The 115,343-nt window shown below is 61.7% G+C and carries 91 protein-coding genes and 1 tRNA gene (2 of these 92 only partly in view); 37 read left to right on the top strand and 55 right to left on the bottom strand.

The features are described from left to right. Both BMZ66_RS04795 and BMZ66_RS04790 read right to left on the bottom strand, forming a co-directional pair. Nucleotides 1–473: the 5' portion of a hypothetical protein gene (locus BMZ66_RS04795; protein ID WP_092669486.1), read on the bottom strand. The gene continues 25 nt to the left of window position 1, outside the view; 473 of the gene's 498 nt are visible here — the first part of the coding sequence; it begins with the start codon at nt 471–473; its stop codon lies beyond the left edge, outside the window. Nucleotides 474–584: 111 nt separating this feature from the next. Next, nucleotides 585–2,084 carry a DEAD/DEAH box helicase gene (locus BMZ66_RS04790; RefSeq protein WP_092669485.1) on the bottom strand — a complete coding sequence of 500 codons (1,500 nt, stop codon included), beginning with the start codon at nt 2,082–2,084 and terminating at the stop codon, nt 585–587. 473 nt (nt 2,085–2,557) lie between these two features. Between BMZ66_RS04790 and BMZ66_RS04785 the strand changes: the two genes are divergently transcribed. Together BMZ66_RS04785 and BMZ66_RS04780 are read left to right on the top strand one after the other, a co-directional pair. Further along, nucleotides 2,558–3,277 (top strand): HAD family hydrolase, encoded by a 720-nt coding sequence (locus BMZ66_RS04785; protein WP_092669484.1) that lies wholly within the window; start codon nt 2,558–2,560, stop codon nt 3,275–3,277. A gap of 382 nt (nt 3,278–3,659) precedes the next feature. Then, nucleotides 3,660–4,172: an NUDIX domain-containing protein gene (locus BMZ66_RS04780; protein WP_177204596.1), complete on the top strand. Its 513-nt coding sequence runs from the start codon at nt 3,660–3,662 to the stop codon at nt 4,170–4,172. A gap of 24 nt (nt 4,173–4,196) precedes the next feature. Here the strand turns inward: BMZ66_RS04780 and BMZ66_RS04775 are convergent, their stop codons facing one another. Continuing rightward, the gene (locus BMZ66_RS04775) at nt 4,197–5,318 is read right to left on the bottom strand and encodes a hypothetical protein (protein ID WP_143080056.1); all 1,122 of its coding nucleotides are present in this window, start codon (nt 5,316–5,318) and stop codon (nt 4,197–4,199) included. Nucleotides 5,319–5,871: 553 nt separating this feature from the next. Next, nucleotides 5,872–6,462, bottom strand: a complete 591-nt coding sequence (locus BMZ66_RS04770; RefSeq protein WP_143080055.1) for a hypothetical protein — start codon at nt 6,460–6,462, stop codon at nt 5,872–5,874. Nucleotides 6,463–6,695: 233 nt separating this feature from the next. Between BMZ66_RS04770 and BMZ66_RS25035 the strand changes: the two genes are divergently transcribed. From BMZ66_RS25035 to BMZ66_RS04750, 4 genes are all read left to right on the top strand, one after another. Next, entirely contained in the window at nt 6,696–6,932 is a 237-nt protein-coding gene (locus BMZ66_RS25035; RefSeq protein WP_143080054.1) for a hypothetical protein, read from the top strand. Next, nucleotides 6,929–7,858 carry a UDP-2,3-diacylglucosamine diphosphatase gene (locus BMZ66_RS04760; protein ID WP_234794975.1) on the top strand — a complete coding sequence of 310 codons (930 nt, stop codon included), beginning with the start codon at nt 6,929–6,931 and terminating at the stop codon, nt 7,856–7,858. Before BMZ66_RS25035 ends, BMZ66_RS04760 begins: the two co-directional genes overlap by 4 nt. 47 nt (nt 7,859–7,905) lie before the next feature. After that, on the top strand, nt 7,906–8,934 hold the full coding sequence (locus BMZ66_RS04755) for a glycosyltransferase family protein (protein WP_092669474.1): 1,029 nt from the start codon (nt 7,906–7,908) through the stop codon (nt 8,932–8,934). Between the two features lie 260 nt (nt 8,935–9,194). Next, nucleotides 9,195–10,673 carry a GH1 family beta-glucosidase gene (locus tag BMZ66_RS04750; protein ID WP_214606948.1) on the top strand — a complete coding sequence of 493 codons (1,479 nt, stop codon included), beginning with the start codon at nt 9,195–9,197 and terminating at the stop codon, nt 10,671–10,673. 172 nt (nt 10,674–10,845) lie between these two features. Here the strand turns inward: BMZ66_RS04750 and BMZ66_RS04745 are convergent, their stop codons facing one another. The 3 genes from BMZ66_RS04745 to BMZ66_RS04735 all read right to left on the bottom strand — a co-directional run bounded on the left by BMZ66_RS04745 (nt 10,846) and on the right by BMZ66_RS04735 (nt 15,268). Further along, nucleotides 10,846–12,741: a cytochrome c peroxidase gene (locus BMZ66_RS04745; protein ID WP_092669473.1), complete on the bottom strand. Its 1,896-nt coding sequence runs from the start codon at nt 12,739–12,741 to the stop codon at nt 10,846–10,848. A gap of 79 nt (nt 12,742–12,820) precedes the next feature. Then, nucleotides 12,821–14,299: an alkaline phosphatase PhoX gene (locus tag BMZ66_RS04740; RefSeq protein WP_092669472.1), complete on the bottom strand. Its 1,479-nt coding sequence runs from the start codon at nt 14,297–14,299 to the stop codon at nt 12,821–12,823. 336 nt (nt 14,300–14,635) lie between these two features. Beyond that, nucleotides 14,636–15,268, bottom strand: a complete 633-nt coding sequence (locus tag BMZ66_RS04735) for a hypothetical protein (RefSeq protein ID WP_092669468.1) — start codon at nt 15,266–15,268, stop codon at nt 14,636–14,638. Nucleotides 15,269–15,408: 140 nt separating this feature from the next. On the opposite strand from BMZ66_RS04735, the gene BMZ66_RS04730 reads away from it, so the two are divergent. Then, a complete protein-coding gene (locus BMZ66_RS04730) occupies nt 15,409–16,917 on the top strand; it encodes a 3' terminal RNA ribose 2'-O-methyltransferase Hen1 (RefSeq protein WP_092669461.1) in 1,509 nt (502 codons plus the stop codon). Here the strand turns inward: BMZ66_RS04730 and BMZ66_RS04725 are convergent. Next, entirely contained in the window at nt 16,914–17,687 is a 774-nt protein-coding gene (locus BMZ66_RS04725; protein WP_092669460.1) for a DUF3800 domain-containing protein, read from the bottom strand. The two genes, BMZ66_RS04730 and BMZ66_RS04725, sit on opposite strands and share 4 nt — an antisense overlap. Before the next feature lie 106 nt (nt 17,688–17,793). Here BMZ66_RS04725 and BMZ66_RS04720 point away from each other — a divergent pair, with 106 nt between their 5' ends. The 3 genes from BMZ66_RS04720 to BMZ66_RS04710 all read left to right on the top strand — a co-directional run bounded on the left by BMZ66_RS04720 (nt 17,794) and on the right by BMZ66_RS04710 (nt 22,734). After that, nucleotides 17,794–20,583, top strand: coding sequence for a polynucleotide kinase-phosphatase (locus tag BMZ66_RS04720; RefSeq protein WP_092669454.1), 2,790 nt, complete (start codon nt 17,794–17,796; stop codon nt 20,581–20,583). A gap of 247 nt (nt 20,584–20,830) precedes the next feature. After that, nucleotides 20,831–21,619 (top strand): NIPSNAP family protein, encoded by a 789-nt coding sequence (locus tag BMZ66_RS04715; protein WP_092669453.1) that lies wholly within the window; start codon nt 20,831–20,833, stop codon nt 21,617–21,619. A 59-nt stretch (nt 21,620–21,678) separates the two neighbouring features. Next, a complete protein-coding gene (locus tag BMZ66_RS04710) occupies nt 21,679–22,734 on the top strand; it encodes an SDR family oxidoreductase (protein ID WP_092669452.1) in 1,056 nt (351 codons plus the stop codon). 12 nt (nt 22,735–22,746) lie between these two features. Here BMZ66_RS04710 and BMZ66_RS04705 read toward each other — a convergent pair whose 3' ends face one another. Beyond that, the gene (locus BMZ66_RS04705) at nt 22,747–24,486 is read right to left on the bottom strand and encodes a M28 family metallopeptidase (RefSeq protein WP_092669450.1); all 1,740 of its coding nucleotides are present in this window, start codon (nt 24,484–24,486) and stop codon (nt 22,747–22,749) included. A gap of 252 nt (nt 24,487–24,738) precedes the next feature. Next, complete coding sequence (locus BMZ66_RS04700; RefSeq protein ID WP_092669448.1) at nt 24,739–26,082, bottom strand: hypothetical protein; 1,344 nt, start codon at nt 26,080–26,082, stop codon at nt 24,739–24,741. Nucleotides 26,083–26,267: 185 nt separating this feature from the next. Here BMZ66_RS04700 and BMZ66_RS04695 point away from each other — a divergent pair, with 185 nt between their 5' ends. Together BMZ66_RS04695 and BMZ66_RS04690 are read left to right on the top strand one after the other, a co-directional pair. Beyond that, entirely contained in the window at nt 26,268–27,023 is a 756-nt protein-coding gene (locus tag BMZ66_RS04695) for a nucleotidyltransferase domain-containing protein (RefSeq protein WP_092669446.1), read from the top strand. A 72-nt stretch (nt 27,024–27,095) separates the two neighbouring features. After that, nucleotides 27,096–28,169, top strand: a complete 1,074-nt coding sequence (locus BMZ66_RS04690; RefSeq protein WP_092669444.1) for a DNA polymerase beta superfamily protein — start codon at nt 27,096–27,098, stop codon at nt 28,167–28,169. A 78-nt stretch (nt 28,170–28,247) separates the two neighbouring features. Here BMZ66_RS04690 and BMZ66_RS04685 read toward each other — a convergent pair whose 3' ends face one another. From BMZ66_RS04685 to BMZ66_RS04675, 3 genes are all read right to left on the bottom strand, one after another. Continuing rightward, nucleotides 28,248–28,724 carry a hypothetical protein gene (locus tag BMZ66_RS04685; RefSeq protein WP_092669442.1) on the bottom strand — a complete coding sequence of 159 codons (477 nt, stop codon included), beginning with the start codon at nt 28,722–28,724 and terminating at the stop codon, nt 28,248–28,250. 250 nt (nt 28,725–28,974) lie between these two features. Continuing rightward, the gene (locus BMZ66_RS04680; protein WP_092669441.1) at nt 28,975–29,523 is read right to left on the bottom strand and encodes a GNAT family N-acetyltransferase; all 549 of its coding nucleotides are present in this window, start codon (nt 29,521–29,523) and stop codon (nt 28,975–28,977) included. A gap of 45 nt (nt 29,524–29,568) precedes the next feature. After that, nucleotides 29,569–30,012, bottom strand: a complete 444-nt coding sequence (locus BMZ66_RS04675; RefSeq protein WP_092669440.1) for a DUF1810 domain-containing protein — start codon at nt 30,010–30,012, stop codon at nt 29,569–29,571. Between the two features lie 125 nt (nt 30,013–30,137). On the opposite strand from BMZ66_RS04675, the gene BMZ66_RS04670 reads away from it, so the two are divergent. Further along, nucleotides 30,138–31,091 carry an alpha/beta hydrolase gene (locus BMZ66_RS04670; RefSeq protein ID WP_092669439.1) on the top strand — a complete coding sequence of 318 codons (954 nt, stop codon included), beginning with the start codon at nt 30,138–30,140 and terminating at the stop codon, nt 31,089–31,091. A gap of 12 nt (nt 31,092–31,103) precedes the next feature. Here the strand turns inward: BMZ66_RS04670 and BMZ66_RS04665 are convergent, their stop codons facing one another. The 6 genes from BMZ66_RS04665 to BMZ66_RS04635 form a co-directional block, all read right to left on the bottom strand. Further along, nucleotides 31,104–32,051: a ketopantoate reductase family protein gene (locus BMZ66_RS04665; RefSeq protein WP_092669438.1), complete on the bottom strand. Its 948-nt coding sequence runs from the start codon at nt 32,049–32,051 to the stop codon at nt 31,104–31,106. 427 nt (nt 32,052–32,478) lie between these two features. Then, complete coding sequence (locus BMZ66_RS04660) at nt 32,479–32,976, bottom strand: META domain-containing protein (protein ID WP_177204595.1); 498 nt, start codon at nt 32,974–32,976, stop codon at nt 32,479–32,481. A 229-nt stretch (nt 32,977–33,205) separates the two neighbouring features. Next, nucleotides 33,206–34,027, bottom strand: coding sequence for an META domain-containing protein (locus BMZ66_RS04655; protein WP_092669433.1), 822 nt, complete (start codon nt 34,025–34,027; stop codon nt 33,206–33,208). Nucleotides 34,028–34,079: 52 nt separating this feature from the next. Then, nucleotides 34,080–34,334 (bottom strand): hypothetical protein, encoded by a 255-nt coding sequence (locus tag BMZ66_RS04650; RefSeq protein WP_092669417.1) that lies wholly within the window; start codon nt 34,332–34,334, stop codon nt 34,080–34,082. 274 nt (nt 34,335–34,608) lie between these two features. After that, nucleotides 34,609–35,235 (bottom strand): helix-turn-helix domain-containing protein, encoded by a 627-nt coding sequence (locus BMZ66_RS04640; protein WP_143080053.1) that lies wholly within the window; start codon nt 35,233–35,235, stop codon nt 34,609–34,611. Then, the gene (locus tag BMZ66_RS04635) at nt 35,235–35,822 is read right to left on the bottom strand and encodes a hypothetical protein (protein WP_143080052.1); all 588 of its coding nucleotides are present in this window, start codon (nt 35,820–35,822) and stop codon (nt 35,235–35,237) included. The genes BMZ66_RS04640 and BMZ66_RS04635 overlap by 1 nt, the downstream gene beginning before the upstream one ends. Nucleotides 35,823–36,301: 479 nt before the next feature. Here BMZ66_RS04635 and BMZ66_RS04630 point away from each other — a divergent pair, with 479 nt between their 5' ends. From BMZ66_RS04630 to BMZ66_RS04620, 3 genes are all read left to right on the top strand, one after another. Further along, the gene (locus tag BMZ66_RS04630) at nt 36,302–36,751 is read left to right on the top strand and encodes a hypothetical protein (protein ID WP_092669413.1); all 450 of its coding nucleotides are present in this window, start codon (nt 36,302–36,304) and stop codon (nt 36,749–36,751) included. 75 nt (nt 36,752–36,826) lie between these two features. Beyond that, on the top strand, nt 36,827–38,410 hold the full coding sequence (locus BMZ66_RS04625; protein WP_092669412.1) for a carboxylesterase/lipase family protein: 1,584 nt from the start codon (nt 36,827–36,829) through the stop codon (nt 38,408–38,410). 148 nt (nt 38,411–38,558) lie between these two features. Beyond that, nucleotides 38,559–40,811 carry a patatin-like phospholipase family protein gene (locus BMZ66_RS04620; RefSeq protein ID WP_177204594.1) on the top strand — a complete coding sequence of 751 codons (2,253 nt, stop codon included), beginning with the start codon at nt 38,559–38,561 and terminating at the stop codon, nt 40,809–40,811. A 173-nt stretch (nt 40,812–40,984) separates the two neighbouring features. On the opposite strand, the gene BMZ66_RS04615 is transcribed toward BMZ66_RS04620, so the two are convergent. Beyond that, nucleotides 40,985–41,446, bottom strand: coding sequence for a hypothetical protein (locus BMZ66_RS04615; protein ID WP_092669410.1), 462 nt, complete (start codon nt 41,444–41,446; stop codon nt 40,985–40,987). Nucleotides 41,447–42,027: 581 nt separating this feature from the next. Between BMZ66_RS04615 and BMZ66_RS04610 the strand changes: the two genes are divergently transcribed. The 3 genes from BMZ66_RS04610 (at nt 42,028) to BMZ66_RS04600 (ending at nt 47,120) form a co-directional block, all read left to right on the top strand. Further along, on the top strand, nt 42,028–44,667 hold the full coding sequence (locus BMZ66_RS04610; RefSeq protein ID WP_092670277.1) for a cation-translocating P-type ATPase: 2,640 nt from the start codon (nt 42,028–42,030) through the stop codon (nt 44,665–44,667). Between the two features lie 45 nt (nt 44,668–44,712). Continuing rightward, the gene (gene nhaA / locus BMZ66_RS04605; RefSeq protein ID WP_092669409.1) at nt 44,713–46,113 is read left to right on the top strand and encodes a Na+/H+ antiporter NhaA; all 1,401 of its coding nucleotides are present in this window, start codon (nt 44,713–44,715) and stop codon (nt 46,111–46,113) included. A gap of 95 nt (nt 46,114–46,208) precedes the next feature. Beyond that, entirely contained in the window at nt 46,209–47,120 is a 912-nt protein-coding gene (locus BMZ66_RS04600) for a bestrophin family protein (RefSeq protein ID WP_092669406.1), read from the top strand. 105 nt (nt 47,121–47,225) lie between these two features. Here the strand turns inward: BMZ66_RS04600 and BMZ66_RS04595 are convergent, their stop codons facing one another. Together BMZ66_RS04595 and BMZ66_RS04590 are read right to left on the bottom strand one after the other, a co-directional pair. Beyond that, entirely contained in the window at nt 47,226–48,278 is a 1,053-nt protein-coding gene (locus tag BMZ66_RS04595) for a response regulator (RefSeq protein WP_092669405.1), read from the bottom strand. 254 nt (nt 48,279–48,532) lie between these two features. Beyond that, nucleotides 48,533–50,110 carry a sensor histidine kinase gene (locus tag BMZ66_RS04590; protein WP_234794974.1) on the bottom strand — a complete coding sequence of 526 codons (1,578 nt, stop codon included), beginning with the start codon at nt 50,108–50,110 and terminating at the stop codon, nt 48,533–48,535. A gap of 228 nt (nt 50,111–50,338) precedes the next feature. Between BMZ66_RS04590 and BMZ66_RS04585 the strand changes: the two genes are divergently transcribed. Both BMZ66_RS04585 and BMZ66_RS04580 read left to right on the top strand, forming a co-directional pair. Then, entirely contained in the window at nt 50,339–50,683 is a 345-nt protein-coding gene (locus BMZ66_RS04585; RefSeq protein WP_092669403.1) for a thioredoxin family protein, read from the top strand. A 205-nt stretch (nt 50,684–50,888) separates the two neighbouring features. Next, nucleotides 50,889–52,361: a glycoside hydrolase family 130 protein gene (locus tag BMZ66_RS04580; protein ID WP_092669402.1), complete on the top strand. Its 1,473-nt coding sequence runs from the start codon at nt 50,889–50,891 to the stop codon at nt 52,359–52,361. Nucleotides 52,362–52,747: 386 nt separating this feature from the next. Here BMZ66_RS04580 and BMZ66_RS04575 read toward each other — a convergent pair whose 3' ends face one another. From BMZ66_RS04575 to gpmA, 3 genes are all read right to left on the bottom strand, one after another. Continuing rightward, the gene (locus BMZ66_RS04575; RefSeq protein WP_092669401.1) at nt 52,748–53,749 is read right to left on the bottom strand and encodes a glycosyltransferase family 4 protein; all 1,002 of its coding nucleotides are present in this window, start codon (nt 53,747–53,749) and stop codon (nt 52,748–52,750) included. Beyond that, nucleotides 53,746–56,043 carry a glycosyltransferase family 4 protein gene (locus BMZ66_RS04570; RefSeq protein ID WP_092669399.1) on the bottom strand — a complete coding sequence of 766 codons (2,298 nt, stop codon included), beginning with the start codon at nt 56,041–56,043 and terminating at the stop codon, nt 53,746–53,748. Before BMZ66_RS04570 ends, BMZ66_RS04575 begins: the two co-directional genes overlap by 4 nt. 158 nt (nt 56,044–56,201) lie before the next feature. After that, on the bottom strand, nt 56,202–56,891 hold the full coding sequence (gpmA, locus tag BMZ66_RS04565; protein ID WP_092669397.1) for a 2,3-diphosphoglycerate-dependent phosphoglycerate mutase: 690 nt from the start codon (nt 56,889–56,891) through the stop codon (nt 56,202–56,204). Nucleotides 56,892–57,363: 472 nt separating this feature from the next. On the opposite strand from gpmA, the gene BMZ66_RS04560 reads away from it, so the two are divergent. Continuing rightward, the gene (locus BMZ66_RS04560) at nt 57,364–58,488 is read left to right on the top strand and encodes a PAS domain-containing sensor histidine kinase (protein WP_092669382.1); all 1,125 of its coding nucleotides are present in this window, start codon (nt 57,364–57,366) and stop codon (nt 58,486–58,488) included. Between the two features lie 294 nt (nt 58,489–58,782). Here BMZ66_RS04560 and BMZ66_RS04555 read toward each other — a convergent pair whose 3' ends face one another. Genes BMZ66_RS04555 through BMZ66_RS04545 form a run of 3 tightly spaced genes read right to left on the bottom strand, consistent with a single transcriptional unit; the run spans nt 58,783 to nt 61,382 of the window. Then, a complete protein-coding gene (locus BMZ66_RS04555) occupies nt 58,783–59,781 on the bottom strand; it encodes an MlaD family protein (RefSeq protein ID WP_092669381.1) in 999 nt (332 codons plus the stop codon). Between the two features lie 51 nt (nt 59,782–59,832). Next, the gene (locus BMZ66_RS04550) at nt 59,833–60,615 is read right to left on the bottom strand and encodes an ABC transporter ATP-binding protein (protein WP_092669380.1); all 783 of its coding nucleotides are present in this window, start codon (nt 60,613–60,615) and stop codon (nt 59,833–59,835) included. Nucleotides 60,616–60,623: 8 nt separating this feature from the next. Continuing rightward, the gene (locus BMZ66_RS04545) at nt 60,624–61,382 is read right to left on the bottom strand and encodes an MlaE family ABC transporter permease (RefSeq protein ID WP_234794973.1); all 759 of its coding nucleotides are present in this window, start codon (nt 61,380–61,382) and stop codon (nt 60,624–60,626) included. Nucleotides 61,383–61,858: 476 nt separating this feature from the next. Between BMZ66_RS04545 and BMZ66_RS04540 the strand changes: the two genes are divergently transcribed. Beyond that, nucleotides 61,859–62,884, top strand: coding sequence for a sodium:calcium antiporter (locus tag BMZ66_RS04540; RefSeq protein ID WP_092669378.1), 1,026 nt, complete (start codon nt 61,859–61,861; stop codon nt 62,882–62,884). A gap of 64 nt (nt 62,885–62,948) precedes the next feature. Here the strand turns inward: BMZ66_RS04540 and BMZ66_RS04535 are convergent, their stop codons facing one another. From BMZ66_RS04535 to BMZ66_RS04485, 11 genes are all read right to left on the bottom strand, one after another. Continuing rightward, a complete protein-coding gene (locus BMZ66_RS04535) occupies nt 62,949–65,438 on the bottom strand; it encodes a cation-translocating P-type ATPase (protein WP_092669377.1) in 2,490 nt (829 codons plus the stop codon). 13 nt (nt 65,439–65,451) lie between these two features. Then, complete coding sequence (locus BMZ66_RS04530) at nt 65,452–65,763, bottom strand: phosphoribosylpyrophosphate synthetase (RefSeq protein ID WP_234794972.1); 312 nt, start codon at nt 65,761–65,763, stop codon at nt 65,452–65,454. Between the two features lie 102 nt (nt 65,764–65,865). Next, nucleotides 65,866–66,780, bottom strand: a complete 915-nt coding sequence (locus BMZ66_RS04525; protein WP_092669376.1) for a universal stress protein — start codon at nt 66,778–66,780, stop codon at nt 65,866–65,868. Between the two features lie 55 nt (nt 66,781–66,835). Beyond that, nucleotides 66,836–67,678, bottom strand: coding sequence for a universal stress protein (locus BMZ66_RS04520; RefSeq protein ID WP_092669375.1), 843 nt, complete (start codon nt 67,676–67,678; stop codon nt 66,836–66,838). Between the two features lie 131 nt (nt 67,679–67,809). After that, nucleotides 67,810–68,892, bottom strand: coding sequence for a site-2 protease family protein (locus BMZ66_RS04515; RefSeq protein WP_092669374.1), 1,083 nt, complete (start codon nt 68,890–68,892; stop codon nt 67,810–67,812). Nucleotides 68,893–69,302: 410 nt separating this feature from the next. Further along, a complete protein-coding gene (locus BMZ66_RS04510) occupies nt 69,303–70,160 on the bottom strand; it encodes a universal stress protein (RefSeq protein WP_092669373.1) in 858 nt (285 codons plus the stop codon). A gap of 55 nt (nt 70,161–70,215) precedes the next feature. Beyond that, nucleotides 70,216–71,700: a BON domain-containing protein gene (locus tag BMZ66_RS04505; protein WP_177204593.1), complete on the bottom strand. Its 1,485-nt coding sequence runs from the start codon at nt 71,698–71,700 to the stop codon at nt 70,216–70,218. Between the two features lie 370 nt (nt 71,701–72,070). Next, nucleotides 72,071–73,513 carry a L,D-transpeptidase family protein gene (locus tag BMZ66_RS04500; RefSeq protein ID WP_092669371.1) on the bottom strand — a complete coding sequence of 481 codons (1,443 nt, stop codon included), beginning with the start codon at nt 73,511–73,513 and terminating at the stop codon, nt 72,071–72,073. Nucleotides 73,514–73,760: 247 nt separating this feature from the next. Next, nucleotides 73,761–76,040, bottom strand: a complete 2,280-nt coding sequence (locus BMZ66_RS04495) for a PAS domain-containing sensor histidine kinase (RefSeq protein WP_092669370.1) — start codon at nt 76,038–76,040, stop codon at nt 73,761–73,763. Nucleotides 76,041–76,092: 52 nt separating this feature from the next. After that, nucleotides 76,093–77,157 carry a chemotaxis protein CheB gene (locus tag BMZ66_RS04490; RefSeq protein ID WP_092669369.1) on the bottom strand — a complete coding sequence of 355 codons (1,065 nt, stop codon included), beginning with the start codon at nt 77,155–77,157 and terminating at the stop codon, nt 76,093–76,095. A gap of 239 nt (nt 77,158–77,396) precedes the next feature. Beyond that, complete coding sequence (locus BMZ66_RS04485; protein WP_177204592.1) at nt 77,397–82,289, bottom strand: reprolysin-like metallopeptidase; 4,893 nt, start codon at nt 82,287–82,289, stop codon at nt 77,397–77,399. A gap of 437 nt (nt 82,290–82,726) precedes the next feature. Between BMZ66_RS04485 and BMZ66_RS04480 the strand changes: the two genes are divergently transcribed. After that, nucleotides 82,727–83,146 (top strand): secondary thiamine-phosphate synthase enzyme YjbQ, encoded by a 420-nt coding sequence (locus BMZ66_RS04480; RefSeq protein WP_092669365.1) that lies wholly within the window; start codon nt 82,727–82,729, stop codon nt 83,144–83,146. A 164-nt stretch (nt 83,147–83,310) separates the two neighbouring features. Further along, on the top strand, nt 83,311–84,054 hold the full coding sequence (locus tag BMZ66_RS04475) for an FkbM family methyltransferase (RefSeq protein WP_177204591.1): 744 nt from the start codon (nt 83,311–83,313) through the stop codon (nt 84,052–84,054). 39 nt (nt 84,055–84,093) lie between these two features. Here the strand turns inward: BMZ66_RS04475 and BMZ66_RS04470 are convergent, their stop codons facing one another. The 5 genes from BMZ66_RS04470 to BMZ66_RS04450 form a co-directional block, all read right to left on the bottom strand. Further along, nucleotides 84,094–85,089: a DUF4249 family protein gene (locus BMZ66_RS04470; RefSeq protein WP_092669363.1), complete on the bottom strand. Its 996-nt coding sequence runs from the start codon at nt 85,087–85,089 to the stop codon at nt 84,094–84,096. Nucleotides 85,090–85,258: 169 nt separating this feature from the next. After that, nucleotides 85,259–87,949 carry a TonB-dependent receptor gene (locus BMZ66_RS04465; protein ID WP_092669362.1) on the bottom strand — a complete coding sequence of 897 codons (2,691 nt, stop codon included), beginning with the start codon at nt 87,947–87,949 and terminating at the stop codon, nt 85,259–85,261. 41 nt (nt 87,950–87,990) lie between these two features. Next, nucleotides 87,991–89,028, bottom strand: coding sequence for a FecR family protein (locus BMZ66_RS04460; RefSeq protein ID WP_092669361.1), 1,038 nt, complete (start codon nt 89,026–89,028; stop codon nt 87,991–87,993). Nucleotides 89,029–89,239: 211 nt separating this feature from the next. Then, the gene (locus BMZ66_RS04455; RefSeq protein ID WP_092669360.1) at nt 89,240–89,833 is read right to left on the bottom strand and encodes an RNA polymerase sigma-70 factor; all 594 of its coding nucleotides are present in this window, start codon (nt 89,831–89,833) and stop codon (nt 89,240–89,242) included. 775 nt (nt 89,834–90,608) lie between these two features. Continuing rightward, nucleotides 90,609–90,685, bottom strand: a tRNA-Asp gene (locus tag BMZ66_RS04450). A 308-nt stretch (nt 90,686–90,993) separates the two neighbouring features. On the opposite strand from BMZ66_RS04450, the gene BMZ66_RS04445 reads away from it, so the two are divergent. The 5 genes from BMZ66_RS04445 to BMZ66_RS04425 all read left to right on the top strand — a co-directional run bounded on the left by BMZ66_RS04445 (nt 90,994) and on the right by BMZ66_RS04425 (nt 95,057). Continuing rightward, on the top strand, nt 90,994–91,941 hold the full coding sequence (locus BMZ66_RS04445; RefSeq protein WP_092669359.1) for an acetyl-CoA carboxylase carboxyltransferase subunit alpha: 948 nt from the start codon (nt 90,994–90,996) through the stop codon (nt 91,939–91,941). A gap of 108 nt (nt 91,942–92,049) precedes the next feature. Beyond that, a complete protein-coding gene (locus BMZ66_RS04440) occupies nt 92,050–92,898 on the top strand; it encodes an MBL fold metallo-hydrolase (RefSeq protein ID WP_092669358.1) in 849 nt (282 codons plus the stop codon). 118 nt (nt 92,899–93,016) lie between these two features. Next, nucleotides 93,017–93,781, top strand: coding sequence for a patatin-like phospholipase family protein (locus BMZ66_RS04435; RefSeq protein ID WP_092669348.1), 765 nt, complete (start codon nt 93,017–93,019; stop codon nt 93,779–93,781). Nucleotides 93,782–93,881: 100 nt separating this feature from the next. Beyond that, nucleotides 93,882–94,454, top strand: coding sequence for a 1-acyl-sn-glycerol-3-phosphate acyltransferase (locus BMZ66_RS04430; protein WP_092669347.1), 573 nt, complete (start codon nt 93,882–93,884; stop codon nt 94,452–94,454). A gap of 27 nt (nt 94,455–94,481) precedes the next feature. Then, nucleotides 94,482–95,057: a hypothetical protein gene (locus BMZ66_RS04425; protein ID WP_092669346.1), complete on the top strand. Its 576-nt coding sequence runs from the start codon at nt 94,482–94,484 to the stop codon at nt 95,055–95,057. Between the two features lie 56 nt (nt 95,058–95,113). Here BMZ66_RS04425 and BMZ66_RS04420 read toward each other — a convergent pair whose 3' ends face one another. Further along, entirely contained in the window at nt 95,114–95,776 is a 663-nt protein-coding gene (locus BMZ66_RS04420) for a DUF4159 domain-containing protein (protein ID WP_092669337.1), read from the bottom strand. A 177-nt stretch (nt 95,777–95,953) separates the two neighbouring features. On the opposite strand from BMZ66_RS04420, the gene BMZ66_RS04415 reads away from it, so the two are divergent. The 3 genes from BMZ66_RS04415 (at nt 95,954) to BMZ66_RS04405 (ending at nt 98,352) form a co-directional block, all read left to right on the top strand. Beyond that, on the top strand, nt 95,954–96,544 hold the full coding sequence (locus BMZ66_RS04415; protein WP_092669336.1) for a Crp/Fnr family transcriptional regulator: 591 nt from the start codon (nt 95,954–95,956) through the stop codon (nt 96,542–96,544). Between the two features lie 76 nt (nt 96,545–96,620). Further along, a complete protein-coding gene (locus BMZ66_RS04410) occupies nt 96,621–97,349 on the top strand; it encodes a DUF8737 domain-containing protein (RefSeq protein WP_092670273.1) in 729 nt (242 codons plus the stop codon). A gap of 292 nt (nt 97,350–97,641) precedes the next feature. Continuing rightward, nucleotides 97,642–98,352 carry a hypothetical protein gene (locus BMZ66_RS04405; RefSeq protein ID WP_092669335.1) on the top strand — a complete coding sequence of 237 codons (711 nt, stop codon included), beginning with the start codon at nt 97,642–97,644 and terminating at the stop codon, nt 98,350–98,352. Nucleotides 98,353–98,485: 133 nt separating this feature from the next. Here BMZ66_RS04405 and BMZ66_RS04400 read toward each other — a convergent pair whose 3' ends face one another. Continuing rightward, a complete protein-coding gene (locus tag BMZ66_RS04400) occupies nt 98,486–99,181 on the bottom strand; it encodes a 16S rRNA (uracil(1498)-N(3))-methyltransferase (RefSeq protein ID WP_092669334.1) in 696 nt (231 codons plus the stop codon). Between the two features lie 153 nt (nt 99,182–99,334). On the opposite strand from BMZ66_RS04400, the gene BMZ66_RS04395 reads away from it, so the two are divergent. Beyond that, nucleotides 99,335–100,456 (top strand): SDR family oxidoreductase, encoded by a 1,122-nt coding sequence (locus BMZ66_RS04395; protein WP_092669333.1) that lies wholly within the window; start codon nt 99,335–99,337, stop codon nt 100,454–100,456. Nucleotides 100,457–100,758: 302 nt separating this feature from the next. Further along, nucleotides 100,759–101,319, top strand: a complete 561-nt coding sequence (locus tag BMZ66_RS04390; protein WP_092669332.1) for a cupin domain-containing protein — start codon at nt 100,759–100,761, stop codon at nt 101,317–101,319. A 104-nt stretch (nt 101,320–101,423) separates the two neighbouring features. On the opposite strand, the gene pckA is transcribed toward BMZ66_RS04390, so the two are convergent. Continuing rightward, nucleotides 101,424–103,064, bottom strand: a complete 1,641-nt coding sequence (gene pckA / locus BMZ66_RS04385; protein WP_092669331.1) for a phosphoenolpyruvate carboxykinase (ATP) — start codon at nt 103,062–103,064, stop codon at nt 101,424–101,426. A 229-nt stretch (nt 103,065–103,293) separates the two neighbouring features. Between pckA and BMZ66_RS04380 the strand changes: the two genes are divergently transcribed. Both BMZ66_RS04380 and BMZ66_RS04375 read left to right on the top strand, forming a co-directional pair. After that, on the top strand, nt 103,294–104,235 hold the full coding sequence (locus tag BMZ66_RS04380; protein WP_092669330.1) for an AraC family transcriptional regulator: 942 nt from the start codon (nt 103,294–103,296) through the stop codon (nt 104,233–104,235). 84 nt (nt 104,236–104,319) lie between these two features. Continuing rightward, nucleotides 104,320–106,074, top strand: coding sequence for a peptide MFS transporter (locus BMZ66_RS04375; RefSeq protein ID WP_092669329.1), 1,755 nt, complete (start codon nt 104,320–104,322; stop codon nt 106,072–106,074). A 339-nt stretch (nt 106,075–106,413) separates the two neighbouring features. Here the strand turns inward: BMZ66_RS04375 and groL are convergent, their stop codons facing one another. From groL to pabB, 8 genes are all read right to left on the bottom strand, one after another. Next, a complete protein-coding gene (gene groL, locus BMZ66_RS04370) occupies nt 106,414–108,063 on the bottom strand; it encodes a chaperonin GroEL (RefSeq protein WP_092669328.1) in 1,650 nt (549 codons plus the stop codon). Between the two features lie 63 nt (nt 108,064–108,126). Continuing rightward, nucleotides 108,127–108,417, bottom strand: a complete 291-nt coding sequence (gene groES, locus BMZ66_RS04365) for a co-chaperone GroES (RefSeq protein WP_035563022.1) — start codon at nt 108,415–108,417, stop codon at nt 108,127–108,129. A gap of 427 nt (nt 108,418–108,844) precedes the next feature. Then, a complete protein-coding gene (gene secG / locus BMZ66_RS04360) occupies nt 108,845–109,303 on the bottom strand; it encodes a preprotein translocase subunit SecG (RefSeq protein ID WP_092669327.1) in 459 nt (152 codons plus the stop codon). 27 nt (nt 109,304–109,330) lie between these two features. Continuing rightward, nucleotides 109,331–110,917 carry a DUF8458 domain-containing protein gene (locus tag BMZ66_RS04355; RefSeq protein WP_143080051.1) on the bottom strand — a complete coding sequence of 529 codons (1,587 nt, stop codon included), beginning with the start codon at nt 110,915–110,917 and terminating at the stop codon, nt 109,331–109,333. A gap of 193 nt (nt 110,918–111,110) precedes the next feature. Beyond that, on the bottom strand, nt 111,111–111,602 hold the full coding sequence (locus BMZ66_RS04350) for an LptE family protein (RefSeq protein ID WP_234794971.1): 492 nt from the start codon (nt 111,600–111,602) through the stop codon (nt 111,111–111,113). Nucleotides 111,603–111,678: 76 nt separating this feature from the next. Further along, a complete protein-coding gene (locus BMZ66_RS04345) occupies nt 111,679–112,974 on the bottom strand; it encodes a sigma-54 interaction domain-containing protein (RefSeq protein WP_092669311.1) in 1,296 nt (431 codons plus the stop codon). Between the two features lie 377 nt (nt 112,975–113,351). Beyond that, entirely contained in the window at nt 113,352–114,788 is a 1,437-nt protein-coding gene (miaB, locus tag BMZ66_RS04340; protein ID WP_092669310.1) for a tRNA (N6-isopentenyl adenosine(37)-C2)-methylthiotransferase MiaB, read from the bottom strand. A gap of 295 nt (nt 114,789–115,083) precedes the next feature. Continuing rightward, nucleotides 115,084–115,343 carry the 3' end of an aminodeoxychorismate synthase component I gene (gene pabB, locus BMZ66_RS04335; protein ID WP_500778584.1) on the bottom strand. Its footprint extends 799 nt past the window's final position, so 260 of the gene's 1,059 nt are visible here — the last part of the coding sequence; the start codon falls outside the window, past its right edge; its stop codon occupies nt 115,084–115,086.

Here is a 115,343-nt window from a genome sequence, read left to right as displayed (position 1 = left end):
AAAACAGGAATGGGCACGGGCTCGTTGTTGAAGCTGGGCAGGGTGATGCCGGCCAGCAGGTCCTGCTCCAGTAAGTCGGCCCAGGTGCGGAGGTAAAGCACCACGTCGTCGCGCTGGTTGTGGCGCAGGGCGTCGCGGCGCTCGAAGGGAATAGCCGCCCGGATGGTGGGGTCGGAGATGCGCTCGAGGTGAGAGAGGTCGGCACGGGTGAAACCCAGCGCTATCATCTCGTCGATGGTTTGGTCGATGGGTAGGCCGCTGGTGGGGCAGTAGTCGATAAGCTGCCGCTCCCAGTCGCCGTAGCGCTGCATGGCGCGGGCGTGAATTTCGGCCTTGGTCAGGCGCGTGACGGTTTGGGCGAGGTGGCCGCAGTTGCAGCTACCCATGTGGCCCCACTGGTAGGGCGCTTGGGTGGCGAGGCGCTGGGCCGTGTCGCGCAGGGCTTGGATAACGGGGAGCGTGGACTGAGCCATGGATTAGAATGGGGTAAAGTATTCGCGGGTAAGCACGTAATCTGCCTTAAAAAGCAAAACGACCCGAAAAAGGTTTTCCGGGTCGTTTATCAATTACGCTAAAAAAGCTCTTTAGAAAGAGCTACGGCGCGGGCCACCCGAATCGGGGCGGGAAGGCCGACGGGCGCCGTCGCGACGACCACCACCGGTGCCGCCGCTGCTAGCGCCGCTGCCACCAGTATTAACCCGGGCGCCACCGCTCCCGAAGCGACGGTTGGTATCGGAGCTGCCAGTGCCCGCGCCGGCAGGAGCCGGGGCACGGTGGCTGCTGCCGTTGCTGCCCCCGGAGCGGCCACTGCTTTGGCCACCGCCAGAACGGCCGCCACCGTTACCGCCTTCGCGTGGGCCGGAGCGGGCCGGACGACCAGCCGGACCCTTGGGCCGGATGATGCGCTCGTTGCCGTGCAGCATCACGGGCTTGATGCGGCCCGATACGAAGGGATGCTCGGCTTCAACGTCAATCTGACGGCTGATGAGCTTCTGAATGTCCTGCAGGTAGGCGCGCTCCTCGTCTTCCACGAAGGAAAAAGCGGTGCCAAACGCGCCAGCTCGGCCAGTGCGGCCAATGCGGTGCACGTAGGTTTCGGGCTCGTTCGGGATTTCGTAGTTGATAACGTGGGTCAGCTCGTCGACGTCGATGCCGCGAGCGGCAATGTCGGTGGCGACCAGCACGCGGGTGCTGCCAGCTTTAAAGTTCGACAGTGCCCGCTGGCGGTGATTCTGCGACTTGTTGCCGTGAATGGCTTCGGCCGGAATCTGGTTTGCGGCCAGTGCCTTCACCACTTTATCGGCGCCGTGCTTGGTACGGGTGAACACGAGGACGCGCTTAATGCCTTTGTCCTGCAGGATGTGGCGGAGCAGGGCGGGCTTGTCGTTGTTTTCAACCAGAAACACCGATTGGGTAACGGTGTCGGCGGTACTGCTGACGGGCGTTACGGCCACGCGCACCGGGTTGGGGCGCAGGATGGTGCTGGCCAACTCCTGAATCTGGCCGGGCATGGTGGCCGAGAAGAACAAGGTCTGGCGCTTGGTGGGCAGCTTGGGCAGGATGCGCTTGATATCGTTGATGAAGCCCATGTCGAGCATGCGGTCGGCTTCGTCGAGCACGAACACTTCGATTTGGCGCAGGTCCACGAAGCCCTGGTTCATGAGGTCGAGCAGGCGGCCGGGAGTGGCGATGAGTACTTCTACGCCGCGCTTGAGCTGCGCCACCTGCGAACCCTGGCTTACGCCGCCGAAGATTACGGTGTGGCGAATCTGGCTCAGGTGGCGGCCGTAGGCGCCGAAGCTTTCGTTGATTTGAATAGCCAGCTCGCGGGTAGGCGTGAGCACGAGGCAGCGAATGGCGCGCGGGGCGTGGTTCGAAACTTGGGCCGTGCGGTGCAATACCTGGAGGATGGGCACGGTGAAGGCCGCCGTTTTGCCGGTGCCGGTTTGGGCCACGCCGAGGAGGTCTTTGCCTTCGAGAACGTGGGGAATGGCTTGCTCCTGGATGGGAGTGGGGGTGGTGTATCCTTCCTCTTTAAGGGCTTTGAGGATGGGGTCAATCAGATTTAAATCGTCAAACGTCATGTGTGTTGTTTGGTACGGGGTACTTTGTTATGGTGCTGGCGGACAGTGGTCCGGGCAAGTAGTGGGGTGAGCCTATGGTATTAGCATAGGCTGGCATGGCCACGCCGGACTGCGCCAGGCGTGGGCGGGGCTGACGGCTCGTCGGAGGCCATCATTTTCCCTGAAGAAGAGAAGTTGGAGTGAGGTGCGCTTACTTGCGGAGGCAGCCGAGGCGCGGGGCTTGCCCGGCGCGGCCGGGCGGCGGGCTGCTCCGACGGCGGCCCTGGGTTTTGCAAAGATACGACATATGTAGGCGTCCGGCACGCGAACAGTAGCGGGGGCAGTAGCGCGGACTTTGCAGTCCGCGTCTGCAGCGGATACCCGAACCAGCCACGAACGGCGCGGGGACGCGGACTGCAAAGTCCGCGCTACTGCCCTAACATTGTGGAGTCCATCTCACGGCGTTACAGCAGTAAGTGAATTCTAACCCCATAATGCCGGCAGCAAACCGCCCTACTACCATCTTATTCGACTTAGATGACACCCTGTTCGACCATACGGCGACGGCCCGCGCGGCGCTTCTTGCCACGGCTGGCCCGCTGAACTTCTTTCAGGGAGTCGATTTCGAAGGATTCTATCAGCTTTATAGCGACTTGCTCGAAGAATATCATCGGCAGGCACTGGCGGGGCTGTGCACGTTTGATGAAGCACGGCACCTGCGGTACGAAAGGCTGCTGGCGCCGTATTGGCCAGCAGCCACGGCCGATGAATTTGCGGAGTTTGTGCGGGTCAACCAAGCCAACTACCCGCTGCTCCGCCAACCAGTGGCCGGCGCACTGGCCCTGCTACAGGCGTTGAAACCTAATTACCGCATCGGAGTGGTGACCAATAACCGCACGGCGGAGCAGGTAGAAAAGCTGGAGTTCCTGCAAATGACTGACTTGGTCGATGCGCTCATCACATCGGAAGATGTAGGAGTGGCTAAGCCCAACCCGCGCATCTTTCAGGCGGCGCTGGAGCGGCTGGCGGCGCGGCCTGAAGAAACGGTGCTGGTGGGCGACAATTGGCATGCCGATGTGCTGGGGGCCTTGGCGGTGGGTATCCGGCCACTGTGGCTGAATAGGATAGGTGCGGTTAAGGCGTTGGCGCATGTGGAGGAAATTACCAGTTTGGAGCCCTTGGGGGATGTGCTGCGCGTTATTGCTAATGAATAATTGCCCGTTGCATTAGCCCAGCCCGGGGAACCTCACCCCCGGCCCCTCTCCAAAAAAGAGGGGAGCCACGGTGGCGGAGATGTAGCGCGGACTTTTAGTCCGCGTAAAATTTACCGGCACTCGTAAAGCTCGCGGACTAAAAGTCCGCGCTACTAATCGTCAGTCTCCCCTCTCCGCGGGACAGGGGTTGGGGGTGAGGTTCCCGGAACTGGGCTGACGCTTGGGCTACTTTTGCGTGAGAAATAAGCTTCGGTATCTCCCCAGCCCAGCCCGGAAGCCAACCATCCACTTATTCCCACAGTAAGCAATGGTCAAACAGCCGCAGAGTTCTATTAACATCTGTTTTTTCAAAACGAGTACCAATTCCTCATCTCTTCCCACCATGCAAATCATCGAGCGCAGCCGCGTTTTCAACGGCCATTATAAAGTCAACCAACTAATTGTGCAGGATGGCGACAAGCAGCTCAAGCGCGAGCAGTTTGCGCCAGGTAAGGCCGTGGCCGCGCTGGTGTATGACACAGCCCGGCAGGTGTACGTTCTCACCCGGCAGTTTCGCATCGGGCCCGAAGCGGAAATCCTGGAAATAGCCGCCGGCATGATAGACGGCGACGAAGCCCCCGAAACCGCCGTGCGCCGCGAGATTCACGAGGAACTGGGCTACGAGGTCGACAAACTGGAAAAAATTGTGGACATGTGGCCTTCACCGGGCACCAGCTCCGAACTTATCACCGTGTACTACGCCGAGGTAAGCGACAAAACCGGCGAGGGCGGCGGGCTGGCCGAGGAGAACGAGAATATCGAGATGGTAGAGCTCAGCTGGAAGGCGCTAGTTTCTGAGCCGCTTCAGGATGCGAAGACGGTGCTGGCGGTGCAGTGGGTGCGGCTGCGTAAGTAGTAGCTCAATAAATTCTTGGATACGCTAGGGGCGCCACGACACCATCGTCTCAGCGTGAAGCAGCAGCGCCTCCGCCAGAGGGCTCACCGGCAAATCCACCATGCGGACACCATACCGGACTTCGTCTCCCGTTTTCACTTCGCGGCTGCCGATGCTGATGACCCGGCGCAGGCGTTCGGCATTGGACCAGTCGCGCAGGGCCACGGCATTGCCGAAGGCGAAAGCGGTGGCGGGGATGCCGTAGCCCAGTAGCAGGGGGCCGCTGTCGACATCGCCGGGGGTGATGGCGAAGCTGCCGGGCCGTTCCTTATACAACTGCACCACGCCCAGGTTGGTGCTGAAGTGTTCTTTGTAGAGGCGGTATTGCTCGGCAGCGTAAGCGGGGTTGAAGCGGTAGAGGAAATAGATGCTCCAGCCGAGCATGGAACCGCGGGGTTCCTCGGCGTCGTGCTGGGAAGTGCGGGGGCGGGATACGAGCAAGCCCGAACTCGCATCGGTGAGGTGCTGGCGGGCGTAGGCAACCCACTGGGTGCAATACTGGCGGTAGGGGCTGCCGGTGAGCTGGCTGTGTAAGCCCAGCGAGGCCAGTGCGACGGTGTTGTCGGGAATCCAGGTTAGGCCGGGGTACGATTCCAGGCAGTGGGAAGGACTGCGGAGGTAGCGCCCGTGCAGAATGCGGGAAAGTGTGTCGTGCAGACCGGCGTAGTGCGAAGCGGGATTGAGCAGGCGGTGACAGCCAAACATCAAATTAAGATGGCCCAGGTAGAGCACAGAGCTCGCAGTGTCGAGGCGAGACGGGGGCGAGCTGGCTGTGCGTGAAAAGGCGCTGATGTCATTGGTCAGGACTTTTTGAATGGCCAACTCGGTGTACTGCGCAGCCTCGCGCCGGAAGGAGGAGTCTTGCTCTGCCATGTTGGTGAAGGCGTACACCGCGAACGACAGAGAGAACAGCGCCCACTCGGGGTTTAGCTCGCTCAGCTTCGCGAGGTCGGACGAATCGGTTAAGGATGTGCTGATTATCCGTTTTAGGTAGTTGGCTTTGCGGCGCAGCTCCGGTTGGGCGGGGTAGTGATAGGTGGGCGAGCTGAACATTACCCATAATGCCCCTAACACCAGCATAAATAGGAGAGCCACTCTGCGTTTCATGCTGCTTATATGGTTGCGGGTGGCGGGTTATTGTATAAATCGTGTTGGGGCTGCCCAGGTTGTTGGCGCTCAGAAGCCCTAGGTGCCGAACCGTGCCATGCAGCGGTGCGTTGAAGTGTAAAAAAGGTTTTCTACATTTGCATAAGTACAAAAAATAAGGGGCCGGGCACGTGGCCCAACCCCTTACCACTACTTGAGGTAGTGACCGAGCAGCAGGAGGATAACATCCTTGGCCACTCCGCTCACAAACCCCAGCAGAATTGGTTTCCACCAATCGTGCAGTAGTTGTTTCGCACGTTCCCGTTTCATCTTCGACAGAAGTTAGGGTATACGTTCCACCCACTTCTTGAAGCCCCGGTTGTTCCACCAGCCGGGGCTTCGCTTTTTACAAGCGACGCTTTGGCGGGAGACTACCGTGCGATATACCAAAGATAATAACTAAACCCAATAGCATTAACAAGGGCCACCATATTTACTAAATTAATTAGTAAATATGGTGGCCCTTGTTGTCAAGTTGCTATCAGTAAGCTCGCTGCAGTTTGAATTTAAGTGGTTATTGAGCCACAGGCAGCGCTAAGATGTAGTCAAATGTCTGGTACAGCTTGGCGTCGCGGATGCTCACGTTCAATTCCTGGGCGTCCATTTTGGGGAAGGGGATGGCGCGCTGGGCCTGGTAGAGGTCGCGGCCGAAGAAGCGGCCGGTGCCGGGCGCCAGGGTTTGGGCGAATACTTCCTTGCCGTCTTTGGCGGTCACGGTGAGGGTGAGGTTGGACAGTTCGGTGTTTTGGGGGCCCTGGCGGTGAATGGTGACCACCAAAGTGCCGCCGGGCGGAATGGCGGCAAGGCGGCGCTGGTAGGTGGTATCGGCCCAGTCCTTGAGCTTGCGCAGGGCTTCGACTTCGGTGAGCATGTCATTATAGGAACGGTAGCCGACGCGGGTGAAAGAACCGTCGACCTCCTGGTCTTCGTCGGTGTTTTTGGTTACGTTCTTCACGTAGGGCGACACGGCGTCTTTTTGGGCAAACGTGTAGCGGGGCCGGCCTTTGGCAGCCTTGCCGGTGGGCTGGGCCATGGCAGTGCCCGCCAGTACACTCAGGACGCCAACGGCGAGAAGATTACGAACCAGACGAGGAAAAGTGGGCATAGGTGAGATTGAACTAAAGAGGTAAATGGAAATGTAAGTCGGTCTATTAATTAATAAGCCTACAAAGAAACTACCTACCGCCTGAAACAAGGCGGAAAAGACCCGAAAACTTAGAAATTATATACTTAGGCCCCGAGTCTTTATATAAGCGTAATGCGAACGTAACCAACAGGACACGGCAGCGGCCGAATTTTGGGAACAGGATAAAACCATCATTCACCTATCGAATTGCCATGTATTTTCCCGCGTTGGTTTCGGGGCTACGTCGCCTGGGGCGTTGGCTCGTGTACGAACTGTTTCAGCTGGCGCTGTGGGTTGCGTTTGGGCTGCACACCTTGGTCAGCTTGCGCTCGGCGTTTGGGGGCGGGGGCGAGTTGGGCGCCGCGCGGCGGCCGGGCCCGGCTATTCGGCCGCGCCGGTCGGCGGGGCCTTCGCGCGGGGCGCGGTTCTCACACCCGGCCGCGGCATGAGCAAAAATCATTTCGCATTGCCCGAAACAGATAATATGGCCCCAGAGCGGGTCCCAAAGCTAAAAATTCCCCGCAAGCGCCGCGTGCAGGTGGCCGTGATTAGCGACGTGCACTTGGGCACCTACGGCTGCCACGCCAAGGAACTGCTGCGCTACCTCAAGAGCATTCGGCCGCAGGTGCTGGTGCTCAACGGAGACATCGTGGACATCTGGCAATTCAGCAAAAACTACTGGCCGCCGGCCCACATGCGGGTGGTGCGCTACCTGGCCGGCCTGGCTGCCAAGGGCACCAAAATCCATTACCTGACCGGCAACCACGACGAGCTGCTGCGCAAGTTTGCGGGCCTGCGGCTGGGGCAGTTTCGGCTCGACAACAAGCTGGTGCTCGACCTGCCCCACGGCCGCACCTGGCTGTTTCACGGCGATGTATTTGACGTGACCATGCGGCACTCGCGCTGGCTGGCCAAACTGGGCGGGCACGGCTACGACTTGCTAATTCTTATCAACCGGTCGGTGAATTATCTGCTTGACAAGCTGGGCCGGCCCCGTGTGGCGCTGTCCAAGCTGGTGAAGGAGCGGGTGAAAAGCGCCGTGGCCGCCGTGAGCAACTTCGAGGAAACCGCCGCCACCATTGCCGCCGACGAAGGCTACCGCTACGTGGCCTGCGGGCACATTCACCAACCCGAAATCAAAACCCTGAGCACGGAGAAAGGCGACGTCATTTACCTGAACTCCGGCGACTGGGTCGAGAACCTGACCGCTCTGGAGTACACGCTCGAAGCTGGTTGGCAACTGTATTACTACAACGACGACCCGCGCATGCTGCAAACCCCCGAAGCCGAAGCCGCCGATGCAGCTGAGGAGCTGGCCGACGCCAATCCGGCCGCTTTGCTGGAAGGGCTGCTGGCCGAATTCAAGATTAGATAAGCTGGTCATTGTGCGCACAATGACGTAGAACGAGTTTCCCCGAATCAATGCCCCGAATACTTTACGCCATCCAAGGCACCGGCAACGGCCACCTTACCCGCGCCCTCGACGTGGTGCCGCTGCTGCAGGCCCGCTGCAGCCAGCTCGATATTCTGGTGAGCGGCCCGCCCGCCGACCTGCCGCTGCCCTTCGAGGTGAGGTACCGTGCCCAGGGCATGGGCTTTTTGTTTGGCAAAAAGGGCGGCATCAACTTCGTTAAAACCTTTTGGCAGTTCAACTCAGCCAAGTTTGTGAGTGAAATACGGCACCTGGCCGTGGAGAGCTACGACTTGGTCATCAGCGACTTTGAGCCGGTATCGAGTTGGGCCTGCAAGCTGCGCGAGGTGCCCTGCGTGGCCCTCAGCCACCAGAGCGCCGTGCTGCACGCCAGCGCGCCCCGGCCAGATGAGGAAGACCCAGCCGGCCGGGCGGTGCTAAAGCACTATGCGCCCAGCACGGCGCAGTATGGGTTTCACTTTCAAGCGTATGCGCCCGGCATTTTCACGCCCGTTATTCGGCAGCAGGTGCGAGAGTTGAGCCCGGTGAATGAGGGGCACTACACGGTGTATTTGCCAGCGTTTGAGGAGGAGATTCTGGTGGAGCGGCTGCAGCATCTGAGTCGCCGCGTGCAATGGGAAGTGTTCAGCAAGCACAGCAAAGACGCCGCTACTTACGGCAACGTGAAGGTGTGGCCCGTGAATGGTCCGGCGTTTCTTGACAGCATGAGCCGCTCGGCGGGTGTGCTGTGCGGCGCAGGTTTTGAGACCCCGGCCGAAGCCTTGCACCTCGGCAAGAAGCTGCTGGTGATGCCCATGAAGCAGCAGTACGAGCAGCAGTGCAACGCCGCGGCATTGGAGAAGATGGGCGTACCGGTTATCAAGAGTCTGAAAGACAAAAACCTGGATAAAGTCGACCAGTGGCTGCACCACGACGGCACAGTGGCAGTGGACTACCAGGACCAGACCGCCGCCGTAATTGACCAGCTGCTGCGGGAGCAATTGCAGCGGAAGAAGGTTGTTAAAGCTCGGGCCCGGTAAGCCTACCTCCTGTCATGCTGAGCTTGCGAAGCATCTTATCGCCGCTGCACAATTCGTTTGAGCGTGAGAAGATGCTTCGCAAGCTCAGCATGACAGACGGTTGAATTTACTGTTTGTTGCGGTTGAGATGCATGGCTACGTTGAGATTCGATTTTCTCCATTCAGAAAAACAGCTAGCCTAGTACGATAGCCAGAGCCGCATACAATGCTTAATTAGAATCGTATTCCATTATAAAATCAGCTATTTCCGCGCCCCGCGCATGATTAAACTACCGCCTCAGCTTACCGACCCGCTGCCCGCAGCCTTTTATCCGAACTCGGCGCCGCTGCCTTTTTCACGTGCCGATTTTGGGCCCGATTTTCACTGGGGAGCCGCCGCGGCCGCGTATCAAACCGAGGGCGCGTGGCAGCACCAGGGCAAGGGACCCAGCATTTGGGATGATTTCACGCGCCGCAAGGGCACCATTCGGCGCAACGAGCACGGTCGCGTGGCCGCCGACTTTTACAACCGCTACGAAACCGACCTGGACCTCGCCCAGGGCATGGGCCTGACCGATTTCCGGTTCTCTGCCGCTTGGTCGCGAGTGTTGCCCGAGGGCGTTGGCGCCGTAAACCGCCGCGGCCTCGATTTCTACGACCGGCTGGTAGACGCCTGTCTGGAGCGTGATTTGAGCCCTTGGCTCACGCTCTACCACTGGGATTTGCCCAGCGCCCTGCAGGCCCGTGGCGGCTGGACCAGCCGCAACATTGTGGGCTGGTTCTCGGAGTACGCCCAAATTATGGCCCGCCGCCTCGGCGACCGGGTGCAAAACTGGGCGGTGCTCAACGAGCCCATGGTATTTGTAGGCGCCGGCCACCTGCTGGGCGTGCACGCCCCCGGCCGACGGCATCTGGGAGCCTTCCTGTCGGCGGCGCACCATGCCACGCTGGCCCAGGCGGAGGGAGGCCGGGCCCTGCGCGCCATACTGCCGGACTCGGCTAGCATCGGCACCACGTTTTCCTGTTCTTACCTCACACCGCACCGGCCCGGCAACGGGAATGATGAAGCCGCCACTCGCCGCGCCGATGCGCTGCTCAACCGCTTTTTTGTGGAGCCCACCCTGGGCCTGGGCTACCCGGTGGCGGAGCTACCCGCGTTGCGCTGGCTGCTGGAGCGTTATATAAAGCCCGGCGACGAGCAGCGCATGAAGTTCGATTTTGACTTTTGGGGGGTGCAGAATTACACCCGCGAAGTGGTGCGGTTCTCGCCCTGGCTGCCGCTGCAATGGGCCACGCTGGTGCCCGCCAAGCAGCGCGGGGTGCCCTACACCGACATGGGCTGGGAGGTTTTTCCTGAGTCGATTTTCCAAATGTTAAAACAGTTTGGAGCTTATCCAAATGCACCAAGATTGGTGGTAACTGAAAGTGGTTCAGCGTTCCCAGATGTGTCAACCAATGGGCGAGTGCATGATTCGGCCCGCCGGGCTTATCTGCAGGCTGCTATTGGACAGGTGCTGCGAGCCCAGCGCGAGGGCGTGGATGTGGGCGGGTATTTCTCCTGGAGCCTGACCGATAACTTTGAATGGGCCGAAGGCTATGGCCCTCGGTTTGGGCTGATTCATGTTGACTATGAAACCCAGGAAAGGATAGTGAAGGACTCGGGGCTGTGGTACCGGGATTTCTTGGGCGGGCAGGTTGTGAGAGCAGGCAATGAAGCGCATCAGACGATATCGGAACCTTCGCAACCTACTAAATTTTAAGCGCAGATTAATACGCCTTCTGAAGATGTAGAGACGTGACACTTGGCTACGCGGACCTGCGGTTCGCGTCTCGGCGTTGAATGATAACCACGCTATTTAACCTAATTGCGCGGACGCCGAGACGCGAACCGCAGGTCGGCGTAGCCAAGTGTCGCGTCTCTACAGTCTTGTTCTATTTCCTTGCAAAATGCTGCTGCGATAGCTGCCGCGGCTGCTCAAGATGCAGGCCGGTTGTATCATTAAGCGCCTGCATGAAGGCGATGAGGTTGCGCTTCTCGATTGGGGTAAGGTGTAGCTTATCGGCGGGCAGGGTTTGGGTAGGGACGGATAGGCCGAGCCCTACGCCGCCGCCTTCGTTGTAGAAGTCTACTACTTGTTCTAGGGTTTGGTAGGCGCCGTTGTGCATGTAGGGGGCCGTGAGGGCTACGTTGCGCAGGGTGGGGGTTTTGAACGCGTTTTGAAGCGACGGCAGTTTGGTGTGGGCGTAGCGGCCAGGGTCGGAGTCTAGGCGGCGGGCGGCGGGGGTGGTGGGTACGCCCAGGACTTCGGCTTCGGAATCGGTGAAACTGGGGGGCACAGTGCCGTTGAGCAGTGGCAGGAAATGGCAGGTGGCGCAGCGGCCTTTGCCTATGAACAGGTTGAAGCCGGCTATTTCGCTGGGTGAAAGGGCTGCTGGGTTGCCGCGCATGGCTTGGTCGAAGCGTGAGTTGAGGCGCACGAGGCTGCGCTCGTAGGCGGCCAGGGCGTTTTGGATGTGAACGGCTTCCATCTCTTTTTCAGCCTGCGGAAAGGCCTGGCGAAACATGGCCACGTAGGCGGGCTCCTTGCGGAAGCGCACAGCGGCGGCGGGCAGCGAGCCGTGCATTTCATTGCGGTTGCCAATCACGTCGAGGCTTTGGTTTTCGAGGGTGCTGGCGCGCAGGTCGTAGAACTGCCCGGCCTGCAGGGCGGCGTTGTAGAGGGTGGGGGTGTTGCGGCGGGCGGCGCTGCCACTCAAGGTGGCGTTCACGGCCAGGCCATCGGTGAAGGCGCGGCTGGGCTGGTGGCAGCTGGCGCAGGAGCGGGTGCCGGTGCCCGATAGATTGGGGTCGAAAAACAGCTTGCGGCCCAGCGCCACCTTGGCCGAATTGGTAAACCATTGGGTGTTGCCGGTGTAGAAATCGGGGTTGAAAGCGGCCGAATCGAACAGGGTGGCGGCGTCGCCGCGGAAGCTGCGCAGCTCCGTGAAAGGCGCAACACCGATTTGGCGCTGATAGGCCAGCAGGGCGCGGCCCAGCGGGTTGGCGTGACGCGTGATGAATTCGTAGCGGTCGAAACGAGCGAAATCAACTGGCTGGCGCAGGTAGGCCACGGCCGCGTCAAGCTGCTGGCGCAGCTGTTCATGCGCCGGCCGGTGGGCGGCAGTAGTGGGCGCGTAGAGGTGCAGCGGGCCCTGCATGGCTACCAGGGCCGCGGTGGCCTCGGGCAAGGCAGTGCCTACCGCTGGCGTATCAAACCCGCTAATCCCCAGCGCCACAATGCGAAACGTTTCCTGCCGCAGCGCATCAAACACGTGCGAGTCGGTGAATTCCTGCACGGCCCAAGTATCGGTGAGGCTGCGGAGCTGGCGGCGCAGCTGGCTTACGGCTTCGCGCAGCTCGCGGCGGCCAGCGGCATCGGGGGCGGGGTAGAGCAAGGTTTCGATGACTTGCAGGCCGCCGGGCTCGAACTGCCGGGTTTCCTCTACTTCAATTTCTGGAACCGGGGCGCCGTTTACGAGGCGGCTGGAGCTGGGCAGGAAGTATTCGCTGAAGGCTTCTACCTGCTTGTAGGCCAGGCGGCAGCGCACGAAGGCAGTGCGCAAGGAATCAATGGAAGAGGTGGGCCGGATGGCGAGGGGAAGCAGCTCGCGGTCGACCAGAGTGATGAGGCGGACTAGGTCGGCGCTTACGAGGGCTTTGACTTGGTCTGGCCGGTGCGTTTCGGCGGCGGCGGGGCGGCTGGGGGAAGTGCTGCAGCCCGCGAGCATCAGCAGGCAGGTGAGGGCGGCCAAGGCCACGCGGCTCGCCGTGGTTTTAGATAAAAGCATGAAAAGAGGCAGGGCGCTAAAAACCAAGCAGCCTTCTACCCAAATGGAGTAGAAGGCTGCGGTATTTATTCACTAGAAATTACTTGGCGATGCCGCGCACAACGACCACCTGGCCGCCTTCGCGGCTGGTGTTGAGGGCGTTGCCCGAGCCGTCGGGGTCGCGGAAGCTGGGGTCTTGCCAGGTGTGGGGGTGAATGTTGACCAAGAAGGTGTTGGGCGTGTTCACGATGTCGCTGATGTCAATCATGGCCCCGTACTCCCAGGAGCTGAGGTTGTTGCTATTCACCGTGTTGTACTTGGCATTGAAGCTGGCTTCGTTGCGGCGGTGGTTCATTTCCAGCATGGGCAGGGCCCGGGAGGTGGGGGCGGCAATGCTGTGCTGCCAAATGCGGCCGTCGTGCTTGGTGGCCAGGTAAAACGAGTCGCCGTCTTCCTGAATGTAGACGTAATTATCTGTCACGCAGATGTTGTCGGGATTCACGATGTAGTTGCCGGGGTCGGTGCCGCCGTCTACTACCACGCTCAGCTTGCCCTTGAGCGGGTCGCCGTCGTTGAGGTGCAGGCGGTAGATGCGGCCCCACATGGTTTTGCCGGTCACGGGCGTCACCTTGTCGTTCTGGCTCACGCCGGTGGCGGTGAAGTAGATTTCGCGGCCCCGGGCGGGGCTGCCTTTGCGGTAGTCCACGTCTTCGACGCGGGCCAGCTGCAGGGCGTTGAGGCTCACCGACTGGGCGGCGATTTGGGCGCCGGTGAGGGTTTTGGCGTTGGGCACTTCCACAAACTCCACGTCGTAGTCGGTGCCGGCGGTCATGTCGGTTTCTACGGGGTTGCCGTTGGTGCGGCGCAGCATGTAGAGCTTGCCGTTGTCGAGGTCGCCGGGCGTGTCGGAGATGTAGGCCAGCACCTGGCCGTTGGTGTCGTCTTCGCCGATGATGATGACGGTTTTGCCGGGATATGTGCCTTTGGGCAGCGGCACGGCGTTTTCCATGCTGGCTTTGCCCAGGGCGGGCTTGCGGCGAGCGGTACTCGATTTGTTGGCCGCGCCAATGGGGTCGATGGCGTGTACCATGCTCTCAGCACCGCTTTCGCCGGCGGTCAGAAAGATTGGGGCGGGAAAGCCGTGCTCCTCGGGGGTGGCCAGCGTGGCCGAGCACAGGCGGGTGAGGCCGCCGTTGTAGTCGAGCAGGTACTCGCCTTTCACGGGCTTGAAGGTTTTGTCGAGGTACACCCGCGACACCGACTGCTGGATTTCGTGGTTGTTAATCAGGATGAAGCCTTCGCCGGCGGGGTTTTTCAGCAGGCCCGCGCCATCGGGCTGGGCGCCGAAGCGGAAGGCCGGCGACTCGCTCAGCACGTCTTCCGACCCAATGAGCGGCAGTATTTCCAGCGACTCGAAGCCGGGCATGGTTTTCACCAACGAAGGCGTGACCGAATGCGCCTTCAGCTCTACGCTGGAAGCCGGGGTAGCGGGGCTGTCGTTATCGTTGCAGCCGGTGAGGGCGGCCGTGAGGGCCAGGCTGCCAAACAGCAGGCGGGATGGGGTAATGTGGTGTGCCATTAAGGATTTTGGTGAGGTAAAAACCGTGGCACAAAAGTCCTGGGGGCACATTACGGCCGTATTACTGACCGATTAAGACGCCGTCACAGTATCGTGACGGGAGTGTAACGCAGCTGGTGATTGAATTAACCTAGCCTTAATTCTGTGGATGAGCTTAGGCATCGGCACATCAGTTATTGTCTGATGTGTTGAGAGGGTCTGTCCTGCTGAGCGGAGCGAAGCATCTTATCAGGTTCGTGCGGTTCGTTGTGACGTGATAAGATGCTTCGCTCCGCTCAGCAGGACAAACGCCTTACACAGCGGATACTTTGGTTACTAAGCAGCGTCAAAAACAACCTACTTCAACAAGTCCCGGTAACTCATGAACTTCTCAATCAGCTGCTCGGGGTGCTGCTCGTCGAATTCGCCGAAGCCTAGCAGCAGGGCAGGGGCGGGCTGCACAAATCGGAGGGCTTCTTTCACGGCATCGAGGTACCAGCTCAGGCGCTCCCGGTCGTCGGCTGCGGCGGTTACCTCGGCGTCCCAACGCAGCGCTTCGGGGGCTTTGCGCACCAAGAAGGGCAATACGAATGGGATGTAGAGGCTGAAAACCGGGTTTTCGGCGGCGGTCAGGCGGGAGTCGGGCCACACGTTGTATTCGGCGAAGGAAGCCGGCGGCACCACCGCAAACGGGGTTTTCTCCAGCGTCATTTCCCCAAACATTTCGATACGGTTGGGGTGGGAGTAGAACTGCGCAAATGCCGTGTACCACACCGATACTCCCGCCGGATTGATGAGCTGATAGGGGTGGAAGGTGCTGGCGAGGCTGAACCCGCCGTGCGCGCCAATTACGAGTTTGTAGAGTTCGCCAAACTTGTCGAAGTCAGTGGATTGCTGGTAGGGATTGTTGGTGAAGCCGTAGAGATAGAAGCTGGCAAAATCATTCAGGGTTGGTCCGGCGGGGACGGCAGTGGGGGCGGTGTCAGGCACAGGAAGCAGCTTTTGAAGCAGAGGTAATTCAACAGATAAACTGTTTTTCAATACGCAAACCTATTTCGGGTTGGCTGAAAAATTCACGCTCGGGCTGCTTCGGTGCTACATTCGGCTCTTCGCTGTTTTCGTTTCGCTGCATGCTGCTTACCATCTCCACTACCTACCAGCCCGCTACCGACCTGGGCTATTTGCTCCATAAAAATCCGGCCCGCCTGCAGAGCCTGGAAGTAGCCGGCGGCCAAGCGCACGTTTTTTACCCGGAAGCCACGGCCGAGCGCTGCACCGCCGCGCTCCTGCTCGACCTCGACCCCGTGGGCTTGGTGCGCGGCCGGGCCGGGGCCTCCGGCGAAGGCTTAGCACTGGAGCAATACGTGAACGACCGGCCCTACGTGGCCTCGTCCTTTCTGAGCGCGGCCTTGAGCAAAGCCTTCGGTACTGCCATGAACGGCACCTGCAAAGACCGCCCAAACCTGCCCGCCGTAGCCCTGCCGCTGGCCGTGAAAGTGGCCGTAGTATCGGCGCCGGGCCCCGACTGGCCGCGCCGCCTCTTCGAGCCGCTGGGCTACGAGGTGGAAATCGAAACCACGCCGCTCGACCCTACCGTACCGGAGTGGGGCGACAGCCGCTACTACACCCTGCACCTGCGCCACGACGGCCTGCGCCTGCAAGACGTGCTGACGCACCTCTACGTGCTGCTGCCGGTGCTCGATAACGACAAGCACTACTTCATCGGCGAAAATGAGGCGGAGAAACTGCTGCATCGCGGCGGCGACTGGCTGCCGCAGCACCCGGAACGTGGGTTCATTACGCGGCGATACTTGCGATACCTGGCGGCGTACGTGAACCCCACGCTGGAGCGGCTGCTGGAAGGTGAGGTGGTGGAGAAATCCTTTGCCGAGCCCACGGGAACCTCACCCCCTGACCCCCTCTCCAAAAAAGAGGGGGCACCGGTCCTGCCTCTTTTAAACTCGTCAGGCTCCCCCTCTTTTTTGGAGAGGGGGCTGGGGGGTGAGGTCCCGATGGAGGGCGACCGCAAAATCTCCCTCCACGACCAGCGCCTGCAGCAAGTAGCCCACGAAATCTACCAACTCGCCCCTAAGCGCGTGCTCGACCTGGGCTGCGGCGAAGGCAAACTGCTGCGCTTGCTCATGCGCCAGCCCAAAATCGAGTACATCCTCGGGATGGACGTGTCGCACCAGGCTCTTACCCGCGCCGCCCAGCGCCTGCATCTCGACGAAATGCCTCCGCGCCAGCGCGCCCGCATCGACCTTATCCAGGGCTCGCTGCTCTATCGTGACGACCGCCTCGCCGGCTTCGACGCGGCGGCTCTGGTCGAAGTCATCGAACACCTCGATGAGAATCGCCTCGCTGCCCTCGAAGCCGTGGTGTTTGGGCAGGCACGCCCGCCGCACGTCTTCGTAACCAGCCCCAACGCCGATTATAACCAACTCTTCGAGAAGCTAAACGCCGGCGAATTCCGCCACGACGACCACCGCTTTGAATGGTCGCGCGCCGAGTTCGCTGCCTGGGCTGCAGGCGTGGCAGAGCGGCATGGGTATCAAGTGCGACTGGTGGGAATGGGAGAGGATGTGGAAGGTGTGGGCGCACCTTCGCAGATGGCTGTGTTTGGGTTGGAAAACAATTAATGAATACACCCTAGATAAACATCTGCAAATGCTTGTCTTGCTTTTCCTTGCAATTCAATCGAGCATAATTCTGATACATAAAGTCCGTAAGGTTCAACTTTGACCATTGAGTCTCTAGTATGGTCGCCTGCGTGTTCTGAAGTGCCTTTATTAAAAAATGTATATCGTAAGGTCGCCCACATTTCAAACCCAAGTTCCATATCAGAATCTGGTTCATAACCTGAGTTCTCTCCTGATTTGACCATCTTGGTAATGAGATGTAAAGTGGATTTAAAATGCATAGAGGCTACATGAGCGGCTAAATCTGCGAGTTGTATCCCTTTAATAACTCGTGAGTCTTGTTCCAATATGAAGCTACTATCAGTGAAATTTTGAGCATCAATAGCATCTTGAGCTTTTTGCCGAGACATAAAATGACCCTGGTCAAAGTAAATATCATTCGGGTCTTTGAGGTTATTGTGTACAATGAATGTCTTAATTGCTTTGATGCATTCGAATCCTAGTTTTTCTCTCTGGTCGCTAGGAATAACAACTACTCCCAACTTGCACTGGTGAATAAGAAGCTGTTTAAGGCCTTCTCTGACTTTTATTTTGTTCGGGTCTTTTGAATAAGAAGCACCACTTTTGTGCTCAAATTCAGTTTTGTCGTAGCCGTGTTTTTCGATGATGTTATCTATCTCATTTGATAAATCAATCTCAGTGTAAACACATGCTCCGATGATGAATCCTGCTTCGTTGTGTACACTGTCATCAACATAAAAATGACCCATTATTATCTAGATTTTAGTTAGAACTACTATTAGATTGAACTGGATTTGTTATGGGTGCAGCATTCTAATTATGCTCGACATACTTTAGAAAAAAGATTTCTTTCCAATGCCCCAAGATACCCTCAAGGTCCCCGAACTCTCCCTTATCCTCCTCATCGGCAGCACGGGCGCGGGCAAGTCCACGTTTGCGCGGCGCTTGTTCAAGCCCACGGAAATCGTGTCGTCGGATGCCTGCCGGGGCTTGGTGGCCGACGATGAAAACGACCAATCGGCCAGCAAGGATGCCTTTGAACTGCTGCATTACATGGTAGCCAAGCGCCTGAAGCGCGGGTTGCTCACCGTGGTCGATGCCACCAACGTGCAGGAGGAGGCCCGCAAGCCCCTGGTGGCCCTGGCCCGGCAGTATCACGTGCTGCCCGTGGCGGTGGTGCTCGACGTGCCCGATGCCGTGGCCTACGAGCGCAACGCCCTGCGCCCCGAGCGGCGCGGCATGGGCCCGCACGTGGTGGCCCGCCACCGCCAGCTGTTGCGCAAAAGCTTGCGCAACCTCAAGCAGGAGGGGTTTCGGCACATCCACGTCCTGCGCGGGGTGGAGGAAGTCGACGCCATCCAGGGCATTCTCCGCGACCGGCTTTATAATAACCGCAAGGAAGAAACCGGCCCCTTCGACATCATCGGCGACGTGCACGGCTGCTACGAAGAGCTGCGCGCGCTGCTGGAGAAACTAGGGTATCAGGTGATGGAGGAGCCGATGGCGGACGTGCGGGATTTGGGCGTGCGGGTGGTAGCGCCGTTGGTCGCCCAGCCGCAAACCTCACCCCCCGGCCCCCTCTCCCGCGGAGAGGGGGAGCCGGTTATGCCCCTTGCGGAATCGTCAGGCTCCCCCTCTCCGCGGGAGAGGGGGCCGGGGGGTGAGGTTCCGGCGGGTGAGCCCACGCGCCGCAAAGCCGTCTTCCTCGGCGACCTGGTCGACCGCGGCCCCGCCTCCCCGCAAGTCCTGCGCTTGGTTATGAGCATGGTGCGCGACGGCACGGCCCTCTGCGTGCCCGGCAACCACGACATCAAACTCCTGCGTCACCTCAACGGCAAAAAAGTCACCATCAACCACGGCCTGGCCGAAACCTTGGCCCAGCTCGAACCCGAGCCCGAAGCCTTCAAAAGCGAGGTGCGGCGCTTCCTCGATGCCTTGGTGAGCCACTACGTGCTCGACGGTGGCAAGCTGGTCGTGGCCCACGCCGGCCTCACCGAGGACATGCACGGCCGCGGCTCGGGCGCCGTGCGGGCCTTCGCGCTGTTTGGCGAAAGCACCGGCGAGATTGACGAATTCGGCCTCCCCGTGCGCTACGAATGGGCCCGCGAGTACCGGGGCCGCGCCCTGGTCGCCTTCGGCCACACGCCCGTGCCCGATGCCGAATGGCTCAACAACACCATCGACCTCGATACCGGCTGCGTGTTCGGCGGCCGCCTTACCGCCCTGCGCTACCCCGAGCGCGAACTGGTGGACGTGCCCGCCGCACAGGTCTACTGCGAGCCCGTGCGCCCGCTCAACTACCGCGCCCTCCAGCTGCAAGCCCAAAACCAGACTAGCCCAACTACTGACAACGAGCAACTAACAACCGCCCAACACCAGCACGATGACCTGCTCGACATTCGCGACGTCACGGGCAAGCAGTTCATCGAGACCCGGCTGATGCGCGGCGTCACCATTCGCGAAGACAACGCCGTGGCCGCCCTCGAGGTGATGTCGCGCTTTGCCCTACACCCCAAGTGGCTGCTGTACCTGCCGCCCACCATGTCGCCCACCGAAACCTCGGCCCTGCCCGACCTTCTCGAACACCCCGCCGAAGCCTTCGACTACTACAAGCGCCTCGGCGTGGAGCGCGTGGTGTGCGAAGAAAAGCACATGGGCAGCCGCGTGGTGGTGGTTTTAGGCCGCGACGAAGCCGCCATCCAGCGCCGCCTCGGCCTCGTGGGCGAGGGCATTGGCAAGTGTTACACCCGCACCGGCCGCAACTTCTTCACCGACGCCGCCCTCGAAACCGCCTTCCTCGCTCGCCTGCGCGACGCCCTGAGCACGGCCGGGTTCTGGGAGAAATTCGACACCGACTGGGTCTGCCTCGATGCCGAGCTGCTGCCTTGGTCGGCCAAAGCTCAGGAGCTGGTGAAAAACCAGTACGCCGCCGTGGCTGCCGCCGCCAACGCCGCCCTGCCCCAGGTCGAAGCCGCCCTCACCGAAGCCGCCGCCCGCAACCTCGATGGCGCCGAAGCCCTGCTGGCCCGCACGACAGCCCGCCGCCAAGCCGCCGCCCACTACGCCGACGCCTACCGCCGCTACTGCTGGCCCGTCAATTCGTTGGATGACCTCAAGCTGGCGCCCTTCCACCTGCTCGCCACCGAAGGCCGCACCTACTTCGACCGCGACCACGCCTGGCACATGGAAACCCTGCGCACCCTGGCCCTGGCCGATTCTACCGAACACGGCCCAAGCCTGCTCCGCGCCACGCCCTACCGCGTCGTCCCCCTCCACGACCCTGCCGAAGTAGAAGCCGCCATCCAATGGTGGACCGACCTTACTGCCGCTGGGGGCGAAGGTATGGTGGTGAAGCCCTACGATTTCGTGCCCCAGGGCAAAAGCGGCCTGCTCCAGCCCGCCCTCAAGTGCCGGGGCCGCGAATACCTGCGCATCATCTACGGCCCCGATTACCTGCTGCCCGGCAACCTCGACCGCCTCCGTCAGCGCAACGTGAAAGCCAAGCGCAACCTGGCCTTGCGCGAGTTCGCGCTAGGAGTGGAGGGCCTGGAACGCTTCGTGGCCGGCCAGCCCCTGCGCCGCGTGCATCAGTGCGTCTTCGGCGTGCTCGCCCTGGAAAGCGAAGCGGTAGACCCGCGGCTGTAATAATTGGGTCGGATTTTACGGGTTTTAATTATACTCATCGCGAAGTGGAATGCGGAAATCGGCCGGCGGAGGTAGAGACGCAAAATATTGCGTCTCGTCGTTGAACGACTGTAATAGAACGTCTTAACGGCGCGGTCCCGGAGACGCAAAATATTGCGTCTCTACCCCGTTCTCGCAAACCACTTCGTGACCAATATAATAGGGCATTATTGCCTAGCATTTGTTTAGTACTTATTATTTCTCCTCCATGAAGCGGCTTCACTTTCTAATTTTTACAATTCTCTTTAGCGTTTGGATGGGTAGGGGGAGTGCTGCAGCTACTGTTCTAGTTACGCGGCCTGCTTACATGGAACTCAAGGTTTACCATATTAAAACCAGCCGGCAGGAAGCGTTAATAGATAGTTTCCTGCAGCGACAATACATGCCGGCGATGCGCACCGCAGGTATTGCCGAAATTGGCGTGTTTAAACCAATTGGTAATGACACGGCCGCCGATAGAAGAATCTACGTCTTAACTCCTTACGCATCCTTAAAGCAGTGGGAGAAAGTAGGCAAGGAAACTGCGGCAAAACTGCTGGCTGCTGGCGGCGCCTACGTGAATGCGGCGTATAAAAACCCCGCTTATACCCGTCTGGAAACAGTGTTCATCAAGCCCTTCGAGGAGATGACAAGTTTGGCATCTCCAAAGCTCGACGCACCCAAAAACGAGCGGGTGTATGAGTTGCGCAGCTACGAGGGAGCCAGCGAGAAAATATTCCGCAACAAGGTGCAGATGTTCAACGCAGGCGGAGAAATTAAACTGTTCTCCCGGCTAGGTTTCAATGCCATTTTCTACGGCGAAGTTGTCTTTGGTTCGAAAATGCCAAACCTGATGTACATGACTTCTTTCGCCAACATGTCCGCCCGGGAAGCCCACTGGAAAGCCTTCGGCAGCGACGCCGAATGGAAGAAGCTGTCCGCACTGCCCGAATACCAAAACAACGTGTCGCACATCGACATCACCTTCCTGCGGCCGACTGATTATTCGGCGCTGTAAATAAATAGAGTTGCGCTACCACAATTACTTCTTATAAATCACCCGTCTCGGGGTTTACTATGCCCACAAACACTATTTTGGTAGTTGGCGGCAACGGCATCATCGGCCGCAACGCGGTTAGCTACCTGCACTCCACTGGCCAGTGGAATGTCATCGTTACCTCGTCTTCGCCCCTTGACTATGAGACGCCCGCCCGGTATGTGCAGCTCGATTTGCTGGACGAGCAGGCCGTAGCCCAACAGGCCGAGCAGCTGCGGGAAGTCACCCACGTGATTTATGCAGCCTACATCGAGGGCAAAACCCTGGCTGCCCAAACGCAGGTAAACCTGGCGCTGCTGCGCAACTTAGTAACGGGCCTGGAAGAAGTGGCCCCCGGCTTCCGCCACCTCACCTTCATTCAGGGCGGCAAGGCCTACGGCGCCCACCTGGGCCGCTACAAAACGCCCGCGCTGGAAACCGACCCGCGCCACTTTCCGCCCAACTTCTACTACAGCCAAGAGGACTTCCTGCGCGAACAATCCGCGGCCAAGGCCTGGAGCTGGACGGCCGTGCGGCCCGACATCGTGGTGGGGTTTGCGGTGGGCAACCCCATGAACCTGGCCAACCTGATTGCGGTGTACGCCAGCTTGTGTAAGGAGCTGAACGTGCCCTTCCGCTTTCCCGGCAGCCTGCAGGCCTACCACGTGCTGGTGAACGTGACCGATGCCACCGTGCTGGCCCAAGCGATGGAATGGGTGGCCACCCACGAAGAGTGCCGCGAGGAAATCTACAACGTGACCAACGGCGACGTCTTCCGCTGGAGCCAGCTGTGGCCCCGGTTCGCGGAGTACTTCGGGGTAGCGTACGCCGAGCCCATCACCTTTCCGCTCAAAGATTACATGGAAGACAAAGCCGAGCTGTGGCAGCAGATGGTGCAACGGCACGGCCTCAAGCCCCACACGCTGGATGAGCTGGCCCAGTGGCCCTTCGGCGACTTCATCTTCAACGTGGAAGCCGATGCCTTTTTCGACGTGAACAAGCTGCGCCGCGCTGGCTTCCACGAAATGCACCTCGACAGCTTCACTTCCTTCCGCAATCAGTTTGAGCACCTGAAAGCCGAAAAAATCATTCCGTAGCCCGCGGCTCGGCTACTGGCTCTGTCGCTCCCCCGCGCTCTTATCCCGCGCACCCTTAAACTCCGAGCCTTCGCGCCACTTCGGAAACGTGGTTTCGCTGGCCAGGCGCTGGCCGACGCGGAAGTAGAGCTGGGCATCTTCGGCCACGCCGGTGAGGTCCCAGGTGGGGTCCATCTGGTCGGCGGGCTTGTGGTACATGTTGGTGGTGTAATTCTGGCGCTTTTCGGCGATGTATTCCTTGCCTTGGGTGCGGTGCTCAAAGCCGCCGCTGGCGTAGAGCGAGGGCACCCCCACGTGGGCGAAATTGAAGTGGTCGGAGCGGTAGAACATGCCGGTTTCGGGCGTTTGGTCGGGGAGGACGTACCGGTCCTGCTCCTTGGCGGCGGCGCGGGCGTAGTCCTCCAGCTCCGACTGCCCGTAGCCGATGACGGTGAGGTCCTTCATGCGGCCGTAGGGCCAGAGCATGTCCATGTTGAGGTCGGCCACGGTTTTGGCCAGCGGAAATGGCGGGTGCTGGGCATAGTAGGCCGAGCCCAGCAGCCCCTGCTCTTCGCCGGTCACGGCCAGAAACACGATGCTGCGAGCGGGTTTCTCCTTGGCCGTTTGAAAGGATTTGGCGATGCTAAGCAGGGCGGCCAGGCCGGTGCCATCGTCCACAGCGCCGTTGTAGATAGAGTCGCCGGCAATGGTTTTGCCCACGCCGAAATGGTCCCAGTGGGCCGAGTAAATGATGTATTCACCGGCGCGGGTGGTGCCGGGTAGCACGGCCAGTACGTTTTTGGAGGTCTGACGGCGGAGCTTGTTTTGGAGACTGGTACTCATGCTCAGGCCCAAGGCCTGGGGACGGAAGCCGCGCTGGTTGGCTGCGGCGTAGAGGGCGTCGTAGTTCTGGCCGGCAGCCGTGAAAAGGCGTTTGGCGGCGTCGAGCGTCAGCCAGCCTTCCACGGCGCACTTGCTGGCGCCGCGGTCGGGTGTTTGGGGGCGCAGCTTGGGGCCCACGGCGCCGCTTAGCACCACGCTCCAGGGGTAGGCGGCGGGCTTGGTGTCGTGGATGATGAGGATGCCGGCGGCGCCGTGGCGGGCGGCTTCCTCGTATTTGTAGGTCCAGCGGCCGTAGTAGGTCATGGCCTTGCCTTTGAAGAGGGTGGAATCCTGGACGGCATTGCCGGGGTCGTTCACGAGCACCACCACGGTTTTGCCCTTCACATCGAGGCCGGCGTAGTCGTCCCAACCGTATTCGGGGGCCACCACGCCGTGGCCGGCAAACACCAGCGGCGAGTTGCTAACGGCCACGGTGGGCTGCTCGCGCTGCGTAAACACCACGTAATCGGTCTTGTACTGCAAGGTCAGCTTCTGGCCCTTGCCGGTAATCTGCATCGTTTGGGCGGGCGTAACGCTGATTTCCACCATCGGCACCGACTGGAAGTAGCTGCCGTTCGGCGCGGGCTGCAAACCGAGCTGCTTGAACTGCGCCGCCAGGTAATTCGTGATGCGCTCTTCGCCCACCGTAAACGGCTTGCGGCCCTGCATCTCATCCGACGACACCGCCTGGAGGTAGGCCCCCAGCTCAGCGGCTTTAATTGTGTTGGTCGTGTCGGTGGTCGCCCCCGGGGTATCTGAGGCAGCGGCAGTGGCTGCAGTAGCCGTTGTTTCGGAAGTGCTGTTGGATTGGCAGCCAACGAGGGACAAGGCCAGCGCACCGGCCGGCAATAGCCGCGACGTAAACGCACGCAAAGGAGTGACGAGGGACATAAGCAAAGAGGATGACCGTGAAGGCGGTGTTCTTAATCGGCTCAAGGTAGGTAGCTGCCACTAATTGACGCACCACTTGGGCCTATTTAGGGAACATTTTTGACCCACAACCAGCCGCGCTCCACCAGCCAAGTGGGTAGCCATCTGGACCTTCAGGGAAACCGGGTCAAACAATGCAGGCAATTCGGCAGCCCGGCGACCTAATTAATTCAGGCAGCTTCAAATGACTTTACTCGCCAGCTCGCCATTTTCTTAGCTGGCCGCGAGTACCAGGATAATGGCCTTCAACTCCACCTCGGTGTAGGCCCGCATTTCTTCTTTGGTGCGCAGCACCTTAATGTTCCGGATTTTTTGCGGGTCGAGCTGCTTCATCTGCGGCGCCGTAATCGGAATGCCATTCAACAAAATCAGGACGTTGTAGTAGTTATCAGCTGGGTTGCTATGGTCTACCACGGCATTAACCTTGGCCGTTTCTACTTTCACAGGGGCGGGAAATGCGGGAGGCGAGGCTGCGGTGGTGGGGACGGAGGCGCCGGCCGGGACGGGGCCGCTGCTCGCCAGGGCTTTTTCAAAATCGGCCACTTGCTGGCTGAACAGCTGCCGCCCGAGCTGTGGCGTTTGCTCGCGCAGCAGCTGTTTCACCTGCGCTTCGGGGGCGTGGGCCAGCAGGTATTCCAGCAGCGCACCGCCCACGGCGTACAGCTGCTTTTCGGAGAATGCGTTGGGTTGCTCCCACATTTTCCACACGTCTACGGGGCCGTTAGAGTATTGCTGGGCCGTCTGCAAACGGTTGGCACCGCTTTGGTCAAAGCACACGGCGATGCCCTCGCTGATGAGGCGTTTCTGCTGGGTGGGGCGCAGGCCGAAGTGCATCAGCTGGTGCGCTATTTCGTGGCCTCGAGTTTGGCCCCGCATTACATGGATGGTAAGGAGCTCGGGCTGGGTAAAGCCCAGCTCCTGGCCGGTCACCTGAAGCGCGTCGGCGCGGTTGTCCCACACGTAAAAATCGACCTTGCGCGGCAGCGTAGCCTGAAAAAAGCGGTTGTTGGTTTCGTAGGCCTGCTCGTGAATGGCCGCGAAGGCTTCTGGCGAGCTCAGGTTTTTGGGCGCCTGAAAGTGAAAGCGAAAATGAGTTGTTTCCAGGGTTTGCCACTTGGTGGCCAGCTCCTGGGCGCGCAACATGCCGAGCCGCTTGTTGGCGTAAGCAGTGGCATTGCGGGTGGCGTTGGTTGCTACGGCGGCTTCCGAGGCGGCCTTGGCGCGGGCATAGTCCTGCAAGCCGTAGTAGCACGTGCCCAGAAGGGCTTGGCTCCACGCTTTCACGTCGGGGGCAGCACTGGCCGACGCCGCGCTCTGGGTGAGGCACGGAATGGCCGCTTGGAACTCGTCTTTCTCGGCGTAGGCCCGGCCCACAATGCTGCGCACGGTGGGCTGGTCGCCGCCTGCCCGCAACTCCTGTTCGCCGCGCGCAATGGTGGCATCGAGCTGCCCGGCTGCATAAAGTTTAATCAACTCTTCCTGAACCGACTGGCTCCGGACTGGCGTGGTAGCGATGAAAAGAATCAACAGCGCAGCAAAGCAAATGCGAGATTTCATGCAGAGTAAAGAAGAGGTGTCAATGGAGCGAGAGCGGGGCAGGGGACTGCTCGGTGATTGGGGGCGATGAAGCGGGTGGTGGTGCGCAAGCCAGAAAGTGAGCTACGAAAATAACGCGGCGCGGCGGCTCCCGCTACTTTTGTGGCTCACCGACTGGTGACGGCGCTTGCTAATCTTTTTTCTCTATGCTCACCCGCATTCAAACGGCTCTCGCTGAGCTAGAAACGGCCCACGGAATCCGCATTCTCTACGCCTGCGAATCGGGCAGCCGCGCCTGGGGTTTCCCATCACCCGATTCAGATTACGATGTGCGCTTCATATACTGCCACCCCGCCGACTGGTACCTAACCCTGGATGAAGGCCCCGACACGCTCAACTTCCCGGTTGACGACGAGCTGGACCTGGCCGGCTGGGAGCTGCGCAAAACCCTGCGCCTGCTCCGCGCCTCCAACGCCTCCGTGTTTGAGTGGCTGCAGTCGCCGGTGGTGTACCACGAAGCCCTTGATTTTCGCCGGCGATTAGCGCCGCTGTTACCCAATGCCTTCAACCTGAAAGCGGGCCTGCACCACTACCTAGGCCAGCTCCGGCGCGGAGTTGAGGAAGATGTAGCGGGAGAACAGGTGCGGTTGAAACGGCTGTTTTACGCCCTGCGCTCGGCCCTGGCGGCCCGCTGGATTCGGGAGCGCCACGCCTTGCCACCTATGGAGTTTGAACCGTTGCGGGCTTTGCTGCCCCAGGCGCTGACCGGGGAAGTTGATGGCTTGCTGCTCCGCAAAGCCACGGCCGATGAGAAAACGGTGGTAGCAAAGCCAGCAGCGCTGGCAGCGTTTCTGCAGGAGGAATTTGCAGCGGGGCAGGCAGCACGAGAAAGTGTGCCGGTGGCCCGGGGCGCAGCCATTGGCGAAGAGTTGAACGAGCTGTTTCGGGAGCTGCTTAAGTAGCGCGGACTTTTAGTCCGCGAGTGAGCCAGGGAAGTATCAGCCGCGGACTAAAAGTCCGCGCTACTTTCGCGCATGACCATTGCCGACCTGCGCCGCCACGGCCTTATTCTCTTCGAAGCCGTGAGCGGCAGCCGCGCCTACGGCACCAACCTGCCGCATTCCGATACCGATTTGAAAGGCGTTTTCATCCTGCCCGAAGACCAGTTTTACGGGCTCGACTACGTGCCGCAGGTGGCCAACGAAACCAACGACGAAGTGTTCTACGAGCTGCGCCGCTTCGTGGAGCTTTTGCTGAAAAACAACCCTACGGTGCTGGAATTGCTCGGTACTCCGGCCGACTGCATCGTCTACAAACACCCGCTTTTCGACCAATTCCAAGCTACAGATTTCCTTTCGAAACTCTGCCGCCAAAGCTTCGCTGAATACGCCGTAGCCCAAATTCGCAAAGCCAAAGGCCTGAACAAGAAAATCAACCACCCCGAGCCGCCGGCCCGCAAGTCGGTGCTGGATTTCTGCTACGTCACGGCCGGTGCCGGGGCACAGCCAGTGGCGGCGTGGCTAGCGCGCAAAGGGCTGGAAGCCTCCCAGTGCGGCCTGGCCAACGTGCCCCACCTGACCGACTTGTACGCCCTTTTTGTCGATGCGACCCCCGGCCGGCAGCACGGCTACCGCGGCCTCGTGCGCGACCCCGAAACCTCGCAGGATGTTCTGTTATCGGCCGTGCCGAAAGGGGAGGAGCCGGTGGCATATCTGTCGTTCAACCGCAACGGCTACAGCACCTACTGCCGCGTGTTTCGGGAGTACTGGGAATGGGTGGCTAAACGCAACACCGAGCGTTACGAAAACACCGTGCAGCACGGCAAAAACTACGACGCCAAAAACATGCTGCACGTCTTTCGGCTGCTGCAAATGGCCGAAGAAATTGCCGCCACCGGCGAACTCAACGTGCGGCGCCCCAATCGGGAATTTCTGCTGCAAATTCGGCGGGGCGAGTTTGAGTACGACGAGCTAGTGGCCGAAGCCGAGCAGCTGGTGGAGCGCGTGGAGGCGGCGTTTGCCGGGTCGGGGTTGCGGGAAGCACCTGATAAGGAGCATGCTGAACAGCTGCTGCGCCAGGTACGCAAGGCCTTTTATGCGATGCATTAGCCGAATTAGCACGGTCGTTCCCTGAGGTATTTGGGTCTTCGTCCGATACTTCAGTGGCCCTGCTTCTGGCGCCGCTGCCTACTGTTTGGGCACCAGCTTCACGCCCGTGTACATCTGCGGGTTGTTCACGGAGGCGATGGGCTCGATGTTCCAACGCTTGTCGTATTTGCTGACGTTGGCCAGCTGGAGCAGGGTGGTGTAGTCGGGCGTGAGAGCGTGCTTGGTTTTGATGAAATAGCTGTTTACATGCAGCGTGGCTGGGTCGTAGCTGACCACCAGGGCCGTCGTGTCGCGCCAGTAGGTGTAAAGGGCTTCGGTACCACCCATGGACGATTCACGCGGGGTGCGGTCGTGGTCGGGCCGGATTGTTTGGCCGGTGAGGGGCCGGGCTATTTGGTCGGCATTCATGCCCAGCAGCGCGGGCACGTCGAACGCCCGGTCCACTTTCGAGGACGATGAAATGGGTGATGAAGTGCCAGGTGTTTCGGAAGCGGGCTGTTCGGTTGCAGCGCAGCTCATCAGCAGGGCTAGTGGTAAAAGGTAGGCGTAGCGCATGGTCAGGGATAAGATTAAACTAAGGTGAACAGCACTGCTACGGATGAGCCTAACAAAAGGCTGAGTAGCATGTGCTGAATTATTATAAAAAGTAAATATCGTATTTATTTTATAATAATTGCGTTGTCTGGCATTGGCCGCTGCCAGATTCACCCGAGGAAAGGAGTAAAAGAGGGTTGCCAAGGCAGCAAAAGAGCGCGCCGCGGCCTCATATCAGCTAGCAAAGCGCAAGGGCACAGAATTAATATGCTTAGCCCGGCACCGTCAGGCCTGCTGCGGCCAGCTGGCTTTGCCATTCAGACTGCAGAACCGACATGAGAATTTTATCGTGAAACTCCTTATTCCGGAAGCAAGCTTTCCGCAAGCGGCCTTCCACCACAAACCCCGCCTTCGCATAAGCCTTCAGCCCGCCCACGTTGGGCTCCGACACCGTGAGCATGATTCTGTTGAGGCCGTGCACCGCAAAGCCCAGCGCCAAAACCTGCCGCGTGACTTCGGTGCCGATGCCCCGGCCCCAGTAGGCTTTCTCGCCAAGCAGAATAAAATATTCTCCCGATTGGTTGACCTGCGAAAGGCTGGATATGCCGGCGTAGCCAATCAACTCGTTGGTTTCTTGCAGGTAAATGCCCAGGTTGATGCTCTTTTTGTCCTGCAGCGTAGCGGCATACCAGTGGTCAATATCCTCCTCGGTGCGGAGGGTGGCGAAAACAGACATGGAATATTCGATGACTTGCTTGTCGCGCAACCACCGGTAGAAGCAAACCACGTTTTCCGGAAGCAGAGGGACAAGGGTAATCATAGGGCAGGGGAGGTTTTTGCAAAGATGCAGTGCGCTCCCAGTGCATCAAGCATTGCCCGAGGCGCTCGGGCCGAGCAGCCGCTGGGTGTGCTCATCGGGCCGCCCCTGATAAAACTTGTCGAGAACCTGTTGGAAGACCGGATGGGCCTGGGGCAAGGCCGCAAATAAGGTCATGCACGACTTCAGCTTCATGTCGTCGGGGCTGCCCAGGATGCGGGTGGCGTTGTTATCGGCCAGCGCCAGCAGCGCCTCGCTGATGCTAACCAGCCGGGGCCCCAACACGGGGTGCTGGGCGTAGGCCTGAGCTTCTGGCTGGCCCTCAATGCCGTAGTGCTGGGCCGTGGAGCTGACGCCCAGCCCTCGGAGCTGCGGGAAGATGTACCACATCCAGTGGCTTTGCTTGCGGCCCCGTTGAATTTCGGCTAAGGCCACCGGGTAGGAGGTGGCCTGGGCGTCGATGAATCGCTGCAGAGAGGTTTCTTGGCTCATAGCGCTTCTACGGCGGGAGCCGACAAAAAGGCGAACGCAGCGGAGCAGGCCCCAAACAGCGCTTTGGCGGAAACGAAAAGCCAAGGTTTGGCCTTCTCCGTTTAATACGGATTCTTACCCGAGTTATGACTTCTTCCTACCAACCCGATATTCTCGGCCCCGATTTTGAGCAGCAAGTTCTGCCGCAGCTACCCGACTACGAAGGGCCGGTGCACAGCACGCTGGTGCGGCGGCGGCCCACCCGCCCGGCTTCCCGGGCCGTGCTGTACGTGCACGGGTTCAACGACTACTTCTTTCAGCGCGAAATGGCCGAGCGCTACCACGAGCACGGCTACCATTTTTACGCCCTTGACCTGCGCAAGTACGGCCGCTCCTGGCAGCCGCACCAGCGCCCCAACAACGTGCGCGACCTGCGCGAGTACTTCGCCGACCTGGACGCAGCCCTGGCCGTGGTGCGGGCCGAAGGCTACCGCGCGGTGCTGCTGAGTGGCCACTCCACCGGCGGGCTGGTCACGGCGCTTTATGCCCGCGAGGGCCAAGGCCGGGCCGCCGTGTCGGCGCTGTTCCTCAACAGCCCGTTCCTGGCCATGCACTTGCCCCGCGGGGTCCGGCATCTGGCCATGTCGCTGGCTGCCATGGGCCGCTTTGCCCCCGACGTAGTCATTCCGGGCACCCGCCTCACCACCTACGGCGAAAGCCTGCACCGGCAGCACCGCGGCGAGTGGGACTACCACCTGCCCTGGAAGCCCGTGGAAGTGTTCCCCGTGAACGTGGGCTGGCTCGGGGCCATTGCCGAAGGCCACCGGCGCATCCGGCGCGGCCTGGGCCTGCAAATTCCCGTGCTGGTGCTGCACGCCGACCGCACGGTGCAGGCCCGGGGCTGGAGCGAAGAGTACTTCCAGGCCGATGGCGTGCTCAACGTGCGCGACATGCAAATGCTGGCTCCCGGTTTGGGAACGCACGTCACCGTTCGGGCCATCGCCGGCGGCATGCACGACCTGATGCTCTCGCGCCAGCCAGCGCGGGAGCAAGCCTACCGCGAGCTATTTGCCTGGCTGGCCACCAGTCTGGGTGAATAATGCGCGGTGGGTTTAGGCAGGGATTAGGGCTTTGATTTCGGTGTAGATGCGATGGGTTTCCACTACGGGAAGGCCCAAGTCGGCTCCGTAAGCCAGAAGGGCGCCGGCAAACAGCTCCAGCTCGGTCTGGGGCTTGCCGGACTGAACATCTAGCTGCAGCGACGTGGGGGTGTGGTAGGGAAAGGTGGCGGCTTTTTGAAAGGTTTGGTCGACGATTTCGGCCGGCAGCGCGATGTTTTTGGCGCGGGCAATGGCCGCTATTTCCAGCATCAGGCGCCGGGCTCGCTCGCGTAGCTCCGGCTCTTCGAGCACCTGCCCAATGGGCTTGTTGTACCGAGCGGACACCAGACCGAAGCTGGCGATGAAGAAGAACTTGGTCCAGATGGCCGGAAAGGCATCTGGTTGGTATTCAATGTTAATTCCGGCTTCGGCCAGCAGCGAAACCACAGGGCGTGGGTCAAAATCGGGGTGCTGAGGGTCTTGCCCGGCGATGATTTTGCCCGGGTTGCCTTTGTGCTCCACCACGGCCTTTTCCTTGATGTGGGAGGCCACGTACACACAGGCCGGCAAGATGATGGCCTGGGGAATAATCCGGCGGATGCGGTCGTAAATGTCCACCCCGTTCATCAGGGGCAGCAGGACCGCGCCGGCAGCAAGCCGGGGCTGCAGCTCCCGGCACACCGCCTCTAAGTCGTATTCCTTCACGCAGATAAGCAGCAGGTCGGCTTCGCCAAGCGCCGAGACGCTGTCCAGGAGCGTGGCTGGCCTGACCTTGCTCTGGGCATGCTCGGCCGAGAGCAAGGTCAGGCCTTCGGCTTGCACGGTGGCATAGGTGGCGCCCCGGGCCACGAAGGTGACCCTGGCAGCCGGGTTGTTGGCGTAGTGCTGCGCTAGCTTGAAGCCAAAATACCCGCCTACACCGCCTAGTCCTACGACGGCTATGTCAGTAGCTTCTATCATTGTTTTTACTCTTATACTCATCGCGAAATGTTGCGTCTCGTCGTTGAACGACGTGAATGGGACAACTCAACGGCGCGGTCCCGGAGACGCAAGATGTTGCGTCTCTACCCTGTTCTCGCAAACCTAGTATAACAACTCACCAAAACCATCTACTACGCCACGGGCCGCCGAGGGTGGGAGCCTCAGCGCCCCGGCGCGGGGCAATGGAAAAGCCGGAACCGCCAGGGCACCGCCGAGCCGGTGTTCAGGGGGCTCATTTATCACCACAGCTTGCGCTGGCGCAACGTGCGAGGCCACAGGGGCGCCCGCAAAACCATGCTGCTCAAAATCAACAGTTAAGGTTGCTGAGTGCAGGGCGCTTCAAGTTGTCTTCATCCTGTTTCGGTAATGGTCAGGTGGCAGTTGGGGCTACTTTTGCCCGGCCGGGTTATTTTTCTGGACTTGCCGGGGTGGCGCGGAAGCGGGCCACAACGGTGGTGCCGTCGCGCAGCTCCAGGGCCTCATCGGTCACGTAGTAGGACTTCACCGTGGCCATGGCCTGCACAAAGCGGGTTTCGCCAGCGGCGGCCGGCTCGGGGCACATCATGCGGGTGGTACCCAGGGGCGAAAATTTTACCTGGCCGCCGCCCGTCAGCTCGAAGGAGCCGGTGAGGCGGTTGCAGCCCGTGGAACCGGTTACGCGGCTCGGCGGGAAGAAAAGCAGGTGCGCTTCGCTGGCGTCGCCGGTGGGCGCGACAGGCTGGCCTGCGGCCTCCGTCAAGGCCCAGCGGTGCGCAAACAGCTTCTCGCTGCCCCCGCCCGGCGGCTCCGCTGCGGGAGAAGCCGGGTCGGCGCTCGGCTGAGCCGCCGAATTTGCGGTGGGGTTGGTGGCCTGGCAGGCTGCGGCCAGCAGCGCGGTGTTCAGTAGAAGGATTTTGGTCAGCATGAGGGAAAGAAGGTTAAGGCTTGATGGGTTGAGGTATGATAAACTGGTCAGGGATTGGTTTGCGAGAACGGGGTAGAGACGCAACATTTTGCGTCTCCGGCTCCGCGCCGTTGAGTTGTTCCAGTCAAGTCGTTCAACAGCCGTTCAACGACGAGACGCAACCTGTTGCGTCGCTACCTCCGATAGTAGATTTTCGCATGCCACTGCGCGATGAGTATAAGTCAGCGCATTAATCAAATTTTCTAAAAACAAGCGTGTTAACCCGGTTTTCCAGCGTCAGGCGGCGGTTTTCGAGCCGGTAGGTGAAGGCCTGGCCGGAGAGGGCGGCCCGAAACTTTTGCTCGAAGGCCAGGGCCGGACAGGCAAGCATGGTGCCACGCATGGTGCCGAACCGCAGGCCGGCCCGCTCCGGCGAGAGCGAGCCGCTGAAATCGTTGCAGCCGCTGAACCCCAGGACTTCCTCGCGGGTCAGGTTCAGCTCCAGGTACGGCTTGCGCTGGGCAAACTGCGCGGCGGTCACGGCTTGCCCGTCAATGAATTCCAGGGCCCAGAGGTCGTGCAGGCGGTAGTCGCCGAGGTAGCGGCCGCAGCCGGCAAATTCGCGGCTGGCCGGCTCGGCGGCTGTCCGGGCCTGCACCGTGACGGTGTAGGGCAGCACCTCACCCGACATGGCATTCGGGCAGGGGCGCTGCGCGATGGTCACGGTCAGCTCACCGGCGGGGGTGAGGGCGCGGTAGCGCAGCACATTGGCGTCTTGGGCCTGGCTGGCGGTGGGGAGGGGCACTACCAGGGAGTCGCCGCTGGCCACGGTGCGAAAACGCAGGGCCTCTTGATTGGTTAGTTCCAGCGACCAGAACGGCTCGCTGCCCATCGCTACGAACTCAACGCCGCGGAGGCGCAGCGCGTCCCAGGGATTTGGGGGCTCGGTAGTTTCCGGGACGTGCGGTCCGCTGCTGGGGCCAGCGGCCGGAGGCGCGGTGCTTTCCGGCCGTGCCGCGGTGCAGGCACTCAGCCATAAGCTCAGGGCAAATAAAAGTGCGTACAGCTGCATAAACCGGCTTGTAAGCGGATGGTGGTGGTGCAGAGGTGCGCCGACGGTTTACTTATGGGCGAAGCAGGCCGTTGAGGTCAATCTGGTCCAGGTAGGGCTGCAAATGCACGGGGTCGTGGAAAGCGCGCAGGATTTCGAAATCGGAAGGGTTTTTAAAATGGATTTCGACAAACAACGCTCCGGTCTGATACAGCTTCACCAGCCCCGTTCCCTCGGCTGGCCGTGCGGCTAGGTAGTAGCCGTGCTCCCAAATGTAGAGGAGCTGCGCCGCGGGCGGGAGCTGGTTGAAGTCTTCGAGGAATGGCATGGCCGTACTGGCAAACCCGCTCGCCAACACCTGGCTGCTTCGTCTTCACTGGCTTGCGTTGCCCGAGGCACGGACGGCCAGCATTGTTATCCGCCTCGAAGGTCCGGCCGGCGCGCAGCAGCTCAAGAGCCAGCCCAAACGGTCGAGCGTTTTGCTTTCGATAAAACTACGCGGCTTGCTTACCTGCCACAAACTGCCCGTTGGGCAAACGCGTCACATTTCCTAAAATGTAACAGCAAGTAGCTACCAGCACGCCCCGGCACAGCGGCGGTTTTTAGGAAGACGCGGCGACTTGGGCCTGGTACTCGGAGGGGGTGCTGCCGGTGAGCTTCACGAAAGCGCGGAAGAAGGTGGTCCGGTTGCCAAAGCCCGCCTCCAGGGCCAGCCCCTCCAACGTCAGCTGGCGCCAGTCGAGCTGGGCCATGCGCTCCTTGATGTAGTTCACCCGCTGGCGGTTGATGAAATCGCTGAAGTTCATCCGGTATTCTTGGTTGATGAAGGCCGACAGGTGATGCGGCGGAATAGCGGTTTCCTCGGCCAAGTCCTTGATGCCGTACCCCTTGCGTCGGAAGGGCTGCTGCAGCATGTGCGCCTCAATTCGGGCGCGGTACTCCTGCTTCTTCTCCTCGCTCAGGCTATAGGCCCGGCTTGCGTCTTCTGGTTTAGCAGGGGCAGGGAGGGGCAGTAGCAACGCCTCGTCGCCGGAGAGCTGCGGGCTACGTATGCCATACAGCACCTGTGGCCGCAGCAGCAGCAGGGTGGAGGCCGTGAGTAGGTAGAGGCCCAACACGCACACGGTGAAAATGGTGGTGTAGGCCGTGCTGAACGGCAGCAGCATGGCCAGCAGCACCGGCGGGTAGAGGAGGGTGTTGAGCCCCGTGAACACCCACAGCCAGCGCACTAGGGCGTGGTTTTCCGGTGCCGGGCCTTGCGCCCTGTCTGGCCAAACCGCCACAGCAGCCGCCACTGGAGCAGTACGTAGCTAGTGCCAAGGACGAACTTCAGTACGGGGTGGTAGTAGCCGGGCAGCAGGCCTTCCTGCTGCTTCGTGACGCCGGCAATGTCGACTAGCAGCAGCTGTAGGTACTCATGCTTGTAGGCGGCGCTGTGGAGCAGAAAGGGCAGCAGCTCCAGCGCATGCAGGCCAAACGGAACAAAATGCAGCCAGTCGAGGCGGCGAAACCGGGCTTCCTGCTGCAGCACCGCCCGCACGTAGAGGTAGGCGCAGGGCGCCACCAAGTAGTGCAGCGGCATGTTGAGCCGGAACAGGTGCGGCACCAGGAAGATGGAGTGGTTGATGAGCAGCGCGCTGGTGAGGGCAAACAGAGCCACGCTGAACAGGGACACGCTCAGCAGGCGGCTGGCGTGGCGCGGCACCGGGTTGACGAACGCCAGAATGAAGCTCACCAGCGTACCAATGAAGGCACTCAGGAACATGAGCAGCGTCAGCGGCTCGGCGTAGGGCATCATGGGTAGTGATGGTATCATACGGACTCGACGGTAGAGCAGCAAGTATCCGGCAGACCGTTTGCGAACCAGGACCCAGCAGGCGGCAGTACACTCTCCTATAAAGCACAGGCACTGCAAGATAAATGTTTTGCGCCAGCTGTTTTTGTCTGGCCTTTTTTCCAAAAGAAGGACCTGCCAAAGCGCTATCTGAAACAGCCCGAGCCGTGGCCAGTAGCGGCAGGGCCGGCCACCTCGCCGACAGCGCCGGGGCCATCACCGGCCTCAAAACGGCCGCCTAGCGGTGGTTTGCTGTCACATTTTACAAAGTGCAACAGGTTGGCCGGCTCCCGGCTTGGTGCCCGGACCGGCCCCGTTTACTATTGCGAACGAGCCTTTCGGGCCAGCTAGCGGCGCGGCGGCAGCCGGGCTGGTTCGGCGCCACTTTTTCGGAATGGGGCACTCGGCTGGCCCTCCCCGGGGCCGTCGTCTTTTCACTTACCGTCCAATCATCTTCCGCCATGACCACCCGATTGAAGCTCTTTTTGTTGGCCACGCTCCCCCTGTGGCTGGGAGTGTTTTCCCCGGCCGCGCAGGCGCAATCTCGCGATTCGCTGCTGCGGGTATATGACACCCGAACCATTTATGGCTACGGCGACAAGTACATCATGGGCGGCAAGCAGCTGCCCTTCCGCAAGCTGAAAACCGAGTTTGCCCCCGGTGTAACCAGCGACCTCTACCAGCAGGGCCGGCACGACCGGGCCGTGAGCCGGCTGCTGAGCGTGGGGGCCGTGGCGGCGCTGGTGGGCAGCGCGGTGCTGCGCAAAAACGAGCAGTTCGGCGGCATTGCCCTGCTGGTGGTCGGCGTCGGCCTCAACATCGGCAGCCTCCGGTTCAGTAAGAAATCAACCGAGCTGGTCGACCGGGCTTTGTGGTTGCGCAACAAGGACGTCTTGTTCGGCAGCCGCTAGGGTAGTCTTCCGGCCCGTGGCCCTTCCGTTCTCATCTGCTTATGCCCCGCCGGGGTTCCTCCCGCATAAAGCGCTATGAAAGAATTGTTTCAGCTTCTCTTCCTCGCGGGCTTGCTGCTGGCCCGCATGCCCTCGGCCACTGCGCAGGCGACCGATGGCGGGCCGGTGGCTACTACCGAAGCGGGCCAGGTGCGCGGGCAGCGCTTGGACGGCGTCCTTGTTTTCAAGAGCATTCCCTACGCGGCCCCGCCCGTGGGGGAGCTGCGCTTTGCCGCCCCGGCGCCGCACCAGCCTTGGGCGGGCGTGCGCGATGCTACCAAGAGCGGCCCAACCGCGCCGTACAACCGCCCACCGGCCGGAGTGATGGACGACCGGCCTGCTTTCGCGGAGGGCTGGGTAAAGGGCGACGACTACCTGACCACCAACATTTGGACGCCCGCCCTGGACGGCCCCGCCCGGCCCGTGCTGGTGTTCATTCACGGGGGCGCATTTGCGCTGGGCGCCAGCGACGTGCCGCTCTACAACGGCACTGGCTTTGCGCAAAAGGGCGCCGTACTGGTGTCGCTGAATTACCGGCTGGGCATTGAGGGCTTTCTGAAAATCAAGGGCGTGCCGTCCAATCTGGGCATCCGCGACCAGCTGGCGGCCCTGCGCTGGGTGCAGGCCAACATTGCCCGCTTCGGGGGCGACCCGGCCAACGTAACCGTCTTCGGGGAATCGGCCGGGGCCATGAGCGTGGCCACGCTGCTGGCCAGCCCGGCCGCCAAGGGCTTGTTCCGGCGGGCCATTCTGATGAGCGGCTCGGGGCAGTCGGTGCTCAGCGGCGAGCAGGCCGACCGCATCGCCGCCAAGTACGCCAAGGTACTCCGAATCAAGAACACCGCCGAAGCCTACCGCCGCCTCACGCCGGAGCAGTTGCTGGCCGCCCAGCAGAAAGTCACTCCCAAAATGGTGAAGCTCGACACCGAGCAGTACGCCGACCCGGGCTCGGGCACGGCGCTTTTCTTTCCGGTGCTGGACGGCGACATCGTGCCCGCCATGCCCCTGGCAGGCGTGCAGCAAGGGGCCGGCAGCACCGTCGACCTGATGGTGGGCTATAATTCCGACGAAGCCAACTACTTTTTGGTGCCCACCGGGCTGCTGAAGAAAATCAAGTCCAACTTCGTGCTCAACCTGGCCTTGAAGCGGTTCCACCCCGCGCCGGCGGCCCTGGTTACGGTGTACAAGCAGGCGTACCCCACCAAAAACCTGGGCGAGTTGCTGTCTGCAATAGCCACGGCGTATCAGTTTCAGGTGCCTTCGGTGCACCTGGCCGACGCCCACGCCCGCCAGCCCGGCCGCACCTACATGTATGAGTTTGCCTGGCCCTCGTCGTTGGCCGGCAGCACCTACGGCGCTTACCACGGGCTGGGCTTGCCCTTCGTGTTCAACCAGCTCGCCTTGGTGACGGGGCCCCAGGGCATGCTGGGCCCGAGCGGCGGCCCCGCCGAGCTGGCCGAAAAGATGCAAAGCGCCTGGGTGCAGTTTGCCAAAACCGGCAGCCCCGGCTGGGCGCCCTACACTGTCGGCGAGCGCCAGACCATGCTGCTCAACACCAGCTCGGAGCTGCAAACCAACCCCCACGCCAAGGAGCTCCGGGCCTGGGAAGGCGTGCGGTAGGAGTAAGGCCATGCACACGGCCTTGCCGGCCGGACGCACCGCCTTTCTGCTGCCCCCCAGCGCGCGCAAACACTTTTCCGGTCAACCGCAGGGCTGGCAACCGGATGCTCTGCGAAACAGACGGCGATACCATCAAGCCGCTTATACCATGAAGAAGAATCTGCTTTTCCTGCTGCTGTCGCTACTGCTCATCGGCCCCTGGTCGGCCCGCGCCCAATCATCTGCCCGCCCGCGCATTGGCCTGACGCTGAGCGGCGGCGGGGCGCGCGGGTTGGCCCACATCGGCCTGCTCAAAGCCCTGGATTCGGCTCAGGTGCACGTTGACTACGTGACGGGCACGAGCATGGGAGCGATTGTTGGCTCGCTGTACGCGGCAGGCTATTCCGGCGCGGAGATTGAGCGGGTAGCCGGCCAGCTGGATTGGGACGCCCTGCTGACCAACGCCGCCCAGCTGCGCACGGTAACGCTGCCGGAAAAAGACGATTTCGGCCGCTACTTGGTAGAGCTGCCGTTCGTGAAGGGGAAATTTCAGCTCGCCACTGGCGTCATCGAGTCGGAGGAATTGTGGCTGAAGCTGAGCGAGCTGTTCTTTCCCTATTACAAAACCAAGGATTTCCGACGGTTTGAGCGCGAGTTTCGGTGCGTGGCCACCGACGTTATTTCCGGCGAACCGGTGGTGCTGCGAGAAGGTGAAATCGTGGCGGCCATTCGGGCGAGCATGGCCATTCCGTCGTTTTTTACGCCCGTGCAATACAATGGGCGGCGGCTGGTAGACGGCGGCATCGTGCGCAATTTTCCGGTGTCGGAAGTCAAGGCCATGGGCGCGGGCGTGGTTATCGGCAGCAACGTATCGGCCGGTGCCTACACCGACGCCAACCTGCGCAGCCCCGTGGATGTGCTGCTGCAAATCTCTTCCTTTAAGGACAATGCGGACTTCATCGTCCAAAAGCAGCTGTGCACGGTGTATGTCGACTACCCGCTGGGCGACTACAGCAGCGGAAGCTTTTCGGCCGCCGCCCCCATAACGCGCTTGGGCCTGACGCAGGGCCGGGCCGTGTTTCCGCACCTGAAAGCCCTGAACGATTCGCTGGATGTGCGGTACGGAAGGCGGCCCGCCGCCCCCCCGGCCCCGCGGGCCGATTCCGTGTACGTTGCAGAATACCAGGTGCGTGGCCTGGAGCCCGCCTTGGTGCCGGCGCTGGTGCAGCAAATGCAGTTCCGTCCGAACCAGTATTACACGGCCCCGCAGCTTTCCACGGCCATCCGCAACGCGTTTGGCACGCGCACTTTCCGCAAAATCACCTATTCGCTCCAATCCCTGTCCGATTCGACGGCCCGCGTGGTGTTCGACGTGGAGCGCAGCCCCCGCACGCGGGTGGGGCTGGGCCTGCACTACAACTCCTTCACCGGCATCGGACTGATTACCAGCGTGGCGGCCCAGGACCTGCTGCTGCCCCATTCCACCAGCCAGGCGGCGGTCAACATCGGGGAAAACCCGCGCCTGCGCCTCAAGCACACGCAGTACCTGGGCGCTAGCAGAACCGTGGTGGCCCGCCTGCTCGCGCAAGGCGAGCGGGTCAGCATCACCACCTACACGCCCCGCTTTGCCAAGGCGGGCCTCTACACCCAAAGCTACCTGGTGGCCAACGCGCAGCTGCTCAAGCTGCTGGGGCGCAACCGGGGAATGGGGCTGGGTACCCGCTACGAATACGGGCGCTTCAACCCCGAAATCACGTCGCGGCTGCAGATAGACGGCCGGCTGCGCCTGCTCAACAGCTACCTGCTGTTCGAGGAAAACACGCTGAATGCCGTGGCCTACCCCAGCTCAGGGCGTCGGGTGGAGGCGGAAGCCGGAGCCGTCTACAACCAGCGCGCGGCCTTCGAGGTCTTGCAGGGCGACGTGGTGGTGGGCACCGAGGCATCGCCCGATTTCTCGTTCCGCCCCTACGGCCGCTACCGGCTGAACGTGGAGCAGTACCTGCCCCTGACCAAGCGCGCCACCCTGCTCCTGCAGCTGCAAGCCGGCGTAAATCAGCGGTATCGGCAAGCCATTGCCAACGACTTCGTGGTGGGCGGGCTCAGCAGCGTCATCCGCAACCAGCTGACGTTTGCCGGCCTGCCCGAGGCGTCCTTGTTCGTGAGCAGCGCCGCGGCCGGCCTGGTGGGCTACCAATACGCTCTCACGCCGCGCATCTACCTCACGGGCAAAGCCAATGCCTTGTACCACGGCTTCCTCGACGGCAACACCAACATTCAGCCGGCCGGGGTGATTTACGGCGGCGCGCTCACGGTCGGCATCAACTCATTCCTGGGCCCCATCGATACCAGCGTGATGTACTCGAATGTGTCGAAAAAGCTTTTGCCGTATTTCAACATCGGCTTTCCTTTCGGCTACCGCTAAGTGCCGGCCAAGCGGCTTTCTGCTCGAATCCTCGTTTTGCTGAGCAGACCTTTTCGCGTAAGCTTTCCGCCGCCGCCCGCAGTGCGCACCGGGCCCGGAACCTTGTGCTAAGGCTGGGCAAGGGCCCGCAAACCCGGAGCCGACGACGTGTTGCCAAGCGTACTACGGCAACCCTAGCGCGCTAAAGCGTAATCTGCAGGCGTGAGGCGAAACGTATACCGCGACACGTTTTTCCCCAAAGGCTCTTCCTGGTACTGCGAAATAGCCAACACGTTGCGGGCGGGCGCGCACTGGTTGCGGAGCTGCTGGGCCTGGGGGCAGTAGTGCAGCACGCGTTTGCCATCCGCGAAAGCCAAGACGACGGAGTCGCCTCGAAAATAGAGTTCCGGATATGCAAACCCTCCAAAGTCGCCGGTCTCTGCCCGTTCCACCTGCTGGCCGGTGCCTACCGCGAGCCGGAGCGGCGGCTGCCCCCGTTTGCTGGTATTATAGACGATGAGCGTCACGTCAAGCCCCGAGTGATTGGCAATGACAAAGACACCCTGTTTTAGCTCGTCAATTTCTTTTTGGCAAGCTTGCAGCGAGAGCAGCAGCGAGGCCGCGAGCACGGCGCGTCGGAAGAAAGTGTTTTTCATTTTTCGGCAAGAGCCGCGTTTTACCCGGCGCAGCCAAGATATAGGGAAAAGTGCCTTATTATAAACCCGATTCGAGGCTGTTGCAGCTTCTGTGTAGCCCAACAGGCCCAGGAAAAAGCCTCCGGCAGCTCCCGAAAGCAGTAAGGTAGCGTCGGGTAGTGTCGTTAAGGACGAAAAGCAGGAGGGAAGGTAGTGACGCGCTGGGGTAGCTGGAAAGTCTATTGAAGCACCTCTTTGGCTGCTATGAAAACGGTTGCGGCGCGGCTTCCTGGCAGCGGCTTGTGAGCTGTACGGTGTGGGGGAAGGCGGAGCGCAGCAGGCAGCGCGTTTCGGCTCGCAGGGCGTCGAGTTCGGTACGGTACCGGGCAAACCAACGCCGCTCCGCTGGGCAGTCCTTTGATGAAAGTCATGGCGGGGGCTTGACGTTGCGCATGCCGGTTGCTGGCTGCCGCCCGGTCCTTTGCCAGTTGTGAAATCGCCCTATTTATGAACAAACCCTAACACCAACTGCAAGCCACACTGGACGCTGACTGATGCCCCCGGGCCTACGGCTGGCCAAGTCCTCCTACCAACGCGTATTTATGGACTATTACCTAACCCCCGTAGCCGACGTGGCCGCCGCGCTGGCCACCACCCCGGCCGGCCTCGACGCGGCCACGGCCGGGCAGCGGCTGGCCGAGCACGGCCCCAACCAGCTGGCCAACGCGCAGCAGAAAACCATCGGGCAATTGGTGCTGCACCAGCTAGCCGACGTGATGATACTGGTGCTGCTGGCCGCCGCCGGGGTGTCGGTGCTCATCGGCGAAGCCAAGTCGGCCTACGTTATTCTGGCCATTGTGGGGCTGAATGCCGTCATCGGCTTCGTGCAGGAGTACCGGGCCGATAAGGCCCTGGAGGCCCTGCAAAAGATGGCCGCCAGCCACGCCCAGGTGCTGCGCGACGGCCAGCCGCGGGCCATCCTCACCGCCGAGCTGGTGCCCGGCGACGTGGTGCTGCTCGAAGCCGGCAACGTCATTCCGGCCGACGTGCGCTTCCTCGAAGCCTTTGCCCTGAAGGTGGACGAGTCATCGCTGACCGGCGAGTCCGGCAACGTGGAGAAAACCGTGGCCGCCCTGCCGCCCGGCGACTACCCGCTGGGCGACCGGCTGAACCTGGGCTACAAGGGCACGTCGGTGACCAACGGCCGGGCCACGGCCTACGTGGTGGCTACCGGCATGCGCACCGAACTGGGCCAGATTGCCACCCTCATTCAGACCGCCGAAGTGGTGACGCCCCTGCAAAAGCGGCTGGGCACGCTGGGCAAGCGCCTGTCGGTGGGGGTGCTGGTAATAGCGGCCCTGTTTTTCGGGGTGGGCTGGCTGCGGGGCGAGCCCTGGGAGAACCTGCTGCTGGTATCCATTTCGCTGGCCATTGCGGCCTTGCCCGAGGCCCTGCCGGCGCTGGTGACCGTGTCGTTGGCCCTGGGCGCGGGCCGGCTCATGAAAAGCCACGCGCTGATTCGCAAGCTGCCGGCCGTGGAAACGCTGGGCTCGGTCACCTACATCTGCACCGACAAAACCGGCACCCTCACCCTCAACCAGATGACGGTGCAGGACCTCTACGAAGTGCCCGCCGTGGTCCTCGCCGGCCTGGCCGACCGCAACGCCCTGCTCACGGCCCTGGCCCTGAACACCGACGCGACCTGCGGCCCCGAAAACCAGTGGCTCGGCGACTCCACCGAAGTAGCCCTGGCCCGGTACGCGGCCGAGAAAGACTACGCCCGCCCCGCCCTGGAAACGCAGTTTCCGCGCCTGGCCGAACTGCCCTTTGACTCGGAGCGCCGCTGCATGACTACCCTGCACCAAACCCAGCAGGGCGTGCTGGTGCTGACCAAAGGAGCCGCCGGCGCCCTGTATCAGCAGCTCACGGCCGGCCAGCAAAGCAGCCTAGCCGACCTCACCCGGCGCGTGGATGCGCAGGCCGCGCAGGGCTACCGCGTGCTGGCCTACGGCGCTAAAATGCTACCCGAAATGCCCCCCGACCTTACGCCCGCCGCTATCGAAACCGACCTCACCTTCCTGGGTTTCGCCAGCCTAATGGACCCGCCCCGCGAGGAGGCGCGCCAGGCCGTGGCCGAATGCAAGACGGCCGGCATCATCCCCGTCATGATTACCGGCGACCACAAGCTCACGGCCCAGGCCATTGCCGAAAAGCTGGGTATCATTTCCTCCCCGGAAGAGCTGGTGCTCACCGGCCCCGAGCTGACGGCCCTGGACGAGCCCGCCTTCGCCGCCGTGGTAGAGAAAGTGCGGGTGTACGCCCGCGTCGACCCGGCCCAGAAGCTGCGCATCATCAGCGCCCTGCAGGCCCGGCACCAGTTCGTGGCCATGACCGGCGACGGCGTGAATGACGCCCCGGCCCTGAAAAACGCCGACATCGGCATTGCCATGGGCATCAACGGCACGGAGGTGGCCAAGGAAGCGGCGGCGCTTATTCTGCTCGACGACAACTTTGCCACCATCGTCAAGGCGGTCAAGCACGGCCGCCGCATCTACGACAACATCATCAAGTTTATCCGCTACCTGCTGGCCGGCAGCGTGGGGGAAATCACGGCCCTGTTCTGCGCGCCGTTTTTTGGGCTGCCCATCCCGCTGCTGGCCATTCATATTCTGTGGATTAACCTCATCACCGACGGCCTGCCCGGCCTGGCCCTGGCCTACGAGCCCGCCGAAAAGCGCAGCATGCAGCGCCCGCCCATCGACCCGCGCCAAACCATCTTTGCCGACGGCGTGGGCTGGTTTATCCTGGGCATCGGCCTGCTGATTGGGGCCCTCACCATCGGCACCCAGACCTGGGCCATCGGGCAGGGCCTGCCGCACTGGCAAACGATGACATTCACGGTGTTGTGCTTCAGTCAGCTAGGCCTGTCGCTGGCCATCCGCTCGCGCCGCGAGTCGATTTTCAGCCTTGGCCTGCTCTCCAATAAAACGATGCTGGGAGCCGTGCTGCTCACCGTGGGGTTACACCTGACCATTCTGTACGTGCCGTTCTGCAACACGCTGTTCAGTACCCAGCCGCTCACCGTAGCCGAGCTGGGCATCGCCGTGGCCATAGCCAGCGTGGTATTCTGGGCGGTGGAAATCCAAAAACTCATCTTCCGGCGGCGCGGCGCGACCCCGGCGCGGGTGGCGGCGCCAGCTGCCCGCCCATCCGGGGCGGCCGTGGCGGGCCATGCCGGGTAGGGGCGCCGGGTTCCTGCTTTTTCACCGCCTTACATCCCCGCCCCCATGCCCGTTGCTGTGCTCTTACGTCCGTTGCTGCGTCCCTTTGCGCAATTCTTTCGCCACGAAGCCGCGGGGGGCATTCTGTTGCTGGCCAGCGCGGCGCTGGCCCTGGTGCTAGCCAACACCAGCTGGGGGCCGGCCCGGTACTTTCCGGCCCTCTGGAACGAGCACCTGCGCATCACCATCCACCATCTGGTGCTCGACCACACGCTGCTGCACTGGATAAACGACGGGCTGATGACCCTGTTTTTTCTGATGGTGGGCCTGGAAATCAAGCGCGAGGTGCTGGGCGGCGAGCTCACCTCCCTGCACCAGGCCGCCCTGCCGCTGGCCGGGGCCGTGGGCGGCATGCTGGTGCCGGCGCTGCTCTTCACCCTTTTCAACCAGGGCACGCCCACGGCCGGGGGGTGGGGCATTCCCATGGCCACCGACATTGCCTTCGCCCTAGCCGTGCTGCAATTGCTGGGGCCGCGCGTGCCGCTGGGCCTCAAGGTATTTCTCACGGCCCTGGCCATTATCGATGACCTTGGGGCCGTGGTGGTTATTGCGGGCTTTTACACCAGAACCCTGCACCTGACTTACTTGTACTTGGCCCTCGGCACCTGGGGCCTGCTGCTGGCCTTTAATTACCTGCGCCTGCGCAGCCTGTGGGCCTACCTGCCCCTGGGCGTGCTGCTGACTTATTTCATGCTGGAATCCGGCATTCACACCACGCTGGCCGGGGTGCTGCTGGCGGCGGCTATTCCGTTTCGCGCCGCTTGCGCGCGGCCCGCCATGCTGCAGCGCCTGCACCACCGCCTCACGGGCCTGCGTACCGATACTGGGCTGCCCGACGCCGACCCGCACGACATCAGCGCGGAGCTGGAGGCACTGGGGCGCCGCAGCAGCTCCCCGGCCCAGCGCCTGGAAAGCCAGTTGCACGTGGTGGTGGCCTTCGTGGTTATCCCCCTGTTTGCCTTCGCCAACAGCAGTTTAGTGATTACGCCGGCCGCCGTGCGCGGCCTGCTCTCGCCGCTGGGCCTGGGCATTGTGGTGGGGCTGGTGGTGGGCAAGCCGCTGGGCATCGGGGCGTTGGCGTGGCTGAGCGTGCGCCTGGGCTGGGCGACGCTGCCCCCGGGCGTGAGCTGGCGGCAGGTGTGGGGCGTGGGGCTGCTGGCCGGCATCGGGTTCACCATGTCCATCTTCATTACGCTGCTGGCCCTGGGCCCGAACTCGCCCGCGACCGACACGGCCAAGCTGGCGGTGCTGGTGGCCTCGGTCGGGGCCAGCGGGCTGGGCTACGCGCTGCTGCGCAGCACGCTGGCGGCCCCGGCTACCCACCTCCCCGCTGGGTTGGCGCCGCCCGCCTTGCCGGCATATTCCCCGCGGCTCCGGCCACCCGCGGTACCCAGCAAAGCGGCCTAAGCACCCCGGCGGGGGCCGGCAGTGCCGACTGCTTTGGGCAACCGTCCCGCTACCGGGCAGCTGTTTTCCTTTCCACCCTTCATCCTCCACCGCTGATGCTGCTCAACACCCACCTTCCCATCGGCTATGTCGTCAAACACATTCGGGCGGACGTGGTGCGGGTGCTGCTTATTTCCATCTTTTTCCACTTGCTGAAGCTGGTGCTCGGGGCCTACCTGCCGCTGATTCCGCTGCAGCTGCCCACGATTCTAGGTAGCCTGATTTCCCTCCTGCTGGCCTTCAAAACCAGCCAGTCCTACGACCGGTGGTGGGAGGCGCGCAAAATCTGGGGCGGCATCGTCAACGACTCCCGTACGCTGGTGCTGCAGGTGCGCACGTTTCTGCCCGATGCCTACCGGCAGCGGGTGGGGCCGGGGGCTCCGCTCGCAGTGCTGGCCTACCGCCAGATGGCCTGGTGCTACTCCCTGGGGCAGGCGCTGCGCGGGCAGGACGCGGCCGCTGGGCTGGAAACCTATCTTTCGGCCGCCGAAGGGGCCACGCTTACGTCGCAGGTCCACAAGCCGCTGGCCCTGCTGGCCGGGCACGCCGACCAGCTCCGCGACCTCTACCAGCACGGGGCCCTCAACGCCTACCAGCAGGTGCAGCTCGATGCCACGCTGGCGCGCCTGACCGACGCCATGGGCCAGGCCGAGCGCATCAAAACCACCGTGTTTCCCGTCAGCTACCGGCTGCTGGTGTACTGCTTCATCTACCTGTTTCTGGGCACGCTCTCCCTGGGGTTGGTGAAGGCCATCGGGCTGTGGGAAATTCCCGTGCTGCTGACCATTTCCTCGTCCTTTTTCCTGCTGGAGAGGACGGCCCGCTACCTGCAGGACCCCTTCAGCAACAAGCCTACTGATACACCCGTCACGGCCATTGCCCGCACCGTGGAAAGCAGCCTCCGGCAGCTGCTGGGAGAAGCCGTGCCGCCCCAGCAACTGCCCGCCGAGAGCTTTTACTTACTATAAGAATAACCGACCATGGCGCCGGAAGCTGGGGGCCGCCGCTCAGTTTAAGGGGCTGAGCTTTATCAAAGGCTCACCAACGAGCCTAGCCCGCGCGGGGGGAGCAGCCTACCAGCGGGCCCGGCGCAGCTTCTCGGGTTCCAGGACCCGGATGGTGTTCGGCGTCAGCTCAATAAAACCGTCGTGCTTGAACTCGTTGAGCGTGCGGCTCAACGACTCAGGGGCGGTACCCACCATGGCGGCCATGTCGTCGCGGGTGAGCTGGATGGCGCTGTTGTTGGCCTCGCCGGCCTGCTCGTGCAGCTGCACCAGCGTGTCGGCCACGCGGCGGCGGATGGAGTTGTAGGCCATGGCCAGCAGCAGCTCGGCCTGCCCGCTTACCTGGCCGGCCAGTAGGCGCACAAACTGCTGGCCCACGTCGGGGTTGCGCAGCAGCAGCGCCGTGAAATCCTCCTTCGGAATGTAGAGCAGCTCGGACTCGTCCACAGCAATGGCGGAGTCGCGGTGGGGGGTGTTTTGCAGCAGGGGCAGATAGCCGAAAAACTCGCCGGGACCGTGCAGGCCCACAATCAGCTCCTTGCCGCCGGCGGTGGTTTTCACGGTTTTCACCCGCCCGCTTTGCACGAAGTACAGCCGCGTCGACTCGTCGCCTTCCAGGTAAATGTCCTGCTTCTTGCGCAGCAGGTGGGCTTTGCGGTCCCGCGAGAGGCTGGCCAGGTCGCCGACCTGCTGGGCCTCGTCCAGAAACTTGTTGAGCTGCTCCCCGCTCAGGCTGGGCTCCGGCTTGAGCTGCTGGAAGCGGCTGAGGCGCCCGCTCACGGCGCTGAGCAAGTCCGCCTTATCGAAGGGCTTGCTCAGGTAGTCGTCGGCGCCCAGGGCCATGCCGCGGCGGCGGTCGGCCTGCTCGGTTTTGGCCGTCAGGAAGATGAAGGGCACCCCCAGCAGCTGCGGATGCTGGTTGAAAATCTGGAGCACGCCGTAGCCGTCGAGCACGGGCATCATGATGTCGCAGATAACCAGGTCGGGCCGCGTGGCCAGGGCTAATTGCACGCCTAGCTCCCCGTTTTCGGCCGTTTGCACGGCGTAGCCGGCCAGCTCCAGCAGCTGGGCGGTGTTGTCGCGGATAATCTGGTGGTCTTCAATGAGCAGGATAAGAGGCATAGCGGAAGGAATGATAAGGAGGGTAGGCGTAACGAGCTTCGTTCTGGCGGGGGGCCTCACCCCCTGACCCCTGCCGGGCACGGCCCCTCTCCAAAAAAGAGGGGGCACCGGTTCTGCTCGTTTCGGAATCGTCAGGCTCCCCCTCTTTTTTGGAGAGGGGCCGGGGGGTGAGGTCCCCCGTTAGCACGGCAACGAAGCGAGAGAGATGCTCCGACTTTGCGGACGCAGATGGAGCATGACGTTCTTCACCGCCCCTAATCGGGCGTGGTAAGGGGCAGCGCAATAGTAACGGTGGTGCCCTGGCCGGGCGCGCTTTGTAGGTTGATGGTGCCGCCCATCAGCTCCAGGTATTTGGCGATGATGTAGAGGCCCAGCCCGGTACCGGGCTCGGTGATGACGCTGGGGGCCCGGAAAAACTGCTCGAACAGGTGGGCCTGGTCTTCCGGGGAAATGCCAATGCCCTGGTCCTGCACGGTTATCGTGAGCTCTTTCAACTCGCAGCCGGCCCGCACCGTGACGACCGAGTTTTCGCCGGAGTACTTTAGGGCGTTGGAGAGCAGGTTCATGAGGATTTTGCGCAGCAGGGAGGCATCCAGCCGCACCGGGATGGGGCACTCCACCTGCCAGTCGATGGTCTGGCCGGCCTTGAGCAGGCTGTGCATGTCGGCCACGGTATCGCGCACCAACTCGTCGAGGTTGAGGTTGGCGGGGTTGGCCTCCATCTTGCCTTCCTCGAGGCGGCCCACCGACAGGAATTCTTCCAGAATGGTGTTCAGGTGCTGCACCGAGGTGCGGATGTGGTCCACGTACTTCAGGCGCTGGCTTTGCTGGTGGCCGCCGGGAAACTCCTCAATCAGGTCGGCCGAGGAGAGCACGGCCGTGAGCGGGGTGCGAAACTCGTGGGAGGCCATGCTCACGAAGCGCGACTTGAGCTCGCCGAGCTGCTGCTCGGCCTGCAGGGCCAGGGCCAGCTCGTCGCCCCTTTTTTCGAGCTGCTCCAGGGTCAGCAGCAGGGCGTTGGTGCGGTCGATTACGCGCTGCTCCAGTTCGGCGTTGAGGCGGGCCACGCGCTGGTGCTGGGTGCGCAACTCCTGCTCGGCGGCCTGCTTGGCGCTTAGGTCCAGGATGTAGGCCACCACGTAGAGCTCCTCATCTAAATGAAAATAGCTCAGGCTGGCCTCCACCGGGAACACGGAGCCGTCGCGGCGCTGGCCTTGCAGGGGGCGGTCGTGGCCCATGTTGCGCACCTGCGGGTCGGCGTTGTAGGAGGCGCGCAGCTGGGCGTGGTGGCGGCCGGCGGCCTGGGGCACCAGCAGCTCAATGGGCAGGCCCAGCAGCTCGGCCGGAGCATAGCCAAAGAGCTGCCCGGCCCGCGCATTCACCGACACCATGCGGCCGGGCTGGTCGCAGACGATGATGCCCAGCGTGGCGTTGGTGAACACGGCCTCGAAGCGGCGCACGCTGTGGGCCAGGGCCCGCTCGGCCTGCTGCAGGCGGTTGTGCTCGGTGAGGCCCACCAGCAGCAGGGCCCGGCCGCCCACCTCGCAGTAGGTCAGCTTGACGTGGGCCCGGAACGGCTCGCCCACGTGGCGGCGAATGTCGGCTTCCAGCTCGTGGTGGCCCGCGCGCCGGGTCTGGTCGTAGAGCTGCTGCCACTGGTCGGGCGTCCAGGGCGGCACGCGCAGCGAGTGGTTGGGGTCGGCGAGCAGGGCTTCTTCCGAAGGGTAGCCCAGCAGCTGCACCCCGGCCGGGTTGACGTGGGTGAACCACCCCAGGCCGGGGTCGTAAATCCCCGCCATCTCGCCGGAATGGGCATAAAGGAAGTTAGCCATAATGGCTGAGTAGGCAACGGGAAGCATAGGCTTGGGAATGGATACACCGCATGGCGGTCCCCAGGGAACAGCAGGCCTGCGCGGACTTATACAACCGGATTTGACAAACGTCAAGCTGGCTCCCTGATATGCATCATACGGACCGGCGGGGGCTTCCGGTAATTTTACAGCTACTTATTCCGTCGAGCTTCCGGCCCGCCACGGTGCAGCTTACCATTTCCCCGGTCCATGTTCCCCACCGCCATTCTCCCCTTGCTGCCCGCCCACCCGGCCATGCTCCTCGTGCTGCTGCCCACCGTGGGTGCCGGCGTTCAGCAGGATACGCTACTCTCGCGTAACGCCACGAACGTGCTGCTGAAAGACCTGCAAGCAGCGCTGGGCCCGGCTATCCGGGTGCTCAAGGTGGATGCGGCCACCCACCCCGGCGTAGTAAAGGCCTTCGACGGCCGGGGCGTGCCCGCCTTCGTGCTCCTGCGCGACGGCGAGGAACTGTGGCGTCAGCAGGGCCTGCCCGAAGGCGCGCTCATGGCCGCGCTACTGCTGTGCAAGCTGGAGGAGGCAGGGCAGCCCTGATGTGGAGCGCCTCACCCCCCCGGCCCCCTCTCCGAAGAGGAGGAGCCAGTCGTAGTATATTGAATAATATATATTAATGCTGGTTTTGACAAAAGATAACCGCTAAATCGTTCGGCACCCCCTCTCCTTTTCGGAGAGGGGGCCGGGGGGTGAGGCCCCACGCCAGAACAGTCATTCCCTTACCCGCACCATCCCTTGAAACCCCATGCGCCTGACCATCGAACGAGAATCCGAGAAAGTCTATCCGGATATGAAGCGGGTTATTGCCCGCTATTTTTTTTACGGCGAGGAGCGTGCCCGGCAGGTTATTGGCCGCGTGATGGCCCTGAGCGAACAGGAAGTGTTCGGCACCATCTCGCCCATCCTGCAGGAGTATTCCAAGCGCCACCGCAACATTACGCGGGTGCTCAGCCGCAACTGCGCCCGCCTGCAACCCTTGTTTGCCGGCCTAGGGCTGGATTTTGAGCAGCTGCCGCCCTACCGCAAGCTGCTGCTGGGCAGCTACTTCACCCACGAGTACTCCATCGAGTCGGCGGCCTTTTTCAACCCCTCCATCGTAGAAGACCCCGACCAGTCGGAGCTGCAGGAAGGCGAAAAGCGCGTCATCATCAGCTTTCGGGCCGTGGGCGAGGGGCACATTTCGTCTATCGTATTTCGGCGGGCGGTGCTGGATAAGGATGCCAACATCCACGTGCTGCCGGCCGGCAACTACATCGACGAGGCCGACACCGTGCGCAGCGCCGAGTACCGCAAGGCCGACTTCTTTGCCCAGCCCTTCGCCGCCACGCTTAACCCGCAGGTAGTGGCCGAAATTGCCCCCCAGCTGGCCGACCGGTTCGAGTTCAACCTGCTGCAAAAAATCGTGCTCGAAGCCCAGGCCGCCCAGCCCGACGACGCCCTACGCCCGGCCTACGACCAGCTGCTCTGGCTGGCCGAAGCCTACTACGACCTCACGTTTTCGCTCGACACCGACCTATCGGACCGGGTTATTTTCCCGGTGTCCGATTTCGAGCGCCGGGGCATGGAGGATGCCCGCTTCGTGCGCTTCGTGGAGGACGATGGCCGGGTGGTGTACTACGCCACCTACACCGCCTACGACGGCGCGACCATTGCGCCCAAGCTGCTGCGCACCGAGGACTTCATCAGCTTTAGGGTGATGCCCCTGCACGGGGCCGGGGCACACAACAAGAACCTGGCGCTGTTTCCGCGCAAAATCGGGGGGCGCTTCGTGATGATGTCGCGCATTGATGGCTGGAGCAACTACCTCATGTACTCCGACAACCTCAACATCTGGCAGGCGCCCGTCCAGATTCAGGAGCCCATCAGCACCTGGGAGTTCATCCAGATTGGCAACTGCGGCTCGCCCATCGAAACCGAGCACGGCTGGCTCATCATCACCCACGGCGTGGGCCCCATGCGCCGCTACTGTCTGGGCGTAAGCTTGTTGGACTTGAACGACCCGGCCATCGAAATCGGCCGCCTCAGCGAACCCCTGCTCATCCCCAACAAGGAGGAGCGCGAAGGCTACGTGCCCAACGTACTGTATTCCTGCGGCTCCATCATCCACGAGGGCAAGCTGGTCATTCCCTACGGCCTGTCCGATTACTGCTCCTCCTTCGTGACGGTGGATTTGGCGTCCCTGCTGGCCAAGCTGCTGGATAAGTGTTCGGCTGTGTAGCGGGCGGGCGCCTCACCCCCCGGCCCCTCTCCGAAAAGGAGAGGGGGTGCCAGGCGTCTGCTTTCGTTGGGGCAAGACCGGATAAGTGCTCGGCTGTGTAGGATACCCTATAAACCCTCATGCTACGCAGTCCGTGGTGATGGCGCGGGGCTGTGCCCCGTGCCGACCATTAGCGGGCCTCTGGCCAGCAACGTCAGAACGATTTGCATTGGAGTCGTTAAAGAGTCGTTCGGGAATCGTTCAATGACCGTCGGCCAGTGGCTGACAAATAGTAGACACGGGGCACAGCCCCGCGTCATCAACGACCCACTGCGTTACGTCAGATAAACCCTCTGAAAATGGACCGGCCGGCTGAGCAAATCTAAGTCGGTCCGTTTTCAGAGGGTTTATATCAGCTCCTTGTACACCGCCAGATAATCCGCCGCCATTTTCTCCTGCGAGAAGTTGGCGCTGGCCCAGGCCCGGCAGGCGGCCCGGCTGATGCTGCCTATCTGCTGCACGGCTTCCACGGCCTGCCCCACATTATCCACCAGAAAGCCGGTTTGCGCTTCCTGTATCAGCTCGGGCATAGCTCCCTTGTTGAAGGCAATGACCGGCGTGCCGCAGAGCTGGGCTTCGGCCACGCTCAGGCCAAAGGGCTCGGCGAAACGAATGGGGTGGAGCAGCGCCAGGGCTTGCCCCAGCAGTTGGTTGCGCTGCGCCGGCCCGGCCGGTCCCAGGAACACAATGTCGTCGCTCAACAGCGGTTCCACTTGCTCGCGGAAGTAGGCCGCATCCTGCACGATGCCCGCGATGAGCAGGCGCTTACCGCTGCGCCGGGCAATGTCAATGGCCTCGGCCGTGCCCTTGTCGGGGTGGATGCGGCCGAAAAACAGCAGGTAGTCGTCGGGTTTCTCGGTGTAGACGAAGTCGTTCACCCGCAAGCCGTTGTAGACGGTGGCGGCGTAGGGCAGGCGCGGGCTGCGGTCGGCGTGGCTGATGGACACGTAGGCCGTCGAGGTGGCGTACTTCTCGTACACGGCCAGAATTTTTTCCGATGAAAAGCCGTGAATGGTGGTCACCATCGGCGTCGGAATCAGCCGCGAGTAGGTGAGGGGCAGGAAGTCGAAGTGGTTATGAATGAGGTCGAACTCGGCGGCCCGCTCCATCAGGTGGCTGATGTGCAGGCACTCTACCACTTTGGCGTCCTGGGTGCGGTCTTCTTCGTAGCCCTGCGCCACCACGGCCGCCAGCGTGCCGGCCGTGTGCGAGTCGGCGGTGGCAAACAGCGTCACGTCTACGCCCAGCGCCACCAGGCCCTCGGCCACGTTCGAGGCCATCTGTTCCCAGGGGCCGTAGTGGTGAGGTGGCGTACGCCAGGCCACCGGGGCGAGCACGGCCACTTTCATACGGTGGCAGCCACTGCGGCCGGCTCGGCGGCTTGTGCCGACTGGTCGTATTCGTGCTCCAGCTCCAGGGCTTTCAATACCGTAAGGTGGGAAATGAGGTAGGCCAGGGTGCTTTCGGCGCCCTGGTTGCGGTTGAGGCCGTTTTCCTGGAGGCCATCACAGCAGCCCTTGGTTTCGGGGTCGTAGAGGGGCACGCGCAGCAGGTTCTCGCCCAGAAACCACTGGTAGCTGGCAAACATGCGCTCAATAAACGCGGGCTCGTGGGTGGTGCGGTAGGCCTGAAAGTACACCAGCACCATGGCCATGGTTTCGATGGCCTGCTGGTCGAACACCGGCAGCTCGCCGCCCTGGTGGTACCAGCCCTGATTGCCCACCGGGTTCAGAAAACCGTGGCGGAAGCTTAGCTCATCCAGAAACTCCAGCGCTTCCAGCGCCACCTCGCGGGCCGGGGCGTGACCCGTGATTTCGTGGGCGTGCAGCAAAGCCAGGGGCAGAATGGCGTTGTCGTAGGTCAGCTTTTCCTCGAACCAGTGCCAGTCGGCGGTGCGGTGGGCGGCGTAGGCGCTCAGCAGCCGCGTTGTGAGCTGGGTCAGCTCCTCCACCAGGGCCTCGTCGTCGGGGTGGGCCTTGAGGTAGTAGGCCACCCCAATCATGGTATTGGCAATGCCGCGCAGGTGGTGCAGCGCCCCAAAGTGGGGCACCGAGCGGGCCAGCAGCTCGCCGGCAAACTCCCGGTACGAGTTGTTAGGGGCGCGGTGAATGAGGTAGCCCAAGGCCCACACGGTGCGCCCAAACGAGTCTTCGGAGCCCACTTCATCCAGGTATTCCCTTCTGAAGCTCAGAAAGTTGCGGAAGTTGCCGTCGTCGCACTGCACGTAGTGCAAATAGCTCAGGTAAATGGGCAGCAAGTCCAGCGCCTCCTGGCTGTTGTGCTGCTGGTAGGCCATCAGGGCCATGATGAGGGCGCGGGAATTGTCGTCGAGGCAGTAGCCTTCCTTGAGGTTGGGAATGCCGTACTTGGCGTGCTGCACGATGCCCGTGTCGTCGGTGAGGCGGCGCACGTGGGCCAGGCTGAACTCGGGAATGATTTCGGGGTCGACCAGCGGGCGGGGCGGCAGCGCGGCGCCTGTTGCAGTCTGGGCGCTGGCGGCTTCCAGCACGGCCAGAAACTCGGCCCCGATTTTGGGCCAGCGCAGGTGCAGTCCGTACTCGTAGGCCTCATGTTGCAGGGCGGCCAGCGTGTCGGGGTTCGTGAGCAGGTCGTTCACGGTATCGGCCAGCGCGTCGGCATCCTTGAAGGGAAACAGGCGGCCCCGGCCCTCAGCCAGCAGCTCCTGCGCGTGCCAGTAGGGCGTAGACACGACGGCCGCGCCCGCGCCCACGGCATACGACAAGGTGCCGCTGGTAATCTGGGCCTCGTTGGTGTAGGGCGTGATGTAGATGGCGGCGGCCGTGAGGTAGTTCATCAGCTCGGCTTCCTCTACAAACTTGTTGATAAACACCAAGTGCTTATCAACTTGCAGCTCTAGGGCCAGGCGCTTGAGCTGCTCGCGGTACTCCTCGCCCGAGCGGCGCACCACGCCGGGGTGGGTGTTGCCGAGCACCACGTACACCACGTCGGGGTGCTCGGCCACAATGGCCGGCAGGGCCCGAATCACCGTTTCCAGGCCCTTGTTGCGGCTCAGCAGCCCGAAGCTGAACAGCACCCGCCGGTTGCGAAACGGCGCCAGCGTAAGCAGCGGGTTGACCCTAGGCGCTTCCAAATCGGGCACGCCGTGCTCGATGAGCTGGATTTTCTCGGGCGCGATGTCGTAGATATCGGTCAGGAAATCAATGCCCCGGCGGCTCATCACGATGAGGCGGGCCGAGCGGCGGGCAATTTCCTGAATAATGATTTTCTGGGTGTGCGAGGGCTCGCGAAGAATGGTGTGCAGCACCGTCACGAGCGGCTTCTCGAGCCGGTGGAGCAGCGGCAGCAGGTAGATGCCGCTCTCGCCGCCGAAGATGCCAAACTCGTGTTCCAGCAAGCACACGTCGGCGTCGCTGGTGTTGAGGTAGGTGGCGGCCCGGATGTAATCCTTTTGGTCTTCCTGGCGGATAACGACTTTTACCTCGTCGCCATAGTCGTACTGGTCGTCGTCGTCCGAGTCGTTCAGGGCCACGCCGAATCCGCTTTCCGGCCCCGTCTGCCCCTGCCGGGCGAGGTTGAGGGCAATGGCGCGCACCACGTTCTGGTTGAAGGTGGCCAGGCCGCACTCGCGGGGCAGGTAGGTGGAGATATAGGCGACTTTCATGGGAAAGGGAGGGTTGGGATGAGTATTCTATAAAAGCCGTCATGCTGAGCGCAGTCGAAGCATCTTACCGCTTCGGTGGACGGCCCAGGCGAAGCGGTAGAGATGCTTCGACTGCGCTCAGCATGACCGTCATTTCTATTTGGGCATTTGGGCAACCCTTATTCCAGGTAGTAGTGGCGCAGGCGGTTCAGGTCGTTGTCGAGCTCATACACCAGCGGCACGCCGCAGGGAATGTCGAGCTGGGTGACTTCGGCGTCGGTCAGGTGGTCGATGTACTGCACCAGGGCTCGCAGGCTGTTGCCGTGGGCGCACACCAGCACGCGCTGGTTGCTGCGGATGGCGCCCATAATCTGCTCGGTCCAGTAGGGCAGCACGCGGGCCAGGGTCTGACTCAGGTTCTCGGTCAGGGGCAGCTCGCGGGCCGTCAGGTGCTGGTAGCGGGCGTCGTGGCCGGGGAAGCGCGGGTCATCGCGGGTGAGGGCCGGGGGCGCCTCGTGCGGGTCGCGCCGCCACCGCTGCACCTGCTCCGCCCCAAACTGAAGGCTGCTATCGGCCTTGTTCAGGCCCTGCAGCGCCCCGTAGAACCGCTCGTTCAGCCGCCACGACTTCTGCACCGGCAGCCAGAGCAGGTCCATTTCCTCCAGCGTGATATCCAGGGTTTTGATGGCCCGCTTCAGCACCGAGGTAAAGCCGATATCGAACCCGTAGCCGTGCCGGCGCAGCAGCTGGCCCGCGCGGACGGCTTGCTGCCGGCCCTGCTCCGATAGGTCCACGTCCGTCCAGCCGGTGAAGCGGTTTTCCTGGTTCCACACACTCTGGCCGTGGCGCAGCAGTACTATTTTTTGCATTAATGTAGAGAAGATTGACAGCGAACCCGCCGCGCGTTATGCCGGGTGACTAAGCGAAGCTGTTTAGAAAGTCAGCTTTTCCAGGCGTTTGTCATCCTGAGCGCAGCGAAGGACCTTATGACGCTTGAATCACTAGTGCGCAGACGTGATAAGGTCCTTCGCTGCGCTCAGGATGACAGGGTTTTTGACTTCCTAAACAGCTTCAGCAGGTAAGCCGCCTTCCTGCAAAGTACCGGCCAGCCACCGGCCCCTCCCTTGTTGAAAATCAAGCCCACGAAATGACTTTCATCAAAGGCGGAGGGGGCAGGGGGCCGTACTCTTGCCAGGAGCTTGCTCTGCTGCTGCCGGGGCGGCTACCCGGTAGTGTTTGCGCGCGGCGCCCTGCGCGCCCCGCTTCCCGTACGTGCGGGTGCACGGCGGCTGGTTTTCAGTGACTTGCCGGGGGCTCACTTCACTTTCTGATGACCTACCAATGCCGGATTTAACCGCATTATTTGCCCACCAGGCGCAGGCCAGTGCCCACGTCCAGTTCGTGTTCAACCTGACGGCGGGCCGGGTAGCGTTCGTCAATGACGCCTATGGGCGGGTGCTGCACGGGGAGCCCGAGCAGGTAAATGCCGAGCTGCCTGCGCTGCTGGCCCGCTTGCATCCCGATGACCAACCCCAGCTGGCCGAATACTGGGCGCAGTGGAGCCGGGGAGGGCGACCGGCCGAGGTCGAGTTTCGCCTGCGCCACCCCGAAGACCAGGACCAGTGGTTTCGGCTCACGCCGTACTATGAGCAGGATGCCGAGGGCGCCGTCTGGCTGCTGGGCTCGCTGCGCGACATCAGCGTGACCAAGCGCTACCAGGCCAATGCCGACCTGTTCAACAGCCGCAAGAACGCCACCCTCGAAATCCTGTCCCACGACCTGAGCGGGGCTTTCATCATGGTGCAGCAAATCGCGGAGTTTCTGCGGGAAGAAGTGCAGGCGCCGGCCAACCCCCAGGTGACCGTCATGCTGCGCGAGCTGGAAGCCACCAGCCGCGACAGCGTGAAAATGATTCGCGACTTCATCAACATCGAGTTTCTGACCTCGGCCAACAGCGACCTGAAGCGCGACCGGGTGGACGTGGGCGCGGTGCTGCGCGAGCCCCTGGACCAGCTCACCACCAAGTCCTTTGCCCACCACTTCGCCTACTCGCTGCCCGCGGCGCCGCTCTACGCCAACCTGGACGTCAACAAGTTCACGCAGGTGCTGCTCAACTTGGTGAGCAACGCCCTGAAGTTCACCCCCGATGACGGCCACATCAGCGTGGTCGTCGAGCCGGGCCCTGGCAGCGTGCGCATCCTCGTCCAAGACGATGGCGTCGGCATTCCGCTGGCCCTGCAGCCGGTGCTGTTTGAGCCCTTCACCAAAGCCCGGCGGTCCGGCCTGCGGGGGGAGCCCAGCACCGGCCTGGGCCTGGTCTTGTGCAAAACCATTGTGGAGTGGCACCGGGGGACGCTGGAGATGGTCAGCGCCGAGGGGCAAGGCACCACGTTCACTATTGAAATTCCGCAATCCGACGGCCTGGAGAGCCCAATCCTGAAGCCCCAGGTCGAATTATACGGGTGAGCATTATTCTTGATGTGCCCGTTTTCTGGTACAAGAATTTGGAATACGAGACCCTGCAGGTGTTTTAATTTTTGGCAGTCGTCTCAGTGCCCGGCACTAACCCAGCGGCTGACGAAGAATGGGCGGGCAACTGGTCGCCGAGCATCAGGGCCGGCGCGCTTCAAAATGCACTTCCGGGTACGCCGGGCTCTGGGCGCGGTAAGCTTAGGTGATGGAGGCTGATGAAACCAGTGGAACAGGCCTGAGGCAAGCTGGCGCCACTGCCGCGCCAAGCCCACCAGCCTCGAACCTGCGCTAACGCACCCGCCCCACCTGCTCCAGCGAGTCGGCCGTGGCGCGGGCTTTTTGCTTGGCCTGGCGGCGGAAGTAGCCGCGCAGCAGGAAGTTGTGTTGCAGGGCCGTCATGCTCTGGTTGAGCTTGGCGGTGCTTTGGGCCACGTTGCCCACGGTCTGGCGCAGCTGCCGGGCGGCCGTGGTGTCGGTGAGCAGGGCCTGGGCGGGCCCGCCGCCGGCTTGCACCTGACGCTGCAGGCCGTTGAGGGTGGCGGCCAGGGTATCGGAGGTGCTGGCCAGCTGCCGGGCGGCGTGCCCGAGCTGGCCGGCGAAGACCTCATCGGTGAGCAGGTAGCCCAGCGGGCCCTGGCCCCGGCGCACGCCCTGGGTGAGCTGGCGCACGTCGGCGGCGGCCCCGTTGAGCTGGGCCGAGGCGGCGGCGGCATTGCGGGCACTTCGGCTGATGTCGGCCGGCAGCTGCTCGTCGCTAAGTAACTGCCAGATGGCCTTGCTGTCGTTGAGCTTGTCCGTGACTTCGCGCAGGCCGGTGGTGATGCCCACCAGGTTTTTGTTGGAAACGTCCAGCGTGGCCAGCATGGCGTCGAGGCTGGCCTGCTCGTGGGTGGCCAGCACGTCGCCGGCCTGCACCACCGGGGCGGGGGCGGGGCCAGCGGTGATGTTGATGATGGTGTTGCCCACCAGCCCGTCGGTGCCGATGCTGGCCACCGCGTTGCGGCGCACGAAGGGCTGTGCCTCCTGGTTCAGATTCATTTCCACGCGCACGGTGGTGTCGCTCAAAATGCTGATTTTCTTCACCGTGCCCACCGTAATGCCCCCCAGCCGCACGTTGTTGCCGGGAAGCAGGCCGGCCACGTTGCGGAAGTCGGCCTGCACCGGCAGGCTTTTTTGAAACAGATTCTGCTGACTACCCAGCAGGTAGAGGATAAGGAGCAGGCAGCCCACCCCCACCACCACGAACAGGCCGAGGCGTACTTGATTGCTGGTGGAATTACTAGGCATGGCGAGGGAATGAAAAAGGGAGGATGATGGTTGGGGCAGGCCCGCCCGTCTCTACTTGAAAAAATCGTTGACCCGGGGGTCTGCGTGCTTAGCCAGTTCGGCATAGGTGCCCTGGGCGTAGCAGCGGCCGTCGGCGAGCAAGGCCACCCGGTCGGCCGAGCCGCGCACGCTGTCCATGTCGTGGGAGATGATGAAAGCAGCCGTCCGGTATTTGAGCTGCACCTCGCGGATGAGGCTGGTGATTTCGCGGGCCGTGATAGGGTCGAGGCCCGTGGTGGGCTCATCGTAGAGAATGATTTCGGGGCGCAGGATGAGAGTGCGGGCCAGGGCGATGCGCTTGCGCTGCCCGCCCGAGAGCTCGGCCGGCATCTTGTCGATGGTATTGGCCAGGCCCACGTCTTCCAGGGCCTGCTGCACCAGGTCCTTTTCCTCGCCCCGGCGGTGGGCCAGCCACTGCCGGCGCAGCGGAAACAGCAGGTTCTCGCGCACGGTCATCGAGTCGTAGAGGGCGTTGCTCTGGAACAGGAAGCCCAACTTGGCCCGCAGCTGGTCCATGGCTTCGTGGTCGAGGGTACTGATGTCCTGCCCCAGCACCGTGATGCGGCCGGTATCGGGCCGCAGCAGGCCGATGATGCACTTAACCAGCACCGACTTGCCCGAACCGGACTTGCCCAGCACCACCACGTTTTCGCCCCGGTGCAGGTCCAGGGAAAAATCCTGGAGCACGTGGTTGTCGCCAAACGACTTGGTCAGGTGCTCCAGCGTGAGCACCACCTCGGCAGGGCCGGTGGGGGCTGGCGGGGCAGTAGGTTGAAGGTTGGTTTCGGGCGGCATGGGGCGTGTTAGTTGAAGCCCAGCAGGCCGGTAATCTGCACGGCCAGCAAGTCGAGAATGAAGATGAGCAGCGACGAGACCACCACGGCCGAGTTGGCCGCCGCGCCCACGCCGGCCGTGCCTTTCTCGGCGTAATATCCTTTGTAGCAGCCGATAAGGCCCACGGCAAAGCCAAAGAAGAAGGTCTTAAAGAAGGCCGGCAGAACGTCGGCGAAAGTCAAGCCGCTGAGGATGTTGTTGGTGAAGAGCGCCAGCGTGGTCACGCCCTTGGTGTTGATGCCCACGTAGGAGGCGTAGAGCCCAATGACATCGGCCAGTACCGTGAGCAGGGGCAGCATGAGGGTGGTGGCCAGCACCCGCGTGACGACCAAGTACTTGAAGGGGTTGGTGCCCGAGACTTCCATGGCGTCAATCTGCTCGGTCACCCGCATCGAGCCCAGCTCGGCGCCCATGCTGGAGCCAATTTTGCCCGAGAAAATCAGGGCCGTGATAATCGGCCCCATTTCCCGGATGATGGTCAGCCCCACCATGGTCGGAATCCAGGCTTCGGCCCCGAACTGGGCCATGGTAGGCCGGCTTTGCAACGTGAGCACCAGCCCCATGATGAAGCCCGTGATGCCCACCATCGGCAGGGACTGGTAGCCCACCACGTAGCACTGGTAGAGCAGCTCGCGTACCTCGTAGCGCGGCCGGAATCCCTCGCGGAAGAACCGCCCGGCGAACTGCGCAATGGCACCGGTTTCGGCAAGAAAGGGGCTGTTAAACAACGGAGTAGGGCTTGAAGGGAAGGCCGCTTCAGGGAGGGGCCGGCTACAAAGGACTGGCCTTCGGCGGGCATCTGACATGCCCAATGTCAGGCTCCGTCCATGACTTTCGTCAAGGGCGCGCCACCGGGCCGGGCGTACTCTTGTGGTGGGTGCTAGCAGCATGACTGTTCTTTTGCAAAGGGCTCTTCCCTTACTGCCCCTACACCGCATGAGCGCCGAAACAAAGCTGCTCGCTATCAAAGTCCTCCACCCGCTGGTGGGGGCTTTTTTGGAGCCATCATCGGTTACGTGCTGTGCGGGGTTACCAGCCGCCTGAGCTGGCATACCTGGGCGGCCAGCGCGCTGGTGGTGGGGGAGGGCGGGGTGCGGTCCTTCCGGGGCCCCGGCCCGCTGACCCTGCTGGCTCGCCGCTACGTCCGCTTCGGGGTGCAGCGGCCGGACGGATATTTTTCTTTTCCTTGTGTCCCCCTAATGCTATGCTGACTGATATTCTGGGCTTTCTGGTGTGCGCCGCCGTCATTATTTATAGCGGCACCAAGCTGTCGGTATACGGCGACCAGCTGGCCTCCCTCACCGGCCTGAGCCGGGCCTGGCTGGGCCTCGTGCTGATGGCTTCCGTCACCTCCATGCCCGAGCTGCTGACCGGCTACAGCGCCGCCTCGCTGGTGGGTGCGCCCGATTTGGCCGTGGGCAACGTGCTGGGCAGCTGCCTGTTCAATATTCTCATCATTGCTTTGGTCGATTTGCTGGCCCCGCGCCGCGCCGTGGCCGCTCCGGCCAGCCGGGAGCATCTGGTCACGGCCGCCTTCGGGGTGCTGATGCTGGGCGTGGTGGGGGTAGCGTTTTTGCAGCCCGCCGCCTTTGGGCAAGTGGGCTGGCTGGGCGGCTACAGCCTGGCCCTGACGGGCCTTTACCTGGTGGCTATGTACACCGTGTTTCGCTACGGCCAGCAAATGGCCCCCGCCCTGAGCGCGGCCCCCGCCGACGGCCCCGCGCCGGACGAGAGCATCACCGCCCCGGCTCCGGTGGGCGGGGGGCTGCGGACGGTGCTGGGGCGCTTTGGCCTGCACGCGCTGGTGGTGATGGGCAGCGCCCTGGCCCTGCCGTATTTCAGCGAGCACCTGGCCGCAGCCAGCGGACTGGGCCAGAGCTTCTTCGGCACCTTCGCACTGGCCCTCACCACCTCACTGCCCGAGCTGGTGGTGTCGCTGGCCGCCGTGCGCCTGGGCAGCCTCGACATGGCCCTCGGCAACCTGTTGGGCAGCAACCTGTGCAACCTGTTCGTGCTGGCCGCCGTCGACGCGACCTACACCCCCGGCCCGCTGCTGGCCCATGCCAATGCCAGCCACCTGCTCACGCTGCTCGGGGCCATCGTGGTTACGGCCATCAGCCTGGTGGGCCTGGTCACGCGCCCCACCCGCACCAGCCGCTGGGCGCCCGATACGGTGGGCATCGTGGTGGTGTACGGACTGATGGCGGTGCTGCTGTATCAGAACCGGTAGGGGCCCCTGTTGTAAGTTAAAAGTTTGAAATACAGATTTTTGTTGGGTGCTGAAAGCTCTCGTTTCATGGGCGCTGCCGCCGCACCGCCTTCCACCCCTCCACCCAGCCCACGCCCGCCAGCGCGGCCAGCGCGCACCCGCCCAGCGCCGCCAGCGGCACCGGCGCGAAGCCGAACAGCCGCTGCGCCGCCGGCACCAGCAGCGTGGTGAGCAGCAGGGCCAGCGTGAGGGCCAGCATCAGCCAGAGGATGCGGTTGGGCACGCGCAGGGTTTGCAGCACCGACTGCGTGAACGAGCGGTTGACCAGCGTGAGTAGCAAATTGCTAAGTACCAGCGTAGCGAAGGTGAGCGTGCGGACCACCGGCAGGGGCGCGCCCTGCCGCATGAAATAGTAGTACACGCCCAGCACCGCCGCCGCAATGCCCAGGCCCTGCACGACACTGCGGCCCAGCTCGGCCCCGGCCAGGAAGGTGGCCGTGAGTGGGCGCGGGGGCTGGCGCATTTGGCCGGCCTCGGCCGGCTCGTTTTCGAAGGCAATGGAGCAGGTGGGGCCCATTACCAGCTCCAGGAAGATGATGTGCACGGGCGAAAACAGGTTGGCAAACTGCCAGCCGGCCAGCAGCGGCACGGCCACCGTGAGCACAATGGGGATGTGGATGGAAACGACGTAGAACACCGCCTTTTTAAAGTTCTGGTAAATGCGGCGCCCCTGGGCAATGGCCGTGACCATGCCGGCCAGGTCGTCATCCACGAGCACCAGGGAGGCCGCTTGCCGGGCCACTTCGGTGCCGCGCCGGCCCATGGCCACCCCGATGTGGGCGGCCTTGAGGGCGGGGCCGTCGTTGACGCCGTCGCCAGTCATGGCCACTACTTCGCCGCGGGCTTTGAGGGCTTCCACCACCTTCAGCTTGGCCTCCGGAAACATGCGGGCGAAGACGGCCGTGGTGGCCGCCAGCGGCTGCAGGTCGACGTCCGATAAGGCCATGACTTGCTGGCCGGTGAGCAGGGTGTCGGCCCCCGGCAGGCCCACCTGGCGGGCAATGGCCTGGGCCGTTTCGGGGAAGTCGCCGGTTATCATCTTGACCTGGATGCCGGCGGCGAGAAAGTCCTGAATAACGGCCGCCGCGTTGGCCTTGGGTGGGTTTTCGAGGGCCACCAGACCCAGGAACTCCCAGGCAAAATCGTCCTGCGCGGCCGGGAAATCGGGGCCGGGAGCAGCGGCCCGCGCCACGCCCAGCACCCGGTACCCCTGCGCCGACAGCGCTTGCGCCACCCGCCGAATTTCGGCAGCCACGGCTGGGGTAGGGCGGCACACGGCCAGCACATGCTCCACCGCCCCCTTGCCGGCCACCAAGGTTTCGCCGTTTACCTGGCGCACGTGCGTCATCATGGGTGGGGTGCCGGCCAGCGGGTACTCGTGCAGCATGGGCGCGGGCGCAGCGGCGGCAGCCGGCGCGGCAGCCATAAAGGCGGCTACAATGGCCTTTTCCATGGCGTCGAAGGGCTCGGTTTCGCTGGCCCAGCGGGCGTAGGCCAGCACGGGGGTGGCAGAAGGCAGGAGCGGGCCGGGCACTGGCACGAGGCGGGCGGCGGCCCCGTCGTAGAGCTGGGCCACGCGCATGCCTTCCTGGGTGAGCGTGCCGGTTTTGTCGGCGCAGATGACGGTGGCCGAGCCCAGGCTTTCCACGGTTTGGGGCTGCCTGGTCAGCACGCCCAGCCGGCTCAGGCGGGCCGCGCCCAAGGCCATAAAGGAGCTGAAGGCCACTGGAATCTCTTCGGGCAAGATGGACATGGCCAGCGTGAGGCCGAAGAGCAGGGCCGTCACCCAGTTGCCGGAGTGGGCGTAGTTGACGCCCCACACCAGGGAAAAGGCGCCGGCCCCCACCCAGGCCATGCGCAGCACAAACCGGCTCACCTGCCGCTGCAAGGGCGTCTTTTCGGTGTCGATGGCCTCAAGGCTCTGCCCGATGCGCCCGAGCTTGGTGTCCCCGCCCACGGCCGTGACCGTCAGCCAGACGCTGCCCGCGGCGGTGCTGGTGCCCGCAAAAACGGGGTCGCCCACGGCCTTGGCCACCGGTACGGCCTCGCCGGTGAGGATGGCCTCGTCCACCGAGAAGTCGCTGCCTTCGGTCACGGTGCCGTCGGCGGGCAGGCGGCCGCCTTCTTCCACCAGCACGGCGTCGCCCACCACCAGGTCCGCTACCGGCACGGGGCCGACCACGCCGTTGCGGCGCACTTGGGCCCGGGGCTGGGTCAGTTCGCGCAGGGCCCCCAAGGCGCGGTCGCTGCGGATTTCCTGATACACCGAGATGCCCGCCACCGCCAGCAGCGCCACCCCGAGGGTCAGGGCCTCGGCCCCTTCACCCAGCGCGATGTACACCGCGCAGGCCGCCAGCAGCAGCCCAAACATGGGCTCCGTCACTACTCCGCGCAGCGTGGCCAGCAGCCCCGAGTGGGCATTGGTGGTGAGTACGTTGCGGCCGTGCGCGGCGCGGGCGGCAGTTACGGCTTCATCGGTGAGGCCCGGCGCGGGGGCAGTCGAGGAGGAGGCCATCAGGCAGGCGCGGCTAGGTGGTTTGTGCCCGGATGGCGCGGATGATGCGGTCGGCGGCCTGGTCGCTGTACACCCCGTAGCCGTTCACCAGCGTGCCTTTCAGCTTAAACTTAGCGGAGGAAATGGCATAAACCACGGCTTCATCGGCGGGGTCGGTGGGGCCCTCGAAGCGGAAGTGCTGGTCTACCACAAACTCATCGGGGGCCAGCTGAATGGCCGAGCGCTGACTAGCCCGGTAGGCCCCGTGCAGGTTGAAATCTTCGGTATAGCCCTCTTTTTTGAGGTGGGCCAGCGTTTCCAAAAGCGTGGGGAGCGTGTGCATCATGGCGTGAAGGGCAAGGTAAAATAGGGGAACGTTACACCGACTCATTTTCAGGCCTGCCCAAACCACTCCCCGGGGCAGCGCGACGAGCGGTGCTCCGGCAATTCAGGAGGCCGGCGTGAGGCCGGACAGCACGGTGTTGGCATAGCCGGCGGCGGTGGCAAAGCCGGGCGTTTCTGTAACGGGCACCGGGGCGGCGGTGGGCAGCACCAGCACGGGCACGGGGCAGCTTTCCAGCAGTTGGGCCGTGACGCTGCGGTGAAACAGGTCGCCGAGGTAGCTGCGCTGGCGGGCCAGTACCACTACCAGGTCGGCGCGCGTATCCAGAGCGGCGGCCAGTATGCCTTGCGCGTAGTGCGCGTGCTGGTAGCCGCGCAGCTCCGGCACGGGCAGGCCCTGAACCAGGCCGCTGGCCTGCACGGCCCGCAGCGCGAGGGCGCAGCCCTCGTCATCCTCCACGCCGCTCGACACGTGGGCCACGATGACCTCCACGCCGGGCCGGGCCAGCAGCGGGCGCAGGGCTTCGGCTTCTGGGCCCAGGGCAAATGACTCCCGGTCGGCGGCAATGAGGATTCGGCGGGGCAGGTACTCGACCGGGGCCGCGGGCGACACCACCAGCAGCGGGAAGTTGCCGGCCCGCAGAATCTCTACGCAAGAGGTAAGCAGGTCGGCGGCCGGGCGGTCCTCATCGGCCTGGCTGAGCACGAACAGGGCCGGTTGGTAGCGGTAAGCCAAATCCTGGGCCACAGCGGGCAGCAGGTCGGTGGCCACTTCCACGGTCGCGGTGGTGAGCAAGCCTTCGGCCTGCTGGTAGAGAATGGCGGCCGTATCGGTCTGGCGGGCCAGCTCCTGCTGGTGGTAGCCCTGGGCCACCAAGTCGTTGGGGTCAAACAGCGAAGCGCGGTTGACGTGCAGCAGCACCAAACGCCCTCCCACGGCCTGGGCCAGGAGGTCGGCGTACTGAACGGCGCGGCGGGCGGGCGGGTAAAAGCCCGCGAAGACGATAAGGGAAATAGCCATCAGTTAAGGAGTTTGGGGGTGAAAGGGTCGTGAGCAGCAGGGTAGAGCGAGCTGTTTACTCCCGCGCCGTTTCTTGGGTGGCCAGCAGCAGCACTGGCACCGCGGTATGCCGTAGCACTTCGTCGATAACACTGCCGCCAAATAGCTTGCTTACCCAGCCGTGGCCGGGGTCGAGCAGCACCAGCACGTCGGCCGCCAGCTCCTTCACGGCCTGCCGCAGGCCGGCTGCCGGCTCGTCGGCCACCACCCGGTAGGGGCTGCTGCCCGCCAGGGCCGGGGTGAGGCCGCACTCCTGCGCGGCCGTGAGGCCGTGGCGGCCGGCGTTCGGCTCATCGGGCCGGGCGACAGTGGTGGGCACCACGGCGGCCGCCAGCGCCGCCAGCAGCGGGGCAAGGGCCAGGGCTTCGGGCGTGAGGGTAAAGTACTGGTCGCGCACGCCCAGGGCCAGGCAGCGGGGTGGGCGCAGGGCGGCCGCCGGCAAGTGTTGGGGCACCAGCAGCAGCGGATAGCCCGTGTCGTGGGCCAGCGGCAGGGCGCGGTTGCTCAGCCATTCGTCCAGCATTCCATTGGTGGCCGTGAGCCCGGCAACAACCAGCAGCGGCTGGTGCTGGGCCAGGGCTTCCTCCACGGCCTCGTCCCAGGACTGCGCCACGGTGGCGGCGGTGGTGGGCCCGGGCATGGCGGCGGCCACTGCTTCAAGGGCCTGACGCTCCTGAAGCACGTAGCGGGCATTGGCGGCGCGCATCACCTCGCCAATGCGCGCGGTAGTGGGCGCCGTGGGGTACACGTGGAGCAGATGCACCTCGGCCCCCAGCGGGGCGGCCAGCACGGCGGCGTAGGCGCGGGCCCGCTCGGCGGCGGGCGAGGAATCGGTGAGGACGAGCAGGCTGGGCTTCATGGCGTGGCGGAGTTAAGTGGGGTGGGACTGGTGCGTGGCGTTTGTGAATTGAGTGGGAAAAGCCAGTCATGCTTCGACTGCGGCTGCGCCTTCGCTCAGCATGACTGTTCCCGAAGGCTCTTTTATCACTCCTAATGACTGAGCGCGGCCCGGATGGTCAGGAACTCGGTCAGGTTGGTTTGGTCGATGATGCCGCGCAGCTGCTGGTTTTCCAGCACGGGGAAAAAGGCGTTGGGCTGGCGCAGGGCGCGGGCGTACACCGTGGTCAGGCTGTCACCAATTTCTACCGTTTCAAACTCGCGGCTCATCACCTCCTGCACGGGGGTGGTCAGGCGGTTGTCGCGCAGGGCGGCCATGAGCAAGGGGCGGGTGAGCACGCCCACGGCCTGGCCCGCCGGGTCGAGCACGAGCAAATCTTGGTCGGAGCCGGCCAGCAAGGTGTTGGCTGCCTGTTGCATGGTGTCGGTGGGGGCCAGGGTGAGGTAATTAGTCAGCATGGCGTGGCCCGCGGTGTAGTCGCGTAGCAGCTCGCGGTGCTGCACCGATACGTTTTCGGTGTGGGCCCCGAAGTACACGAAGATGCCGATGAGCACCAGAAACGGGGCATTAAACAAGCCGTAGAACACGAAGCCCACGGCAATGAGCTTGCCCAGCCCCGCCGCAATGGCCGTGGCCCGGGGCCGGCCCAGGCGCATGGCCAGCAGGGCGCGCAGCACCCGCCCGCCATCCATCGGAAAGGCCGGAATGGCGTTGAACACCACCAGCATCACGTTCACCCAGAACAGGGCCGTGAGAAAGCCCAGCCCCACGGTGCCGTGGCTCAGGCCGATGCCTTCAAACGCCCCCAGCGGGGCAACAAACGGGTAGAGAACCAGGGCAATGGCCACGTTCACGGCCGGGCCGGCCAGGGCCACCAGCAATTCCTGCCGGGGCTTTTCGGGCATGCGCTCCAGTGTGGCCAGCCCGCCGATGGGCAGCAGCGTGATGGAGCGCGTGCCGATGCCGAAGCGCCGCGCCATGAGCGAGTGGCCCAGCTCGTGCAGCACCACGCATGCAAACAGTGCCAGCACGAAGCCGACCGACGTGAGCACGGCTCCCGAGTCGCTGCCCCGGCGCACCTCGGCAAACACGAGGAAGCCCAGCAGCAGCAGGAAGGTCCAGTGCAGAAAGATGCGGATGCCGGCCAGGCGGCCGATTAACAAGGAGTTTTTCATAAGCAGCAGCAGGAATCGCCGGAGGGCTTTTTTTCAACCCGACCGGCCCCCAAGGGACGTAGGTAAAAGTCCGTTCCGGCCACCTGCTTCGGCATGACGAGAATTCCTGGAACAGTTGATATTTGTCAAAGGCGCCCAGCCCATCGGCTTGCGCGGCCCAACTCGTCGAAAACCAAAAATCCCCGACTTCCGGCAAACCGAAAATCGGGGACTAGAAATAGCCCGTTCGGGCCTAGCGGCGCGGCAGCAGTACCGGCTGCAGCTGCGGGCGGCGGGTGCGCTGGCGCAACGCGAACAGGCTGCCGATGAATAAAGCGGAAAACAACAATGTGGGAATCAGCATACAAAAGGGAATAGGGACCAGTAAAGGCCGGGGTGGAAAAAAATATAGAAACAATAGTGCGGCGCGCTTAACTCATGGCCGGCATCCAGTCGGGCTGGTCGGGGGCGTCGGCGGGCAGCAGGAGCACCGGCACGGGGCAGCCGCGCAGGACTTCAGCCGTGACGCTGCGATGAAACAGCCGCCCCAAAAAGCTGCGGGGCCGGGCAATGAGCACCAGTAAATCGGCCTGGGCGTCGGCTACCGCCCGCAGCACCGCGGCGGCCGGGTCGTGGCCGGCATCGCCGCAGAGTTCCAGCGGCGCGGGCACCGGTAGTAGCTCGCGCAGCGACCCGCCCAGCCGCTCGGGCACCGGCTGCTCAAACCCGCTCGCAATATGCCGGACGTGGACAACCGAAAAAGCCGCTGGCCAACTCGCCAGTAGCGGGGCCAGGGCCAGGGAGGCCGCACTCAGGGCAAAGTACTCGGCATCGACGGCCACCAGCACGCGGCGCGGCAGGGCCGGCGGCGGGCCGGTTTCGGGTACCAGCAACAGCGGATGATGGGTAGCCCGCAGCACGGGCAGCAGGTGGTTGCGCAGCAGGTAGTCGGCCAGCCCCTGCTCGGCGCTCAGGCTCATGGCCAGCAGCAGGGGCTGGAAGCGGTCGATGGCCTCTTGCACGGCATAGGGCATTGGGGCGGCCAGCACCGTGGCCTCGGCGGCCGGCAGGCGTTCGGCCAGGGCCTGCAGGGCCTCGTCGGCGTCGGATTGCAGTTGGGGCAGGTAGGGCACCGGGGCAAACGCCATTTCAGACAACAGCATCGGGTCCTGGTACACGTGGACCAGCTCCAGCTGCACGCCCAGTGGCCCGCCCAGCACGGCCGCGTAGCGGGCCGCCTGCTCAGCGGCGGCGGAGTGGTTGACCAAAACGACAAAGGCAGGGTTCATGGCAAGTAGTTAGGCGAAAGGAGGGGCCAGCGCGGCACCGCGCCCGGCTGCGCTGTTAATGATTTACATCAGCCAACAGCTCAAGGCTTTCGGCAGGCTGCGATTCTGGGGCCGCCGGAGTTCGCACCTGCAGGTGGTTGTTCACGTCGCGGGCGCCAACTTCGTAAGCATCGGCGGCGGCTTGCTGGCGCTCGGGCCAGGTGTCCACGGTGCCGGTGAGGGTGGCGCGGCCGTGGCTTACCTGCACTTCAATGTCCTGGTCGTGCAGGCTGGCCGACCAGAAATGGCGCTGCCGGATGCGGCCGGCCAGGGCGTGGTCGGGGTTGGGGCCGCCGGCATGCGCGGCCGAACCGGTGCCGGGCCCGGCAAGGCCCGGTTGCGCCACCCGGTTGGTCAGGGCCAGCACGCCGCTGGCGCCGGCGGCTACGTCGCCCACCCGCTCGCGCTCAAACGCACTGCCCACCAGCCCCTGCACGGTGGCCTGGCCTTGGTGCACGCTCACTACGAAGTGGAAATGGCCCACGTAGGGGTCGCGGGCCAGCGCGGCTAGAATGGTCTGGCGGATGTCGGCATCTGGCACCAGGCGCTTCGGCCTTATCTTCAGTAGGTTGTGCACGTCGTGTACGCCCACTACGTGGCGGGCATCGCGCTCCGCTTCCAGCCGGGCACGCAGGTTGCTCACCGTGCCGGCCAGCGTCACCACGCCCTCGTGGGCCTGCACCAGGGTTTCGGAGCAGCGCACCCGCGGGTTGTGGTAGATGGTTCCGCGCACGGCCTTCACGATGGCCTCGTTGGCGCGGGGAGCAAACTTTTCGCCTCGCAGCTCGCTGCCGAGCGCCCAGTAGGCCACGAGCAAGTCGTGGGCATCCACGCGGGCGGCCCCGGTCTGGTAGGCAATGGCCACAATGTGGTCCTTCTCGGTGGCCGTGCCCACCGTGCCCAACAGATGTACCACCTGCTCGTGGGTCTGAACCTCCACCAGGGCGCTGTTCACGCGAATGTCCCAGTCGAGCAGCTCCCGGATTTGGGTGGTGATTTCGGCGTCAGAATTCACGATTTCTCCTTTTTGTATCGTCAGTCGCTCGGTAACGAAGGTGGTGACGCCCCGCACGCCCTGCAGCACGCGCAGCACCAGCTGCCGCTCGGCCCACGACTGCACCATGCCCGTGAGCGTAACCACGCCCCCGGCCACGGTGCAGTGCACGGCGTAGTCGGCGGTGGCGGGGTCGTCGGCCAGCGCGCCGCATACGTCGCGCTGTATGTCTGCGTCGGGCAGGTCGAGGGTTTGCACGGCCACGGTGCTGGTTACGCCGCGTACGCCGCGCACGGCCAGGGCAATTTCCTCGGCCCGCTGCCGGGCCAGCAAATTGTCGGTAAAGCCAGTCAGCGTGACCAGTCCCTCGTGTGTGGCCACGTCCAGCGCGTGCTCGTTCAGGCCCTTTTGGGTGGTGAAAAGGCGTTCGATGGCCGTGGTGATGTCGGCATCGGCCATGGTTTCACTCGGGGCGGCGGTTGCGGTCAGGATATAAGGCGTTTTCATGAGCTGGATGGGATGGGAAGGTGGAAAGGGGAGGGTGCGCGGTAGCTTTCGGGGTAGCGCAGCGCATAGCCCTGGCTGGCCGGGGGTGGCGAATGGATGTCCGCCGGAGAAGCAAGGCTCCAGGTCGCCTGGCAGGGTTTTTACAAAAGTCTGCCAGAGCCGTCCCGGGCCCCATGACGAGAATTGCGGCATCGCGTGACATTCGTCAACTGCCGCACAGGTGTCGGCTACGCCGCCCCTTGCTGCCAGCCGCCGTAGCCGCCGAGCTGGACAACACAGCGAGGAAGTAGTGCACGAGGCCGACAAGGTGCTGATTAGCGCGGCGATAGCTGAGCCGTCTACGATGCCGGGCCAAACAGGCCCCGCCGAATCACCGTGTCGCGGCCGTACACATCGGGCAGGAAACGCAGGCGGCCGTTTTCGGCGGTGCAGGTGGCGTAGCGGATGTAAATAGCAATGGGCCGACCAGGCGCAACTCACGCGGGCGGGGCTGGCGGGCGCACTCCTCGTCGGAGGGCAGCCGGGCGGTATTGCCCTCGCGGCGCAAGAGGTAGGTGGCCAGCAGCAAGGGGTTTTCCAGGCGCACGCAGCCGTGGCTGAGGGCCCGGGCCGGCTGGGCAAAATACTGGCGCAGCGGCGTGTCGTGCACGTACACCGAATAAGGGTTCGCGAAACGAAACACGATGTTGCCCAAGGCGTTCTCGCAGCCCGCCGACTGCCGAATGGTATAGCCAAAGCTTTGGGCCGTGACCGCGGCCCAGTTCACGCCAGTGGCGTTCACCAGCCGACCCTGGCCGTCGTAGAGGGCGTAGTTGTGGCGGGCCAGGTAGCCCGCATCTTTTTTGAGGCGGGGCAGTATTTCCTTCGTGGCAATGGAGCGGGGCACGTGCCAGTCGGGGGCCAGGGTGAAGTGCGTGAGGCGGCTGCTGAGCGTGGGCGTGCGGGTACCGGGCGCGCCCACCACGACTCGGTGGCGGCGCACCACCGAGTCGTGGGCCACCACCAGCAGCTCGTAGGCCGGCACGTTTATCAGTACGTAGCTGGAGTCGGCCAGCGGCTCCCAGCGCCAGCGCTCCAGGTTCACGGCGGCCTGCTCAAACTGCCGTTGCCGGAGCGCGGCCGAATCCGGTGCAGCCGGCTGGGCCAGCCACCGGGCCAGGGCCGCTTGCAGCAGCCGGTACTCGCGGTTGGTTGGGGCGTTGGCCAGCAGCGCGGCGGGCACCGCGTGGCGGTTCAGGGCCGCCCGCAGCAGGGCGGCCGGCTGCCCGGCCGCGCCGGCCGCTTTTTCCTTTGCCGTCGGGGTGTACGGATGCAGGCGCCCGCGCCCCAGGTCGCGGCCGAAGCGCAGCGCCGCCTGGCTCAGGGCCACGTCCAGCCGGGCGCGTTGGCCGGCCTGCAGGAGGGGCAGCGTTGGTTGCTGGAGCGAGTCGCGCAGGGCCTGGAGGCCGGCCACGTCGTAGTCGGCCGGGCGCAGGCCGTGCTCGGGGGCGCGGGCCAGCAGCGCCAGCGTGGCGTGGGCATCAGGATTGAGGCTACCCGTGGGCAGCGTCCAGGCCACGGCGTAGGTGCTGTCGTAAAAGGCCCGCACCGCCTCTTCTCCGGCCGGCACAGCCCGGAGCTGCTGCCGAATCAGGAGGCTCACAGGCTCCGGTTCTGGCGCCACCCCCACCAAGGGGCGCGCGGACGCTACTGCCGGCACTTGGCCCGGGGCCGTGCCGCACCCTGCCCCAGCCAAACCCAGGCTTACGCACAAGGCGCCCGCCAGGCGTGACCGAATAAAATGCAGTAGCATCGACCAAGTAAAAAGGGACATAGCGGGGTGGTTGATGTAAAAAAGCTCCTCGCCAACTAGCCCGGCTCACGCGGTACCCAGCCTTGAATTGAGCCCAACTCCGGCAGGGTGCAAGGTTCGGCGCCTGCCGCCGCGAATGGCATGACAGATATTACCCGAACCCGTGATTTTTACCCGTCCTCAATCACCAGCCACGCCCCAGACACGACCTCGGGGCATGGTTGGGCGGCAAAGCGCGGCGTACTTGAGGGAGTTGCCAGGTGGGGAATTATGCGGCAGCTCCCAGGTAGACGCGAAAAGTAGCGCCTTCGCCCACCCGGCTTTCCACCTCGATGCGGCCGCCGTTGGCCTGCACCAGGCGGTTGACGAGGTAGAGGCCCACGCCGGTCCCCTCCGTGTGGTCATGGAAGCGGCGGAACAGCTGGAACGGGTCGGGGCCCAGCGCCGCGGCATCGAAGCCCAGGCCGTTGTCCTGCACCCACAGCACGGGCTGGCCGGCATCAAGCCATAGCGAAACGTGCACCCGGGCCGGACGGGCGGGGTCGGCGTACTTGAGGGCGTTGCTGAGCAGGTTCAGCACAATGGTGCGCAGCGGGGCGCGGGGGTAGGAAACCACCGGCTGGGCTTCAAAATCGACCGTGACGCGGGCCTGAGCGGCGCGCACCTGGGGCTCCAGCACCTGCAGCACATCGGCCACCAGCTCTTCCAGGGCCAGGGACTCGGGGGGCGCGTGGGTGGCCGGCTGCATCTGCCCCAGGGCGGCCAGGTCGTCGAGGGTGGTGGTGAGCTGGCGCAGGTTGCTGTCAATCATGGGCAGGAGCACCTGTTTCTCGGCCGGGTCGGTGAAAGTGACGCCGCGCTGCAGCTCCTCGAAGAGGCCGGCCAGGTTGAGCACGGGCAGCTTCAAATCGTGGCTGGCCGCGTACACGAAGCTGTCCAGGTCGGCGTTGGTACGGGTCAGGCGGGTGTTGCTGTAGCTCAGGGCCGCGTTGGCCAGCTCGGTGTCGACGTGGGTCACCTGCAGGGTGGCGTAGGCCAGGGCCAGCTCCCGGCCCAGCTTTTCGAGCAGCTGCCGGGCCCGCACCGACTCGCTCACGTCCGTGGCCACCACCGTGATGCCGGTGCGCCGCCCTTCGTGGTCCACCAGGGGCTGGTAAACAAAGTTCCAGTACACGGTATCGCGCTGGCCGGCGCGGTCCAGCGTGGAGGGCAGCTCGCGGGCGACGTAGGGCACGCCGGTGGCCAGCACCCCATCCAGCAGCTCCTCAAAGCCTTGCCCGGCCGCTTCGGGCAAGGCTTCGAACAGCGGCTTGCCCAGCACCTGGTCGGCCGTGCGGCCCCAGATGGCGCACACGGCCGGGTTGGCCAACTCTATCACGTAGCGCGGGCCCCGGAAAATAGCCACCGCCACCTGCTCGCGCACCCGCACTTGTTCGGTTACGTCGAAGGCGCACACGGCCACGCCCACCACGGCGCCGTTTTTGCGGAAGGCCTGGTAGGTGAAATCAAAAAATCGCTCGCGCGGGCCGTGCGGGCCCACGTCGTGCAGCGGCATCTCCTGGCCGTGGTAGGGCTCGCCGGTCTGGTACACCCGGTCGAGCAGTGCGCCAAAGCCCTGGGCCTCAGCTTCGGGCAGGGCCTCGGCCAGCGCGCTGTCCTGCAGTGCCCGGCCGGGGTACAGGCGCTGGTAGGCGGCGTTGAAGTAGTCGTAGCGGTGCTCCGGCCCGCGCAGGATGCAGATGAGGGCGGGCGTCTGGTCGAAAACCGTGGCAATGGCCGTGCGCTGCTGCTCCGACTCGCGCAGGGCCGTTTGCAGCTGGCTGGTGCGCTCGCCCACGCGGGTTTCCAGCTGGCGGTTTAGGGCGCGCAGGGCCTTCTGGGCTAGGTGCAGTTCGGTAACGTGGCTTCTGATGTCGGTGTTGGCCGCGGTCAGGTGCGTGTTGGCCCGGGCCAGCTGCCGGTTGGCTTCCGAGAGCTGCTCAATGGTGGCGTCCAGCTCCGCGTTCGTCACATGCAGCTCTTCATTGGTTGTGGCCAGCTGCGCGTTGGCCACGGCCAGCTGCTGCGCGGTAGCGGCAGACGTGGCCACGGTCCGGGCGCGGGCGTTTACGTGGTCACTCACGTTGTAGGCAAACAGCAGCAGGCCCGAAACCGGGTCGAGCGGCGCGGTGCGCACGGCCTGGGCGATAAACGTGAAGTACACCGGGCCCCGCGGGCTGGGGTGCACCGCGTCGAGGTACGCTATTTCTTCGAGCGAATGACAAATAGCACCGGTGCGGTACACTTCGTCGAGCAGCCCGAAAAAGGCTTGCTCGCGAAGCTCGGGCAGCGCGTCGCGCAGCAGCAACCCCGCCAGCAGCCGGTTGCCAAAAAGCTTTCGAAACAGTTGATTGGCCACCGTGACCATGTGGTCGGGCCCCGACAGGCTGGCCACACAAGCCGGCGAGTCCCGCAGCAGCGCGTCGAGGCGCTGGCGTTGCGCCGCGGCTTCGGCGCGGGGTATGGGGTTGGCAGGAACTGTCAGAAAATCAGGGCTTAGCTGGCCCACACGGGTCAGGCAGGAAAGGTACGCATTTCGCCCCGGTAACCGGCCAGCGGGCTCAGGCCAGCTTCTTTTTCCGGAACTGCAAATCGCCGCTCAGCGCCTCGTGCCCCAGAATGGAGGCGTGCACCACGCGGGCCTGCTCGCCGGCGTTGGCGGCTTTCTGAAAAAACAGCTCGGCCACGGCCGGCTCCTTGTTTGCCGCGTAGTGCTGGCCCAGGTTTTGGAGCAGCATGCTGGTTTCTTCCAAGCCCCGCATGGACTGGTAGAGTAGGCTTTCCACCGACTGCGTGACTTCGCCCAGCAGGGCGCTGACCGTGTAGGCGTGCCCCGTGTGGCAGCGGTAGCGAATGAGCTTGCCCTCAATGAGCTGGGTGAGAGCCCCGTGGCAGTCCGGGCAGGTGAAGGGCGTGAGCTTGCCCTTGTCGATGATGCCCAGCTCGAACCCGCCGCCCTGCTTGGCAATGGTGAGCTCGATGCGCAGCAGGTCGAGCTGCGCGGCGGGCAGGTGGGGCTTGCCGGGGGCCCGTTCCGTGGTCAGGCGCACGAGCAGGCTGCCTAATTCGGCCAGTGGCACCAGGTAGTCGGGCTTCACGAATTCCAGGGCGTTGGTGGGCATAGACGGCTGCTCGGCGTCGTGGGGGTCCTGCACCACGGCCAGGCCGCCCATGCGCTGCACGCTCCACAGGCCGGAGGTGCCGTCGTCGAGGTAGCCGGTGAGAATCACTCCAATCACGCGGGGCCCATAGGTGTAGGCCGCCGAGCGAAACAGCGCGTCAATGGAGGGCCGGAACCGATTTTCTTTGGGCCCGCGCGTCACCAGCACCGTGTTGCCTTCGAGCAGCAGGTGGTGGTCGGGCTGGGCCACGTAAATCACGCCCGGCTCAATGGTTTCGCCGTTTTGCGGGTGCCGAGCCTTCAGCGCCGATACCGAGCTCAGCAGCTGCGGCAGGATGCTGGGCGAGTCGGGGGCCACGTGCTGCACTATAAAGATGGGCGCTGGAAAGTCAGCAGGCAGCGTTTTGACGAGCTCCAGCAGGGCCGAGACCCCCCCGGCCGAGGCTCCGATAACAACGATGTCCCGGCGGTGGCGTCGGGTTGGGCGGGTAGTGGGCGTGGGCATAAAAACCAGTTAAGATGAAGCCAGGGCAAGCTGGTGCGTAGCCTTACGCAAACCAGTCGCTTACCGGCGCATTCTCACCGTTCATACCGCAAATGGGAGATGCTCTACTTGCAACCTCTGCCGCCGACTGGGGCTCTTGCTCGCAAAAAAAGCTTTTTTTCAAGTCTGCTTAAACCAAAAAACCACGGCCAATTGGCCGTGGTTTTTTGGTGTGAAGTGCGTAGCTGGCGTCGCGCCGGTTACTCAATTACCACGCGCTTGGTGACGGATGAGGTTCCCGTTTGCAGGCGCAGCAGGTACACGCCGGTGGCCAGCTCAGCTGTTGGCACCGCAAAGCGGGCGCCGCTCGGGGGCAAGGCGGCTGACTGCCGGTGCACCACCTGGCCCAGGGCATTCAGCAGCTCGGCCTCGACGCGGCTAGCGTTGGCTACCGCGGGCACCGTCACCGTGAAGCTGGTGCGGGCCGGGTTGGGGTACACCGTTACCTGGGCCGCGCCCAGGGCACCCTGGGTGGCCAGGGCCGTAGCTGGCCGCAGCACGATGGCGAAACGCCCATCGGCCGCCGTGGGCGTGGCCAGTGTGAAAGCGTAGCGCGTGCCAGTCGCCAGGGGAAGCAGCGTGCCGTCGGCGGCATCGCGCAGGTACACGGCCGTGGTGCCGAAGTTGGCCAGGTCGGCCGCATCGAAGGTGAAGCTGCCCGCAGCAGGCACGGCCAGCGACAGCGGCAGCACCACCTCGGCGGTGCCGGCCAGCGGAGCCAGGCCCTGAATGGCGAGCTGGGTGTTCAGGACCAGCGACGCCAAGTTCAGGCCGGTCGAGTTGGGGAGCTTGACCGCATCGTACTCAGCATCGATGCCGGCCGTGGCTCCCGCTTGCAGGTAGAGGTAGGTCTCGTCGGACAGGCCCGCCCCGGCCACGCGCAGGCGCAATTGCGGGCGGGCATCGGCGGTTGAGCGGCCAAAGGCGTTCTGAGGGCCAAAAGTGGTGATGCGGTTGGCATTGGTCAAGTTCACGGCACCGGCCGTGCCGGCCGTTGCGACCTGCACGAAGTAGCCGGAGCCCGCCTCAATCAGCGGCGAGGCGCCCCCGATGCCGTTGAGGTACGCGCGGTAAGCGCCCGCGTATTGGCCCGTGCTCTGAAACACGTACATGGCCGCGCCAACCCCGGGGCGCTGGGCCGCCGCGACGGTGCTCCAGTCGAGGGGCGAGGGGTAGGGGTTGCCCAGCAGCTGCCAGCCAAAATCGTCGCTGGCGCTGGTGCGCGCCAGGGTGCCCGAGCTTTGGGCTCCCGTGTTGAACGTGCCCGTGAAGCGCACGGGGGTGGCGGTGGCCGGGGCGTTCACGGTATAGCCGCGGTTGGGCTGCATGGGCTCGCTCAGGCTAGCGGGCGAAAACCACCCCTTGTCAAAGTTGCTGTAGTTCGAAGTCGTCGTTGCAATGCGGTCCTGGTCATAGCCCAACACCGTGGGGAAGGGCGTAACCGCGCTGGGCGTAGCGCTGGTATTATACGCCGGGTTCACCACGGGCGAGAAGCCGCCCGTGCGCAGGCTGTCGAAGGCCACCGCCTGTACCGGCGAGCTAAAGTGGCGGTAAGCCGGCCCGGTGGTGACGCCGCCGGTAAGGGCGCGCTGCATCGAAGCCGTGGTGCCATTGACGACGCCGCCCGTGTTGTCGACCAGGGCAGTGCCCGCGGCCGACGAGCGGAGCAGCAGGCGGCGGGTGCCCAGCGTCAGGTTGCCGCGCTGCAGGCGCACGACCTGGGCCACGCTAACCGGGTTGGTGAGGGTGAGGGCCGCGCCGTTGTTCACGGTGAGGGTGCGCACGCTCCGGGGCATGAGCGCGCCCGTCGACTGGTTGCTGCGCCCGGCAAACACGTAGTTGGCGTCGGTGCTGAGCGAGATGGCGGGCAAGCCCGTGAGCAGGAAAGCGCCCGAGCCTGTATTTGTGATGCCCGCAGTATTCGTTTCGATGAGCGTAGCGCCGGCACTCAGCACAAAGCGGCCGGGGCCCTGGATGTAGTAGCTAACGGCATCGGTCGTGACCGAGCCTCCGTTTTGCACCGTCATCACGCCCAATACGTTGAGGTTGTCGTTGAGCGTCGCAGCGCCGGTGCTGGTCACCGTCACGTTGAAGTAGGTGCCGCCAATGGCCTGCGGCGTGCTCACCACCAGGTTGGTGAGGGCCTGGGCGCACAGCGTAAAGTCGCCATTACCGGCCTGCCCGTTGTAGGGGAACACGCGCACGTAATATGTCTGGCCGGCCACCAGGTTGGTCAGGAGCAGGTTTTCGTCGCCAGGCCCAACTTCGTCGGTGCAGCCCACGCTGCTCAGGCTGCCGCAGCTCCCGCTGAATAATTCCAGCACGGCATCAAACGAGCTGCTGGCCGTGAGGGAATAGATGGAGCCCGTGGCCACGAAGCGGTACCACACGTCATTGGCCGAGGAGCTGGTGGCCCCGCTGCACGCGCTGGGCGGCTGCGACTGCGTGGCCGAGAGCACGTTGCCGCTGATGGAGTTGCAGCCCACCCCGGCCGTGAGCGCCACCGCCGAGGTGCACTCGTCGTTGGCCGGCTGGGTGTTGAAGGTCAGTGTTTCGACTGCGCTGAAGCTGGGCGTGCTGCAATTGCTGGCGATGCTCACCGTGTAGGTCGTGCCTATTGTGAGGCCCGTGAGCGTGAGCGGCGAGCCCGTTATCGTTTGCGTAGTGGTGGCCGGCGAGGTCGTGACGGTGTAGCTCACCGGCCCCGAGGTGCTGGGCGTGAACGAGAGAATGGCCGAGGTAGCCGAAGCCGATGTCAGGCGCAGGTCGGTGGGGGCGTTGCACACGGCCGGGGCGGTGGTGCTAAACGACGTGCTGACTGCGGCCGACAGGCCGTCGGCGCCGCAGTTGCCCTGCACAAACACCGTGTACGTGGTGCCCGCCGTGAGGCCGGTGAGGGTGGCGGTAGTGCCCGTCACCGTTTGGCTGGTGGTGGCGGGCTCGGTGCGGATGGTGTAGCTGGCCGCGCTGCCGGCAAAGCTCAGGCTCGCCGAATTGAGCGTCACGTTGCTGATGGCCAGGCTGCTCGGGGCCGCGCAAGCCGCAGATGTCGTGATGGCAAAGTTGCTGTTCGAAATATCGAAGAAGTAGTTGTCGGCGGCCTCTACCATGATGCGGGCCGTGGTAGTGGCCACGTTGGGCAGCGTCACGGCTTCCGAACCATCGTTGGCGGTGCCGCTTAGCAGCAGGGTGGGGTAGGTGAGGCCGCCGTCGGTGCTGAGGCGAATGTTCACAGTGGCGCAGTTCACGCCGTTGGCGGTGGTGCCGGCAACGTCCCAGGTAATGGCCTGGCTGCTGCCCCCAGCCAGGCTGAGGCTGGCCGCGTTGGGGTAGGTGACGAGGAACGGCCCGGCGGTGCTGGTGCTGCTCAGCGTGACCACGCCGCTGCTGTTCACCCCGCCAATGGTGCCCTGGCTGCCGTTGTTCTGGTCGCGCACCGTCACGCGGAAGCGCAGCGGGCGCGTCACCGTGGGCAGGCGCTCGCCGAAGACGGTGGTGTTGGCCACCAGGCTGCTCAGGCGCGGGAAGTAGCGCGTGGGGTCGGCCGTGGGGGTGAAGGAGCGAAACAGCGGAATGGCTAACCCGTCAACTTGCGCATCGGTGGGCGAGCCGCCCGCGACCACGCGGTCGAATTGCTCCCAGCAGTAGCTCAGGGTACCGTTGTCGGGGTCGAAGGCGCTGGCCGTGAGCTTGAAGGGCGTGCCAATGGGCAAGGTTTTGCCGCTGGCTGGCAGCGTGATGAGGGGGGGCGAGTTGCCGGTGGCAGCCGTTGCGGCGCAGCTGGTGGTGGCCAGGTAGGCCTGAATCTCGTCGTAGCTGGCCACGTGGAAATACGCGTCCGAGTTGGGCTGCAGGTTGTTGGCCGGGCCGCAAATGCCCGCGTAGGCCATGATGGTCGAGCCCGAGCCGGGCTCGAAAGCCGTGCTCGTGTTGCGGTTGCCGCCGCCGCAGCTGCCCGACACCCCGTTGAAGGTGTGGTTGGCACCGAACTGGTGCCCCAGCTCATGGGCCACGTAGTCGATGTCGAAGGCATCGCCCACGGGCGACGAAGTGCCGGTTGTGCCCCGGGCTTTTTGGTTGGCGCGGCACACCACGCCCAGGCCCGCCACCCCGCCGCTGGCCGTGCTAAACACGTGCCCAATGTCGTAGTTGGCCGACCCAATCAGGGCATCGATGTTGGTTTGGTTTTGGGCCAGCAGAGCGTTGTTGGTATTGGCGTTGGTGTAGGGGTCGGTGGCGGCGTCGGCATACACCAGCGTTTCAGTGTTGGGCACGAGCACCAGGCGCACGGCCAATTCTTTCTCGTACACGCCCACCACGCGGTTCACCGACGTGACAATGCCTGCAAAGGCCCCGCTCACGGTGCCGCCCTGAAAGGCCGTGTATTCGCCGGTAGCGGCCATCGCCAGCCGGTAGGTGCGCAGCACCGGCCCACTGGTGCGCAGGGCCGCGCCAGCGGGTGCCGCGGTGCGGGCAGCCCCGCCGGTAGTTTCTTCTACCTCACACGCGAAGCTGCGGCCCGGCATGGCTTGCTTCCAGAAGCTGAGGTAGTGCTTGGTGTCGGTTTTCGCGGCGGGGTCGATGAAGAAGCTGCCGGTTTTGGCCGACAGCACTTGGGCGTGGAAGCCCCGCGGCGTCAGGTCGAGTCGTATCGTTGCCCCAGCATCGTCGAGGCCCACGCCTACGTAAGTCTTGATTGCGGGAAACTTCGCCGCCAGGGCGGGCGCCATTATGGGCGCTTCCCGCACCTCAAAGCGGCCGTTGGTGCCGTCGGGTAGGGGCAAAACGAGTACCAGCGGTTTGCCGACGTTCCTGCCTTCGAGTGGCGCCGTGGCCAAGGCCGTCCGTAGGCCCGATTCGTTAAGCGTGAGGGAACGAGCAGCCGTTAGGGCCGCTGCTAACGGCGAGGTGGTAGCCGCCCGCCGCGCCGCCGCGTCATCGCTAAAAAAACCTGCCGAGACAGGTTCCTTCTGCGCTTGGGCCGTGAAGGTCAGCAGCACTCCCAGCATTCCCAGCAAGTGCCGGGGCCTGGGGGGGGTAGACGCTGCCTCCCGTAGGTAGTCGGCCACGTAGCGTAAGTAGTAATTTATCATGAGGGAAACTGTCTGTGAATAAGGAATGGATGTGGTCAAATATACGGCTGAGCTAGTACCAAATACAGGCATGTTAGTCCCTATTTATACTGGTCAGGAAGTGGTTTGCGAGAATGAGGTAGAGACGCAACATTTTGCGTCTCCGGGACCACGCCGTTGAGGTGTGCTATTCACGTCGTTCAACGACGAGACGCAACAGATTGCGTCTCTACCTCCGCCAGCCGATTTTCGCATGCCACTTCGCGATGCGTATATGTTAGCTATTGGAATAGTCTGGCGGGAGCGGACAGTGCAATGTCTCACACTTCCTGCCCATGAGGCATTTTAGCTGCATCGCCGCTCAGCTCGGGCTTTCTGGCTCCCCTCGAAACTGCAAATCACAGTGCTGAATCAGGTGTTCGGTTTAGCCAGACCACCTCATTCGGTAGTTTCGTCCCATGGTAATTCAGAAACAGCTTCTGCTGCCGGCGATGGCCCGCGGCTTTCACCTCATCACCGACCACGTGCTGCGCGAGCTGCCCGAACTACGGCAGTGGAGGGCCGGCCTGCTGCACGTCTTTATCCAGCACACCTCGGCCAGTGTGTGCCTCAACGAGAACGCCGACCCGACGGTGCGCCACGACTTCGAGCAGTTTTTCAACCGCGCCGCCCCTGAAAAGGCGCCCTATTTCCACCACACCGCCGAGGGCCCCGACGACATGCCCGCCCACCTGAAAGCGGCCCTGCTGGGGAGCAGCGTCACCATTCCCGTCGTGGGCGGCCAGCTGGCCCTGGGCACCTGGCAGGGCATTTACCTCGGTGAGCACCGCAACCACGGCGGGCGCCGCTCGCTGGTCCTCACCTTGATGGGCGAGTAGGCCCCCCGTGAAGCAACAGGAGGGAAAGACCGGGCTAGAGCCTTAAAACGGGCCGCGTGAGAACCCGACCGGTATATTTGCTTTCTCCGTCCGGGCTGCTCTTAGGTTGTCATTCGTGCTGCCATACCTCTTCCAGCGCTTGGCCGCCTACCTTTGATATGTATATGAAAGAACTTCTGAAAAAGCTGCTGAAAACCCTACCCATTGCCTTTACCAAAAATCAGCAGTACGACCGGGACACGCAGCGAGTGATGCAAAAGGTGCTGCACCCCCAGGCCAACTGCGTGGACGTGGGCTGCCACAAAGGCGAGGTGCTGGCCCTCATGCTTCGCTACGCACCCCAAGGACAGCACTTTGGTTTTGAGCCCATTCCGGCGTTGTTCGAGGGCCTTAAAACGACGTTTGCGAACCACCCGAATTGCCATTTTTACCAACTCGGACTCAGTGACGCCCCGGGCGAAAGCACTTTCAATTACGTGGTGAGCAACCCGGCCTACAGCGGGTTTGTGAAGCGCAAGTACGACCGCGCCCACGAAGAAGACATGCTCATCACCGTGCGCAAAGAGCGCATGGACCAGGTGCTGCCCGCTGGCACACGCGTAGACCTCATCAAAATCGACGTAGAAGGCGCCGAACTGCAAGTGCTGCAGGGCGCCACGGCCATCATCAAAGCCAGCCGGCCAATTATTGTGTTTGAGCACGGCCTAGGCGCTTCCGACTACTACGGCACCCGCCCGGAGCAGATTTACGACCTGCTGACCAGCGCGGACCTCAACATGCGAGTGTCGACCATGGCGCGGTGGCGGACCGGAAAGCCGGCCTTTTCGCGGTCGGAACTGGTGCAGCAATTTGAGAAGGGCTTGAATTATTACTTCATTGCCTACCCGGCCGAGAAGCTGGCGAACTGATAAGGCTCATTTAACCAGGGCATGCTGCCCCGCTGCCCGCTACGGCAGCGGAATGCGGTAAGTAACCTCAGTAGCGCCGCCAAACACGCCAAACCCGTTCGCAATGTTAGAAAACAGCGGCGCGGGCTCGGCAAAGGGGTTGCCGTTGGTGTCGAGGTAGCGGCGCTTGGCGAGCAGAAAGCGGTAGGCATCCGGGGTGAGGGTGCTCACGGTCACTTCCATAAAGGCGGGCGTGGGGCAGGGCGCACCGGCAGGGCCCGCGCAGAATTCCTTGTTGTAAACGACGTTGGACGTGAAGGTGAACTGCTGCCCGTTGACGTTGGTGTCGGCATAGGGCGAGATGTCGAAATCGTCGGCGAAGGAGCGCGAAAGCTGGAAGCGGCCCACCTCAATGGTGTTTTCGCGGCTCGTAATGTCCAGGTCGACCGGGCGCCAGGCCCCGTGGCGGCCCTGCGCATCGACCAGCCGGGCGGTGGCCAGGTAATAATCGGTGGTGGCGGCGTTGTCCTGAATTGTGACCGAAAGGCGGGCCGGAACCAGGCTGCTGGTGCCAGAGCCCGGCAGCTGGGGCCGCGGGGCGAGACTGGCGTTGACAATCACCGCGGGGAAGGGCATGGTGAGCGTGCTGGCCACCTCGGGCAGGCCCGGCACCGTGGCTTGCAGTGAGTAGGTCTGGCCCGGCTGCACCAGCTGGCTCCGCCGCGGCCGGTAGTAGCCCGGGCCATTAAAGAAACTGCTGTTGGCCGCCGTGACGGCCTGAAACGTTTCCACCGGCCGGCCGGCTTGGTCAGCAATGCGGATAATCGCATCGGCACGGCCCAGTTCGCCCTGACGGCTGAAAATCTGCTGGCTGGCGCCGGCGTACAGCCAGCCCTCGGTGCGGTTGTTGAGCGTGTCGCCGGTCGGCTCATTACGCAGTAAGTACAACACCGAGGCGCGCGGCTCATGCGATGGGGTAGGCACGGCGATGTTGGTTTCGCAGCTGGCCAGCGCGGCGGCAGTCAGCAGCAGAACAGGGAAGAAGTGGTTTTTCATTGGGTGGGTAGCTTTACCGTCATGTCGAGCGCAGCCGAGACATTTCGCGTGCTTGAGTAATCCAATCGTAAGAATTACTGCTGCACGCGAGATGTCTCGGCTGCGCTCGACATGACGTTGTTCTGACTCGGCATCGCGCTGTCTGGTGAATAAGCTGGCTGGTGAATAATTAAAACCGGAAGCTTTTGCTGAAAGAAGGGATGATGGGGAATACTGACAGCTGCTTGTAGCCGGGCTCTTCCGTCACGTTGCCGCTGGCGTCCTTTTTGCCCACGCTCAGATAGAGGTAGTAGGGGTTGCGGCGGCTGTAGGCGTTGTAGAGGCTGAAGCTGTTCACGACTTCGCCCCACTTCTTTTTCTTGGTTTTGCTCAGGTCCAGGTCCATGCGGTGGTAGGCGGCCATGCGGAAGCTGTTGCGCGTGCCGTAGTCCTGGTAGGTGCCCAGAAAGGAGTTGGGGTTGTTGCTGAGCGCGAAGCGGCCCTGGGCCAGCGTGGTGGCGTTGCCGGTGCCGTACACCCAGGTGCCCGACAGGGTCAGGTTATCGCGGAGCTTGTGGATGACGACCAGCGAGGCGTCGTGGCGGCGGTCGTACTTGTAGGGGAACAGGCGGCCCTCGTTCAGCTCCGGGAAGCGGCGCGTGCTCCAGGCCAGCGTGTAGCCCAGCCAGCCGGTGGTGCGGCCCGATTTTTTCTGCAAAAACAGCTCGCCACCGTAGGCCCAGCCATTGCCGCTGGTCACTTTGTCTTCCCAGTTGCTGTCGGTGGTTCCCAGGAAGTTGGCGCCTTCCTGGTACTCAATCAGGTTGCGCATGGGCTTGTAGTAGGTCTCGAAGCTCAGCTCAAAATACTCGTCCCGGAAGCGCAGGTTGCGGGCCGCGCCCAGGGCAAACTGCTGGGCCTGCTGCGGCTTGATGCGGGCCGTGGCGGGCACCCACAAGTCGGTGGGCAGGCCGATGCCGCTGTTGGTGAGCAGGTGAATAAACTGCGTGGTGCGAGCGTAAGAGGCTTTTAGCGACCAGTCTTCGGTGAGCAGGTAGCGGGCGGCCAGGCGCGGCTCCAGCGAGGGGTACAGCTTTTTCTCCATGGCGAAGCCGTTGAGGCGCAGGCCGGCGTTCACCTTCAGCCGCTCGCTGATGCGGTAGTCGTCTTCCACGTACAGGCCGGCCTCGTTGCCCAGCTGCCGGCTCACGGTCTTGATTTGGCTGCTTACGTCGCCGGTGTTGTTGTCGCTTTGCAGGGCGCCGGGCCGAAACTGGTGCCGGATAAACTGCCCGCCGAAACGGATGTAGTGGTTGGGGTTGGGCGCGTACTCAAAGTCCGACTTCAGGCTGAAATCCCGGATATTGGACAGGTACTGCAGGCTAAACTGGTCGGTGCGCAGCTCGGTGCCCGCGCGGTAGCGGGTGGTTTCGGCGGTGCCCACGTCGAGCTGGTACTGGCTGTAGGTGAGGTGGGTGTTCACAAACAGGCGGTCGTTGATGATGCGGTTCCAGCGCAAGGCGGCCGTCAGGTTGCCCCAGCCCAGCTCCGAGCTGCTGCGCTTGGAGTCCTCGCCTTCTTCCCGGCTGGTGCGGATGTAGAACTCATCCAGCCCCGAATACGCGCTGAGGTAAAGGCGGTCGCGGGAGCTGACTTTCCAGTTGAGCTTGCCGTTCAGGTCGTAGAAATAATAGCCCAGGGTGCCGTCCTGCCCTTCCTGGGCCCGAAACTGGGAGTTGATTATCGGCCGGGCCAGCAGGTCGATGTAGGTGCGGCGGCCTGAGACGATGAACGAGGCCACGTCCTTTTTAATGGGCCCTTCCAGCGTGAGCCTGGACGCCACCAGCCCAATGGCACCCTCGCCGTGAAACTGCTGCATGTTGCCCTCCTTCATCGTAATGTCGAGCACCGATGACAGCCGTCCGCCGTAGCGCGCCGGAAAACCTCCTTTTATCAACTCCACGTTATTCAAAGCATCGGCATTAAAAACCGAGAAAAAGCCGAACAGGTGGGCCGCGTTGTACACCGGCGCGCCGTCAAGCAGAATCAGGTTTTGGTCGGGCGAGCCGCCGCGCACGTACAGGCCGCTTTGGCCTTCGCTGCCGCTTTGCACGCCGGGCAGCAGCTGCATCACCTTCAGCACGTCGGTTTCGCCGAACAGCCGGGGCAGGCTTTTTATCTGCGCGATGGGCACGCTGATGGTGCCCATGCGGGTGCTTTGGTTGATTTGCTCTTCGCGGCTGCCCACCACTTCCACGTCGGCCAGCGCGCTGCTGGCGGCCTGCAGGCCGAAGTCGTGGCGCACGTTGCCCGTGGCGGTTGTGGTCCAGCGGGCCTGCTCATAGCCCAGATAGGAGAGCAGCAGGCGCACCGAATCGGCGGCAGGCAGCGTGAGCGAGTAGAAGCCGTAGGTGTTGGTGGCAGTGCCCAGGCCGGTGCCCGGCTGCACCACGGCCACCCCAATCAGGTTTTCGCCGGTGGCCGCGTCACGCACATAGCCGCTGAAGGTGACCTTGTTGGGCCGGGCCGGGGCAGGTTTTTTGCGAATGATAATTTGCTGGTCGAGCAGCGTGTAGGTGAGGCCCTGCGCAGCGAGCACGGCATCGAGCACGCTCTTAACGGTCTGAGCGCCGGCCGGCGCTTTCACTGGCGCAGCAGCCGACACCACGTCGCTGCTGTAGCCAAAGGTGAGCCGCGTCTGCTGCGTGATTTCGGCCAGCACGCTGCCCAGCGTGCCGTTCGGGTTGCTTAGGCGGATGGTCTGAGCCAGGGGCGAAGCTTGGGCAGACTGTGCCCGTACCTGCTCTGGAAAGCTGGCCAAACAACCCAATAAAAAGACAAAGCGGAGCAGCCTGCCCACTGCGGTAGTGGTAGTAAACATGTTAAACAATTGATGTTATAAGTTTAGTGACGACGCTGGCGCTACTGGCAGCCGCCGCCTTCAAGGGTAGTAAATCCAGGTTGGGAAACGGCCTTGGTATCGAAGGTGAGGGCCAGGGTTTGCAGCACTTTGTCGAGTGGCTGGCGCTCAAAGGTTCCCGTGAAGTGGCAGGCGCCTAGCGCCGGAGCCTGCAGGCGCAGGTCGCGGTGGTAGTGCCGGGCCAGGGTGGCCACTACTTCCTGCACCGGCGCGTTGCGGAAGGTGAGCACGCCGGTTTTCCAGGCCAGGAAATTCAGGTCGCTGGTCGAGTCACGCCGCACCTGCTGGATGGCCGGGTCGTACGCCCCCGTCCAGCCTTTGGTGAGCAGCACTTCCTGGCCGGTCTGGCCGGGGCGAGCCAGCTTCACGCGGCCCGTTACCACGCTCACCTGCACGCCCTTCGCCGCAGGGGCCGTTACGTTGAAGGAGGTACCCAGCACCGTGGTTTCGGTGCCGTTGGCCTTGATGACGAACGGCTGGTGCTGCTGCAGGTGCACCACTTCAAAATAGGCCTCGCCCTCTAATGTCACTTCGCGGCGCTCTTCGGCAAAGGCAGTGGGGTAGGAGAGTTTGCTGCCTTCGTTCAGCCAGACCCGGGTGCCATCGGGCAAGGTGAGGGTTTTTTGCTGCTGGCCTTGAGTCTGCTGCGTTACCAGCGTGGGCTGTTGCTGCCAGTAGTAGGCCCCCGTACCCACGCCCAGGGTGAGCAGCACCGAAGCGGCAATGCGCAAGCCCCATTGCTGCCATTGCGGCCGGAGGGCCGGCGCCAGCTCGGGCGTTATCTCGCGGTTGACGTGCACGCCCACAAACGGGCTTTCGCGGCGCATGCCGACCTGCACGCGCTGCCACAACGCTTCCGAATCGGGCTGGGCCTGGGAGAAATCTTGGGGCGACTGCGCCCACACCCGTTCCAAGTGCTCGAACAGGCGATGATTGCGGGCGTCGGCCTGCCGCCAGGCCTGCACCTGCTGCTGCTCGGCAGCGGTGCATTCGCCCGCCAGGTATTTGGTCAGCAAGTCCCAGTCGGCCTCGGTGTTCATGCGTGCGGGGTGGCTAAGGGAGTAAGTTTAAAGCGGATGAATCGGAAGGAGGCGAGAAGTGCGGCAGCTTTAGCAAGTAGCGGGTTAAAGCACCTTTACTCCGGGTTCTATAGCTAAGGCGACAAAAGCAGCTGTTACCCCTAAAGACACTCCAAAAAAAATTAGTTGAGCATAGCCCTTTGAGGCAGGCGTGGCTTCACTGGCCTGGCTTTTACCCCAGAAGTGGTACTATCAATCCCCAGATTATCAGCATTTCATAGCCCTGTAGCCGGGTGCGGAGCTTTCGCAAGGCAATCCCCATCTGGGCTTCCACAGTTTTCACCGAAAGCCCGAGCTGCGTGGCAATTTCCTGATAGCTGAGCTCCGCGTTGCGGCTGAGCCTGAAAATAAGCCGGCACTTTTCGGGCAGCTCGTCCACGGCCTGGCCAATGGCTTCGGTCAGCTCTTGTGCTTGCAGGTGCGTATCGGCCTGGGTAGGCGTGGCTAAGTACTCGGGCAGTTCGCTCTCGGGCACTTGCCGGGCGTATTGGCTTTTCAGGTAGTCCAGCGCGCGGTGCTTCACGGCCGCGTATAGGTAACTCTTGAGCGAAGCGGTAATGGCCAGCTCCCGGCGCCGCTCCCAGAGGTAGAGCAGCACGTCCTGCACGAGGTCCTCGGCCAGCGCCGGCAGCTGCACATACTTCAGTGCAAACCGAAACAGCTCAACATGGTAGCGCCTGAACACCGCCGCAAACGCCTGCTCCTGGCCCTGCTGGAGCAGGAGCAGGAGTTCCGCGTCCGGGTAATCAAAGGTTTCTGATAGCATCGATTTTTAGCGAAGCCGTTCGCGCTGGCTCAACGGGGCCAATCAAGCGAACAAAGATTAGGCAGCTTTTGCAAAAAAGTGTAAGCCCGTTCGCCGATGTTTGCTGGCTCAGTTACGAAATACTCCATTCGCGGGGTTGGCCCCTTACACCTCCTGCCCGCTGTTGGCGTGGATGCCTGCGTAAGCAGGCTGTGGGTGTTCACGGCCGCGTTGTAGCCGCGAGTTAAGTACCTTCATCTACTTGGCCGCGTCCTAAGCTGCACCGATGGCATTGGCCAGTTGCTGGGTGTAGCGCGGTCCTTTTTGTCGGCACTGTTGCGAAGCCTGATGGCGCGTTTTATGCGCCACTTGAATCGAGTTTGACAGGCCGTAAGTGCTATGAGTAGATACACTCAGAGTTGAAAAGAGAGAAGCTTATTCCAGGTCGACATCGGGCGACAGCATGGTCTTGCCTCGAGTGGTCGGTAGGTTCGCGAACACCACCTCGGGCGCCTCACCAAGTTTGCTGTCGGCAGTTTCAATGGCGTTGCCCACCTTCCAATTCTACTAAAGAAAAGACTCGCTTCTAGTAGCGAATGATAATTTGTGCCCTGGCGAGGCGCGAGCGGGGACAGCAATTATTGGTTAGCTTGGGAAAGGCCCCGCACCCGGGGTGTTCCCGCTCAATGCAGGACAACACTAGACTTCAAATCTGTCCCCTGAGCTGTCCCCTAAAGATTCGATAAATGGAAAAGGCCCTGTAAGTGAGATACTTACAGGGCCTTTTCTTGCAAACTGGCGGTCTGGACGGGACTCGAACCCGCGACCTCCGCCGTGACAGGGCGGCATTCTAACCAACTGAACTACCAAACCGTTTGCCTCAGTAGAAAAACCGTGTGTTTTTCCGTTTTGGTGTTACAAAGGTAGGGGATAAAAACAACGGCCTGCAAGCCTGGGGGCAAAGTTTTTCTCAAAATGGGTGCTTGGGAAAGGTTGTTCGTTGTTTTTCAGGCTCATTAATTTTTGTGGGTTGCCGCTGCGATGGATGTTTTACCTTTGCCATCCGCCCGGCGAAGGACCTTTTCTGGCGGGGAGGGCCTAGATTCGTGCTTCTCCCAGTCGGCATCGTCTGTTTGTCGTGCTATTCCTCCGTCTTTCCATCCGAAAATATTCTGTAGTCCATGCTCCTCGATTTTGAACAACCCATTGCTGCCCTCGAAGGCAAACTCCTCGAAATGCAAAAGCTGGCCGAGGAGAGTGACGTCGATGTGTCCGAGGCCGTGGTGGCCCTGCAAGCCAAAATCAAAGCGCTCAAAAAAGAAACTTACGCCAACCTCACCCGCTGGCAGCGCGTGCAGCTCTCGCGTCACCCCGAACGGCCGTACACCCTGGATTACATCGAAGGCATGGCCAGCAAGTTTGTCGAGTTGCACGGCGACCGCACCGTGGGCGACGACAAAGCCATGGTCGGTGGCTTTGGTGAGATTGATGGCCAGACGGTCATGTTCATCGGGCAGCAGAAGGGCCACAACACCAAGCAGCGTCAGTATCGCAATTTTGGCATGCCTAACCCCGAAGGCTACCGCAAGGCCCTGCGCCTGATGAAGCTGGCCGAGAAATTCAACGTGCCCGTCGTCACACTCATCGACACGCCCGGTGCCTTCCCCGGCCTGGAGGCCGAAGAGCGGGGACAGGGCGAGGCCATTGCCCGCAACCTCAAGGAAATGTTTATGCTGAAGGTGCCGGTCATTTGCGTCATCATTGGCGAGGGCGCCTCGGGCGGGGCCTTGGGCATTGCCATTGGCGACCGGGTGCTGATGCTGGAAAACACCTGGTATTCGGTGATTTCGCCGGAGTCGTGCAGCAGCATTCTGTGGCGTTCCTGGGATTATAAGGAGCAAGCCGCGGAGGCGTTGAAGCTCACGGCCATCGACATGCAGAAAGCTGGCCTGGTGGATGGCATCGTGAAGGAGCCCCTTGGTGGAGCTCACACGGCGCCCGAGCAAATGATTGATACGTTGAAGAACACGCTGCTGAAAACGCTGAAGGAGTTAGCTGCTATTCCAGCAACTGAGCGCATCAGCCAGCGCATTGACAAATTCTCGGCCATGGGCGTAGTGGTGGAGTAGTCATTTATCAATTAACAATTACCATTTAACAAGCACTTTATCTGCGGCTTGCGAGGAATGAATAATTGCTTTTAAGTCCATTGTTAAATGTTAAATGACAACTGTTAAATGAAAATCCATACCCTCGACACCGGCTTGTTTAAACTTGATGGCGGCGCCATGTTTGGTGTGGTGCCCAAGAGCATGTGGCAGAAGCTCAACCCGCCCGATGCGAATAACATGTGTACTTGGGCCATGCGCTGCCTGTTGATAGAAGACGGTAGCCGGCTGCTGCTTATCGACAACGGCATCGGCGATAAACAGGACGAGAAGTTTCGGGGACATTTTTACCTGCACGGCGACGACACGCTGGAAAAGTCATTGCGCAAGCTGGGCTTCACAAGCACCGACATTAGCGATGTTTTTCTGACGCACTTGCACTTCGACCACTGCGGCGGTTCGGTACTGCGCCAACCCAATGGGACCCTGCAATTGGCCTTCCCCAATGCCACTTATTGGAGCAATGAGGTACACTGGGACTGGGCCGTGACGCCCAACCCTCGCGAAAAGGCTAGTTTTTTGAAAGAAAATATCCTGCCGATTCAGGAAAGCGGGCAGTTGAAGTTTGTGGACGTTCAAGCTGGCGTTCCCGCGGCGTTGCCGCAATTCCGCGAAATCATCATGGCCGATGGTCATACCGAAAAAATGATGGTGCCCGTGATGGAGTACAAAGGCCGCACGCTGGCTTTCATGGCCGATTTGCTGCCCAGCGTAGGCCACATTCCGCTGCCTTATGTGATGGGATATGACATGCGCCCGCTCATTACATTGAGCGAAAAAGAAGCTGTGTTGCGCCGGGCCGCCGATGAAAACTGGGTACTGCTGCTCGAGCACGACCCTATCAACGAAGCCTGCACGGTGCAGCACACGGAGAAGGGCGTGCGCTTGGGCGAAACCCTGCGCCTGGCCGATTTGTAAGCCAGTCCGTAGTTGCTGAGACTGGTTTTGCGTATCGTTCAGCGAAGCGTCCGGTTAGTATTGTTGCGATATTGGCACGAAGCACTTCCTGAGGGGTTATTCATCAAAAACAAACACCATGGCCCAACTGGGGTTGGCTTTATCGGGAGGGGGCGCGCGGGGCATTGCGCATTTGGGTGTGCTGGCCGCTCTCGACGAACTGCAGCTGCCAGTGGGGCAGCTGGCTGGGGTGAGTTCCGGTGCCATTGCCAGCGTGTTTTATGCGGCGGGCTTTCCGCCCCGGGAAATTCTGAAGCTGCTGCTGGGCACCAACCTGTTTCGGCTGACGCGGCCGGCTTTTAGTCGATTTGGCTTGCTGCATCTCGATGCAGTGGCGGAGCTAATAGCCCGCCAGTTGGGTGCCAAAGCGAATTTTGAGGACCTGGCTCTGCCGCTCACGCTTGTCGCCACCGACCTGATGGCGGGGGAGTCGGTCTATTTTAACACGGGGCCGTTGTTGCCGCCACTGCTGGCTTCCTCAGCCGTGCCCATTGTGTACCGGCCCGTAGAGTACCAGGGGCGGCAACTCGTGGACGGCGGCTTGCTCAACAACCTGCCCATTGAGCCCCTGCTGAACCAGGACGGCATCCGGGTGGTGGGGGTCAACTGCAACCCCATCAATCCCGCCGCTCATATCCCCAACTTTCGCCGCCTGATTGAGCGGACCCTGCACTTGGCCATCAACGCTAATACCACTTCGCGCAAAACCCAGTGCCACCTGTTGTTAGAGCCCCCCGAACTGCGTAATTATCGGCCCCTGGGCTACAAGCACGGGGCGGTGCTATTCGATATTGGCTACCAATACACGCTTGGGCAGGCTGCCGCTCTTCAAGCCCTACTTTAACATTGGGCGTGTCAGCTTGACCGCAACTTGCCATCTTTGTACCCTGTCCGTTTTCATTAGCGGCAGCATCACCTACATCTTACTCCACTAGCCTTCCCAAATGCCCGCCCGCAAAACTTCCACAACCTGGTACTACATCGCCAAATTCGTTTTCTGGGTGGCCGGCTGGAAATTGGGCGAAATCCATAATCCCGAAATCAAGAAAAGCATGATGATTGCGGCCCCGCATACCAGCAACTGGGACCTCATCATGGCCCGGGCCGCCTTCTACCTGATGGACGTGGACGTGCGTTTCACTGTCAAGAAAGAATGGACCGAACACTGGCTGCTCGGCGGCATGGTGCGGGCCGTGGGCGCCCTGCCCGTAGACCGCAGCAAGAACAATAGCCTCGTGGATGGCATGGTGAAGCTGTTTGACCAATACGAAGAGTTGGTGATTCTCATCACCCCGGAGGGCACGCGGGCCTACCAGCCGCGCTGGCGTAAGGGCTACTATTTTGCTGCCTTGGGTGCGGGCGTTCCCATCCGTTTGGGCTACCTCGACTACAAGCAAAAAGAAGCCGGCATTGGCGAAGCAGTGTACCCAACGGGCGACTACGAGGCCGACGAAGCCAAAATCAAAGCCTACTACCGCACCAAAACCGGGCGCTTCCCGGAGAAGGGCGTGCGCTAGCCGCGTATTCGGCCTTATCTTCCTGCTATGGAAAAGGTATACACCCTGCTTTGGATACTTATTGGTATCGGGGTTTTCGTGTTTCGCTTGATAGCGAAAGCGCGCGAAAACACCGCGCGGGAAAGCCAGGAACGGCCCCGCCGCCCCGGCAATGTGGCGCCGGAACTCCCCACCGCTACTTTCCAGGAATTGCTGAAACAGATGCAATCCCGAAACGCCGGGGAGCCAAGTACCGAAGCGCCAGTGCCCGCCCCGCGCCCCGCCGAAACGCTGCCCCAACCCACGGCTCCACGCACGCCAGGTGGCCGCAAAATGCCCCGGGAAACTGCCCGGCCCGCGCGCTCGCAAGAGCGCACCACTGTGCGCCAGGTATCATTGGAAGCCCCGGCCACGGCCCGCCCGCACACTCATTTGGGTCCGCCCATTCGTCGTTCGGCGGCTTTGCCCCGGGCTTCGTCCGAAACCCCGGCGTTACGTAACCGGCAGCCCACCGATGCGCCCGCTGTTTCTCCGCTAAACGAAACGGTGCGCCAAATGCTCGCGCGTCCCGAAAGCGCACGCGCCGCTTTTATTCTTGGCGAAATCTTTCAGCGCAAGTACTAGCCGCGGATAGTGGTTAAAGGGCGCTAGATAGTTTATTGGCTGCTTAAGCGCTTGTTTTAGTTCTGAGTAAGGGCATAAGCCACCAGGTTGGCGCCCATGCGCAGGGCCGCATCGTGGGCGGCCGGCGTGTCTTCGGGGTAGGTGCCGATGTCCTCCCAGCCGTTGCCGAGGTCGCACTCGTAGCTATAAAAGCACACCAGGCGGTCCTTGTAGAGCAAGCCAAAGCCCTGAGCTCGTTTGCCTTCGTGCTCGTGCACCTTGGGCAAGCCCCGCGGAAAGGAAAACTTTTGGTGGTAGACAGGGTGGGAAAAGGGGAGTTCCACAAACTCCAACTCGGGAAACACCTTCTTCATTTCGGGGCGTATGAATTTATCCAGCCCGTAGTTGTCGTCGATGTGCAGGAAGCCGCCGCCAATGAGGTAACGCCGCAGGTTCTTGGCCTCCGAGGCCGTGAAGGTCACGTTGCCGTGGCCCGTCATGTGGATGAAGGGGTAGGTGAGCAGTTCGGGGGCGTCGAGCTCCACGGTGGCCTCCTCGGGGGCAATGTTGGTTTTCAGCGTCTGGTTGCAGAACTGAATGAGGTTGGGCAAGGATGTTTTGTTGGCATACCAGTCGCCCCCGCCACCGTAGTGCAGCTTGGCAATCTTGAAGCTATAGTTGGGGCCGGCAGCGGTGAGGGACAGCAGCAGGAACGCCGATAAAAGCAGGTTTTTAAGCATGTTTTCAGAATGGCAGGGCTGGCCTGCTCTTTTTACAAAGTAAGCCTTGCCCCGTAAAGTTCAGGCCTGTCGCAGAGACTCGCCGCGTTGGAGGAAGTTGCAAGCGGCGATTTGTGCCATCTTGCCCTTACTTCGTGTCAGGGTTTCGGTTCAACTCCGCTGCGACGACCTAATAAAATGGCGAGCGAAAAGCTAATCCAGTTCCTGCAAAGTACCGGCCGCATTGCTCCGCAGCAAGCTCGGGAAATCGCCGGCAGTTTTGCGAGCTTGCGCGTCGGGAAGAATGATTTTTTCCTGCGAGCCGGTAAAATCAGCGACGAGTACTTTTTTCTGGACACTGGTTTTATGCGGGCTTTTGCCCACAACCCAGCAGGCGACGAAGTTACCACCGCCTTTTATGGCGGCGGCCAGGTAGTGTTCGAAGTTTCGTCGTTTTTCAATCGGATTCCCTCGCAGGAGAATATGCAGGCCCTCACCGATTGCACGGGATGGTTCATCACCTTCCAGGAGCTGAATGGCTTGTTTCATTCGCGGGAGGAGTTCCGCGAGTTTGGGCGGTCGCTGCTGGTGAAAGGCTACGCAGGGCTCAAAAGTCGCATGCTGGCCATGATTACTGAATCGGCTACGGAGCGTTACGAGCGCCTTTTGAAAGAGAACCCGGAAGTGGTGCAACACGCACCACTCAAAAGCATTGCTTCATACCTAGGCATCACCGACAGCTCATTGAGCCGCATTCGGGCTGGTTCGAAGAATAGTGCGCTGAAATGATTTCTTGTCATTTGACAAGTGAGTCTTGTGTGTACTCCTTTTCCTTTGCGTGGCAACTCATTCAATGCCCCACGCCATGGAAAACCTACCCGCTTACATTGGTATCACTTTCGTGTTCACCACAGGCTTGACGGTTTGGCTTTTCTACCGAGCCGCTCATGAGTCCCGGCGGGTGCTCGGATTGGTGCTGCTGTGGCTACTGGTTCAGGGCGTGGCTGGCTTGAGCGGGTTTTATACGGCCACGAATACGCTGCCGCCTTTCTTCTTGCTGATGGTGGGGCTGCCGATGCTGGCCATTGCGACGCTCTTTATTACTACGCGGGGACAGGCATTTTTGAAGGGGCTTCGCATTGAAGTTTTGATGCTGCTCCATATAGTTCGGGTGCCGGTAGAACTAGTTTTATACTGGCTGTACCTGCACGGCGCGGTGCCGGAGCTCATGACCTTTGAGGGCCGCAACTGGGACATTCTCTCAGGCCTGAGCGCACCGGCTGTGTTTTACTTTGGCTTTGTCAATAAGCGGTTGGGACGCAAGGCCTTGCTGGCCTGGAATTTCATTTGTCTGGGCTTGCTGGTAGCCATTGTGGTGAACGCAGTGCTGTCGGCACCTTCTCCGTTTCAACAGTTTGCTTTCTCGCAGCCAAACGTAGCTATCCAATACTTCCCTTTCGTCTGGCTGCCCGCTTGCGTGGTTCCGCTGGCTTTGATGGCCCACTTAGTCTCTATCCGGCAACTGCTGCATGATGCTGTTGTTCCGAATAAAGCACAATGGGCCAATAGTCATGTGGCATCGGTGACCAACTAGCCAGCCGCACGTGCTGTCTACTGGTCATAGGTTGTTGGATAGTCTTCAGGCATGTGTCCACAAGCTATAGGTGCGATACTGCGGCACGCTCACAGCAGCTTAGGTCGAAAGCAGTACCTCAAGTTTGCTTGGCTAGTGAATGTTGCGGCGGGCAAGCTAGAGTCACAACAAGTTATTCGTTTTTGTTGCCTCGTGACTAGAGGATAGGCTAATTAAAAGTATTTTTTTCGCGGATATTGAAGGCAAAACCCTAAGCTTGTATGGTAAGCCTAAAATTGGGTTGACTTCCAGAATGAGCACAAAACTTCAGAAAATCATAAGGTATTATGAGGCTGAACGCGGTTTATTAACCGCGCAGTTGGCGGAATGCATAGCTGAGGATGATTACGGCACAGCGCGCCGACTCTCAAAAGGAGTGACGCTTGTCAACCAACGGCTGCAAACCCTGCTCAACTTGCACGACGGCCGACACGATGAAAATGAGCGAGTCATTCGGTTGCTACAAATGCTTGAAGAAAGCATGGGCTCCCAAACGAGTATAGGCAGCCAGAAATTCTATGCTGAGCAAATTTTAGCAGTTCAGAAGCAACTTGTTGAGTTTGAGCGTCCACCAGTTAAGCCGTCTGCCTCCCCGAAGGCAACCGCGTTGAATGACGCCTTGCGTAGGCTACTGGACAAACAGATTGAATCATTCACATTCGTTTTTAATCAGGCCGAGCGATTCAATATCGTGGTAAATAGAGTTAGAAGGACCGTAATGATTACGCTACCTGAAGTAAAGCGTCATGCCGAAAATTATCTGTTGACCAAAAAGCAAATAAGAAATATCAAATCGCTAGGCTTTAGGCTCTACGACAACGGTGATAAATTCATTCTATTCTTGCCCTATACCACAATTCTCGATGCAAGTTCAGTGCAACATGTCTTGCTTCGAATTGCATTTGAAATATTTTATTTCAAAGAATTTACTGGTCAATCCCGCATCAAATATTGGGAAATATGATAAGTGCTACTGTCGAAACCCGCCTCTTGAGTTTAGTAGATATTTTACACAGTTGTGAAGCAAATAAGAACATCAACTAAATAGTACATTATTCTTACTGTCCACGTGAAGAAAAAATTACTATCACTGCTAGCTACCTAACTAGGTGAACCGTAAATGCCGCTGCCAATGCCGCCGTCTCCGTCCGCAGGCGCGATTCGCCTAGTGTAACAGGCCGAATGCCGCGGCTCAACGCCAAGGCAATTTCTGCTGGCGTAAAATCACCCTCCGGCCCAATAAGCACGCAGCAGCCCGCTCCAGCCGCTGCCACCTGCGTTAGCGCTGTGCGCTCGCCTTCCTCTAAGTGGGCAATGAATGTGGTTTCGGGAGTTGCATCAGCCACAAAAGCCGCGTAATCGGTCATTTCATCCAACTGCGGCAGCCACGCCTGGCCCGACTGCTTCATGGCACTGATGGCAATTTTCTCTAGCCGCTCCAGTTTCAGCTCCCGTCGCTCGGAGCGGGCACTGCGCAGGAAGGTAATTCGTTCCACGCCGACCTCCACGGCTTTTTCTACGAACCACTCCATGCGGTCGAGGTTTTTGGTGGGTGCCACGGCCACGTGCGTGAAGTAGGAGCGGGGCGCCACCGTTTCGTGGTGGCCAATGCGCAGCTGGCAGCGCTTGGGGTTGGCATCGGCTACTGCAGCCGCGTAGCGGCCGCCCCGGCCGTCGAGCAGCTCCACGGCATCGCCGACCCCGAGGCGCAGCACGCGCACGGCATGCTTGCTTTCGTCTTCGGGCAAGGTGAAAGTGGGGCCGTTGAGGTCGGGAGCATAAAAGGTGTGCATGGGGCAAAGAACGGCATTGAACCGCCATGCTGGGCTGCTGAAACTGCGGCTTGGCTCTTTAGCTAAGCTTCGTAATCAATCAGCGGTTGTCACAACTCCTCTATTGGCCTCGTCGTAACCTAAGTTCCACATCACTTCCTTTCCACACTTTTCATGAAACCTACCCTCAAAAAACTGCAGGACCAAGTTATGGTCATCACCGGCGCCTCGTCGGGCATTGGCCTCGTTACTGCTCGCCTGGCCGCTAAGGAAGGCACGCGCCTGGTGCTGGCCGCTCGCACCGAAGATGCCCTGCGCCGGCTAACCGATGAAATCAACCAGGCTGGCGGCCAAGCCATCTACGTGGTGGCCGACGTAAGCCAGCAAGACGATGTACGCCACATTTCGCAAGCTGCCATCGAGCGCTTTGGCGGCTTCGATACCTGGGTCAACGATGCCGGCGTGTCCATTTACGGCAAAGTAGAAGAAACACCCGTTGAGGACATGCGCAAGTTGTTCGATACCAACGTGTGGGGCTTGGTTTACGGCTCGCTCGAGGCCGCTAAGCATCTGCGGATGCGCGGTGGTGCCATTGTTAACATCGGCAGCATCCTGTCCGAAACTACGGCCATTCACCAAACCATCTACAGCGCCAGCAAGCACGCCGTGAAGGGCTTTACCGACGGCCTGCGCATGGAGTTGGAACTGGAGGAAGCGCCCATTCATGTGTCGCTGGTGAAACCGGCCGCCATTGATACGCCTTATACGGTTAACGCGAAGAACTACATGGACCACGAGCTGCAGCACGCGCCGCCCGCGTATGCGCCCGACCTCGTTGCCGAGACCATTCTGCATTGTGCCGAAACTGGCCAGCGTGAAGTAACCGTAGGCGGTGGTGGCAAGATGATTAACGCCATGAACCACTACGCCCCCGGCCTCACCGATTTGTTTATGGAGAAAGTATTCTCCAAGCAAACCAAGTCGGACCGCCCCGCCGGACCCCGCAGCAACAACGGCCTCGACCACGGCAATGCCCGCCTGAAAGAGCGCGGCAACTACCCTGGCCACACCCGTGAAACCAGCGTCTATACTTCGGCTACCACGCACCCATTGGTAACGGCTGCGGTTATCGCCGGCGCTGGGGTCGGCCTGGCTGCCTGGCTCGGGCGCTCGAATTCGGGCAAGGCCAGTACTCCTAAGGCCAGTAAGGAGAGTATCACCAGCACCAATGGCAATAGCGATGCTGCCAACATTAGCCAGCCCAAAGTAGGCATAAGCACGAGTACAGCCAGCTAGAAAGTTCATATAATTAGCTAAATGAATTAAGCAAAAAGGCCCGCTTGCATTATTGCTAGCGGGCCTTTTTGCTTAATCTCAGCCGGGATAATGCAACTGTAGCCTCGGTAGCTATTATTATCTGATGCGCCGGCCAGTACTTCTGAGTTACAACATGCCCTCAATTTTCCCATCGTTATAAAATCTGAATAATTACTTGCATATTACAATGGCCTGCTGTTGACTGATGACGTGGCTTGACTTCCCGGTTTCTAATGGCTGAATTAAGTCATTTGTAGCATTCAGGATTAATTCATTTCACTATGAAAAGGCGCAAATTTCTGCTCTCCATAGCTACCGGAGTTCCGGCTGTTGCGGCCTCTCCATTTCACCTCAAAGCCGCGGCGCCTGGCAAGGGCTTTAAGGTAGCCGCCGGAGAGGGGCGCATTCATGGGCATATTAGGCTTAAGGGCGTCAACGCGAATATTTTGGACCTGAAAATATCGGGCAAAGACACGGCCGGAGGCTTGGCTATTTTTGAGCAAATCAGCCAATCCCCTAATCGAGGAACGCCTTTGCATATTCACTCTACTCAGGACGAGGTGTTTTATGTATTGGAAGGCGAATACTACTTTCAGGTTGGAGAGGAAAAATATAAGCTGCGGACAGGGGATAGTATTTTCCTGCCTCGGAACATCCCGCACGCTTGGACGCAAGTTTCTCAAAAAGGCAAAATGACGGTAACGGTCCAACCCGCCGGGAAGCTGGAGGAATTTTTTGTGGCTCTAGCGTCCTTGACCAAAGAGCTTACACCCACCGAAATGACTCAGATTTTTGCGGCCCACGACATGCGGATAGTAGGGCCACCCCTGGCCGTCGATTAGTAGTTTACGGGTTCTAAAGCAACGTTTTTACGAAGGTGCCCAACACAACAAAGCCCCGCCGACCTGATAGGCAGCGGGGCTTTGTTGTGTTGGGCTGGTGTTGCTTAAGCTACCGTTGCTTCAGCAGCTACTTTAACTTTGGGGGCGCCGGCCAAGATTTCCTCGTTGGCATAGTCGGCGAACTTCTTGAAGTTCTCCACGAATTTATCGGCCAGGCTGGAGGCCGTTTTGTCGTAGGCGGCTTTGTCGGCCCAGGTGTTGCGGGGGTCCAGGATTTCGCTGGGCACGCCGGGCACGGCGCCGGGCACTTCCACGCCAAAAATGGGGTGCTTGATGAATTTTACTTGGTCGAGCTGGCCGTTGAGGGCAGCCGTAATCATGGCGCGGGTGTAGGGTAGTTTCATGCGCGAGCCTACGCCGTAGCTACCGCCAGTCCAGCCGGTGTTGATGAGCCACACGTTGATGTCGGGGTTCTCGTCCATTTTCTGGCCCAGCATCTCGGCGTACTTGGTGGGGTGCAGGGGCAGGAACACGGCGCCGAAGCAAGCCGAGAACGTGGTCTGCGGCTCCGTCACGCCCATTTCGGTACCAGCCACCTTGGCGGTGTAGCCCGACATGAAGAGGTACATGGCGTGGCTCTTGTCGAGCTTGCTGATGGGAGGCAGCACGCCGAAGGCATCGGCCGTTAGGAAGAAAATGTTCTTCGGCGCATCGGCCACCGAGGGCTCAATGGCGTTGTCGATGAAGTTGATGGGATAGGCAGTGCGGGTGTTTTCCGTTACCGACTTGTTGGCGTAGTCCACGGTGTGGGTGCCGGGGATGAAGCGGGTGTTCTCCACGATGGAGCCAAAGCGGATGGCATCCCAAATCTGGGGCTCCTTCTCCTTGCTCAGGTCAATCACCTTGGCGTAGCAGCCGCCCTCAAAGTTGAAGATACCGGCTTCGGGCGTCCAGCCGTGCTCGTCGTCGCCGATGAGGCCACGATTGGGGTCGGCCGAAAGGGTGGTTTTGCCGGTGCCCGAGAGGCCGAAGAAAATGGCGGTGTCGCCGCTTTCGCCCACGTTGGCCGAGCAGTGCATGGGCAGGGTGCTTTGCTCGTGCGGGAGCAGGTAGTTCAGCACGCCAAAGATGCCTTTCTTCATCTCGCCAGCGTAGCCGGTGCCGCCAATCAGAATCATCTTCTTGGTGAAGTTGAGGATGGCAAAGTTGGGCTGGCGGGTACCGTCTACGGCCGGGTCGGCTTCGAAGCCGGGGGCGCAGATGATGCTGAAGTCGGGCGTCCAGGTAGTGTCCGCGCCTTCTTCGGGGCGCAGGAACATGTTGTAGCAAAACAGGTTGTGCCAGGCCTGCTCGTTCACGATGCGCAGCTTGAGCTGGTAGTCGGGATTGGCGCCGGCGTAGGCTTCGCGCACGTACAGTTCTTTGTCGGCCAGGTAAGCCACCATCTTCTGGTGCAGCTGGTCGAACTTGTCGGCGTCGAAGGGAATGTTGATGTCGCCCCACCACACGCTGTCTTCGGTGTTTGCATCCTTCACCACAAACCGGTCTTTGGGCGAGCGGCCGGTGAATTTACCGGTGTCGGCCATCAGTGCGCCCGTATCGGTGAGGTGGCCTTCGCCGTTGCGCAGCGCGTGCTCAATCAGCTCGGCCGGGGTCAGGTTGAGGTGTACGGTAGCCATTTCGTTGAAGCCAAGTGGCTGCAAACGATTGTGGTGCGTGTTAGCAAGGGTGGAGGCTTCTTGCATGGTGAGAAAAGTGTTGGGTGGGAGTTTTCGTGAGTGAGGGGACAAAGGTAGAATTATTCAGCTTGTTGCAAGTGAAACAATTCGTTCCTTTAACGGGACAAATTAAACCTTGTCTACCTGATTCGTTATTTTTGAGCGGCAAAGACGGTGCTACGCCCCTAAAAAGGCTGTAAAAATTTAACCGTTGGCCCTGCTGAGGTTTCCTTTGTCCCTACTTTAGTCCAAGACCATGCCTACCGAAATCGCCCGTTTCAACGGCATATACGGCGACAGCAAAGCGCAGATTTCACACGACTATCTCCAGAGTCAGCTCATCGTGCCCCGGCAACGCCTCACCAACTGGGGGTTGAAGCCGCATCTGCACGAAAATCTGTTTCAGCTATTTTTTCTTGAAGCCGGCCAGGCCTCGTTCGAAGCTGCCGAGCCCATTGACCTGAAAACGCCCTGCCTCGTCATCATCCCGGCCAACACCGTGCACGGCTTCACGTTCAGCCCCCAGGTAAAGGGCCGCACGCTCACCCTGGCCGAGGCTTTGCTCGACACCATTCTGCAAGCGACGCCCGGCGTGCTGGTCGAGCTTAACTCCGTGCACATCCTGTCTGATTTTAATTCCGAAGTACGCTTCGCCGATTTGCTCGCGCTCGAGCAGCAGATTCATGAGGAAATCTACTCCGAGCTGCCCGGCAAGCAGCTTGCGCTGAATGGCTACTTCAAACTGCTTTTCGTGAAGATATTTCGGCTGTTGCAACACAACCGCGGCAAAGAGGAGAGCCCCAACCGCGCGCTGCACTACTTCCGCGAGTTCCAAAAAGCCATTGAGCGCACAGCGCCATTCGAGAAAAAGATATCACAATTTGCTCAGGAGCTGCGAATTACCCAAGTGCACTTAAATCGTATTTGCCAGGCTGTGAAAGGCAAGACGGCGCAGCAGATTGTGCAGGCCCACACCATCCGCAAAGCCCACAACTACCTGCTGTATACGTCGCTCTCGGTGGCTGAAATTGCCTACGAGCTGCAGTTCGTCGACCCGGGCTACTTCACCCGATTTTTCCGAAAGCAAACAGGCCTCTCGCCCGGCGCCTACCGCGCCAAGGCTTACCGCAGCGACGCCCCGCCCAAGTTGCCCAAGCCAGTCGTGGCCGAGTGGAAAAACTTGCCCCAAACTTCATAGTGCCGAAACTTTCCTAGATTTACCGTCCCCGCATTGCGCTGGGGGCCATCCTTCTTTTCATTTTCCCACACCTAACCTTCCCTAATGCAACCAGCCTCTGCTCTACGCGAGCAACCACTTAAGTCGGAATCCACGAGCCATCCGCGCGGCTTGTACGTCCTGTTCGCCACCGAAATGTGGGAGCGGTTCAGCTACTACGGCATGCGGGCCCTGCTGTCGCTGTACATGCTCAAGGCCCTCCTCATGAACAAGGAGATGTCGTCGCTCATCTATGGCAACTACACCTCGCTCGTGTACCTCACGCCCTTGCTCGGCGGCTACATGGCCGACCGCTATTGGGGCAACCGCCGCTCCATTCTGGTGGGCGGCTTGCTGATGGCCGTGGGTCAGTTCAGCCTCTTCTTCTCTGCTTCCATGTACTCGGCAGGCCAAACCGCCGTGCCGCAGGCCCAATTGCTGTTCTTCTTCCTGGGCCTGGGTTGCTTGATTTTCGGCAACGGATTCTTCAAGCCGAATATCTCCTCGATGGTAGGCTCGCTTTATCCAAAGGGCGATTCCCGCGTCGACGCAGCCTACACCATTTTCTACATGGGCATCAACCTAGGCGCGTTTTTCTCGCCGCTGGTGTGCGGCACACTCGGCGATACCGGCAACCCCGCCGACTTTAAATGGGGCTTCCTGGCTGCCGGCATCGGCATGCTTATCGGCAGCCTCACCTTCGAGCTGCTGAAACACAAGTACGTAGTAACTGCCGATGGTGCTCCCCTCGGCGCCCGTCCCGAGCGGAACGCGCCCGAGCAACTCGTAGCCAAAAACGAAGTAGTGCCAGTGCAAACAGATGCGCCGGTTCGCGCTGAAACCATCGCCCAGCCCGTTCCCAAGAGCTATGCCAACAAAGTGCCCATGCTGCTGGGCCTGTTTATGATTGTGTACGCCGCCATTGCCTGGATTATGAACCACGACTGGATTGGCGCACTGGTGTTCTCCGCTATGATTGTAGCTCCGATAACCATCCTCACCGATACTTCCCTGACTTCCCGCGAAAAGCAGAAAATCTACGTCATTTTCATCCTCAGCTTCTTCGTAATCTTCTTCTGGGGCACGTTTGAGCAGGCTGGTGCCTCGCTCACCTTCTTCGCTGATGAGCAAACCGACCGCACGCTGGGCTCCACAGTAGTGCCCGCGTCGTACTTTCAGTCGGCTAACGCTTTGTTTATTATCGTGTTCGCTCCCGTCTTCGCCGTGTTGTGGACCTGGATGGGCAAGCGCGGCATCGAGCCTTCATCGCCCCTGAAAATGGCCTTCAGCCTTATGCTGATGGCCGTAGGCTACCTCATCATCGCCTTCGGCGTGAAGGGCGTTGACGCTTCGACTAAGGTGAGCATGTTCTGGCTCATCACCATGTACCTCATGCACACGTTCGCCGAGTTGTGCTTGTCGCCCATTGGCTTGGCCCTGGTAAACAAGCTAGCCCCCGCTCGCTTTGCCTCGCTGCTGATGGCCGTATGGTTCCTGGCCACTGCTGCCGGCAACAAGCTGGCCGGCGTGCTGTCGGGCCTGTATCCTCCCGGCCCCGGCGAATTCGCTAAAGCCGCTAAAGAAGGCATCAACCTGCCCGGCATCCTCAACGGCACCACGCAGGCCACAGCCGATATTACTGCCAAACTGGCCTCGCTGGAACTGACCTCCAACTGGCCTTCTTTCCTCGGTTTCCAAATCACCAGCCTCTACGACTTCTTTATGATTTTCGTGGGCATGTCGGCTGTGGCTTCAGTTATCCTGTTTGTGATTTATAAGCGCCTTTTTACCATGATGGAGGAACCTGTCGCTGCGGCATAACTTTCCGGTTTTACTGAAAAAGCCCCCGGCACTAATTGTGTCGGGGGCTTTTTTGTGGGCGTTGCGGCCCAGGCGGGGAACCTCACCCCCTGACCCCCTCTCCAAAAAAGAGGGGGCACCGGTCATGCTTTAGGATAATAGTGTTAATTAAAGAAGCCTGCTAAACAGCAGGCTTTTTACTTTTAGCAGTATATGACAGCGCAAAGCCGGTGCCCCCTCTTTTTTGGAGAGGGGGTCAGGGGGTGAGGTTCACGTCAGGGACCCAACCCACAAAAAAGCCCCGCTGGCATCGCCAACGGGGCTTTCATTGCTAACAGCAAGGGCTGCAAGCGGCTTGACTTACATCATGCCGCCCATGCCACCCATACCGCCCATGCCACCGTCGCCGCCATGGCCATTGCCGCCATCCTTAGGCTCGGGCTCGTCCGAAATCACAGCCTCGGTCGTCAGCAGCAAGCCGGCGATAGAAGCAGCGTTTTCGAGGGCGAGACGCGTTACTTTGGTGGGGTCGATGATACCAGCGGCCACCAGGTTTTCGTAGCGGTCTTCGCGGGCGTTGTAGCCGTAGTCACCGCTGCCTTCGCGCACCTTCTGCACTACTACCGAGCCTTCGCCACCGGCGTTCTGCACGATGCAGCGCAGGGGCGACTCGAGCGCCGTACGGATGATGTTCACGCCGGTGCGCTCGTCAGCGTTGTGGGTGTCCACAGCGGCCAACGACTCAATAGCGCGCACGAGGGCCACGCCACCGCCGGGTACCACGCCTTCCTCAACGGCGGCGCGGGTGGCGTGCAGGGCATCGTCAACCCGGTCTTTCTTCTCTTTCATTTCCACCTCGGTGCTGGCGCCGATGTAGAGAATAGCCACACCGCCGCTCAACTTAGCGAGGCGCTCCTGCAGTTTCTCCTTGTCGTAGTCCGACGTGGTGGTTTCCATCTGAGCCTTAATCTGCGAGATGCGGCTCTGGATGTTCTCCTTCTCGCCTTTGCCGTTGACGATGGTGGTGTTGTCCTTGTCGATGATGATTTTCTCGGCCGTGCCCAGGTACTCCAGGGTCGCGTTTTCGAGCTTGTAGCCCTGCTCTTCGCTGATAACGGTACCGCCCGTAAGGGTAGCAATGTCTTCCAGCATGGCCTTGCGACGGTCGCCGAAGCCAGGAGCCTTTACGGCCGCGATTTTCAGCGAGCCGCGCAGCTTGTTCACCACCAGGGTAGCAAGGGCTTCGCCGTCCACATCTTCCGAGATGATGACGAGGGGCTTGCCGGTCTGAAGCACTTGCTCGAGCACGGGCAGCAGCTCCTTCATGGTGCTCACCTTCTTGTCGTAGATGAGAACGTAAGGCGAGTCGAACTCAACCTCCATTTTCTCGGGGTTGGTCACGAAGTAAGGGGAGAGGTAACCGCGGTCAAACTGCATGCCTTCCACCGTTTTAACTTCGGTTTCGGTGCCACGCGCTTCTTCTACCGTGATAACGCCTTCTTTGCCCACTTTCTCCATGGCATCGGCAATCATCTTACCGATTTCGGCGTCGTTGTTGGCCGAGATGGTACCAACTTGGGCGATTTCAGCCGAGTTTTCGATTTTCTTCGACTGGGCTTTCAGGTTGGCAACAACGGCGATAACTGCCTTGTCGATGCCGCGCTTCAAGTCCATAGGGTTAGCACCGGCGGCCACGTTCTTCGAGCCAGCGGTGTAGATGGCCTGGGCCAGTACGGTGGCAGTAGTGGTGCCGTCGCCAGCCTGGTCGGCCGTCTTCGAAGCCACTTCCTTCACGAGCTGGGCGCCCATGTTCTCAATGGGGTCGCGCAGCTCAATTTCCTTGGCCACGGTCACGCCGTCCTTGGTAATGGAGGGCGCGCCAAATTTCTTGTCGATGATGACGTTGCGGCCCTTCGGACCGAGGGTCACTTTTACGGCGTTGGCCAGTTTGTTCACACCGGCTTGCAAGCGGGCGCGGCCTTCGGTATCGAATTGGATGTTCTTAGCCATTTCTGGGTGATGTAGTAATTAAGTAATGTGGTGTTTTGGAGTTTTCGCGATGAAGCCTGTGGCTTACAACACGGCGAAAATGTCCGACTCGCGCATGATGAGCAGGTCCTCGCCATCGACGGTGATTTCGGTGCCGGCATACTTGCCATACAACACCTGGTCGCCTACCTGCACTTGGGGCTTGATGAGGGAGCCGCTGTCAGCGGTTTTGCCTTCGCCCACGGCCACTACCTCACCGCGCTGCGGCTTCTCCTTGGCAGTGTCAGGAATGATGATGCCGGACTTGGTTTTCTCCTCGGCGGCGGCGGCGCGAACAATGACGCGGTCGGCCAGCGGTTTCATGCTAAGTGCCATTCTGTGTGTGTTTGGATTGAATTGGATGAAAAATCAGGGTGTACGCCCCAGTGACACTTCCCGTGCCAGCCCCATAAACCTGACAAAATGGGCAGTTTTGGAACTAAAGCGTGGCAGAGTTGGCCGATGGCAGTGGCCCGTGCGTCAGCGAAGCAGCGGCAGCTGAACTGTAAAATCTTATCCAATAGCTCGTCATGCCGAGCGGAGCCGAGGCATCTCGCGTGCGTCAGTAATCCATCTTACTCCAACGATTCGAGCGAGATGCCTCGGCTCCACTCGGCATGACGACCTATTGGTAAATGGCTGTTGATATGGGTACTTAGCAGGGTAAAAGACTTCATGAACCGCGCAACAACGAAAAAAGCCGGTGGCCCTGTAAGGAGCCACCGGCTTTAACGGTACTTAAGTAAAATGCGCGTTGCGTTTATTATTTGTTGCCGCTAGGGGTCGTGCTGGAGTTGGGCTGGTCCGGATTGGTAGCCGGAGCACCACCGGGGGCCGGAGCAGCGCCAGCAGGGGCGCTAGCACCACCGGGGGCTGCTGCGCCGGGAGCCGGTGCCGAAGTGCCCGGGGCGGCAGTTCCTGGTGCGGGAGCAGGCGCGGGCAGGCGGGTCTCCAAGGCACGTTGCTGGTTGACGCTGCGAGTGGGACCACCCGTGTTAGTATTGAGCATGTGCGTGCCGAGCGACAGCACCACCAAGCCAATGGCGAAGCCCCAGGTCAGTTTCTCCAGCAAATCGCCGGTCCGCTTCACGCCCATCATGCTGGCGGCGCCACCGGCGCTGAACTGGCTGGAGAGTCCGCCACCCTTGGGGTTTTGGGCCAGCACCACCAGGGCCAGCAAAAAGCACACGAGAAGAATTAGAACGATGATAGCAGTGTACATGAGGAACAAAAGAAACTGAAAGGCGAATTACGCCGGGGGTTGCAAAGATTGTATTTGGGCCGCAAAGTACGCCATTTTTTCCGGCTGTTTCACCATTAGCTTCTCATAAATCTCAATGGCTCGGGCAGTTTTGCCCTGTCGGACGAAGATGCGCGCCAGGCTTTCGGAGGCCAAATCGGATTCGGCGCGGGTGCTGCGCATGCTGAGGTCGGCTTGCACACCGGAGGGCGGCGGCAGCATAGCCGGCCGCGTGAGGCGGGGTTGGCGACGCAGGAAGTTATTGATAAGGTCGAGCGACGAAGGCACCGCCGGTGGCGGCGGGCAGTGCGTGGCCCAGTGGTTGAGCAGCAGCGGGTCGGGCTCAAAAAAGGCGCCGGCCGGGGGCAGGGGCGTGGCTGGTGGCTGGGCTACAGCCGCTTGCGTAGCAGCCGCATCTGCCGCTTCGGCTTTATTGGTGAGCAGGTCAAGCAACTGCATGGAAAAGCCCAGCCGGCTGCTTTCGCCGAAAGCATAACCGATGGCGTCGTCGCCGGTGAAGGCCGCCGGCGTGAAAACCGGGTCGGTGGCAGAGCTCGTGCCATAAAGGGCCGAAACTTCCGGCAGCGGGTCCAGGCTACCTAAGCTGCGGGTAACCGCCGAAGCAGCCCATTCATCAACCAGGCCGGGCAACTCATAGGTTGGCACGGCGGGCGGAGGAGGCTCAGCCAAGCCAAACTCAAACCGAGCTTCTCCGACCTCTACAGGCGGGCGCACGGCCGGTGCCTGCGCTGGCAATAAGTCCTCCTCTGCTTCAGGCTCTAATTCAATTACCTCCTGGTCTTCCGGAAAAACATTAGACTCGCCCTCGATTGCTGGGATATCAATACCCTCAACCTCAAGCAGCAGGGCCACATCAGTTTCCGAAGGGCTTGGCGCTAATTCCGCTTGCGGTTGTTCTATCGGTGGTTCAACTATTGGTAATTCTTCTATTAGCGGCTCGTCTACGGGCGGCTCTTGGGTCGGCAATTCTTCAACCAACGACTCCTCAACTGGCGGCTCCTCGGCCTGCGGCTCTTGTATCAGCGGAGCAGGAGGAGCGGTTTCATCAAGCACAGGCGGGCTGGCCGGTGCTTGTTCCTGAACTGGTGCTGCCTCTTCTATGGGCAGGGGCGTTGCTGGGATAACCTCGACGATGGGCAGCGAAACTGCGCTCTCGGGCTCGGGCTCGGAGTGCACAGTGGTAGTTTCCGAAGAGCCTTCTTGGGGGATGGGGGCTGCCGCTGCTACAGGCACTTCCATCTCGGTATCGACAAGCAGGAGGGGCGAAGGCGTTGCCAGCACGGCTGGCACTACTTCAACAGGAGCTTGCTCAATGAAGGGCTCTTCCGGGGCTGTTGCGGGCTCGACGTGCTCGATGAGGCGACGCAGCAGGGTGCGGTCGGCGGCGTAGGTGGCGGCCCGGCGCAGGCGCTGGCCGGCCAACATGGTGCCTTGGTCGTGGGCAGCTTTGGCTAGCAGCAGGTGCGCCGTTTGGCAATACGGGAAGGCTTGGGCCAATTGTTCCAACTCGCGCACTTCGGCCGGGCCAATGGCCGAGGTGTGGTCCAAAACATGCAGAAGCGTGGCGCGAGTCACGGGAGAAAAGACGGCTTTAAAGAGGAGCAGCTTTAGAATTAATTCCCTAAAACCTGCGCTGCGAACGGATTAACGGGGCGCAACATTACGCTAATTTACGCAATTGTGCCCGCAGCAACGGCTGAGTTTATTTAAAAAACCAGCGATTTCCCGGCCGAATTTCGCCCAAATTAGCCCGCAACTGATTCGGCCGTTACCAGTTAGCCACTGACTTATTAAAAATGTCGGTTATGATTTTGGTGGTGGTGGTGCGCACCGCATTGGGGTCGCTGTTGATAGTAGCGATGTTGCGACTGCCCGGGAAGTCATCGAAGTTCTGGAAGAGCTGTTCGAAGCTTTGCTTGTCGTCCTTGGTATTAGTGAACCGGATGCTGACTTGAATGGTCAGGCGGTTGGAGCCCGCTTGGTCCACACCGTTCACTTGCTGGATGGCGGCGGGCGCAAAATCGTAAGCCACGATATTACCCTCAAATTGCAGGTCGCCGTCGCGTGGCACCATTTTCAGATTGGTATTCTGCTGGAAGTAATCCTTTAAATCTTCCGTAAACCGCTGCGTTAGAAACGCCGGCCCTTGGGGCGAGTTGTTCTGAATGGTGCCAATGGAGATGGTGCGGATAGAGGGGTCAATGTTGGTGCCATTGAACGAGTAAATGCCGCAGCCACTCATCAATAGGCTGATGGCCATTAGCTGGTAGCTGATGGCTTTCCTGCCAAATATGCTTAAAAAGCTGACAGCTAACAGCTTACAGCTATCATCTAATTTAAACCTGCTCCAAGTCATATTGCTTTAGTTTACGGTACAGCGTGCGTTCCGAAATGCCCAGGTCGTGCGCGGCGTACTTGCGCTTGTTATTGTGCTTTTTCAACGCCTTCAGAATCATTTCCCGTTCCTTCACATCCAGCGAAAGCGTTTCTTCTTCGGTTTCGTGCGGGATGTCTTCCACGGGAGCCTCTTCATCGTCGTATTCTGACGCAGGCTCGCTTTTATAAGAGCTGGGCGCGGCAGGCAGGAAGTATTCGGACGCTTGGCCACCTTCAAACGTGCTGGAGGGCGCAGTATTGTTGAAGAGGTGGCTGTTTTGGCGCAGCAGTTCCTGGGCTTCGTGCGGCCGCTGGCCGGTGGCCAGCTCCAATACCATTTTCTTCAGGTCCGTCATGTCGCGGCGCATGTCGAACAGGATTTTGTAGAGCAGGTCGCGTTCCGAGTAGCCGGCGGTGGCGGTATCGGGGGCACCCTGGCCCAGCAGCATGGGCAGGCGGCTCACCTGGTCCTGCGGCAGGTAGGGGGCGAGGCGGCGGGCGTCGAGCTCGCGCTCGGTTTCGAGCACCGATATCTGCTCGGCAATGTTCTTGAGCTGGCGGATGTTGCCGGGGAAGCGGAAGCGCGTGAGCGCCTGCACCGCGTCGGGCAGCAGGGTGATGGGCCGGGTGCGGTACCGCTCGGCCGAATCGGAAGCAAACTTGCGAAATAGCAGGTAAATGTCCTCGCCGCGGTCGCGCAGGGGCGGCACCGTGATGGGCACCGTGTTGAGGCGGTAGTACAGGTCTTCGCGGAAGGTGCCAGCCTGCACACGGTCAAGCAGGTTTACGTTGGTGGCAGCTACCACGCGCACGTCGGTTTTCTGCACCTTGCTGCTGCCCACCCGGATGAACTCACCGTTCTCCAGCACGCGCAGCAGGCGGGCCTGGGTGCCCAGCGGCATCTCACCGATTTCGTCCAAAAAAATGGTGCCGCCGTTGGTCACCTCAAAGTAGCCCTTGCGGGCTTCGTTGGCGCCCGTGAACGAGCCTTTTTCATGACCAAACAACTCCGAATCGATGGTGCCTTCCGGAATCGCGCCGCAGTTGATGGCAATGAACTGCCCGTGCTTGCGAGGCGACAAGGCGTGGATAATCTTGGAAAACGACTCCTTGCCCGACCCGCTTTCGCCGGTGATGAGCACCGTCATGTCAGTCGGCGCGACTTGCGCGGCCACCTGAATGGCGTAGTTCAGCGCCGGCGCATTGCCGATGATGCCAAACCGGAGTTTAATTGATTGAATTTCTTGCGTAGTCAAGGCTGCAGTGTAGGCTTTAACGGGTGGGCTTAATCTGGGTATATCTGCCGATTAAATTGTGGATAATCGGGTACGTACTTAACAGTAATTGTGTCTCCTATATGGTGAACGCTCTCCGTACTCACACCAGAGTAGGTTATTCCTTTTATACGAAACTCATACTCCCAATACCTGCGTCTATAAGGTGATTTGATTACTGCTTTGGTGAACTTAGTGGTTGAAGCAAGTAATTCTTCACGGTAGCCAATGTAAATCAAACATCCAATGAAGCCAGCAATCGCTAAATAAGAGGACAATGAAAAAAAGGGAGGAGGCTTTTTCTTCGGCTTTTCTCTGTTCCAAATCGTCTTCTGAACCTTCCGCTTAGCCATAGCTGCTCAAACAGCCTCGCCCAGCATGGTGCTAGCGGTAGCGCTGTGCACTAACACATTCACGTAGTCGCCTTTCTTGAAGTTTTGCTTTGGGAAAATGACAACCTGGTTCTGGCTGTTACGGCCACTCAAATGCTCTTTTGAGCGCTTCGAAAAGTTCTCAACCAATACTTGGTGCACGCGACCTACGCCGCGTTGGTTGCGCTCGGCGCTGTGAATCTGCTGCAGGTCAATGATTTCCTGCAGGCGGCGCTTTTTCACTTCCAGCGGAATGTCGTCGGTTAGCTTGCGCGCGGCTAGTGTGCCGGGGCGCTCCGAGTAGAAGAACATGTACGCCATGTCGTACTTCACAAACTGCATCAGGCTCAGGGTATCCTGGTGTTCCTCCTCGGTCTCGGTGCAGAAGCCCGAAATCATGTCGGAGCTGATGGCACAATCATCGCCCAGAATGCGGCGGATGGCTAGCACCCGTTCCTCGTACCAGGGCCGGTCGTAGGTGCGGTTCATGAGGGCCAGCACGCGCGAGTTGCCACTTTGGGCGGGCAGGTGGATGAACTTACAGATGTTGTCGTAGCGTGCCATGGTGTGGAGCACTTCGTCGGTGATGTCTTTGGGGTGCGAGGTGGAGAAGCGCACGCGCAGGTCGGGGCTCACAAGGGCCACTTTTTCCAGGAGGTGCGCGAAGTTGACGTGCTCGGTGCCATCAGCCGAAGCCCACTTGTAGCTGTCCACGTTCTGACCCAGCAGGGTCACTTCCTTGTAGCCGGCCGCGACCAGGTCGGCGGCTTCACGCAAAATGCTGTGGGCGTCGCGGCTGCGCTCGCGACCGCGGGTGAAGGGCACCACGCAGAACGAGCACATGTTGTCGCAGCCGCGCATGATGCTGATGAAGGCCGACACACCGTTGGAGTTCAGGCGCACCGGCGTGATGTCGGCGTAGGTTTCTTCGCGGCTGAGCAGCACGTTCACACCCTTCTGGCCGCCGTCTACCTGGCTGATGAGTTGGGGGAGGTCGCGGTAAGCATCGGGGCCTACCACGAGGTCAACAATTTTCTCTTCTTCCAAAAACTTGCTTTTCAGGCGCTCGGCCATGCAGCCGAGCACGCCCACCAGCAGGCCGGGGTTGCGCTTTTTGTGCGAGTTGATTTGCGAGAGGCGCATGCGCACCGTCTGCTCGGCTTTTTCCCGGATGGAGCAGGTGTTGAGCAACACCAGGTCGGCGCTGGCCAGGTCGTCGGTGGTATCAAAACCCTCGTTGAATAGTATGCTCGACACGATTTCCGAGTCCGAGAAATTCATCTGACAGCCGTAGCTCTCGATGTAGAGCTTGCGCTGACGCCCGGTGCGGGTAGCCGCACTCACGCGCATCTCGCCACCCGGCGTAGCCTCGGGAGTAGGCGTCTCTTTATCTAAAAAATCAAGGGTTAACAGGGCTTGGGACATAATAGAAGCGCGTTTCGGCGGAACACAAAGATAGGTTAGACTAAGCTAAAATGACAGAATGGCAGAGCGGCTTCGGGGAGTAGCGAGGCAAACTCCCCTCCTCAGATGAGGAGAGGACGCAGCCGCGAAGCGGCTGCTGGGGTGGTTGAAGTCGTTGAACGACATCCGAACGATTCTACCACAAGACATTCGGATGTCGTTAGCTACGCCAACCTTCGTTTCAACGAGTGCAACCACCCCCGTCCGAGCCTGCGGCTCGAACATCCCCTCCTTAAAAAAGGATGGGAGTTTTCGTTCAACTTTCGGCAATGCTGGTTCCTAATACCTCTAACAGGGCCTTTGCTTTAAGCAAGCACTCATCGTATTCTCGCTCGGGGTCGGAGTCGAAGGTGATGGCGGAGCCTACTTGGAAGCTGAGGTAGCCGGTATCGCGACGGTACTGCAGGCTGCGAATGACCACGTTGAAGTCGAAGTCGCCGTTGGGCCACACATAACCGATGCTGCCGCTGTAGAGGCCGCGCCGGCTGCTTTCATACTGCTCGATGAGTTGCATAG

The organism is Hymenobacter arizonensis (genome assembly GCF_900115775.1).
Classification (GTDB): Bacteria; Bacteroidota; Bacteroidia; order Cytophagales; family Hymenobacteraceae; genus Hymenobacter; species Hymenobacter arizonensis.
This window is presented reverse-complemented; position numbering and strand designations above follow the sequence as displayed.

Bases quoted from the DNA above. Each gene is read 5' to 3' on its own strand.
- BMZ66_RS04775 (WP_143080056.1), bottom strand. From the start codon at position 5,318: ATGAAACGCAGAGTGGCTCTCCTATTTATGCTGGTGTTAGGGGCATTA.
- BMZ66_RS04590 (WP_234794974.1), bottom strand. From the start codon at position 50,110: ATGGCTAACTTCCTTTATGCCCATTCCGGCGAGATGGCGGGGATTTAC.
- BMZ66_RS04375 (WP_092669329.1), top strand. From the start codon at position 104,320: ATGCAACCAGCCTCTGCTCTACGCGAGCAACCACTTAAGTCGGAATCC.
- BMZ66_RS04635 (WP_143080052.1), bottom strand. From the start codon at position 35,822: ATGATACCATCACTACCCATGATGCCCTACGCCGAGCCGCTGACGCTG.
- BMZ66_RS04530 (WP_234794972.1), bottom strand. From the start codon at position 65,763: ATGATGCACACGCTCCCCACGCTTTTGGAAACGCTGGCCCACCTCAAA.
- BMZ66_RS04585 (WP_092669403.1), top strand. From the start codon at position 50,339: ATGTTCCCCACCGCCATTCTCCCCTTGCTGCCCGCCCACCCGGCCATG.
- BMZ66_RS04745 (WP_092669473.1), bottom strand. From the start codon at position 12,741: ATGCTTTTATCTAAAACCACGGCGAGCCGCGTGGCCTTGGCCGCCCTC.
- BMZ66_RS04695 (WP_092669446.1), top strand. From the start codon at position 26,268: ATGCTCACCCGCATTCAAACGGCTCTCGCTGAGCTAGAAACGGCCCAC.
- BMZ66_RS04475 (WP_177204591.1), top strand. From the start codon at position 83,311: ATGAAAGAACTTCTGAAAAAGCTGCTGAAAACCCTACCCATTGCCTTT.
- BMZ66_RS04415 (WP_092669336.1), top strand. From the start codon at position 95,954: ATGGCGAGCGAAAAGCTAATCCAGTTCCTGCAAAGTACCGGCCGCATT.
- BMZ66_RS04630 (WP_092669413.1), top strand. From the start codon at position 36,302: ATGACCACCCGATTGAAGCTCTTTTTGTTGGCCACGCTCCCCCTGTGG.
- BMZ66_RS04675 (WP_092669440.1), bottom strand. From the start codon at position 30,012: ATGAGCCAAGAAACCTCTCTGCAGCGATTCATCGACGCCCAGGCCACC.
- BMZ66_RS04780 (WP_177204596.1), top strand. From the start codon at position 3,660: ATGCAAATCATCGAGCGCAGCCGCGTTTTCAACGGCCATTATAAAGTC.
- BMZ66_RS04730 (WP_092669461.1), top strand. From the start codon at position 15,409: ATGCTGCTTACCATCTCCACTACCTACCAGCCCGCTACCGACCTGGGC.
- BMZ66_RS04790 (WP_092669485.1), bottom strand. From the start codon at position 2,084: ATGACGTTTGACGATTTAAATCTGATTGACCCCATCCTCAAAGCCCTT.
- BMZ66_RS04680 (WP_092669441.1), bottom strand. From the start codon at position 29,523: ATGATTACCCTTGTCCCTCTGCTTCCGGAAAACGTGGTTTGCTTCTAC.
- BMZ66_RS04690 (WP_092669444.1), top strand. From the start codon at position 27,096: ATGACCATTGCCGACCTGCGCCGCCACGGCCTTATTCTCTTCGAAGCC.
- BMZ66_RS04755 (WP_092669474.1), top strand. From the start codon at position 7,906: ATGCCCCGAATACTTTACGCCATCCAAGGCACCGGCAACGGCCACCTT.
- BMZ66_RS04520 (WP_092669375.1), bottom strand. From the start codon at position 67,678: ATGAAGCCCAGCCTGCTCGTCCTCACCGATTCCTCGCCCGCCGCCGAG.
- BMZ66_RS04770 (WP_143080055.1), bottom strand. From the start codon at position 6,462: ATGCCCACTTTTCCTCGTCTGGTTCGTAATCTTCTCGCCGTTGGCGTC.
- BMZ66_RS04440 (WP_092669358.1), top strand. From the start codon at position 92,050: ATGAAAATCCATACCCTCGACACCGGCTTGTTTAAACTTGATGGCGGC.
- BMZ66_RS04455 (WP_092669360.1), bottom strand. From the start codon at position 89,833: ATGCTATCAGAAACCTTTGATTACCCGGACGCGGAACTCCTGCTCCTG.
- BMZ66_RS04430 (WP_092669347.1), top strand. From the start codon at position 93,882: ATGCCCGCCCGCAAAACTTCCACAACCTGGTACTACATCGCCAAATTC.
- BMZ66_RS04650 (WP_092669417.1), bottom strand. From the start codon at position 34,334: ATGCCATTCCTCGAAGACTTCAACCAGCTCCCGCCCGCGGCGCAGCTC.
- BMZ66_RS04685 (WP_092669442.1), bottom strand. From the start codon at position 28,724: ATGCGCTACGCCTACCTTTTACCACTAGCCCTGCTGATGAGCTGCGCT.
- BMZ66_RS04490 (WP_092669369.1), bottom strand. From the start codon at position 77,157: ATGCCCACGCCCACTACCCGCCCAACCCGACGCCACCGCCGGGACATC.
- BMZ66_RS04610 (WP_092670277.1), top strand. From the start codon at position 42,028: ATGGACTATTACCTAACCCCCGTAGCCGACGTGGCCGCCGCGCTGGCC.
- BMZ66_RS04740 (WP_092669472.1), bottom strand. From the start codon at position 14,299: ATGGCACACCACATTACCCCATCCCGCCTGCTGTTTGGCAGCCTGGCC.
- BMZ66_RS04425 (WP_092669346.1), top strand. From the start codon at position 94,482: ATGGAAAAGGTATACACCCTGCTTTGGATACTTATTGGTATCGGGGTT.
- gpmA (WP_092669397.1), bottom strand. From the start codon at position 56,891: ATGCAAAAAATAGTACTGCTGCGCCACGGCCAGAGTGTGTGGAACCAG.
- BMZ66_RS04725 (WP_092669460.1), bottom strand. From the start codon at position 17,687: ATGGGTCATTTTTATGTTGATGACAGTGTACACAACGAAGCAGGATTC.
- BMZ66_RS04560 (WP_092669382.1), top strand. From the start codon at position 57,364: ATGCCGGATTTAACCGCATTATTTGCCCACCAGGCGCAGGCCAGTGCC.
- BMZ66_RS04515 (WP_092669374.1), bottom strand. From the start codon at position 68,892: ATGAAAAACTCCTTGTTAATCGGCCGCCTGGCCGGCATCCGCATCTTT.
- BMZ66_RS04420 (WP_092669337.1), bottom strand. From the start codon at position 95,776: ATGCTTAAAAACCTGCTTTTATCGGCGTTCCTGCTGCTGTCCCTCACC.
- BMZ66_RS04485 (WP_177204592.1), bottom strand. From the start codon at position 82,289: ATGATAAATTACTACTTACGCTACGTGGCCGACTACCTACGGGAGGCA.
- BMZ66_RS04555 (WP_092669381.1), bottom strand. From the start codon at position 59,781: ATGCCTAGTAATTCCACCAGCAATCAAGTACGCCTCGGCCTGTTCGTG.
- BMZ66_RS04595 (WP_092669405.1), bottom strand. From the start codon at position 48,278: ATGCCTCTTATCCTGCTCATTGAAGACCACCAGATTATCCGCGACAAC.
- BMZ66_RS04615 (WP_092669410.1), bottom strand. From the start codon at position 41,446: ATGAAAAACACTTTCTTCCGACGCGCCGTGCTCGCGGCCTCGCTGCTG.
- BMZ66_RS04380 (WP_092669330.1), top strand. From the start codon at position 103,294: ATGCCTACCGAAATCGCCCGTTTCAACGGCATATACGGCGACAGCAAA.
- BMZ66_RS04670 (WP_092669439.1), top strand. From the start codon at position 30,138: ATGACTTCTTCCTACCAACCCGATATTCTCGGCCCCGATTTTGAGCAG.
- BMZ66_RS04660 (WP_177204595.1), bottom strand. From the start codon at position 32,976: ATGCTGACCAAAATCCTTCTACTGAACACCGCGCTGCTGGCCGCAGCC.
- miaB (WP_092669310.1), bottom strand. From the start codon at position 114,788: ATGTCCCAAGCCCTGTTAACCCTTGATTTTTTAGATAAAGAGACGCCT.
- BMZ66_RS04410 (WP_092670273.1), top strand. From the start codon at position 96,621: ATGGAAAACCTACCCGCTTACATTGGTATCACTTTCGTGTTCACCACA.
- BMZ66_RS04350 (WP_234794971.1), bottom strand. From the start codon at position 111,602: ATGGCCATCAGCCTATTGATGAGTGGCTGCGGCATTTACTCGTTCAAT.
- BMZ66_RS04720 (WP_092669454.1), top strand. From the start codon at position 17,794: ATGCCCCAAGATACCCTCAAGGTCCCCGAACTCTCCCTTATCCTCCTC.
- BMZ66_RS04715 (WP_092669453.1), top strand. From the start codon at position 20,831: ATGAAGCGGCTTCACTTTCTAATTTTTACAATTCTCTTTAGCGTTTGG.
- BMZ66_RS04710 (WP_092669452.1), top strand. From the start codon at position 21,679: ATGCCCACAAACACTATTTTGGTAGTTGGCGGCAACGGCATCATCGGC.
- BMZ66_RS04470 (WP_092669363.1), bottom strand. From the start codon at position 85,089: ATGAAAAACCACTTCTTCCCTGTTCTGCTGCTGACTGCCGCCGCGCTG.
- BMZ66_RS04570 (WP_092669399.1), bottom strand. From the start codon at position 56,043: ATGAAAGTCGCCTATATCTCCACCTACCTGCCCCGCGAGTGCGGCCTG.
- BMZ66_RS04395 (WP_092669333.1), top strand. From the start codon at position 99,335: ATGAAACCTACCCTCAAAAAACTGCAGGACCAAGTTATGGTCATCACC.
- BMZ66_RS04705 (WP_092669450.1), bottom strand. From the start codon at position 24,486: ATGTCCCTCGTCACTCCTTTGCGTGCGTTTACGTCGCGGCTATTGCCG.
- BMZ66_RS04445 (WP_092669359.1), top strand. From the start codon at position 90,994: ATGCTCCTCGATTTTGAACAACCCATTGCTGCCCTCGAAGGCAAACTC.
- BMZ66_RS04575 (WP_092669401.1), bottom strand. From the start codon at position 53,749: ATGAAAGTGGCCGTGCTCGCCCCGGTGGCCTGGCGTACGCCACCTCAC.
- BMZ66_RS04540 (WP_092669378.1), top strand. From the start codon at position 61,859: ATGCTGACTGATATTCTGGGCTTTCTGGTGTGCGCCGCCGTCATTATT.
- secG (WP_092669327.1), bottom strand. From the start codon at position 109,303: ATGTACACTGCTATCATCGTTCTAATTCTTCTCGTGTGCTTTTTGCTG.
- BMZ66_RS04750 (WP_214606948.1), top strand. From the start codon at position 9,195: ATGATTAAACTACCGCCTCAGCTTACCGACCCGCTGCCCGCAGCCTTT.
- BMZ66_RS04550 (WP_092669380.1), bottom strand. From the start codon at position 60,615: ATGCCGCCCGAAACCAACCTTCAACCTACTGCCCCGCCAGCCCCCACC.
- BMZ66_RS04525 (WP_092669376.1), bottom strand. From the start codon at position 66,780: ATGGCTATTTCCCTTATCGTCTTCGCGGGCTTTTACCCGCCCGCCCGC.
- pckA (WP_092669331.1), bottom strand. From the start codon at position 103,064: ATGCAAGAAGCCTCCACCCTTGCTAACACGCACCACAATCGTTTGCAG.
- BMZ66_RS04700 (WP_092669448.1), bottom strand. From the start codon at position 26,082: ATGAAATCTCGCATTTGCTTTGCTGCGCTGTTGATTCTTTTCATCGCT.
- BMZ66_RS04400 (WP_092669334.1), bottom strand. From the start codon at position 99,181: ATGCACACCTTTTATGCTCCCGACCTCAACGGCCCCACTTTCACCTTG.
- BMZ66_RS04460 (WP_092669361.1), bottom strand. From the start codon at position 89,028: ATGAACACCGAGGCCGACTGGGACTTGCTGACCAAATACCTGGCGGGC.
- nhaA (WP_092669409.1), top strand. From the start codon at position 44,713: ATGCCCGTTGCTGTGCTCTTACGTCCGTTGCTGCGTCCCTTTGCGCAA.
- BMZ66_RS04435 (WP_092669348.1), top strand. From the start codon at position 93,017: ATGGCCCAACTGGGGTTGGCTTTATCGGGAGGGGGCGCGCGGGGCATT.
- BMZ66_RS04480 (WP_092669365.1), top strand. From the start codon at position 82,727: ATGGTAATTCAGAAACAGCTTCTGCTGCCGGCGATGGCCCGCGGCTTT.
- groES (WP_035563022.1), bottom strand. From the start codon at position 108,417: ATGGCACTTAGCATGAAACCGCTGGCCGACCGCGTCATTGTTCGCGCC.
- BMZ66_RS04760 (WP_234794975.1), top strand. From the start codon at position 6,929: ATGAGCAAAAATCATTTCGCATTGCCCGAAACAGATAATATGGCCCCA.
- BMZ66_RS04405 (WP_092669335.1), top strand. From the start codon at position 97,642: ATGAGCACAAAACTTCAGAAAATCATAAGGTATTATGAGGCTGAACGC.
- BMZ66_RS04465 (WP_092669362.1), bottom strand. From the start codon at position 87,949: ATGTTTACTACCACTACCGCAGTGGGCAGGCTGCTCCGCTTTGTCTTT.
- BMZ66_RS04390 (WP_092669332.1), top strand. From the start codon at position 100,759: ATGAAAAGGCGCAAATTTCTGCTCTCCATAGCTACCGGAGTTCCGGCT.
- BMZ66_RS04580 (WP_092669402.1), top strand. From the start codon at position 50,889: ATGCGCCTGACCATCGAACGAGAATCCGAGAAAGTCTATCCGGATATG.
- BMZ66_RS04500 (WP_092669371.1), bottom strand. From the start codon at position 73,513: ATGTCCCTTTTTACTTGGTCGATGCTACTGCATTTTATTCGGTCACGC.
- groL (WP_092669328.1), bottom strand. From the start codon at position 108,063: ATGGCTAAGAACATCCAATTCGATACCGAAGGCCGCGCCCGCTTGCAA.
- BMZ66_RS04505 (WP_177204593.1), bottom strand. From the start codon at position 71,700: ATGAAAACGCCTTATATCCTGACCGCAACCGCCGCCCCGAGTGAAACC.
- BMZ66_RS04625 (WP_092669412.1), top strand. From the start codon at position 36,827: ATGAAAGAATTGTTTCAGCTTCTCTTCCTCGCGGGCTTGCTGCTGGCC.
- BMZ66_RS25035 (WP_143080054.1), top strand. From the start codon at position 6,696: ATGTATTTTCCCGCGTTGGTTTCGGGGCTACGTCGCCTGGGGCGTTGG.
- BMZ66_RS04655 (WP_092669433.1), bottom strand. From the start codon at position 34,027: ATGCAGCTGTACGCACTTTTATTTGCCCTGAGCTTATGGCTGAGTGCC.
- BMZ66_RS04600 (WP_092669406.1), top strand. From the start codon at position 46,209: ATGCTGCTCAACACCCACCTTCCCATCGGCTATGTCGTCAAACACATT.
- BMZ66_RS04620 (WP_177204594.1), top strand. From the start codon at position 38,559: ATGAAGAAGAATCTGCTTTTCCTGCTGCTGTCGCTACTGCTCATCGGC.
- BMZ66_RS04665 (WP_092669438.1), bottom strand. From the start codon at position 32,051: ATGATAGAAGCTACTGACATAGCCGTCGTAGGACTAGGCGGTGTAGGC.
- BMZ66_RS04535 (WP_092669377.1), bottom strand. From the start codon at position 65,438: ATGGCCTCCTCCTCGACTGCCCCCGCGCCGGGCCTCACCGATGAAGCC.
- BMZ66_RS04510 (WP_092669373.1), bottom strand. From the start codon at position 70,160: ATGAACCCTGCCTTTGTCGTTTTGGTCAACCACTCCGCCGCCGCTGAG.
- BMZ66_RS04785 (WP_092669484.1), top strand. From the start codon at position 2,558: ATGCCGGCAGCAAACCGCCCTACTACCATCTTATTCGACTTAGATGAC.